Below are 115,023 nucleotides of genomic sequence, written 5' to 3'. Positions count from 1 at the left end.
GCGTGCACGACCATGTTGCGTTGGCCCGGTTCGGGACGTTCTAGCCAGAACCGGATGAATTCGGGAAATTCCTCGCCATCCGGGTCGCCGGTTTTCAACGCCAGACCCCGCGCGGACAGTCCGTAAACCTCATGCAGGCCAATGGCGCGGAAATAGCTGGCCCCCTGCCAGACGCAGAATTCATCTGTCTTGCCGGGGCGGTGCATTTCAGTGCGCAGGCGCAGGCCCGAGAAGCCCAGCGTGTCATCGATCGGCAGTTGCGGCACGTCTTCGGACTTGTCGAACATATCCAGATCGAAGGCGACCGGCTTGGTCATGCCGTTCTCGACCGTTTCCACCTTGACGGTGCGTGGGAAATACAGGCCGGGGGTGAAGAAATCCACGTTGAAGGGCGTCTCGGTTTCATACCACAGCGCCCGGTCAAGCCGGAACCGGATGGAACGGTATTGCTGATAGGTCAGGTCCTGCCATTCCTGCGGTACCATCTCGCGTTCCACATAGGGGCGGCTGGCCAGATCGCGGGCCATCTCGATCACATAGTCGCGGTCAAAAGGCGTCTCACCGCCCGTCGCATAGGCGGATGGGGCGAAGGCCAAAGCAGTCGTCGAGACGAGGAATGCGCGACGGGTAAATTTCATTTCTTCGACTTCCAGGGTTGTGACTTGAACCAAGCTGCCAGATAGGCAACGCCGATGATCATCGCAAACCCAATCATGTTGGCGATGAAGACAGTGGCGACATCCCGCCCAGCCTGATCCAGCGCGACGCCGATCAGCCGGGCCGCGGCCATCGAAAACACAAAAACGGCAAGGGATTGCTGGCCGACCTTGGTGATAACGGCCAGCAGGAATTGCCAGATACGTGCGCCCACACCATGACCCGTCGCGATCAGGCGGTGGCCGTGTTCGCCCGCTGCAACCCATCCCAGATAGGCCAGCGACAGAAAGTGGACATATCGAAGAAGGCCGAACTCGGTTTTGCCACGCAGCTCTTCGGTCAGGGGCCAGCCCTTGCGGATCACTGCGCCAAGCTCGGGTGCAGCCGTGTTGATCCAGGTGAAGACTTTCCATGACCCGAACGGGGCTGACAAAACGACAAAGGCAATCGCCACCCAGATCAAGGATTTCGACACGGGCGGGGCCGGAATCCAACCGCGCATGAAGGCGAAGCCGGTGAAAAACAGCAATTGCCATCCGAAGGGGTTGAAGAACCACTGGCGCTCGGACCAGGGTTCGGCGGGAAGGGCAAGCGCGCCGGTTTGGGCGATGAACCAGATGGCCACGCAAACTGCCGCCATCAGCCAGAAACTGACGCGGTAGAGCGCCATATAAAGCGGCATCAGCGCCAGTACGACCAGATACATCGGCAGGATATCGAAGTAGTTCGGCACATAGGTCAGTGTGAAAATCCCGACCAATTGCGGGGCCGGGTCATTGAAGAAATGCTGAAGGTTCAACGACGAGACATAGGTCTTCTCGAACGCGCCGGTCTGATCCAACGCGGCCATTGTCATTGCAACAAAGAAGAACAGGGCAATATGCGCCCAATAGACCTGCCAGATGCGGTAGGCCACTCGGGCGGTGCCCATCCACCATCCCTTGCGCAGAAATGCCCCGCCAAACGCAATGGCCGAGGCCATGCCCGAGCAGAACACAAAAATCTCGGTTGCGTCCGAGTACCCAAAGCGGGCAGGAATCCACTTTGCCCAGGGATCGTTGGGAATATGGGCGATCAGAATGATGAACATCGCGATGCCGCGATAGAAATCCAGACGCGGATCACGCGCACTGGCAGGGGCTGCGGCCGGGGCCGCAGCGGGTACAAAATCAGAAGCGGGCGATATGGTCGCCATACGTTTTCTGTCCTTCTTGGTCTTCTTGTTATTCGGCGGGGACGCTTTGGACGTCACCGCTGTCGCGGGCCGCGTCGATCAGGGCGCGACGCGCGATGGCATAATTGTCTTCGCCCCCGGCGCGCTTGGCGCGACGGTCATCCAGAATGCGTTCCACCGCGTCCAGGCGACCAGCGCGCAGGCCGGAATCAATGGTAATGCGTTCAAATACATCACGTTGCGCGTGGCTGCCACCGGCCAGTTGCATGGAATCGCGCGCCGCCAGCAGATGATCAAACGCCGTTCCATAATGGCCGTCACCAAAGGCCTCCAGGCCCATGGCCGCAGCGATACCTGGGTCTGCCATGCGGCGGGTGGCGTCGTCGTCGGCGCGGGCCGCATCCTTGTTCATGCGGTTCAGCATCTTGGCCGTGGCATCGGCGCGATTGTCACCGGTAAGCGCCAGCAGATAATGCAGATCCGCAAAGATCAGACAGCCATCTTCCGTTCGTGCGGCACTCAGATCAGCCAGCTCTTCCCAGCGATTTCCGACATTCACGCCCTCAAGTTCAAGCCGCATCAGCAGCGAAGTACCGTTCGAGATGTCGCGATAATCGTCGGTTTTGTCCTTGCGGATGTGATTGTCATACAGCTCGATCACCTGATCGACCTGACCCAGATCCAGATGCATCAGCGCCTTGTGCCACCACACGTGGTACCGGAAGTTGTTGCAGTGGGCCCAGGCCGCCTCGCGCCCGGCCAGCCAGTCTAGGCCCAGCTGCGCATTGCCCGTCATCTCATGGACATGGGCCACCGCGTGCAGGCCCCAGGCATCATCGGACACCATCCACAGCGCCTGACGGCCCGCGATTTCGGCTTTTTCATAAGCGCCTGTTTCTTCCAGCGCGAAGGAATGACAGCCCAGCAGATAGCCGCGCCCGGGGTGGTCCGGCTCATAAGCGGGCATCACCCGCTCGATCGAGCGGCGCATTCCGTTTGCATCACCCAGAACGAAGCGGGTCGCATGGCTTAGTTTCATCGCCAGAGTGTCCTGCGGATGGTCACGCAGAATCGCTTCGAATTTCTGAACCGCCTGTGCCTGTTGTCCGGCCAGATACAGGGCCAGCGCATCCACGTAGAGACGTTCGCGTTCAGTTGCAGGTTGACGTTCCATCGCCGCGTTGGCAGCAGCCAGCGCTTCGACAGCAACCGCCATCATCTCGCGCCGCCCAAGCAGCGCCATGAACAGACCTTTGACCGCTTGACCCAGCGCGAAGTCGGGCTCGAGTTCCAGCACTTTGCCCAAGTGCTGCGGCGTGACAGCGGCATGAGCCATGAACCCAAGCAGAACACCATTCCACGCTTCGACTGCCGCCGGCTGGGTCAGGGTGTTCATCTGTCCGAAAACGTCTTGTTTCATACTTGGGTCCAATCTGATTGCGATATTTGACACTGTTCGATGTACCAGAGTGTGCGAGAGGGACGTAACAGTATCGACGCTGCTCTCGAATTGGTGAAATGACGTGTGCGAAAAAGATGAAAAAAACCGCCGATTCAAGGGCATGTTTCAGCGACTTGCCGCCTAAATGTGCAAGTATTTCAATCCTCGAACGGGTTTTCGGCGTTCAGAACAGCCTCAGTATCGGCCCCACAGACCGGCGGGGCGTTACGATATGTTACAGGTGTCCGAGACAGGTTCAGAGGATTCCCGATCAGGTTGACCTGACCCGGCTGGGCCTGCATGGCAATCTGCATCTGTCTTGCGGCCACTTGTTCCGTGTTGAACACCTGATCCAGCGTCTGCACCGGGCCGACGGGCACTTTGACAGCCTCCAGACCGGAAATGACGGTCTGGGTGTCCAGCGCTTTCACAGCGGGGCGAAGAATCAAATTCAGCGCGTCACGATGCTCCAATCGGGCCGGGTTGGTCGCGAATCTCGGATCGTCTGCCAGTTCAGGAGCATTGATGAAGTTGCAGAGTTTTCTGAACTGGCCGTCATTTCCAACCGCGAGAATCACGTGCCCATCGGCGGTTTCGTAGACGTCATAAGGGACGATGTTGGGGTGCCCGTTTCCGCGCCGTTGCGGAACATTGCCTGACGTCAGATAGTTGACGCCTTCATTGATCAGCCAGGCGATCTGAGAATCCACCAGCGCCAGATCGATCTGCTGGCCCTCGCCGGTCAAGTCGCGGTGGCGCAGCGCGGCCAGGATACCCACGGTTGCATACATTCCGCACATCACGTCGGCGATGCCAACACCCACCTTCATGGGCGCGCCCTCGGGGTCGCCGGTCAGCGACATGATCCCGCCATAGCCCTGCGCCATCAGGTCATAGCCGGGCTTGCTGGCATTCGGGCCGGTTTGGCCGTAGCCCGAGATTGAACAGTATACGAGGCTTGGAAACGCTTGCGACAGGGTGGCATAGTCCAGCCCGTATTTGGCCAGCCCGCCCGGTTTGAAGTTCTCTATCAGGATGTCCGCATGTGACGCCAAGCGTCTGATTTCCGCCTGACCCTCGGCCGAGGAGATATCCAGCGCGACGGATTTCTTGTTGCGGTTGGCAGACATGAAATAGGCGCTCAGATCCGAGCGGTTGCCCTCGGCATCGCTTACGTAGGGCGGGCCCCATTGCCGCGTGTCATCGCCCCCGGTTGCCGGGTTTTCGATCTTGATGACGCTTGCGCCCAGATCGCCCAGAAGCTGTGTGCATGTTGGGCCCGCCAGGATCCGGCTAAGGTCCAGAACCTTGACACCCTTCAATGGGCCTTCAGATGCGGCCATCATAGCCTCCACGCTCAACTTCAGCAGCAATCACCGTAAATATCTCAGCCTTTACAGCAGCTTCCAGTGCGGCGCGCAACTCTGTCCTGTTACGAACCGTATGGCCATTGCCGCCAAAGGCGCGGCCCATTGCGGCGAAATTATGATGGCCGAAATCCACGCCCGTGTTGCGCATCTGTCGCTGGCGTTGTTTCAGCTCGATCAGGGCAAGGCTGGCATCCACGAAGACCAGAAAAATCGGGTTGCCGCCCATTTCAGCCGCTGTCGACAACTCGCCCGCAACCATCAGGAACCCCGCATCCCCCGAGAAGCTGATCACCGGGCGGTCTGGTTCGGCCAGTTTCAGGCCAATGGCCATGGGTAGGGCACATCCCATCGTGCACAAAGCCGAGGACTGGATCAGCCCGCGTTCTTCGCTGCACGCCCACATCTGGCTCAGCAGAATGCGGTGTGCGCCGCTGTCGGCCGTGGCCAGTGTTTCAGGCGGCAGGACAGCGCGGGTTTCGGCAATGACGGCAGCGGGCCCCCAGCTTTCATCGGTGGGGAAGTCCTTTGCCAGCGCGGCTTTGATCTGCTCGGGTTCGTTGCCCGGCCATGTTTCACGGGCCGGGTTGCCTTTGGCTATTGCCTCCAATGTCTCGCCCGTGTGGGCAACAAGGTTCAATCCAGCCTGATGCATGTAGTGGTCGTTGACCACGGCAGAGATATCGATGACGCGCTTTTCTTCCGGATCCCAGATCTCACGCCAGCCGGGGCGCATTTCGATCGGGTCATATCCCAGACACAATACCAGATCCGATTGTTCGATCAGAGGCACAAGATGCTTGTCAGCCAGCGGCGACAGCCCCGCGCCGCCCAGACACAGCGCGTGATCCTCGGGCACGACGCCTTTGGCCTTGTAGGTCGTTACGAAAGGAATGCCAAAATGCTCCAGGAACGCCTGCACGACACTGCGCGAGTCGTCATAGAGGACATCCAGGCCGATGATGGCGATGGGGCGTTCGGCCTCGGCCACCCAGCGGCGGGCCTTCTCAAGGCATTCACCACCGGGGCTGACCGGCGCGACCTTGGCCAGCCGGCGGCGTTTCACGCCGTTAACAGGCGTGTCGGCAACCGAGATCGGGACGTCGATATGAACCGGGCCGGGTCGTGGCTGCATAGCCAGTGACACCGCCTTGTCGGCAATGATATCCGCGCCTTTGGCTGTCAGCGTATAAGTGCCTTTGGTGATCGCGCGATAAACCCGGCTGTGATCCATGACCTGATGGGTATAGGTCAACGCTTCGTCCGCATCGACGCATCCGGTCAGAACGACCATCGGCACACGATCCTGCAAAGCGTTCGCCACGACATTGATCCCGTTCATTGCGCCCGGACCCAGAGTGGCCACCAGAATCGCAGGTGCACCGTCGCGATGATGAACGGCCTCGGCCATGAACCCGGCAGAGTTTTCGTGCTTGGTCAGATGAAAGGTAATCCCAGCCTTTTCCAGCGCATCGACCAGCGTCAGGACCTCGCCCCCCGGCATCCCGAATGCGTGTCGGCACCCCGCTTCATAGAGGCGTTGGGCCAGAATATCCGCGGCGCGGGGCGAGGGGTCTTGCATCAGTCATGCTCCGAAAAAACCGTTTCAAGCAGATTGCGGAGGACGTTCCCGGACGCAAGGCGGTTCACGCCAGTGTGACTATTTGACTGCGCGTTCAGCGATCGATTGAAACGTCGAGTCAAGCTCGGCCGCAATATCCATCAGGTTCTGACCACCTTCCCAGGCGTAGGGCGCAAAGACGAAACTGGGGGTTTTATACGACAGGTTCGCCGTCCCGTCTTTGTTCTCGGTAACATAAAACCGGATCGGGGCCTCGATCATCGCGTGGACCGAGGTTCCCAGAACCCGCACGGCGTAATCATTGTTGAAAGCGCCGATCACGCGATTTCCGGGAATCGAAATCCCACGTGCTGCCGCCGCTTTGGTCGGGCCCGCCTGAGTCACGACGATCAGCCCGTTTTCCTTGATCGCGGCTTTGGTTGCGTCAACCAGTTCTGCATACGGTTTCTGGGTTGGGTACACGGCCCAGCCCTCGGGCGCATTCTGAGCCCACAGAGGCAACGCGATCAGGCAGAGCAGGGGAATGAAGGCTTTCATCAACGCGTCTCCGGTATCTTGCTCTGACCTGTGTGCCAGACTTGAGCGTTCTGCGCAGTCACGAATCCGTGTTCGCCGCGCGCTGCTGCACGTCGCGTTTCTTCAGCAAGTAGATATCCATGATCCAGCCATGGTCGGCTCGGGCGCGGGCGCGCGTGTCAAGGATCCGCTGCGCGACCTGATCCAAAGGGCCGCTGATCAGCAGTTCTTCTTTCATGCCCACATAGGCCCCCCACCAGATGTCATACTCTGCCATTCTGAGGAACTGGAAAGAACATTCCCCGTCCAGCATGACGGCGACTTTCGAAGCGGTTTCAGGCCAGCCTTCATCCCGGATACGACGCCCGGTGGTCACGACATAGGGTGCGCCCAGATCATTGATCGGGATCGCATGAGCCGCTGTCAAAGCCTGCAAGGCCGTGATGCCCGGGATCACCCTGGTGTTGGGCTTGGGGTCCAGCCGCGCCGCAATGCGCAGCGAACTGTCATACAAGGACGGGTCGCCCCAAATCAGCAGCGCAATATGCTGCGCCTCCGGGTGGGCATCCATTGCCTCTTGCCAGCGCAGCGCAATGGCGTCGTGCCATTCGTCCACACCGCGCAGATAGCCGTCATCCGCCCGGCGCCTGGGGATGTCAAAATAGGCTATCCTTGGTGGTGTCTCGGTTACCCGATCAATGATGTCCTCACGCAGCCCGGCCAGATCGGCCTTGTTTTCGCCTTTGCAGGGGATCAGAATCAGATCGGCCGACCGGATCGCCTGCGCGCCCTGAAAGGTCACGTGATCCGGGTTGCCGGTGCCGATGCCAATCAGGCTCAGGTCAATCATCTTCGAACTCCGCCAGCGGCCCGTAAAGGATCAGGGCCGGAGCCGTGCCGATCTCGGATTTCAGCTGTTCGGCCAGGGCACCAATGGTGGCGCGCGTCAGCTTCTGATCCGGGGTCGAAACAGATTCAGCCATCAAAGCAGGCGTATCCAAAGGCAGGCCGTGTGAATGCAGCGCTTCTGCCAAAAGCGGGAAAGTACGTTTACCCATGAATACGACAGTGGTGGCCTGAGAATCGGCCAAGGCTGTCAGGTTCAGGTCGTCCGGCAACGCGCCACTGACGTCATGCCCCGTCACGAACTGCACCCGCCGTGCGGTCAGACGACGCGTCAGCGGGATGCCTGCGGCAGCCGCGGCAGCCACCGCAGACGGTACGCCGGGGATGATCTCGAATTCAATGCCCGCATCACGAAGGGCAACAAGTTCTTCTTCAAGCCGCCCGAACATGCCGCCATCGCCGGATTTCAACCGCACGACATGTTGGCCGGTCTGGGCGTAGTCCACAAGCAACCGGCTGACATGGTCCTGTTTGGGCGAGGGGCGACCGGCCCGTTTGCCCACGCCCACAAGATCGGCGTCTTCGCGCGCGTGGCTCAGAATCGGCCCGCTGCTGAGGTCATCGAACAAAATCGCATCGGCCTTTTGCATCCTGTCGACGGCCTTCAAGGTCAGCAACTCCGGATCGCCGGGGCCCGAGCCGATGAAAGAGACAAATCCGCTCATGCAGTTGCCTCCGCAATCAGGTGAAAGAACGTACCTGTGACATTGCCGCGAACGGAGCCGGTCTGAGGTCCCTCTGCGCCTTCGGCATCAAACACACGGGCCAGCGGCGGGTCAGGCTGATCCACGATCGAGGAATAGTGGAACTCATGCCCGCGTAGCGCTGCATTCCGCGCAAAACCCGGCATCGGGGCCAAAAGTTCGGCCTTGCGATAGCCCAGGTTGAATTTGCGTTTTTGGTACGACGTCACCAGCCCCAGCAGGCCAGCCATTTCGTGCCGCACGCCATCCTTGTCGATCAGCGCATGACCCAGCGCCATGTATCCACCGCACTCGCCATGTACAGGCCTTGTTTCCGCGTGCTTGCGCAGACCCGCGAGGAAGGTTTGGGCAGCAGCCAACGTCCCGGCATGCAGTTCAGGATACCCGCCAGGAAGCCAGACCAGATCGGCATCCGCCGCCGGGGCTTCATCAGCCAGCGGCGAGAAGGGCAGGATCTCGGCCCCGGCGGCGCGCCAGCCTTCCAGCAAATGTGGATATGTAAAAGAAAAAGCCGCATCCCGTGCCAATGCAATCCGCTGGGCCGGAGGGCGCGGCAGCGCGTCTGACGATGGCCCAATGGGGCCTGAGGAAGCCGCCCGCTTGATCGCCTCGAGATCCACATGTTCGCGCAGAAATGCGGCATAGCCTACAATGGCGCTTTCCAGATCCGGATGTTCGACTGCCTGAATCAACCCCAGATGCCGCTCGGGTAGGGTCAGATCGCCTCGGCGCGGAAGCACACCCAGAACCGGCAGGCCGGCGCGTTCCATCCCCAGCCGGGTCAGGCGCTCGTGCCGGGGGCTGGCACAGCGGTTTAGAATGACGCCAGCAAAGGGCAGATCGGGGTTGTACATCCTGAACCCTAGCGCGGTGGCCGCCGCAGATTGCGCCTGGCCGCCGACATCCAGCACCAACACAACCGGCCAACCCATCCGTGCAGCGGTCTCGGCGCTGGACCCATGACCCAACTCACCCGGCTTGGCCACGCCATCGAACAGGCCCATCGAACCCTCTGCCACCACGATGTCAGCGCCTTCGGCCTGCGCGGAGATCGCGTTCAACAAAGGATCGCCCATCGCCCAGCTGTCAAGATTGAACGAAGCCCGCCCGGACGCCGCTCGGTGGAAGGCGGGGTCGATATAGTCCGGTCCGCTCTTGAACGGTTGAACGGTCAGGCCATCCTCGGCCAACGCGCGCAACAGGCCCAGCATGACCGTTGTTTTGCCCGTACCCGAAGACGGGGCGGAAATCAGAAGGCCCGGAGGGTTAATCATCACCATGGCTCCAGCTTGACCAGGGGCTCTCGGCGCTTTGCGGGCGATAGCGGCGGTCGTAATCTTTCGAATACAGGCAGCTTTCGTCGAAACCTTCGCCCGCCAATGCCGGACCGACCATGATCAACGCAGTCCGCGAGATGCTGTCATCCAGCACGTCTTTGAGCGTTCCCAGCGTGGCGCGGATGATCCGTTCATCCGGCCAGCTTGCGCGATAGACCACGGCGACCGGACAGTCGGCCCCATAGGCCGGGGTCAGATCGGCAATGACATTGTCCAGATTGCCGATAGACAGATGAATGGCAAGTGTCGCCCCTGTGCGTGCGAAATTCTCCAACGTCTCGCCTTCGGGCATGGAAGATGCACGGCCCGGCGTCCGGGTCAGAACCACGGATTGCGCCAGCCCGGGCAGAGTCAGTTCGGTTCCCAAAGCCGCCGCAGCCGCCGCAAAGGACGGAACGCCTGGGGTCACGCTGACCGGGATGCCCATTTCCTTGAGGCGGCGGATCTGTTCCCCCATCGCCGACCAGACCGACAGGTCGCCCGAATGCAGACGGGCCACATCCTGGCCGGCCTGATGTGCGGCCTCGATCTCGGCCATGATCTGATCCAGATCCATCGGCGCGGTGTTCACGATCCTTGCGCCTTCGGGGCAGTGGCCAAGAATTTCTTCCGGAACCAGGGAACCCGCATAAAGGCAAACGGGGCAGGATGCGATGATGTCGCGCCCGCGCAGCGTCAACAGGTCGGCGGCGCCCGGTCCGGCGCCGATGAAATGAACGGTCATGTCTGTCCTCCGATGGCTATGGCGCAGGTCGCCAGCCGGTCGTCTGAAATCTGTCTGGGTGAAAGCAGCCGCGCGCCCGGGCCAAAGAGCTTTCCGGCGGCGGCCAATGCGGATGCTTCGGCCACGCTTCCGGTGCCATAGGTTGCGCGGCTGCGGTTCGAGCAGGTGAGTGTACGTTGACCGGCCAGATCGGCGGCGGCAACGAAATGCAGGGGAAGCGACAGTTCTTCGGCAAAGGTCGTCAGGACCGAATGACCTTCCTTGTCGGCAACGGTTGCCAGGGCGGCGACATCGTGGTTTGCGGCCGCCGTGTCAAATGCGGCGCGCAAGCTGGCAACCGTGGCAGCGGACGAGAATCCCAAACCGGCAACGATCATAGCGTCACGCTCCACTGCACGACCGGATAGGCGGATTTCCAGCCGCGGCGCGGTCCAAGCGGCGCCGACTGAGCGAGTTCGATCCGCAGAAGCTCTCCGCCCAGTTTCTCATGCCACTGGGCCAATGTGGCCTCGCTTTCCAAAGTCACGGCATTGGCAACCAGGCGGGTTCCGGACGGCAGGTTCTGGTGCAGCCAGTGCAGCAGGTCTGGATCAAGCCCCCCTCCGATGAACACCACGTCGGGCAGTTCCAACCCATCCAGTGCAGCGGGCGCGGTGCCATGGATGACATTCAGCCGATCCTGACCCAATGCATCGGCATTCCGACGAATGCGCTCAGCCCTGTCAGCACGGGGTTCAATGCTGGTCGCGGTCAGGGTCGCATCGCACATCAGCCATTCGATGCTGATCGAACCGGTGCCCCCTCCGATATCCCACAAGTGTTCGCCCCGTTGCGGAGCAAGCGCCGAGAGTGTCAGCGCGCGGATCGGGCGTTTGGTGATCTGTCCGTCCGTCTCGAAGATGTGGTCCGGTTTGCCAGACGCCTTGGAAAGGGCAGGTCCTGCACCGGAAACCTCCAGACCGACGCAGACCGGATGGTCGAACGTACCCAGCAGCGCCTCGGTCAAGGTGACTGTTCGGGTGTTTTCGCGCGGACCGCCGAGCGCCTGCATCACATGCAGGGCCGAGTCGGCAAAGCCCGTCTCGGTCAGATACCGGGCCAGTTCCGCCACCGCCTTTCCGTCACGCAGCAACAGGATCGCGTGCGCTCCCGGCGCCAGATGAGGACGCAAACGGGTCAGCGGCGCGGCGTGCAGGCCGAAGGTCAGTGTGCTTTCCAAAGGCCAGCCGAGCCGGGCAGCGGCCAGCGAGAAGGTGGATTGGCCGGGCAGGGCAGCCCATTCACCGGCATCGAAATTGCGCGCAATGACAGAGCCTGCGCCAAACCAGAACGGATCGCCCGAGGCCAGAACAACGGTCTGCCGGCCACGCAATCCTTTCAGGATCGGCAGCCCATCCGAGAACGGCGCAGGCCATTCGACACGTTCCGCCCCTGTTTCAGGCAGCAACGACAGGTGACGGGGCGGCCCCATGATCACTTCGGCCCGGTCCAGCACTTGACGGCCGGATGGCGACAGGCCATCAAACCCACCTTCGCCCAATCCAAGAACGGTCAGCCACGGAGATTCAGACATGACAACCCTCCTGATCCTTGGCGGCACGACCGAGGCCAATGCGCTGGCCAAAGCTGTTTCGGAACAAGGGATTGCGGCTGTGTATTCCTACGCTGGACGGGTCGAAAACCCGCGTCCGCAGCCCTTGCCGGTAAGGGTTGGCGGTTTCGGCGGTCCGGAAGGTCTGGCCGCCTATATCCATGAGAACGCCATCACCCATGTCGTGGACGCGACCCATCCATTTGCGGCCCGGATGAGCCGGAACGCGATTGAAGCATGCACCGCGACGCGGACGCCATTGGCCGCGTTGACACGCGCGGCGTGGACACCGCAGCCCGGCGACAACTGGTATCGCGTCCCGGACATTGCAGCGGCTGTCGACGCGTTGTCCGGCGAAGCCCGGCGCGTTTTCCTCGCCGTTGGCCGTATGCACCTTGAAGACTTTGCCGCCCAGCCCCAGCACCGCTACCTGCTGCGTCTGGTGGATGAGCCCGACACTTTGCCCTTGCCGAATGCAGAGGTGGTCGTCGCCCGAGGGCCGTTTACCGAAGCCGACGACCGGGCGTTGATGCAGCGCCATGGGACGCAGCTGGTCGTGTCCAAGAACGCCGGCGGCACGGGCGCGCGCGCCAAGCTGGACGCGGCGCGGGCGCTGGGCCTTCCCGTGCTGATGATCGACCGCCCGGTTCTGCCGAAGCGGACCGAGTTTTCGCAGGTCGCACAGGTTCTGGACTGGCTGTCTCATCCCTGAACCTCATCAGGGGTGAAGCGAGGGGTGTAAACGATGGGTGCGCCATCGCGCTCGATGACGCGCGTTCGGGATGACCCCACGATCACCACGGTCTGCATATCCGCCATGTCGGGCGTGGCTTCGGCCAGTGTCGAAATGCGCATCTCTTCATCGGCCCGCGATACGGCGCGGGCGAACAGGATCAGACGTTCGGGCTCACATTCTTCGCGCAGGATTTCCAGCGTCTTTACAAAGCCTTCCGGGCGGGACTTCGAGCGCGGATTGTAAAAGGCCATCGAGAAATCCGCCTGTGCAGCAAGGCGCAGGCGTTTTTCGATCAATGACCATGGTTTGAGGTTGTCGCTGAGGTTGATGGCGCAGAAATCATGCCCCATCGGGGCGCCCGCGCGCGCGGATGCAGCCAACATCGCCGTGATCCCCGGCAGCACATCGATCTGAAGGTCGCGCCATTCCGCAGGGCCGTTTTCCAGTGCTTCGAAGACGGCCGCCGCCATGGCAAACACGCCGGGATCGCCCGAGGATACAACGACCACCCGTTTGCCATCGGCAGCCATTTGCAGTGCATGTTGCGAGCGGTCGATTTCGACTCGGTTGTCACTGGCATGCAGTGTAAGGCCGGGGCGCTCGGCAATACGCGCCACATATGGGATATAGCCCACAACATCGGTGGCTTCGGCCAGCGCGGCTGTTACTTCTGGTGTAACAAGCGCCTCGTCACCCGGCCCCAGACCGGCAATCTTGACCCAGCCGCTCATGGTCGTCGCCCCTGACCGTGCACGACGATGATCGAGAAATACGGGGTGATCTTCTCGCAGGCTTCAGACAGCTTGGTCACCGTCTGGTTCGGCATCTGCGCATATTCCACGATCCACGCCCGGTCATACAGGCCAGCGGTCTTCAGAGCGCGCTTCACCTTGTCGATGTTGCGTCCGATTTTCATCACGACCAACGCATCGGTCAGAGCCATGCGTTCCGCCAGCGTGTCCTCGGGCAGGGTGCCAACCAGCACGGTCAGCACGTCATCACCCCAGGTGATCGGGTCTCCGGTCGCGGTCCATGCTCCGGACATGCCGGTAATGGCGGGTACAACTTCAACCGGCGCGTCTTGGCGCAAACGGCTGTAAAGATGCATGAACGAGCCATAGAAGAAAGGATCGCCCTCGCACAGAACAACCACGTCCTCACCCCGTTCTGACAGGGCTTTGAGATGGGCGGTGCAGTCTTCGTAGAATGCTGCCAGCAATTCGTTGTAGCGCGGGTCCGTCACCGGGATTTCGGTGGTTACGGGATATTCCATCGGAAACTCGATCGCGCCTTCGGGGATCATCCCGTTGACGATCTTGCGCGCCTGACCACTGCGACCGGGTTTGCGGAAATACGCCACATGCTTTGCATTGCGCAGCAGGCGATCAGCCCGGACGCTCATCAAATCCGGATCGCCGGGGCCAAGGCCCACACCGTATATGGTGCCCATCTTCATTCTGCCCGGCTTGCGATGGCGTTGATGGCCGCCACCGTGATGGCGCTGCCGCCCAGACGACCTTTGACGATGCAGGACGGCACCGGTTGCGCCTGCCACAGCGCATCCTTGGATTCCACCGCGCCGACGAAGCCAACCGGGCAGCCGATGATCGCGGCAGGGCGCGGGCAATCCGGGTCTTCCAGCATGTTCAGCAAATGGAACAGTGCGGTGGGCGCATTGCCTATGGCGACCAGCGCGCCCTCCAGATGCGGCCGCCACAGTTCCAGCGCAGCGGCGGAACGGGTGTTGCTCATCTCGGCGGCCAGCGGGCGTACGCGTTCGTCATGCAGGGTACAGATCACCTGGTTGTCGGCGGGCAGGCGGAAACGGGTGACACCTTCGCTGACCATGCGCGCATCACACAGGATCGGTGCGCCATTTTCCAATGCGGTGCGGGCCGTCTGCACGAAGCCGGGCGAGAAATGCACGAACTCTTCCAGTCCGACCATACCCGCGGCGTGGATCATGCGAACGGCAACCTGCTCTTCATCGGCATCAAACCGCGCCAGATCAGCCTCTGACCGGATGGTGGCAAAGCTTTCCTTGTAGATCGCCGCGCCATCGGTTTCGTATGTATAGGGCATCAGGTGAAGTCCATAGTCATGAGTGTTTCCGGGTCGAGCCCGCGTTGGCAGGGCTCATCCCCCGCGCGGCCCTGTTTGACAAGATCAAATCGTCCGTTTGCGCCCACCAATGTGATGTCGGCAGGACCCATGCGTGCGCAGCCCTTACTACAGCCCGAAACATGGAGGCGTCTGGGCACCCGCACAGCCAACGCCCGGGCGATGTCGCGCGTCTCGGCCTGCGCCTGCGGACAGAACGGTGCGCCGGGGCAGGCGTCGGTGGTCATCAACGGATCGGTTCCATCTTCGACAAAGGCCGGGGCAGGTATCGCCGCCCCGCCTTCCAGCAGGATCAGCCGCCACGGGGTGACGCGCAGGGCGCAAGCGCCGCTGTCCTCGATCAGGTCATACAGCTTGCGCGCAGGCAGCGACCCAAAAGCCGCGCCGTACAGGGCACCCAGTTCACAGCGGCCCGGTTGAAGCTTTGCGCCAACAGAACCGGGCGCACATCCCTGCCATTCCTGCGGCAGGGCGTCGATGACACGCGCCATGCGGCGTGTCTCGGGTGTGTAGGTTTCGGCAAACCACATTGCCAGCGCGATCACGTGATCAATGGCGTCGGTCTCGGTCACGCTCCGCCCGGTTTCGCAGCCATCGGCGCGCAGGATCAGGCCGTCTGCACCGGTTTCCAGACGAATATCAGCCGAATCCGACGCCATCAGACGTTCGCGGCCGGTGTCGATTGCAAAGCCGAACTTTGCCGGCAGGTCCGGCAGCTCCGCAAGCCGGTCAATCAGTTCATGGGTCAGTCGAGCGGTCAAATCGCCCGCCTGATAGAGCGGTGTAACCAGAATATTGCGGCGTATTTCGATACCGGGTTCCGCATCCAGCAGGTTCAGCGCGGAAAGCTCTTTGAGCAGAGGCTGATGGTCTTCCTCTTCCACGCCCCGCAATTGCAGATTGGCGCGATTGGTCAAATCGATCGAGCCGTTGCCAAAGCGGTCCGCCAGATCGCACAGTCCCAGTGCCTGATCGGCGTCCAGACGCGCCTGCCGGGGCCTGACCCTGACGACCAGACCGTCACCGGACATCATCGGACGATGGGCACCCGGGCACCAGCCCTGAACAATTGGTGCACTCATCTCAATCCCTCCAGATCAGCCCGGATAGAGTTCCGGCGCGTGTTCCAAAGCCCGGCCTCAAGCAGCGCGCGGAACCGGTCCTGCATGGCCTGGCGTGCCTTGGGGTTGGCCTCTTGCAGGAACGCGTCCACCTCTTCGTTGCCCAGAGTGGCATCGTGGTAGAGGTCAAAAAGATGTGGTGCGACCGTGCCAGACAGATGCGCGAAAGAAGCCATATGATCCAGCGTTGCCGCGATTTCAGCCGCCCCCCGGAAACCATGGCGTTGCATTCCGGCGATCCAGCCGGGGTTGGCGGCACGGGCGTGGACGACTCGGCTGATTTCTTCACGCAAAGTGCGGGCACGCGGGTTTTCGGGGTTGGTGTTGTCCAGATGGTACAGCTGCGCGGTTCCGCCGGCGATCTTCTTGGCGGCGGCAAAACCCGCCTCGTGTGTGGCATAATCGTTGGCCAGAAGAAGATCGGTTTCGGTCAGGTCCTGCAAATGGACAAAGCTGTCCGCATTTGCGACACGTTGGGTGATACCGTCCTTGTCCTGCGAGATGTGTTCGCCTTCCAATGCAAAAGAGCTGGCCTCAAGCCACGCTTCACCGGCCTGCGCACGGGCCTCGTCGGTATACACTTCGGAAAGTTCGGTCATATTGACGCCATAGCTTCCGGGCGCAGGTCCATAGACCCGCGCTTCCGGCGCCTGCCCGGCATAGGGGTTCCAGTCCGTTGCCTCATCGCGCGCGGCCAATGCGCGAACCGCTTGGCCAAACAAGGCGGACAGCGTCGGGAAAACATCCCGGAACAGGCCCGAGACCCGCAGGGTCACGTCCAGGCGCGGGCGGCTCAGGTCGGTGATCGGCAGAACCTCGATGCCGGAAACCCTCTCGGACCCTTTGTCCCACACGGGTTTGACGCCCAGCAGGTGCAGGGCCATGGCGAATTCCTCGCCCGCCGTGCGCATGGTGGCTGACCCCCACAGATCGACAATCAGCCCCTTCGGATAATCGCCTTCTTCCTGAAGATGGCGCCGCACCAGTTCTTCGGCCAGTTTCACACCCTGAGCATAGGCCGCACGGGTCGGAACCGACCGCGGATCGGTGGTGTAAAGGTTCCGCCCGGTGGGCAGAACATCTGATCGGCCACGATAGGGGGACCCCGAAGGCCCGGCATCAATCCGCTTGCCTTCGAGCGCTTTGATCAGCGCGTCGCGTTCGGCGTGGGCCGAAGGGGCCGGATCGAAACCGCCCGTCACTTCGGGCACGCGCCCGAAGATGTGCAGCCCGTCGCCAAACTGGCTTTCCTTGATGTCACAGACAAAGCGGTCGATGCGGGTGATGGCTTCGGCGGTGCAGGTTGCCTGATCGAGGCCAAGATCGCTTTCCAGCCCTATCGCCTGCGCCTCATCACGGATATCTTCCTGCAAGCGGTCGCGGCGTTTGGGGTCAAGCCCGTCGGCGTTGGAAAACTCATCCAGCAGCGATTCAAGCCGCACCATCCGATCGGGCGTACCGCTGTCCTTCATCGGGGGCGGGATGTGACCCAGCGTGACCGCTCCGATCCGGCGCTTGGCCTGCGCGGCTTCGCCCGGGTCGTTCACGATGAACGGGTAGATCACCGGCAGATCGCCGATCAGCGCCTCGGGCCAGCAATCGGCTGACAAGGCGACCGATTTTCCGGGCAACCATTCCAGCGTTCCATGCGCGCCGATATGGATCAGCGCATCCGCACCCAACCCTTTGCGCAGCCACAAATAGAAGGCGACATACCCGTGGCGCGGGGTGCGCGAGAGGTCATGATAGTCGTCATCCCGCAGCTCGGGCGTGCCGCGTTCGGGTTGCAGCGCGACCAGCGCCTTGCCGCGTCGCATTGCGGTGAAATGGAAGGCCCCATCGGCACAGGCCGGATCATCTTGGGGCGCGCCCCATACGGTGTGCAGATCGGTGCGCAGGGTTTCGGGCAAATCCGCAAGCGCATCCAGATAATCCCCGAGCGACCACGAAATCCGGGCGTCCAGAAGAGTGTCGGCAATCGGCGCGCCAATCGCGATGTCATAGCCTTCTTCGTCAAGATCGGACAGCATCGCCTCGGCCGAGGCCAGCGCGTCAAGGCCAACCGCATGGGCCATCTGCCAGTCTTTGCCGGGATAGGTGGACAGGACCAGCGCGGGAATCCGATCTGCCTTGGGTTTGTCGTTCAGTGCAAGCCAGCCCGATACACGGTCGATGATCGCTTCGATCCGGTCCGGTTCGGGCCGATGTGCAAAGCGCGCGTATTCCAGATGCGGATCACGTTTGCCTGGTTCCTTGAAAGACGCGATTCCCGCCGAAATCCGCCCATCCACCTCGGGCAGTACCACATGCATGGCAAGATCGGCGGGGGACAGCCCGCGTTCCGCCTCGGCCCAGGCTTTGCGGCGCGAGGTGGCGAGAGCGACCTGAAACACCGGCACTCCTGCCGCGTCCAGAGGCGATGTTCCCGACGCGCCTTTGCCCGAAAATGAAGTGGCATTGACAATGGCGGATGGGTTCAGCGCAACAACCTGGTCCCGCAACCAGTCGGCGGCTACAGGCGCCTTGAGCGACGGGGCAAACAGGCCCACCGCCTCGAACCCACGGGCGCGCAGGCTGCGGATCAGGGCCGCGATCGGGGCGGTGTCCGCCGAGGTCAGGTAAGCGCGGTAAAAGGTGACGAGGATTCGTTTGGCCTTGCCTTCGAACGCGGTTTCCACCGGAATTACGCCGCGATCCGGACACCACACGCCACATTCGGGCAAGGTCTTGGCGCCCATCACCGGACCGGCATAAAGCCCCGCCGCCAAAGCCATCTGCGCCAGCGCCGCCTGCGCCGCGACCTCGCCGCCGGTATCGCACAGATGCACCAGACGCCGCAGGGTCGAGACCGGCAGGGTGGAATAGTCATCCAGCCGCGTGTCCTCGCGCCCGTCAGCGGGCAGCACCGCCAGCGCGATGCCCTTGGCCTGCGCCAGCGCCAGAACCTGCTGCAACCCATAAGCCCAGTAGGGGACGCCGCCGATCAGACGGATCAAAATGCCCTTGGCGCCCTCCATCGTCTGCTCGACATAGGTATCGACCGACAACGGGTGTTTCAACGCCGTCAAATTCGCCAGCCGCAGGGTCGGCATTCGCCCTTCCGGTCCGCCACCACGATGCCAGCCCGCCGCAAAAGCGCCCAGGTCGCTGTCCGAAAAGGACAGCACCACCAGATCCGCCGGGCTCTGGCCCAGATCGGTTGGGGTCTCGGTTTCCTCGAGCCCGTGGCTTTCGCGGAAGACGACGTGCATGTGTCTTACTCGGCGGCCTCACGCACACCCACGAGGATTTCGCGGATTTCCGCCTCTTTGATATCGTCATGCTCGGCGATGACGACCAGACGCGAACGACGGTCTTCACCGGGTTCCCACGGGCGGTCATACTGGTGCCGTACCCGCGCGCCGACCGCCTGAACCAGCAGGCGCATCGGCTTGCCCTGAACGGCGGCATACCCTTTGACGCGCAGGATGTTCAGCTCATTGGCCAAGCGTTCGATATTGGCGACCAGCTGGGCCGGATCGGTCTGCTCGGGCAGCTCGACGATGATGCTTTCGAAATCGTCATGCTCGTGATCGTGATGGCCGTCGTGATGCGAGGGTCGGGCGTCCATGTCATCCTCGGCGGCGGCTTCCAGACCCAGCACAACGCGCACGTCCACGGCACCTTCGGCCACTTCGACGACGGGCAGGGGGCGCGGCGCCTCGGCGGCGATGATCTCGCGCGCTTTGGCCACGCCTTCGGGGCCGGCGAGGTCGGGCTTGGTCAGCAGGATGATGTCGGCGCACGAGATCTGATCCTCGAACACCTCGGACAGGGGCGTTTCGTGGTCGATCGAGTCATCGGCCATGCGCTGGGCGTCCACCGCTTCGACATTGGGCGCGAAACGGCCTGCGGCCACAGCCTCGGCATCGGCCAAGGCGATCACGCCGTCGACGGTGATCTTCGAGCGGATGTCAGGCCAGTCGAATGCCTTGAGCAGCGGTTTCGGCAGGGCCAGACCGCTGGTTTCGATCAGGATATGATCCGGGCGCGGCTCCAACGCCATCAGGGCCTCGATGGTGGGAATGAAATCATCTGCCACGGTGCAGCAGATGCAGCCATTTGCCAGTTCCATGATGTTTTCCGCCGGGCAATCAGGAATGGCGCAGGATTTCAGGATGTCGCCATCGACGCCTACATCGCCGAACTCGTTGACCACGACAGCAAGGCGCTTGCCCTGTGGGTTCTGCATCAGGTGACGCACCAAAGTGGTCTTGCCCGAGCCCAGAAAGCCGGTGATCACTGTGACGGGGAGTTTTTCGAGGTTCGACATGTCAGGCTCCAATCGGGGGAATGCGCGAGGCACAGTTCTTGCGAAAATGTTCGGGGCGTTCGCGCCATTTCACCAAACCATCTTCAGTGGCCAGATACTTGGTCGCGCCGTCGACGATGACGTCGACATGATCTGTTTCGTTCAGGTTTTCATACACGAAGGTCCAGCGGCCCGGCCCGCGCAACACGATCGAACAGCCTTGATCGCAGTTTGACAAGCATTCAACGGCTTTCAGGGTGACACCGTCGGGCAGGTCTGCCTGTTCCAGGGCCTTGTGCAACAAAGCGCCCGGGCGTTGCGCGTCATCTTCGACAGGCAGGCCGCGACGGCAGGTGGTACAGACCAGCAACTCGACTGGTGCGGTCTCGGTCATGTCTCTCATCCCCCCAAATCCTCTTCGCGGGGGACGGGGTTTCATGCGGGCCACGATTGGTCATGGACCCGACACCGGAACACCCCGCCCGGTTTCAACTTCGGTTGTTGGCAGGTCTCCCGGCTTGCGGATGCCAGAGGCGGGCCTCTGTCGGATGTCCCGCCTTCCCGGCTTTCGGGCCAGTGGCATTGGGCATCCTCTCCGTTCACGGTCGCGGGGGCGGCTGCGTTTGGCGGCAAGACCGTTGACGCATTCCCTTTTCATCGGCTCTCACCGACACCAACGAAAGGGACATGCGGCACCGCTGGCCTGCTTGTCAAGCGAGTCGCGCGCAACAATGATGCAGAGGCATGGAAAGCGACCTGTGGGCGTCGATGGGCGGCATGGTGTGCCGGGACCCAGCCTGAGGTGGGCCCGGCGACGAACGGTATTTCAGCAAGGGGCGTAGACTATAGTGAACGGGTGCCTTGACTGAACCTGTCCAGATGATGGGACAAGACCACCGAACACCCTGGATCCTCTTGCGCTAATAGATGACGTTTATCATGAGCAGCGAGACGACCAGAAACAGCGCCGTCATTATTCCGCCGGAGCGGACGAAATCCATCACCTTGTATCCGGCCGGACCCATGATCAACGCGTTTACCTGATGGGTTGGGATGATGAAGCTGTTCGAGGTCGATATGGCGACCGTCAGGGCAAAGACGGCCGGGTTTCCACCCGCCGCCACCGCAATCGATACCGCCAGAGGCACCAGCAGGACCGTGGCCCCCACGTTGGACATGACCAAAGAAAAGGCCGTCGCCAGAATGGCGATGCCGGTTTGCAGCGACCAGAGCGGCCAGCCGTCCAGAATTATCATGATCTGCTGCGCGATCCACGCGGCCGTGCCTGTGTTCTGCACGGCTTGTCCCAAAGGTATGAGGCAGGCGAGCAGGAATACGGTGTTCCATCCGACCGCGCGGTACGCCTCGTCCACGCTGAGCACACGGGTCAGCATCATGCCCACCGCGCCGGTAAGAAGACAGAGTGAAAGCCGGACGTCCGTGAACAGGATCAACGACAGCGAAATGGCGAAGAATACCAGGGCCCAGCCGACTTTTTGCGGCCTCAGCTCGTCCTGAGGAAAGTCTGTCGTCACAACGACGAAATCCGGATCTCGTTTGATCCGCATCAGGTTGTCCCATCTGGTATGCGCCACAAGCATGTCGCCCGCCTGAAACTTTTCGAGTCCGATCTGAGTGGATTCGTGATCCTCGGTCTCGACATGGCTCAGCGTCTCTTCGCCGCGGTGAATGGCCAGCAGCGACATCCCGTAGGTCTTGCGAAACAAAAGCTCGCGGGGGCATTTGCCGATCAGCTTGCTGTCGGGCGTGATGACCACCTCGGCCACGCCTGCATTGGTTGGGGCGAACTCTTCGACGAAAATGTCCAAATCCGGAAGAACGGTCAGCCCGTATTTCTCGGCGAACTTCTCGACCTCCCAACGGCGGCCGACGATGGCCAGCCGACACGGCGCTGCAATTTCCGCTGTCAAAACCTGAACCATCGAGGTTTTGCCGCGATAGAAGGTGGAAATGATGTACAGGTGGTTTTCGTGGTTGATGTCGGCCAGAATCTCGCCGACCAAAGGGCTGTCCTCGGGCACCACGACTTCGAACACATCGGCTTTGAGGCCATAGACCCTTTGCAGGTACTCCTGTGTCCCTTGTCCGGTACCCGTATTGTCAGGCCCTTCAGCCTCGGGCAAAACCCAACGTCCCAACAGCAGAAAGTAACCAATTCCCGTCAGGATCAGAACCGCACCCATCGGCGTGACCGAGAACAGGCCGAAGGGCTCCATTTTCTGAGAGGCCGGCAGACTGTCATTTGCCGTCAGGATCAGATCGTTCAGCAGGATAAGAGGAGACGACCCCACCATCGTCATCGTGCCGCCCAAAATGGCGCAGAATCCCATCGGCATGAGCAGGCGCGACAGCGGTATGCCTGACCGTGTGGAAATTCGGCTGACAACCGGCAGAAACAGAGCAGCGGCGCCGACATTCTGCATGAACGAGGATATGACACCAACGGTGCCGGAAATGATTGGTACAACCCTGCCTTCGGATTTGCCACCGTATTTGAGGATGACGGCAGCCACCTTGTTCATGATCCCCGTCTTGTCCAGACCGGCCCCGACGATCATGACCGCAATGATCGAGATGACGGCATTGGATGCGAAGCCGTCGAACAGAAGGGTGACATCCGCCAGATTTCCCAGCCCGGGCGCGTAGCTGAGCAAGCCTATGAGAACCAGAACCAATATGGCGGAAAGGTCGATCCTTATGATCTCGGAAACGAACAGAAAAACGGTGAAAGCCAGCAGGGAGCAAACGACCCCCATCTCGAAGGTAAAGGCAATGTGTTCCACAATACGTCCAGAACTTTTTCTTTGTTAGAGTCCTAGTTCATCCTTCCCGAGTTGTCATGAAGTTTCGTTTTTTGGCGATGTTGAGACATAAAATTGCTCAAAGGCTGCTGTGTGAGCAATGCTTTCGGGAACCCCATTTGACGAACGCGTCAGAAAGAAGGATTGGACAAATTGCATGAGGAAGTCAGCACGTTTCGTACCGGCGCGATGCCGTTCCAACCAGGTCGAAGCAGCATAGGTAATGGCAGGTCAATTCCAGCCATGGACGACAGACAATCCGACAGCTTTGTTTGCGGCACCATTCTGCCGCTGCCTGAACCGCGCAATGGGCCTGCTTGGCCGTCCCTGATCGCAATCTGACTACAATAGAGGTCTGTACCCAAATGGCTGGGACCAATGGTTCAGGTCACCAATTCTGATCATTTCGAGATGAAGATGCCAAGGAAGTACGGCGAGGTGTTGCCTGAACGCAAGCTGGCGGCATATGCCCAGAATGCTCGCAGTCGGATGGAACAGAACCAGATCGAAACACGAAAAATCCAAATTTTGGTTGGATACTGGACCTCGAAGAAAGACAAAGTACCGTAAGTCATTGGAGGTATTGGAGGCGAGTACCGGAATCGAACCGGTGTACACGGATTTGCAATCCGCTGCGTCACCACTCCGCCAACTCGCCTTTTCAAGTAAAATCAAATACTTGCCGTGGTGTGCATGGGTTTCTAGCAGCTTTCCCAAGGGGCGTCCAGAGGATTGCGCGCAATTTTGTCGACGAGATTGAAATTTGCCGAAGCCCGCAACCGCAAACGCGCAGGCGCGGGGGGGTTGCGTCAACAGGGCCGTTGCTGGGCGTTTCAGGATGTGGCAAAAGCCGGGTAACTTTGGGAATGACTCGAGAGATCCTATGACAGATTTCGCTGCCCGGCGCCGCACTATGGTTGATACGCAAATCCGACCTTCGGATGTTACAAAGTTCCCGATCATTGAGGCGATGCTGAACGTCCCGCGCGAAAACTTCGTGCCTGACGCACAGCGTGAGGCCGCCTATGCCGACAGTGTGATCGATCTGGGCAACGGGCGCTGTATGCTCGAGCCGAGAACGCTTGCTAAAATGCTGGATGCGCTCAACATTTCGAACGACGAGATGATTCTCGATATCGCTCCGGCGACGGGGTATTCCACTGCGGTTGCCGCGCGTATGGCCCAGTTGGTTGTTGGTGTGGAAAGCGACGACTCGCTGGCGTCCGAGGCGCAAAGCCTGTTGGCTGAGGCCGATGTGGACAATGCCATTATCCACGTCGGTCCTTTGGATCAGGGTGCGGCTGAGCACGGTCCTTACGATGCGATCATGGTGCAGGGCGGTGTTGAACGGATTCCCGACGCTCTGTTGGATCAGCTCAAGGAACATGGCCGGATTGCATGCCTGTTTGTTGAAGGCAATCTTGGAACTGTGCGGATCGGTCGAAAGGCCGGAGGCCGGGTCAGCTGGCGGGATGCGTTCAACGCCAGTGCGCCGATACTAGAGAGCTTTTCGGCGGAGTGTGCATTTTCGCTATAGTTCGCCGATAGATTCTGCTGGCGCCTTGATTAGTTGAAAAGAAGACCGCAAACTGCCTTCAGGGCAGTGTAATTTCGTTTGAGAGGATTTCGGTATGCGTGGTTCAGCGACAGGCAAGCTGGTCAGGGCATTCGCAGTGACCGCAGGACTTGCCATCAGCGTTATGCCAGGGCGTCCGGCGTGGGCTGACAACATAACAGACGCCTTCATCGGCGCGTATAATACAAGCGGCTTGCTGGAGCAGAACCGGGCGCTGCTGCGCGCGGCAGATGAAGACGTGGCAATCGCGCTTTCTGCATTGCGGCCAATCATCAACTGGACTGTACAGGTCAGCCAGGATTATACCCGGTCTCGGACCAACAATGTGGTCACAACGACCGAGCCGTCCCGGTTTTTCACCGGGCTGGGGCTAACGCAGCTTCTGTATGATGGTGGCGCTTCGGTTCTGGGCAAGCAATCGGCGCAGGAGACGGTTCTGTCGACCCGGCAAACCTTAATCGACATTGAGCAACAGGTGCTTATCCGCGCTGCAAATGCTTACCTGGGCGTGCTGCTACAGGAAGAAACAGTCGCAATTCGCCAGAACAACGTGGATGTTTCGGCGGAAGAGCTTCGCGCATCAAATGATCGCTTCGAGGTTGGCGAAGTGACGCGCACGGACGTGGCGCTTTCCGAGGCGCAGTTGGCAAGTTCTCAAGCTGATCTGGCGGTCGCTCGTGGTGAACTGAGCATTGCGCAGGCTGAATATGTCAATGCGGTCGGCAAGGCGCCGGGGCGGACGGCCGGTCAACCCAGCCTGCCCAATCTGCCACGGAGTGAGGCAGAAGCGATCAGCCTCGCGCAACGCAACCACCCGGCGATTCTGTCGGCGCAGCATCAGGTCCGCGCTTTTGATCTGATTGTCCAGCAGCAGCGGGCCAACCTTGGGCCGAATGTCAGTTTGAATGCTGATGCGGGTGTGCGTGAAAGCTATGACAACAACGACTATGTGAATGACGCGACCGTGTCGCTGGACTTTACACAGCCGATCTACGCCGGTGGCCGGTTGGCCGCGAATGTGCGGCGCGCTATGGCAAACCGGGATGCGTCTCGTGCGAATCTTCTGAACGTACAAAAGAATATCACACAGGGCGTTACGGACCGGTATGCAGCGTTCCAGGCAGCCAGTGCCAGCCTCAGGGCGTCGACGGAACGGGTTCGTGCATCACAGGTTGCATTTGACGGCATCAGGGAAGAAGCGACCTTGGGTGCCCGGACCACTTTGGACGTTCTGAATGCTCAGCAGGATTTGCTGGACGCGCAGCTGGCCGAAGTGGCGTCGCGAACGGAACGATCGCGCGCAGCGTATCAGCTGTTGCAGGCGCAGGGCCTTTTGACGGCAGAACGTCTTGGCCTGGCGGTTCAGATCTATGACCCGACTTTGTACTATAATCTGGTCAAGAAAGCCCCCGCGCGTGTCAGCAAACAGAGCAAGGATCTGGATCGAGTCCTCAAAGCGTTGCGTCGGGACTAACCGGCAATACTATTTGTTGTAGGGCTCGGATTGTTTGGCTACACTCGATCCAACGATAGAGCGGTAGAGAACAATGTCTGATAATGTCGTGAAAGCAGGGATCGAAGACGTTCTGTCTTCGGTCAAACGTCTGGTCAGTGAAGACAGTCGCGGTAAATCCTCCTCGGATCAACAGGGTGCAACGCGCAAGCCGGGGCGTTTGGTGCTGACGGACGCGCTGCGCATCAGCAAACCTGCTCAGCCCGAGGTCACGCCCGCCAAGCCGTCTGCTGATGTTGCCGACTCGGCCAAGCCGATGCTGCTGCGTGCCTGCGACATCGTCAGGGCAGGTGATCCGGCCAACGCTGCGGATGACGCGACCGAGGCAAAATTCGCGGAATCCGGCTCAACCGATGATCCCGCGATCAGTCTGAGCGCCAAGATCGAAGCGCTGGAAGCGGCGATTGCGCAGACCGAGGATCAATGGGAGCCGGATGGCGACAGCGCAGACGCCTATTCCGGCACACCGACGCAATCCCTGCCGTGGAATGTCGAAGAGGAATTCGCGGCCGCAAGGACCGTCGTTCTGACTGATCAGGAAGATACGGACGATCCGCAGCCCGAGTCCGATTCGGTACAAAACGCAGAGTTCATCCGGGCAGCACAACCGGCTGAATCCGATCGTGCCACTGAAGTCGTTGAAGACGTTTCGACAATGGATTTGGATGAAGAAACATTGCGTGAGCTGATCGCGGAAGTTGTCCGCCAGGAGTTGCAAGGCGCGATGGGCGAGCGGATCACGCGAAACGTGCGCAAAATGGTGCGGCGGGAAATCGCGCGTGCGCTCGCCGCGAAAGATCTGGGGTAAGATTCAGCCGCGCTGTGGTGGCTGGGCCAGGCTCAGCATCAGATCAAGATTCATGTGGCGCTCCAGATGATCGGCCAGATCATCGAGCGCCTGCTCGACTCCGTCTTCGTAGGCTATGTCCGACGTCACGCCCAGCGTTGACAAATAGCGGGCACGAAATGCGTCTGACGAGAAAATTCCGTGCAGATAGCTGCCCTTGACCCGGCCGTTGCTGCTGGCTGCACCTTCTGGTCTGCCTTCGACCTCAAGCCATGCGCGGGCGCGGTCAGGGCCGTCGGTATGGCCCATGTGGATTTCGTATCCGCTGACCGGCTCTTGGTCTGGCAGGGCATGGGCGGAACGCAGGATGACCTGTTTCTGCCCGCCCATTACGGTATCGACGTTCAGCAACCCCAATCCATCAACTTTGCCCGGCCGGCCGTCCACGCCATCAGGATCGGAAATGGTCTTGCCCAGCATCTGATAGCCGCCGCACAAGCCCAGGACATGTCCACCCCGTCGAACATGGGCATACAGGTCGATATCCCAGCCCTGTGCCCGGAAATAGCTCAGGTCTCCGATCGTGGACTTGCTGCCGGGAAGCAGAACCAGATCCGCATCGCCGGGCAGGGGACGCCCGCCGGGGATGACCTCGACGCTCACGCCGGGCTCGGCGGACAACGGATCGAGATCGTCGAAATTGGCCATACGCTCCAGTTGGGGCACAACGACCTTGCACGCGCCGCCGGTATGGGATCGGATGTCCATCATGTCTTCGGCCGGCAGTTTCCAGGCGTCGTGAAACCAGGGCACGACCCCAAGGCAGGGCCAGCCTGTTCGGGCCGAGATATCATCACGGCCTTCGTCAAACAGGGACACGTCGCCCTTGAAACGGTTGATGGCAAAGCCCCTGATCTGTGCCACGTCGCCTTCGTCCAGAACGGCCTGCGTACCAACGATCTGCGCAATCACCCCGCCACGATGGATGTCCCCGACCAGAACGACAGGGATGTCCGCTGCACGGGCAAATCCCATATTGGCGATGTCACCTTTGCGCAGGTTGGTCTCAGCCGGGCTGCCAGCGCCCTCGATCAGAACCAGATCAGCGTCGGCGCAGAGCCTGTCAAAGCTTTCCAGCGCTGCGCCCAATAGCTTGGATTTGTCCTTGCGATAGTCACCGGCCTTCATCGTGCCGGCGCGCTGCCCCTGAACGATAATCTGCGCGCCGGTATCCGTCTCGGGTTTGAGCAGAATAGGGTTCATGTCCGTGTGCGTTTCCCGCTTTGCCGCACGGGCCTGAAGGGCTTGTGCGCGGCCAATTTCGCCACCGTTTTCGGTGACGGCTGCATTGTTCGACATGTTTTGTGGTTTGAACGGCGCGACACGAAGGCCCCGGCGCGTGTAGGCGCGCGCCAGCCCCGCCACCAGAACCGATTTTCCGACATTGCTGCCGGTCCCTTGAATCATGATGGCGCGAACCATGTTTTGTCTCCTATAAGTCTGGGCGCAGATGATCTGATTTGAGCCGAAAGGGAAAGCCCCGGATGAATACGCCTGCGCATCTTTTGATCGGGGCTGCCGTGTTCGCCCGGCCGCCGCAAGGACGTATCCTCTGGGCTGCGCTGCTGGGAGCGTTATTGCCGGATCTGTCCCTGTACGTGATGGCGGGGGTGTCCCTGTTTGTTCTGGGCATCCCCGAGCAGGTGGTCTTCGGGCAGCTTTACTTTTCCCCGGCGTGGCAGACCGTATTCGCCATAGACAATTCCTTTATCCTCTGGGGGCTGGCATTCTTGCTGGCAGTCTGGAGAGGTTGGCATGTTCTGGCTGTCGGTGCAGCGGCGGGTCTGTTGCATCTTGCGACAGATTTCCTGCTTCATGCGGGCGACGGACGGCCACAGTTCTGGCCCATCAGCGACTGTGTGTTCCACAGCCCTGTCAGCTATTGGGACAGCGACCATCATGCTTTGTGGGTGGCTCCGGTGTCAGCCTTTGTCTGTCTGGCCGCATATGTTCTGCTTTGGCAGCGTGGATTGCCGGTTTGGGGCAAAGCCCTGTTCGCAACCATGCTGGCGGCTGAATTCTGGGTGGTTCGGCAATGGCTGTTGTTCTTTTGAGCCATTGGCTTCATGCCTGTCGATCAGGCATAGAAAAGAAAAACGCGCTCTGATAGGCAGAGCGCGTTTGTTCAATCCAAATCTACCTTGGTTCAGGCAGCTTCGGCCTGCTGTGCAGCGTTGCGGCGTTCGCTTTCTTCCCGCGACAGGGCGACCGAGGTACGGACGCCGCGTCCAACGAATTCCATCAATCCGCTGACAACCCGTTCGTTCGGGTCAATGCCTGCGCAGGACAGAACTTCGCGCCCATCGCGCGAACGCGCCCAGCGGGCGATTTGTTCGGGGCCATTGCCGTATTTCTTGTCATCGGCGATAGCATCATCAAGCGCAGCCAGGACAACGGCCGCGAAAAGTTTGCGCGCACGATTGCCTTGCTCATTGTTAAAGGCAGTGCCGTCAACGAAATCTCTCATCTCGTCTTCCTTGTTGTTCTTGCTCTTGCATTTTCGGCGTGAGGGTCCTTATGACCGATTAGGTGCGATTCGGATACAGCTAAAATGCATAGTTGCGTTGCGTCACTTGCATGGCTCGCTGCACCTGCAGCACTAGGTGTCGTTGTCTTGTCAGGTGTGATCCCGCCAGATATAGGGACCGCAACTGATGCATCAACCGTTTGTGAAGGATTTATGTAATGCCCAAGATAAATGGGAACGAAATTCGCCCCGGCAATGTGCTTGAGCATAACGGTGGCCTGTGGGCAGCGGTCAAGGTCGACCATGTTAAGCCGGGCAAAGGCGGAGCTTTTGCACAGGTGGAGCTGCGCAACCTGCGCAATGGCTCGAAATTGAACGAACGCTTCCGCTCGGCGGACAAGGTCGAACGCGTACGTCTGGAGCAAAAGGATCAGCAATTCCTGTATGAATCCGACGGGATGCTGGTGTTCATGGATTCAGAAACCTACGAACAGATTGAATTACCAGCAGAATTGCTAGGTGATCGTCGTCCGTTTCTGCAAGATGGCATGACCATTGTTGTCGAATTCTACGAAAGCGAGGCGCTGAACGCGACGCTGCCGCAGAAAGTGACCTGCAAGATCGTCGAGACCGAACCGGTGGTAAAAGGTCAAACGGCGGCGAACTCTTTCAAGCCCGCGCTGCTGGACAACGGCGTGAAAGTCATGGTTCCCCCCTTCATCGGCCAGGACGAAATGATCGTCGTGAACACGGAAACGATGGAATATTCCGAACGCGCGTGACGTTTCGTCACGTTACGTATCAGGCCGCGCAGGCACCCGCCGCGCGGTCTTTTCTTACGCGTTGGGTCGATAGCGATAGCGGGTTGGATCCGGGCCGAACAATTCCAGCATCAATTCGTATTTGATACGATTGGCGCTGACCTGACGATAGAATGCGATCAGAAAGGCAGTGGGTCCCTGAATGCGGCTGAGCCCACTGGTGGCGGCCACCACGGTGCCCACATCCGTTTTGCCCTGCAAGACCAGATATCCCCCCAACATCAGAATGCCGACGGTGCCGGCCCCGTTGATCACGCTCAGCAGGAACTTTGCCGACAGTTTCCACAGGAACATCCGCCGCCGCGTGTCGTAAATGTCATCGAACATGATGTTGATATCCCGCTCGACGGCTTCGATATCCTCGGTCGTCAGTCGGTCGGTGGCACCGCGCAGAATGCGAACCCGTTCCGCCACGAAAGTGTTCACTTTGCGCTGCGAAACCAGAACGATGATGATTTGCGGCACGATCATCGACAACGCAATCAGCCCCAGACCTGGTTGCGTGGACGAGATATAGCCGATGACGCTGATCAGCGTTCCAATCTGAACGACCGGATCCGAAAAGGCTCCACCGGCAAACTTGCCCAACTCTTCGGCTTCGGCCGAAATGGCGGTGGTCATGGTGCCTTTGCGCAGGCCTTCGTCTGAATCCTTCAGGTCGGTCGAACGCCAAAGCAGGCGTTGGCGGATCAGCCGGATCATGTCTTCGCCCAAGGTTCCGGCGCGATAGCCCAGTACCCATTTCAGGGCGAGGCTCAGCAGGATGACGGCCATCATGCCGATGCCCAGTTGGATCAGTTTTTCAGTCCCGACATCGTCGGATGTCAGGTGGTTGACGATGTCGCGCTGAAACTCAAGCGGCACGGCGGCAAGGCCCGCAATTGCGACGGACAGCATGATGAGGATGATCTGCCGCCCCGCACTGGCGCGCCAGATCGCGGAATAAAGTCGAAACATGCGGGTATCCGGTTCGTCCTGTTTGCCTGCACTTTGGCAGTGCAGGACAACGGGTTCAAACTTTTCGATACAAGCTGATGCGCGGGTCGTGCCGATTTGGCAACAAGGTGGGCTCAGTCCTCCAGGCGCACTGTGGCGTCTCCGGCCTGCATCTCAGGGCCTGCACGATCAAATCGCAGAAACGCGATCCCGTTTCCGCCGGCCTGTGTGTACAATGTTCCGACAGGTTTGCCATTTGCACTGACCTCGGTCCCCACCGGGGCCGAGCCCTGGACAACGACGCGTCGCAGACCTTTGCGCAATTCGGTTTTGTGCTTCATGCGCGCGGTCACTTCCTGCCCGACATAACATCCTTTTTTGAAATCCACGCCATTCAGCGCTTCGAAGCCAGATTCCAGGATGTAACTGTCCGGGGTCAGTTCAATGCCTGACTCGGGAATGCAGTGCCGGACGCGCAGTGCATCCCAGTCGGTTCCATCATCGCCCTCGGGTTCGGGGGAGTAGTTGCGCCAGCCCATGTCCGGGTGGCGGGGATCGGGCAGGGCGGTTTCCGGCGCAGCCTTGGTGCCGCGTTGCAGGTTCAGATCGGTTCCCTCGATCGTCACATCCGCTCGCAGCTTGTACATCGTCAGACGTTTGACCAGATCATCCGCAAGGTGTTCGGCCACATCCAGAAGAACTCTGTCGTCATTTCGTTTCAGGAAGAAATCCGCCAGGTACTTTCCCTGCGGAGTAAGCAGAGCAGCGTAGACCAGCCCGTTGTCCAACCCCTTAATGTCGTTGGTAATCAGATCCTGCAAAAAGCTTTCGGTATCCGAGCCGGACAGGCGCAGTATGCGGCGGGTGGGCATGGCTTGGTCCTCGTCATTTCCTCAGGCCTCGTGATATAGGAAGTTCCGATGCCAAGACCAGAGGTTATCAGACGTGCCCGCGCCTATTACCGTCGTGATCCCGACCCTCAACGCCGCCGACGCTTTGCCCGAATGTCTTGGGGCTTTGATGGAAGGCGTGCATGCCGGGTTGATCCGGGAATTGATCATCAGCGATGCACGCTCAACCGATCACACGCCGGATATTGCGGAAGAGGCTGGTGCGACGGTCGTGACCGGCCCGCCATCCCGAGGCGGCCAGTTGCGCCGAGGGTGCGCGCAGGCCAAAGGGGATTGGCTGCTGGTTCTTCATGCGGATACAGTGCTGCAACAGGGGTGGAGCGAGACCGTGAGCGCCCACCTGCCTTCAGCCAAACCTGCTGCGTTTCAGCTGGCGTTCCGAGCGCGCGGGATCGCGCCGGCCTGGGTGGCTGGCTGGGCCAATCTGCGCAGCAGAATGCTGGGATTGCCCTACGGAGATCAGGGATTGCTGGTTCCGCGTCACACCTATCAAGCGGCAGGCGGGTTTCCCGACCAGCCGTTGATGGAAGATGTGGCTTTGGTGCGCGCGTTGCCAAAGGTCACTGTTCTGAACACACGCGCCTTTACGAGTGCGGAGCGGTATGAGCGGGCGGGGTGGATTCGGCGGGGTGCTCGGAACCTGTGGACTCTTCTGCGTTACTTTTCGGGGGCTGATCCGCAAGCTTTGGCGCAGACGTATCGTCGCTGAGCGTGGTGCGCAGCTCGACCACGGATTTCCCCAGCCGAAACGGTGCCGCAAAACTGACAAGGCATAGGGCCACGATTTGCAGGACAAGAATATGAGCATTGTCCTGTAGGTATTCCCATTCTTCCTTCAACTTCCCGACCTGCGCGATCAGGTCATCGTAGCTCTGCGCAAGTATCAGATAGTCGCCCGCAATCGCGGGAACCTTGCGACGCATGTTGTCAATGGCGGTCTGTGTGCTTTCGTCCAGTGAAGTGAAGACAAGGAACTGGTCGATGTCAAAGGCATCGGCCTTGGCGGCCATGTCACGTATTTCGTCCATTTCATCCCTGGACTGCCCCCCAACCAGGAAGTGAAGCCCCTGTAGGGGGGCCACTTCGTTCGTGACCGCGATGAACAGGGGCAGTTCCGAGTTGCTGGCGGTCGAAGCTGAAAGGAATTCAACCTTTTCGCATAATACGGCGGTATCCGGATCATAGGCCGGATCACAGAACCGCAGGCGGAACCGGGCCGCATCCCTGTCAAATGCCAGCGTCGCGGCATAGGCCACGTCGATCTGTCGGTCCAGTCGCGAGCTGTCCGAGGTGTAAAGCCCGGCCAAAACAGCCACCAATGCCCCGATGCCACCCAGCACAACCCATACCAGATCAGCCAGTTTCCACGCCCGGTGCCCTGCCGGTTTGCGAAACAGAAAGGCAGTGCCGATAGAGCCGATGACAAAGAAAAGGATCAGCAGGGGCAATTGATTGTCGGTCACAAAACTCATGCGTCCAATCTTAGGACCTGTGCTTCGACCTGCAACAGGGATCACGGGCAGTTGTAACGTCTTACCATATCCCCATACTGTAGGCAGCGCAGGGGGGACTTCGATGACCAAAGAATTCGTTCTTATCCACGGAGCATTTGCCGGACCTTGGTGCATGCAGGATTACGCGACCTTCTTTCGGGACCGAGGTTGGACGGTTCACGTTCCTGCCTTGCGTTACCATGACGGTGACCCGAAAGCGGACCCCGACCCGGGTCTGACCGATACCAGTGTCATGGACTACACCAATGACATCGCCGATTTTGTACAGGGACTGGACCGCAAACCTGTCATTTTGGGGCATGCCATTGCTGGGGTGGTGGCGCAACAAGTGGCGTCTCGTGGTTTGGCCAGTGCCATCGTTCTGATCAATCCCAATGCGCCTTGGGGCACCTTACCCGAAACCGATGATGAACGGGCTGTACCGCGCACCTTGATGGAAGGCGGCCCATTCTGGAAGCAGCCGATGCGGGTCGGGTTTGATTTGATGGCCCCGTTTGCTTTGAACAAGATGGATGAGGCGCAGCAACACGCTGTATTCGATCAATTGGGCGCGGAAAGCGGGCGCGTGATGTTTGAAATGTTCTTTTGGATGTTCGATGACCATCACGCAATCAAGGTTGATTTCAACAAGGTTGACTGCCCGGTTCTGGTGGTCTCGGGTGCCGAAGACAGGGCTGTTAACCCCGATACCTGCCGCGCACTGGCAGCGCGCTATGGGGATCGCGGAACCTTTTTGCTGGTCAAAGACCATGCGCATTTCCTGTTCATGGAGCCGGGTTGGGAAGGGCCGGCCTCGAAGATCGAGACATGGCTGACAACCCAGGTGACCTGAAACGGGCTTGACAACGATCCACCCTTTGCAGACATGGCGCCAATTGAATGGGGCAGTTGACCCTTTTGGCGCGAAATCTCTGCGGGAAAGGTCCGGACATGACCCTGTTCGTTGTCCTTATTATTCTTTTGGCTGCTTTGCTGCACGCGGTGTGGAATGCAATCGTGAAGACAGCGGCGGATCGAACCACCATGCTGGGTTTGGTCGCTTTGGGTCAAGTGCTGCCTGCGGCGGTCATGGTGATGGCTCTGCCGCTGCCAAACCCAGAGAGCTTTGTTTACATCCTTCTCTCGACCGTTGTGCATTTCGGTTATTACTTCATGCTGGGAAAAGCCTATCAGCATGGTGATCTGAGTGTGGTCTACCCCATCGCCCGTGGAATTGTCCCGGCGCTGGTTTCGCTTTGGGCAATGGTCCTGGTCGGAGAAGTGCTGCCTTTTCAGGCCTGGACCGGTATCGCCCTGATTGCCGTGGGTATCCAGCTGAGCAGTTGGAAAGCTCTGCGCTCGGGCGTTGGGCGCAGCGCACTGATGTTTGCGCTGGGCACCGGGTTCTGCATTTCGATCTATTCGGTCGTTGACGGGATCGGCGTTCGGCTGTCGGGCAACACGCTCAGCTATTGGGCGTGGGGGGCGTTTCTGCACCTGTTCATTGCCGGGTTTGTCGGGGTGCGGAAAAGTGCGACCCTGAAAGACCTGCCAGCCAAAGTGTGGATGATCGGCATTCTTGGCGGGCTGGTTTCGATGACAGCTTATGGTCTGGTACTGTACGCCAAGAACCTCGCACCGCTGGGCGCGGTTTCTGCGCTGCGGGAAACTTCGGTCATCTTTGCCGCACTGATCGGGTTCGTATTCCTCAAGGAAGGCAACTGGGCGCGACGGTTGGGGGCCGCGGTGCTCATGGCCGTGGGTGTCGCCCTGATCGGAATGGCAGTCTGATCCGGCTATGAAGCCCCGGGCGACAGTGATATTTCTGGCTTAGCGGCCGACCTGAAACGTGCTTTGTGGCTTCCAGTGCATGGTGCCCTTGTCGCTGCTCACACATCGCAGCAAGCGTTCCTCGCGCGTGTTGATCGTGTCAGTCACGGTGTTGTCGCCAAAGATCACGATGAAGGAATCCGGTGAATAAGCCAGCCCCTTGTAATAGCAAAACCGTGTTTCCGCCCCGTCCGGGATCGGAGATGCCAGGCTGAGCGTCTGTTGCGCCGGGGCCTGGGTCGCCAGCATGGCAAAGGCCAGCCCATAGGTCAGTGTTTTCATGTCGTCCTCTCGTCCTGCAAATCTGTTGTCGATCAAAAAGGGTTTGGACGCCCGGACCTCAATCATGGTTTCTTGTTTCAGCAAGTTTGAACGAGATCAACGGGTTAGGCAACGAAAATCCTACACGCGCAGCGACAAGCCAAGGGGGCGATTTTTACGGTCGGTCACTTCTGTGGTAACATGGCTGCATTGTTTAAGGAGAATTAAGAGATGTTCAGACCCTCTGTGGAAGCGATTATTGATGTCATGTCCCAAAAGGATTACGTGGTTTTCGACACCCCAACTGTCGATTGGAACCTGAACATAGTGGGCATTCGCGCCCACCCGGTTTCACCCAAGAAATTCGATGATGTCATGACGGTGTTCCACCGGTTTCTTGGCGTTTGGGATATAGCGTATTACCCGATGACGGCCGATCCCAGCGATCACTACCTGAAGAACCCGGTAAACCCGGATGGGACGGCCATTCTGGCGCCGGGGCAATATCGGTCCTGCTACAAGATCGATATTCATAAACGAGGCCGGCCCGGAGGCCACAAGGCGCTGTGTCAAAGGCTGGGAAACGTTACCGTGTTTCGGGACAACAACAGGGATGGAAACCTGGACCTTGGGAATCCTCAAAGCGGGATGTTCGGCATAAATCTGCACAAGGGGCCAAACAACGGTGACGATGACACTGCGAATACGATCTATTCCGCGGGGTGTCAGGTATTCGCCGATCAGCGTCACTTTGCCGAGTTTCTGCTGAAATGCGAAGCCGGGCGCGACGCGTTTGGCAACAAGTTCACCTATACGCTGCTGGATCAGGCAGATTTCGAATAAGGCGATGCCTTGCGAAGGTTCTGCAAGCGCCGGGGCAGGTCAGGGGCTGGGGGCGTGCCCGGATCTCAAACCGGGCCTTGGCCCTAGGTCTCGACTTCGGCCTGAAGATCGCGGAAATACCGGATGGTTGCGTGCAATCCTTCTTTCAGTTGCACTTTGGGTTCCCAGCCCAGCAGGGTCCGCGCCAGTGTGATATCGGGCTGGCGCTGCTTCGGGTCATCCTCTGGCAATTCCTTGAAACTGACAGGGGTCTCGGCCCCCACAAGGGCCTGCACTTCGCGGGCCAACTCGTTCATCGAGAATTCGTTGGGATTGCCCAGATTGACCGGGCCGGTGACGTCTGGGCCGGTCTCCATCAGGCGGATGAACCCTTCGATCAGATCATCCACGTAACAGAAAGACCGGGTCTGCGTACCGTCACCAAAAATCGTGATCGGCTCGCCGGTCAGGGCCTGCATGATAAAGTTCGACACGACGCGCCCATCGGCGGGGTGCATTCTGGGCCCGTAAGTGTTGAAGATGCGAGCGACCTTGATCTCCAACCCCATCTGCCGGTGATAGTCGAAGAACAAGGTCTCGGCGCAGCGCTTGCCTTCGTCATAGCAGGATCGCGGGCCAACCGGGTTGACGTTGCCCCAATAATCTTCGGTCTGCGGATGGATGGTCGGGTCGCCATAAACCTCGGAGGTCGAGGCCTGAAAGATCTTGCATTTCAGCCGCTTCGCCAGACCCAGCATGTTGATCGCGCCGTGAACGCTGGTCTTGGTCGTCTGCACCGGATCGTGCTGATAATGCACGGGTGAGGCCGGGCAGGCGAGGTTATAGATCTCGTCCACTTCCACAAACAGAGGGAAGGTCACATCATGGCGCATGAACTCGAACCGCGGGTTGCTGTGCAGATGGTCGATATTGCGCTTGGTGCCGGTGAACAGGTTGTCGACGCACAACACCTCATGCCCCTGATCCAGAAGCCTGTCGCACAGATGCGAGCCCAGAAACCCGGCCCCACCGGTTACGAGAACACGTTTTCGACTGTCATAAAGGCGGGCCATTGCAAATCCTTAATCGTTAAATCCAAGCCAGCTTGCCACGGGGACGCCGGTTCTTGATTTGATTAGTAAACCGAAGGGATTTGAATTGCAGCAGATTTTGGTTTTTTGAGGGCGCGTGCGGTGTGGGTGTGTCTTCCGCCCAGTCAATGCTTGATGCAAAGCATCAAGCACGCGCCCGACCCGCCCACGTCTTGCTATAGGTTAGACTTGGTTTGCCGGCGGGTGGGTTCCTCTCGGTATTTGGTTTAGTGTTGAGAAACACCTTGCTGTAGTATTTATTAGTTTTCCGACTGTTTAAGTCGCTCACTTATTTGGTTGGCAGAGGCATCTTCACTTGGTCTGTTGGTCAACACTTCGAACGCTTTTGTGATGGCGAGTGTCGCTAAAAAAACTATCATGGCGACTAATATTTTGTCCCTATTGCGAAACCAGAAGCTTGGCCGTCTCGAATGGACAACTGTTGGCTTGAGAAAATTGATCTTATAGTAGACGGAACAAAACACTAATACGAAACCTGCCGAGGCCAACAAGTAAAGCGTCGTAACAGTTCCCCAGTCCAAGTAAATGGCGGCTGGAAGTACAACTAGCACCGCTCCGATCGCTGCGAACCAATCCGACCCCACAAAGCGGTGCCAAGGCTTGTACTGAGAAAGACGGTTCAGCAGGCTCTCTGCCAAAGCTCGATCTGCTTCGTCAAACCTAAGAGACCAAACATGTTTTCCAAGTTTCAATACAACTGTGTTTATTCTTAGCTCGCATGGGCTAACAATTTTATCCGCGTGTTTCTTTAGCTCTTCGATTGTCTCCAGAACAAATCGAGTGTCATCGAAATAGTCCCCGGTGGTGAACTCAAGCTCACTGTTTGGATCGGATAGCTCTTCAACTATCTGTATAAATTCATCAGTTTTTAAATGGAATGGAGCGAGCTCAAAAGCTGGTTCTTTCGTCTTTGTAATTGTTTTCATCGGCTTACATCAAACATCCAACTCCTCCACAAACCGCGCGTTCTCCTGAATATACTGGAACCGCAGTTCGGGCTTTTTGCCCATCAGACGCTCGACCAGATCGCCGGTCTCGCCGGGTTCGTCCTCATCAATAGTGACCCGGATCAATTTCCGGGATTTGGGGTCCATCGTGGTCTCTTTCAGGTCCTTGGCGTCCATCTCGCCCAGACCCTTGAAGCGCGAGACGTCGATTTTACCCTTACCGCCCAGACCTTTCTCAAGCCACTCATCCCGCTCGGCCTCGTCCAGACAGTAAACCCGTTTGGCCCCTTGGGTCAGACGATACAGAGGCGGGCAGGCCAAATAAAGGTGGCCTGCGTCAATCATGGGCCGCATCTGGGTGAAGAAGAACGTCATCAGCAAGGACGCGATATGCGCCCCGTCCACATCCGCGTCGGTCATGATGATGACCTTGTCATAGCGCAGGTCGTCGAGGTTGAACTTGCTGCCCAGCCCCACGCCCAGCGCCTGCGTCAGGTCGTTGATCTCGGCATTGGTGCCCAGTTTCGAACTGGCCGCGCCGAGCACGTTGAGGATCTTGCCGCGCAAGGGCAACAGGGCCTGCGTTTTGCGGTCGCGCCCCATTTTGGCCGAGCCGCCGGCCGAGTCGCCCTCGACGATGAATAGTTCGGTGCCTTCGCGTGTTGAACTGGAACAGTCCACCAGCTTGCCGGGAAGACGAAGTTTTTTAGTGGCGGACTTGCGTTGTGTTTCCTTCTCGGCCCGTCGGCGCAGGCGTTCTTCGGCCCGCAGGATCAGGAAGTCGAGGATCGCGCCGGCGGATTTCGTATCGGCGGCCAGCCAGTTGTCGAAATGGTCGCGCACCGCGTTTTCGACCAGCCGCTGCGCCTCGACCGTGGCAAGGCGGTCTTTGGTCTGGCCGACAAATTCCGGCTCGCGGATGAAGCAGGACACCAGTGCGCAGCCCCCGGCAATCAGGTCTTCCCGCGTGATCTGGGCGGCTTTCTTGTTGTTGATCAACTCGCCATAAGCTTTGATCCCCTTGAGGATCGCGGCCCAGAACCCGGCCACATGGGTGCCGCCCTCGGGCGTCGGCACGGTGTTGCAGTAGGATTGGATGAACCCATCGCGTGAGGGCGTCCAGTTGATCGCCCATTCGACCTTGCCGGGGGTTCCGAATTTCTCCTGAAAATCCACGGTTCCGGCAAAGGGTTGGTCGGCATAGGTCGACGAGCCATTCATCGTCTCTTTCAGGTAGTCCGACAGCCCGCCCGGGAAGTGGAAGGTGGCCTCGGTGGGCGTCTCGCCGTCATCGATGGCGGATTTCCAGCGAATCTCGACGCCCGAAAACAGGTAGGCCTTGGACCGGATGGATTTGAACAGGCGGGCGGGTTTGAACCGGTGGTGGCCAAAGATCTGGTCGTCAGCGTGGAAGGTGACTGTGGTGCCGCGCCGGTTGGGGGCGGCGCCGACCTTTTCCACTGGGCCCAAGGGGACACCGCGCGAGAAACGTTGTTCATAAAGTTGCTTGTCGCGGGCCACCTGAACGACCATCGAATCCGAAAGCGCGTTCACCACCGAGGCGCCCACGCCGTGCAGACCACCCGAGGTCTGATACGCTTTGCCCGAGAATTTGCCGCCCGCGTGCAGGGTGCACAGGATCACCTCGAGCGCGGATTTGTCCGGGAACTTGGGGTGCGGATCGATCGGAATGCCGCGCCCGTTGTCGCGCACGGTCAGGGCGTAATCGGCGTGAAGTTCCACCTCGATCCGGTTGGCATGGCCTGCCACTGCCTCGTCCATCGAGTTGTCGAGGATCTCGGCCACCATATGGTGCAGAGCGCGTTCATCCGTGCCGCCGATATACATGCCGGGTCGCTTGCGTACCGGTTCCAAACCTTCGAGCACCTCGATCGAGGAGGCGTCATAAGTTGTGGTCGCTTCTGGCGTCAACAGATCGTCGGGCATGGGTGCTGCTCTTGTTTTTGAGTTTCCCCCATTATGGCAGGTGATGTGGTCCGGGGGAAGAGGGGCGCGAGGTGTTGTGGACGGATTGAAGGCGTGGGGCCGCGGGATGCTCGCACAATGTGGCGGCGTCACGATTAGCGGTTTTGCTTGAAACCACCACCCCTGGCCGTGGCGCGAGAAGGTCCAGCACTGCCATTGTCGATAGATGGTCAGGGCCTTTATTCCGGGTTGCATTTCTCGCGACAAACCCGTCCGATAAAACCAGCGACGCGACAAATAAAGCTACGCGATCGGGTTGAAGTCAGCCTTGCGGCCTCTCCGGCTCATTGACGGAATCGCTTTAAAAATATATCGTGAAGGAAGACTCCCAAAGTATCTATCTATCAGTTCCAAGCGTTCAAGAGTTACGTTTATTTCGTAATTGGAAGGCTGCTATGGCTACGTTTCAGGACGTTCAAGCAGCAGTGCATGATATTGCTGCCCGTTTGAATGTCACCCCAGAGCTTGCTCGTGCTGCGCTGATTAACCCCGTGTTGGCGCTTGAGGAGCTTGGGTTCGAATTGGACCTTTCTGGCCGACTTGAGCTGGAGGACAGAGCGCGGTTCTCCAAGAAACAGATCGTTGAACGCAAAAGCTTGCGGAAGAAGATTTTCGCCGCGTCCGGGCATGAATTTGATCCCGGGCAGGAACACGACCTTGCTGTGGTACTTTTCGACGAGTTGAAGCTGGTCGATGAGGCTTCGAAACGCCCTGACCTGTCTCCCTTGTCCTTGCCGATGCGAAAAGTGCGCTATTCCACCTCCAAAGTGAAGGTGGCCAGGGGCAAGGCATCGGAAATCGCGCGTCGATTTCCCGGGAAAGCCAAAGGCAAATCCGTCGCCGGGATCGATCCAAGTTTGATCGAGCCCGTGAAGATTCCCGACCCGCTGGAAGCACTGGGCAAGGCGCACAAAATCATCGCTCCGTTACTTGCCTACCGGCAACTTGATGCATCGACACCGCGTTTTGCGACCGAGGCGCTGTATCGTGCCGTGCGAACCGGGAAACGTAGGCTAGTCAATATCACGCCCCGCGCCGTTGTCACCGGCACTGCTTGAAGACACCCGGGCGCGATTCCCTCGCGCCGTCACACCGAGGACGTCAGGATGGCAAATACAAGAGGATATCAAGTTGTCGTCGAAGCCTCGGAAGAGGTCCTGCGAAAGGTCATTCGGGGGGCGTGGAAGTCCGCGGAATGCGACGATGATCCCGGCGATGAAGGCCGCATTCCCGAATTCATGGATGTTCCCGCAGGAGAAACCTTTGGCGGTTTTGTCGTAGCTGACGGGTCGGTTCAGATTCCCGAAGACCAGTTAGACGCCAGCTTGCGCCCGGACATCACCGGTGCCGAAATTCAACTTGGTGTCCTGATCCAGATCGAAATCGAAAACCCCCCGGTTCCATCGGCGCAAATGCTGACGATGACGGCCGATCTTGCTGCGGCTGCGCCGATCGGTCTAATTCCCGGGCGTCAGGATGTGGGATGGCTGTTGGATGGCCTGCCTCGCAACCAGGTGTCCGCCACGCTGACCAGCGGCGATCCGATTGCGTCCAATATCGAGTTGTTCGCAAGTGAATTCGTGGACAAAGCCTATGAGAACGGCGGCCCCGGCGGCCCGATCGATCCGGCCTTTCCCTCCATCCCCCATGTCATCGATGAGACCGAGCTGCAATTCGCCTTGGGAGCTTTGACGACGGATGTCCATGCGGAAATCTTCAACGACGCCTTGGATGCGGCGCACGATATTGAAACCACCGTGTCAGGCGGTGACATAACAATTTCGCTGCCGGTTTATCTGCGGATGTTCAACATTGTCGTTGGGCCGACGGTACAGCTTTTTTTCAATCCTCAGGATCCCATGGGGATCGAAACGCGGATCAACATCACGGCACCTTTCAATCGGGTCGGTTCGGAATTCCGCACGGATTTGAACGCGGCCACCGTTACCGTGGACGCGATCAACCCTGCCGGTCCGGAATATGGGCCAGAGGGTGACAATTACATCGACAACCGTGATCAACTGGCGGCGATCCCGTTGGTCGCGATTGACCTTGACGCCCAGATATCCAGCGAACTGGTGTCGCGGGGGCAGGAATTGGCCAGTGGGCTGGGCGAGATTTCAATTGCGGCCCCGACAGTAGCCGAGATCGAAGAATTCATCGGCGACTTTTTTCATCAGGATCTTGAGGCCCGCGATTTCGTTTACATCTGGGGACCAGAGGCAACGGACGAAGAGTTTGAAGTCGACAGCATCACCGTTGGTGTGACAAACGAGTTTCTGGCGATCGCCTTGAACGATGATGGCGGCGGTGACGTAGGCGGGCTTGCCAATTTCATTCCTGCTGACAGGGATTTTGCAATTGCCATCAGCGCGGCCCAGGTCGAAGCATCGATTGAAACGGCGCGCATCGAAGCCGAATTGTCGGATGATGACCTTCCGAAGACCTTTACACCTGACGGGCGCGAAGTCCGGCTGACCGATCTGGACGTGAGCCTCAGGACTGGGGCGATCAGAATATCGGGCAAGGTGACGGTCGTAGACGCGATCCTGGGCAGCATTGATGTGGATGCCGACTTTTTCAATGATGTCGGATTGCGCTGGCAGCCGAATGGTTCGCTGGGCCCAACAGGTGGACAGCAAATGGATCACTTTGAAATCGACAGCGATGTCGATCCCGAAGAATCCGTGCTGCTTTGGGTGCTGACGGCAATCGCCGCGATATTGTCATTCGGCGCTTTCGGAATTCTGGGCGCATTGGTCGTTGTGATCGTGGCCCTTGTCGTCCGGGGAATTGCCGAAAGCATGGGCAGTGAAATCCTGTCAGATGAAGTTACGAATACAGTCACGGGTATCACCGGCTGGCCGGAGAACCTTGCCAGGATCGGGCGGGTCGAAGCGGTATTCTCGGACCCGATCGTGATTGATACCGACGGTCTTGAAATTGCCGGAGATTTCACGGTCATAAGCAGTTGCGAAGCCACGGATGTCGTCCCGGCGGATTCGGGTGGTGCACGGTCGGGTGCGGCCGCATCGGCCATGTCGCTTTCGGCTGCGAATGAACATCCTGACGCGGGGTACGAGTGGTTGCCGGGTGACGGAACACCGGCCGCGGTCTTGCCCTCGATTCAGCATGTCTATGCTGCAAGTGGTGTCTACACCGCAAAACATGCGCTGACGATCAACCAGCCGGGTGGCGCGCGCAGTCGCAGTTTCTCGCTTGTTACCGTCGAAAATGTGCCGCCGACAGTGGATGCCGGCCCTGATCTGACGGTGCAGGAGGGTGAAGAGGTCACTCTGGTCGCACGGTTCCGAGATGTCGAATACCCCGACACCCACGAGTCCATGTGGTATTTCGGTGATCACCACGCGCCCAAACCCGGCGTGATTTCTGAAACCAATGCTCCTCCTGCGGTGACAGGCACGTCGACCGTGACCCATGCCTGGTGCGACAATGGCGAATACACCGTCACGGTGCGTATTCGCGACGTCAACGGCGGCGAGGCCATCGACACCTTGCGTGTCACCGTCACCAATGTTCCGCCCGAGGTCGAAGCTGGCCCGGACCTTTATGCCTATGTCTGCACACCGATCACGCTTGTCGCCGATTTCCGGGATCCCGGATGGTGCGACACGCATACGGCCAAGTGGGATTTCGGCGATTGCAGCGAACCCCGCACCGCCCTGATCGAGGAAACGAACGAACCACCGGCAGCCGAAGGCACGGCGACCGCCTCGCATATCTATGAAAACTGTGGTGACTTCCGGGCCGTCTGTACCGTCATGGATGACGATGGCGCCTTTGGCCAGGACGACCTGACCGTCCGGGTCGTGCATTTGCTGAACCCCGGTTTCGAAGATGGTTTCCGTTCGCTTCCAGCGGGCAATGTCGGCCGATTCTGGACACCCTATGCATGGCTGACCGACTTGGCAGCCTTTCACGCCGGAAAGGGAAATCCCGTTCCGCAATTGGCCCCGATCCCCGCCGATGCCTTTGACTGCGAAGGGTGCATCGTCCGGACCGGTGACAGGTCCCAGCGGGTCATTGCGCAGCGCGGCCTTCGTGTCGGGCTGTGGCAATCGCTGGGTTCTAACCCGGGATGGGATTATGAGTTCTCATGTTGGTTCGCGAAGGAGACCGGTGACGCAGGCGGCTATGCTTTGGGGTTGGATCCGCGCGGTGGTGATGATCCGCGGGCGCCCTGGGTGGAATGGTGGACCGGCAACCTGGACGGTGCCTGGCGGCAATTGCGGGGCCGCGTGACGGCGGAAGCCGAAGCCGTGACGGTATTTCTGGAGTTCAGCGGAGATGATCCGCGCAACGATGCGCTTGGCTACATCGATGATTGCGCCTTCATCGCGATTCAGCCGCATTGTCCGGAACAGCCGAAGCCCGATCCGGAAATCCCCCCGCGTGAACGTTGCATAGATTTTCGCGGCCAGAAACTGCCTTCCCGCCATCCGGTATTGAACGTCGGCGGTGTGCGGTTCCTGCCGACCAAGGGCAGCGTTCTTCAGATCATTGGCGGGTTCCAACCGCAAGGCACACCCAAACTGTTGCTTTCCATTGCCGGTGTTTTTGCCCATCTGCCGGTCGTTGCTGACTGGGCCCGCCTCAAGCTGAGCTTTGCTGGCGGAAAGCCCGTAACGATCATCGCACTTGATGCGGCGGGCACTGTCCTGACGACCCAGACAGGAACGCAGCAGCAGGGGGTACAGATCATCGAGGTTCAGGCAAGCGGCATGGTTACAATCGCCATTCGCGCGCAGGAAGCGGCGTTGATCGAACTGTGTTTCCGCCCGGAACACCCACGCAGTACGCCCTCGGCTGAGCCTGAACCGGGGCCCGGCATTGTCGTGAACCCGCGCTTCGATCGCGCCGTCGCACCAGCCATGTTCAGTGCAGGGACGACCACGGAGGACAGAACCTTGACCGAAACCAACAGCCCCCATCCGTTCGGCCTGTCCGAGGCGGCTTGGGGCAAGCTGGATACTCAGCTGCAATCGGATTTGGCGAAGGCCGCAACAGACGGCGATGATGGGAACTCGGTGCAGGTCATATTGCGCTTGGCGCCAGGCACCGAAGGCAATGCGCCCTCTTTCCGGCGCGCCGAAACGAAGGCACGCGAAGATTATTTCCGCCGACGCACACGGCCCCTGGTCGGTACCCTGGAAAACCTGGGCGGTGACGGGATTGCCGAACTGTGGCTGATAGACAGTGTTGCCGTTGAACTTTCGCCCGGGGCCATCGCGACAATGGCCAACGATCCTTCCGTGGTGATGATCACCCATTCCACTAAACGTCAGGCCATTCCTGAAAACCCCACAAGACCATGATCTAAAGGAGCACGAAATGTCCGAGTTAAGCCGGGAACACGTTGATCGCTTCGAAAGAGCGGAACGTCGTGAAATCGAGAAGCTTCGTGCCGAGTTTGGCAGCGAGTCCATCTCGAAGATGGACAGCATTATCTTACGCGACCTCTTGGCCAACCGAAAAGAGGCGCGCCTGAACGCTCTGCTTGGCCAAACCGAAACCGCCCAGCTTCCCCGGCATCGCGTGCTGGTCTCGCTGCGCAGCGGCAGGGCATCGCCGGATCGCCCGCCCCGTGCGTTCGACCGGCGCCAGCGCCGCCGTTCGATCATGCAACACCGGCGCCATGGTGAAGACGTGGTGGGTAAAATCGCCAAAAGCTTTGAAGAGCGGGGGATTGAGGTCGAACGGTCGTTTTGGCTGACTCACAGTTTGGTTGTCCTTGCCGATGACCAGCGCCTTACGGATATCGCGGGGCGCGCCGATGTCCTGAAGATGGCTCATTGCAAAAACCAGATCCTGATCGACCTGGACAACAGTCGTCCGCTGATCAATGCCGATGTCGTGGAAGCCAGCGGGATCAACGGTGCCGAAGTGGATGTTGCCGTTCTGGATACGGGCGTGGACCAGACACATCCCGAACTTGCCGGAAATTTCGGCACCCAACAGGATTTTACCGGCGAGGGCTTAGGCGACCTGAACGGGCACGGTACGCATTGTGCGGGTGTTGTCGCCAGCAATGGCGCGACGTTCCGTGGTGTCGCCACGGGGGCGGTGATCCACGACTACAAGCTGCTGGATCAGTTTGGCAGCGGGAACGCTCCCAACTGCGTTGCGGCAATCCAACAGGCCGTCGCGGACGGGATGGATGTTCTTTCCAATTCCTGGGGCTTTTCCCACAGAAACGGCAATTGGGTCGATCCGGACGGAACATGCGTTTTATGTGTCGCCGCTGATGCGGCTTCGACCGCCGGGGTGACCTTTGTGGTGGCCGCGGGCAACGAGGGAAATGACAGTTGCGGCACCTATGACACACGCATTCGCTGTCCGGGTATTGCGCAGAGCGTGATTACCGTCGGCGCAAGCGATGACAGCGACAACATGGCCGGTTTCTCCAGTCCCGGACCAACGCCGGATGGACGCGACAAACCGGATGTCACCGCCCCCGGCGTGGATATCGTCGCATCGCGATCGGCGACCGGCAATGACATGAATGGCGGCGCGACGGTGATAGATCCGCTTCATCTCGAGGCCAGCGGCACCTCGATGGCCTGCCCCCATGTCGCAGGGGTCGCGGCGCTGATGTTGCAGCGAAACCCGACACTGCTGCCGGCAGACATCAAGGCAGTTCTCATGGCCACCGCCGTCGATATCGGCGCACCGACCACGCAGCAGGGCGCCGGGCGTGTGGATGCTCGGGCGGCGGTCGGCTCGGTTTGATTTGGATATTTTGGAACGGAGGATACGAACGTGGCAGACTATGAACAGCGGATGCAGCCGGAAGAGGGTGCAAAGGCAGTCGAAAAACTGGCCGAAGATGCTTTGGCGGGTTTCAAGGCGGACGCCAAGAAGGAATATGCTGAACTGGTCAAGCAGTACGAGGGCGCCAGTGCAACGGTTGGTGTTTTTGGTATGGGGTCGGTCGAAGTTTCGGTGATGAGCGGTGAAGTTCTCATCAACCCGAGCCAAAAGCGCAAAGGGAAAGGCCGGGGCGTCGGCGCGATTTCACCGGAAGCACTTGTGGCCATATCCGAAGGCAGGATGACCGTAATGGACGCTTTCCACCGTGGTGAGATTGTCGTTCGCGCCGAGTCCGCAGCATTGCACGAGGGCTACGACAGTTTCATCAGGAACTCCGAAGCGGCGCTCAGGTCGAAGCGTTTGCAGAAGACGCTGGCGCAGTTCCGCAAGATTGCGGATGTCTGACTGGTTGCAAGACGAACAGGTCCGGGCCACGATACCCCAGGTTGAAGCATCCATGTTGGATGCCGTCGCCTCGGACCAGCCGGGATTCGAAGAGATAGCCCACTGGCTTATCGGGGCTGGCGGGAAACGGTTGCGGCCAATTCTTCTGCTGCTTACCGCGCGAAGCCTCACCGACACAGAAGGCCGCAACCGCGCAATTCAGGCGGCGGCGGCTGTCGAAATGATCCATGTGGCGTCGCTCTATCATGACGACGTCATGGATCGGGCCGAACTTCGGCGTGGAGCGGAAAGCGTGAACCGTCGCTGGTCTTCGCCCATCGCCAGCTTCGCCGGAACATTCATTCTGGCCCGTGCAATAAACCTGTTGGAGTCCATCAGCCCAAAGGCCCCTGAGCTGGCTGGCAAACACTGCGCTGCGCTGTGTCTGGGGCAGTTGCGCGAAGCCGAAAACGCCTACAACGCCGATTGGACCATTGAAGAGCATCTTGAAATGCTCGAGGGCAAGACGGCCGAGCTGTTTGTTCTCGCCGCATCGTTGGGGGCGATGTTGGCGGACGTAAGTGATCAGGATCGAGACGCACTGATCACCTATTCAAAGTGCCTGGGCCTTGCGTTTCAACTGCGCGACGATGTTCTGGACTACATTGCAAGCAGCGCGGAACTTGGAAAGGGGTCCGCCTCTGATCTGCGCGAAGGGGCCTATACGATGCCGGTGCTCCTGTGCCTGGGTCAGAACGGTCAGGCCGCCGATGAATTGCGAGCCAGGTTGAGGCTGGCTGAAATGCAGGATGCAGACGTTTCGCGTGCTGTGGAAATCATTCGCAATTCGGGTGCAGTTGAAGCCACGGAACAGCTGGCGCGGGACAAATCCGAGGCAGCCGTTACGGTCATCTCGGGGCTTGACGATCATGTGCTGCGCGCCTCGCTGGCAAACCTCGCCCGGCTTTCGGTCGAAAGGAGGGCCTGACATGGGCGGTTACGGCCCTTTTGCCGAGGATCTGCCGCTTGCGACACCTGCGGAGGCCGCGGCCGAGATATGGGACGCCGTCATTGTCGGTGCGGGGCCCGGCGGCAGCGCTGCCGCCATCGAGCTGACGCGCAGAGGTCGAAAGGTCATTCTGATCGACCGTGAGGACTTCCCTCGGGACAAAAGCTGTGGAGACGGGATCACCCGGTCCGGTATCTCTCAGCTGAAACGTCTCGGTATTCTACCTGCGCTTACAGATCAGCAGGAGGTCGAAGGTGTGCGTGTCCATATGCGCAACAGGGGCCACCGGGATTTTCGATACGAGGGAGAAGACGACTATGGGCTGGTTGTACCCCGTTTGATACTGGATGACTGTCTTTTGCGTCAAGCCCGCGCGGAAGGAGCGGCTTTCTTGCCGAAATGCCGCGCCGACGATCTGGTAACGGATGAAAGCGGGACTGTCACAGGTGTCACCGCTCGGATGCAGGATGGCACGACAGCGGTTCTGACCGGGTACATTGTCATCGCTGCAGACGGGGCCGCGTCTCGATTGGCGAAAGCAGCGGGATTGCGGGAAACACCGGAACAAGGCTATGGCACCGCGCTTCGCGGTTATGTCGATGGCTGCGGAGACACTCCGCCACTGCTCGAAATAATGCTGCCTTTGACTGATGTTACGGACCGGTATTTGTTGCCGTCCTATGGCTGGGCGTTCCCAACGGGGAAGGGAACTGCAAATGTCGGTGTCGGGCTGTTCTGCAGGGCGTTTGACACCAATGTCAGGACATTGTTCGATCAATTTCTGGACGTGCTCCGCAAGGATTATCCGGAATATTCGGGCATTCAGTTGTCCGGCACGACCTTGGGGGCACCGCTGAGATTCGATTTCGCACCGGAACGCGCCGCCCATTCGGGTCTGTTGCTGGTTGGGGACGCCGCCGGTCTTATCAGCCCGTTTACAGGCGAAGGAATTAGCTTTGCGCTGGAATCCGGTGCGCTTGCGGCGCAAACCACTGATCGATGTCTCCGCACCGGGGCAGGCCCTTGGGTGGCGGCAGACGACTACGCGCTTTTGTTGGGGGATCGCTTTTCCGGGTACTTCACGCTCGGGAACCGCGCAAGCCGCCGATACGAGTTCATCTGGCGCGTGTTGGACGATACGTTCGAAAGCGAAAAGCCGGTCCACAACATGCTGCGCCGCGCCGTTTTGGTGCCTGAAGGCACTGGCGGTGATGTGGAAAGCGCCATGTTGGACGATGTGTCGCCCCTTGTGCGAGTGCCCGAGATGCCGCTTGGGGACGACCTGCGCGATGTGGGTGCGCGCCTCAATCACATCGTACGCACCGATTGGCCGTTTCTGACGCGCATGTCCTTCGCGGGCAAGCGGGCTGACATGGTTGCGTTTCGACCTTCGCTGTTGCTTTTGCTGACGTCCTATCTGGGTGATGTTGAGGCAAAACGACGTCGTGCCGCGGCCACGGCGCTGGAGCTTGCGTATCTGGGGTTTCTTGCCCAAAGCGGCATTCGAGGGATCGAGGCTGCGGCCGCAACAGCCGACGCCACGGCCAACTGGGGCGACAAGCTTGGGATACTCACAGGTGATTACCTTTTGGCGAAGGCGCATGAAGTCGGCGCACGGGACTGCCCGGATCTGGTGCCATCAATCCTGAGCGCCATGGCCTCGGCCTGTGAAGGCCGAGTGTCCGAGCTTCGGACTGCATGGCAACCGGATATGGCTGTCGAAAAGCGCATCGCGCAGATGCGGCAATGCATGGCTGCATTCTTCCGACTGCCTTGCGAACTCGGCGCGATGCTTGCCGAACAAAACGATCTGTCAGGTGCCCTTCGCGACTATGGCGAGAATCTTGGCCTCGCTTACCTGCTGACCGAGGATGAACTTGCCCTGGACCGCCCCCCGGGCAGCACCCCATTTGCGTCAGACCTCTCGAGCGGCCTGTTCAGCGTGCCTGTTCTCGAGGCAGCCCAGCGGCAAACGGGGGGCGCAGCGGCCCGTGCTTTCCTCAGTCACCGCGACCCAGCGCGGTTTTTGGCAGAGCTTTCTCCGGCCACGCGCCATATCAAGAGGCAGCAATTGCCCGAAGAATACCGCGATCAGGCAATAGCGGCGCTAAGCCCCGTGCCACGGGGCGGCGTGGCAAAATCGCTTTCGGCGCTTGCAGGTTACGCGGTAAGTCGACAGGTCCCAAAACGCCGCGTGCTGTAAAAGTGTGATCCAGGTTCCGAGGTGTCCCGCTGTCGGTCAAAAGCGCAGTGATCCACGTTTCCTTACCTCATGCGCCGGATGCTTCACTCAGGGGCAGGGGGTATGTGTGGACAGCCCATGTTTCGGACGGAGGGTTCAGGTTCCAACCGGCTGCCATGAGCATGCCGCCTAGGACGACTTCCACCCGTGGTTCAATTTGGTTCGATAATGTCGACACAGCGCCTCGTGGATGACCGCCTCTTCCGCGGCGGTTCCCCAGTGGAGGATCCGGTTGATGGACATATGAGCGAGGCTTCCCAGAACGTCGGCCAAGCTGTTTCCCAACCGGCCATCCTGTTCTTCTCGCTGAAGGCGTCCAATATCCGGATAAAGCCTGGCCGCACGAGCGTTCCAGCGCGATGGCCGCGAATGAATGCCTTTGCCTACACCGAGTTCACTCAGAACAACGCATGCACTTTTCCATTCCTTTCCAGTAGCACGACGCGCAATCCGGCGCGACGCCGGGCCGCCCCCGTAGTTTTGTGAACAGCGCTCGGAGATCGCCAGCCGAACACCTGTGGGCAGTTCCAAATCTTCGAACAGGGCATCGATACTGGCGGCTGACGCCATCCACCGTCTGGACCGGCTGATCTTCGGATCGTTGAGTACGTCAAGCGCAGTGATCGAGTCGGCGCCGAATATCCTCTCGCATGCGCCGAGCCCCAGTTCTCCGCCGTAGCGCGCCGTTTCAGGCAGGTATTCGTCAACAAGAAACCTGTCCACCAATCCACCGGCCGTTTTCTGCAAGTGAACAAGCACCCGGTTCCTCAGAACTCTGTCATGATCGTTTGAAAATTTGATGCGGAGGCGCAGTTCAAGTTCCGGGTCTGCATATCTTACGAAGAACCAGTTCTCGATCAGGTTGCGTTTCTGCCAAAGCGTCAACCTGTTCGATTGCAGTTTCAGGAACTGTTCCAGCTTTATGGCATCCCCGAAAAGCCGCAGATACAACCATGATCCGGCCTCATCAGTGCCGTGCCCCAGCGGTTGCCATGCGGTCGGGTTGGCATCGTATTCGACAAAGGACGTATCAACGGGCTTTGCTGGGGCATAAACCAGTTCAGAGGCCAATCGACCATGCGGCGAGTCGATCCACCAATCCTTGGGCGCCGGAAGGTACTCGCAGATCGAAAGCGGCCCTTTTTTCAACGTCTTGGTCAGGTTGGCAGTGGAAAAGGGGTTGTCAAGATCCCATGGCGTGGCCATGTCGCTGGCCTCATCCGTAGGGGCCACATATCGCGGCAATTCCAGTTTTTGTCGGTTTGCTTCCAGCCAGAATTCCGCTTTGCCTGACCTGACCACCTCTGTCGGGATACAAAGCCGCCACCGTTGCGGTGCAAGGACCACATTTCCAGCACAGACCCTGGGCAGCCGGTTCCGATTGCTTTGCGATTGCCACGACCAGATCACCGACGGTTGCCGCATGTGCATGGCGATGTCGATGAGCAGAAGATAGACAGCCGGCGCCCCGGGAGGGCTTTGGTGCGCAGCATGCAGCTGTGGAATGACCTCGACGCCTTGGCTGCCCCAGAACAGCCGGAACCGACTGCCATCGTGACGAATCCACAGATCGTGCAGCGGAATCCTCCTTTCCGGCGGCAACCCGCTGTCGCCGAGGATCTCGATAACATACCGGGAAAGGCTGGCGCGCCTCAGGATGTTTGATGACCGGGGGTCCGTGGCGCACAGGATGTCTGCTTCGACAATTGTCGAATCCTCTTCACGCGTGGGGCTGTGTTGCATCAACGCGTCTGCGATCAACTGATTTCGCCTTGAGAAACGGCCGAAAATCGCCTTGGGCCCGCCCGGAAAAATTCCTTCGGGATAGGCCGTCCAGACGGGGTTGTGCCCGGAGCTGCGTCCTACTTTGCTCAGAAGAACGCCATCTTGGATGGCGAAAGGGGCCTGATCCGTGTTGCGGGCATGCAGGATCTCGATATCCTGAGCGCAAAGCACCCACTTGCGCGCGTCCCAATCGGGTTCCAGCGGAAATTCCTGAAGGTTTTGCCTGGGGGCATCACTTGACGACTCCGTACCTGTAACGAAATCCATTCGCAGCGGCATGCCGAGATATGCAAGCCCGCTTTCGGCATCCACGGCCTGACCTAGCAATACGGCGCGGTCACCGTAACGGTCAAGGAAACGCCGTTCAAATTCCAGAAAACGGTTTGGCTTTGGGACGCGAAAGCCGATCTTTTCCAAAATGTTCCATGCGTCGGTCAGTGCCTGCACCGCGCGCAGTGGAGTTTCCAACGTGCCGACGCAATGCGCATCGACATGCAGAAAATCACCTCTCCAACCCGGGGCGAAAGAGTCAGCTGTTCGCCCCAGTTGCTTTAACGCGATCATCGAAGGAATTTCACGCGCGGCATCAAGAGCACGCCCGAGCGCCGCCAAGCCTCTCTTTTGACGGGCGGTCATATCTCTTTCCAGCCGCTTCAGGGATCTGGCGGTTGCGTCATGCCCCAGAAGTATTGGGTCTTTCTGTGGAATCAGAGCCTCGGACCGACAGAGATCCGAGATTGTCACGGCAGATTTGAAAAGGCGGTCTTTGAGGGCCGTTTCCAGATCGGAAATCGGGACGGAATCGACATCAAAGATGAACTCTGCCAGATCGGAATCCGCCGCTGCAATGATCTGTTCGTGGTTCCAGGGCCCGTCGAGATCACCGTTGGTTATCCAGTGCAGAACGTCCTGTTCCCACCAGGCCGATGGATTGCACCGCACCCTCGTGCTTTGCGTTTCGGCGAGTCCGGCGGCAATATGAGACAAAAACCCACAGTCCAGATCCATATCCAGATGGTGGTCTGCCACGGTTACGATGTCCTTGCCTGCAACAGGTACTGCCGTGCCCACTGCCGCGAATGCGCCGAACGGCGTCGGGCGAAAACACATTCGGTAAACAAACCGATACAATGTGCCGAGGACTGCGGGGGAGAGGCCTTCGCCTTTCTCGATTTCCCGCATGACCTTCGAGAAAAAACCGGGTCGTGCTATGAACAACGACAAGGCAAAGGACGGATCGCGAATTAAATCTGAAGCACGCTTTTCCAGATCCTTTTTTCGGGTGCTTTTTGTGACTCCGCCAAGATCGTGCTGCGGTGAACGCGTACAAACACGAATTCCGAGGAACGGACGAGAGTTGTGCGGTTCCGGATGGGACGGGCAGTGAACATTCTGTTCAACATCCAGCCCCATGAACTTCAGATATCCGAGGTAACCCGGGTCCCTTAGGGCAAGCAGTGCCAACAAAACGCCGCTCGACCCGGTCAAAAGATCCGTCGATTGAAACGTCTTCCAGCCTGCGCCGATCGCGGGAAGCCCGTCCGGGCTCAATTCCCGTTCAACGAGGGACAAAAGCCGTTTGGCGTGCTTTTCAATCAGAGGATCGACGTCTGCTTTGGAATAAAGCGATCGAATGGCAAGGGCCATCACCACAATTCCGGCATCGCCATGGCACAGCCCGCCGTCATTGATACCCGTCTCATGAAAAGGTCTGTCGACGCAGGATATCAGAACCCGCGATGCGACATCGCGTATTTCGTCCTCCATACCCACCAGCCTCGCCGCCGCGAGCGCGGTGTATATGATGCCAAGGTCGCCATAACACCACGCAAGACGTGACGGTACCTCCCAGGCATGACTGAGCGCTGACATGCAGGGAAAGCAGGATGACAGGCCGCTGTCTGAAAACGCGCCCTGGTGCGAAAGCAGAAACAGGACCGCGTCTCTGAGGTCTTCGATGTGTCGTGGCGTGAACGCGTGCCGCCGACCCAGGCGGGCCTGAGCCAGAACGGCGCCGGGAGAACCATGCGCCAGCCCCATGTTGACGAGGTACCGCGTTGTTTTCAGGGGGCCGGTCTCGTCTTCCGGTGAGGAAAAAGGTTCTGTCCACGCAAGCCCCCGTTTTGTTCGTGCCGAGTGCCTCCAAAGCTCCTCTGACAAACGCAGGCACAGCGACTTTCCCCCAAGACGGGCCGTCCGGGATTTCGGTTCGCACAGAAATACGGATATACCCGCAAGACCGGACACGTGATCGAAGTGCCCCATCCAGGGGGCTTCGAGAAGGCGTTGCGCAACCGAACGCAGGGCACGGTCAAGCGCCAGTTGCGCTTCGGGATCGTGTGGATTGGCGTCCAGAGCATGACAGGCCAGCAACCCAAGGCCGGCGCGGCCATCGAACAGAGAAACAGGGGCTCCGCGCAGGTCTCGGTCGCAAGCCCAAATGGTCGCAAGGCGACGTGACGCGGCGGATCGCACGCGATCATCTTTCAGAAACTTGTCTGCCGCCAACAATGCCAGCGCCTCTCCGGCGACGGCGCTTCCCAGTCCGATTGCATCAGTTCTGATCGGGGCCGCAACAATCGACCCTGCAATGGACTGTATTGCCGCTTCAATCCGCGTTGTCGAAATAGACATGGGCAAAACAATTTTCCCCGCCAAACGGGATTTGTCATTCAGCAGGCGTTTGGATGGCACCCTTTGCTGCTGGCACGGATGCTGCACCAATTCTTGCAGCAATTCTTGGCCCAGCTGAACGTGCGGCGCGTCGGAGCGCCAACGCTGCCGGCGTCAACGAAGCCGAAGGCAGGACCGGTGGACGTGGGATTGAAATCAGAAGAATGATAACCCTGCTCGCCCAGGGATTCGATGGATGTCAAAAGCGCGTCCACGCGATGTTCGACGGTTTCCAGCCTGTCTTCCGGGCCTGGTTCCATGACGCGCATCAACTGGTCGAGGCGCTGCTCGATCGCGGTCAGCCTGTCATCGACAGACCGACATTCCGGATCTGTCTTTTCGCTTTCGGTGTAATCGTGTTCTTTGCGATTGTCGTTTTCGTCAGCACTCATTTCTCTCTCCGGAATCTGAGGTGGTCGAATAGTCGACTTGGGACCGCCTGTGGAAAAACGTGTCGTTCAAATATCAACTCCGATGGAATCGGAGGGTCTTTGCAATGAGAGATTTCAATAATAGACGAAAATGACCGTTTTGTCATGAAGCCGTCAGAACAGCGCGCGGATATCTTGATGGCATTGCACACGATGCATGAGCCGGTTTCAGTCAGGCGAACCGGCGCGGTCCGCTTTGCCTATGGTTCTGTGCGTCAGCCGTTGTCCGCTTCTTTCAGCCCCTCGATCTGCAAATCGAACCCGGCCTGAATATGGGCGGTAAAGGTTTCCAGTGCTTCTGTTACGTCTCCGGTTTCAATCGCGTCGACAAGCGCCTGATGATCACCCAGAGACTGTGAAATGTCGACATTTTCGATGGCGGAAAACAGGTGAAAGGCCATGGCCTTGCCCCAGATCATGTCGAACATGTCCAGTAGGAATTTGTTTCCCGCTTCAACCATGAAGGCGCGATGAATGCGCCGATTGGCAATGAAGTAGTCGCGCGTCGTAGGGTTGGTCAGGTTTTCCTCACGACGAATCAGCTCGCGCAAACCGTCCAGAACCGCAGGGTCTGCGTGGGCCGCGAGAATCCGGGCGGCCTGACCTTCGATTGCGGCGCGGGCCTGATACAGTTGCCGGACTTCGGCTTGATCCATGCGTGCCAGCCGGAAACCACCGCTTGCGGCGACTTCCAGAACCCCTTCGGTTTCCAGCCGCATAAGGGCTTCGCGAACCGGGGTTCGGCTGATGTTCAGTTCCGCTGCCAGCTTTTCCTGAACCAATCGGTCTTCGGCAGAGATTTCGCGGCTCATTATGGCTTCGACCAACTGATCATAAACCTCGTCCGCCAGCCGTCTGCGCTGTGTTTTTATCTGTTTCAGAGCCACTCGGAGCCTCTCTTTCCGTGTTTTGTGAATTCTGTATTCAAAAAAGCATCTGGTGCCAAGGCGAATGGGCTTGCTATTGTTCGTGTACTGTATACAGTATACAGATGCAGTTGAACAGGGAGCTCTTCATGTGTGGAATCGCTGGAAGGATTCTTACCGCACCCGGGCAGGTCGGGGCGGACCTGGTAGACCTGATGGATGCGCAGGAACACCGTGGCGCAGACAGCACCGGGTTTGCAGTTTATGGGCCGCCACGAGACACCGGATATGTTTTACGAGGGATGGGATTTGACAAATCCCGGCAGGATGCTGACCTGAATGCGTTTGAGGCGGTGTTGAAGGATCACAGCTCTGGCTTTCTGTCCGATCCGAAGATCGTAACCGATGAGAACCGGCATTATTGCTTTCGTGCGGAAATCTCGGACCCGACTGATTTGCAGGCCTGGGTGCGGGATGCAGATGAGCTGACGGACCGGTTCGAAGTGCAGTCCTGCGGCCGTAGTCTTGAGATCATCAAGGATATCGGCGGGGCCGAAGCGGTTGCCGAAAAGCATGGCGTGCGCGACATCATCGGCACCCATGGTCTTGGCCACGCGCGGCTTGCGACGGAAAGCTCGGTTCTGCCCAACGCTTCACACCCGTTCTGGGCGCGGCCGTTTTCGGATGTGGCGATCGTGCATAACGGCCAGATCACCGATTATTTCACATGGCGCGACAAGTTGAGCCGAAAGGGCTATCGCTTTCTGACCGAGAATGACAGCGAGTTGATTGCGGTCTGGGTCAGTGACCAGATGAAAGCGGGCCTGACGATGGAACAGGCGCTGATAAAGTCGATTACCTCTATCGACGGGGTATTCACCTACATGATCGCAACGCCGGACGGGATTGGATTTGCCAAGGATCGGTTCGCGATGAAGCCGCTGGTGGTGGTCAATCGCAATGGGGATCTGGCCGCCGCGACCGAAGAACAGGCTGTTCGTCGCGTGATGGCCGAGGAATGCGACGTTATCAACTATGATGGCCCGTCGCTGACCGGCATCTGGGGTGTCGGCAACCGGAGCCTGGCAGCATGAGCGAGGTAGCAAGACAGATGGATGAAATCGTCATCGAAGTCGGCAAGCGGCACATTCGTGAGGTGAACCGGGATATCATGGCGGCCTGCGCATCAAGACGGCCGATCCGGGTTGTCGATACGCTGTCGCGACACAATCTGGGCGTGGGCCTGCCGGATAATGTGGACATCACTTTCGAAGGTTCGGTGGGGTACTATTGCGGCGGTCTGAACACTGGCGCCAACATTTCTATTGAACGCAATTGCGGGTGGGCCGTGGGCGAAGGGATGGCCAAGGGTCACATCACTGTCGGTGGCTATGCGGGCATGTCCTGCGGGGCGGCGATGATTGGCGGCACCATTCATGTCAAAGGTGATGCCGGGCCGCGTGTCGGTGTTGCCATGAAGGGCGGCAACATCGTGGTCGAGGGCAAGATCGGATACCAATCCGGTTTCATGGCGCATGCGGGACGCATCATTGCGCTGGGCGGTGCAGGTGAATCCTGTGCGGACGCGTTGTGGCAAGGCGAGGTTTGGGTCGCAGGCGAAGTCGAAAGTCTGGGTGTGGACGTCTCGGTGATCGAACCCACTGCCGAAGAGGTGGCCGAGGTCGATGCGATCCTTGATCCTCTGGGGCTTGTCGACAGCTCTCGTAACTGGCGCAAAATGGTCTCTGGCCAGCGCCTTTGGTATTTTGAAAGCAGGGACGCAAGCGCATGGCTCATGATCTGAGTAAACCTTATGAATACCCGTTCGAAGTCGCGTCAGAGGAAGAAATACGGTTCCGCGACGCAGGCGCGGTCGATGGGCGACCGGCCGGTGTGCCTTCGTCTTATGATGAAGGGGGATCAACCCGCTGGACGCCCGAAGCGATATCGGAAGTTCACGCTTTGGCGCAGCTTGGGCGGTATCAGGTGCGTGGCTACAACACGTTCAACAAGCAGTTGCCGACATTCGACGATCTGACATTTGTCCCGGCGACGATGACCCGCCTGCCGCTGGAAGGATACCGCGAAAGCTGCGATACGACGACAATTCTGGGCGGCGGGCGCGGATTGGTGGAACGGCCACTGGAACTGAAAATCCCGATCTATATCGCATCGATGTCTTTCGGCGCGCTCTCGGCTTCGGCCAAGGCGTCGCTTGGTTATGGTGCCTCGAAGGTGGGCACCATGACCTGCACCGGCGAAGGCGGCATGCTGGAAGAGGAGCGCGAAGCCTCCCAGCGCCTGCTCTACCAGATGTCGCCTGCCCGCTATGGGGTCGATCTGGATCACCTGCGCCGCGCCGATGCGCTCGAACTGGTGGTCGGGCAGGGGGCCAAACCGGGCACCGGCGGTCTGCTGCTGGGAATGAAGGTCAGCCCGCGGGTCAGCGAAATGCGCACTTTACCCGAAGGGGTCGATCAGCGATCCACTATCCGGCATCCCGATTTCCTTGGGGCCGACGATCTGGCCGTCAAAATCGAGGAATTGCGGATCGCCACGAACTATCAGGTGCCGATCTTCATCAAGATGGGGGCCACGCGACCACGGTTCGACGTGGCCGTGGCTGCAAAGGCGGGCGCGGATGTGGTCGTGGTGGACGGGGCCGAGGGCGGCACCGGTGCGTCACCCGAGTTGCTGCTGAATCACACGGGCATACCGACCATGAGTGCCATACGCGCGGCACGCGAAGCGTTGGATGAGTGCGGGATGAGCGGCAAGGTCTCGCTTGTCGCCGCGGGGGGTATTCGATCAGGTGTGGACGCGGCCAAATGTCTGGCGCTTGGGGCGGATGCGGTCATGATCGGGAATGCCGCGATGGTCGCGCTAGGATGCAATACTCCCAGATATCTGGACGATTACCAGGCGCTGGGAACATCGCCGGGGGCGTGTCATCACTGCCATACGGGCCGTTGCCCGGTTGGGATCGCAACGCAGGATCCTGACCTTGAGGCGCGAATGAACCCGCATGCAGGTGCAGAGCGCGTCGCGCGGTATCTGACCGCGATGACAATGGAGATCACGGCGCTTGCCAAGGCCTGCGGCAAATCTTCGGTGCACAATCTGGAAACCGAAGATCTGCGCGCGCTCAGCTTTCAGGCCTCGGCCTTTACCGGCGTCAAGATGGCGGGCATCGACCGGGCCTTCGACTGGTGAGGGTCGCACTTCTTGAGTTGACCCTTCATCCATTGCCGCTGCTTGAGGGGCTGCCGCGTACGGCCCAGCAGATCCGCGCATGGCTTGAACCGCATCTGCCCGAAGCCCGATTTTCCACGGTGGATGTGGTCGACGGCGAGGCATTGCCTCAGCTCGGGGATTTTGATGGGGTTGTCGTCGGAGGGTCCGAATTCGGCGTCTACGATGACACGGAGTGGATGCGGCCCCTTCGCGATTTCCTGGAGTTGTGCCGGGACCATGCCAAGCCGGTCTTCGGCATCTGCTTTGGCCATCAGATCATGGCGGATGTATATGGCGGCAAAGCCGAGAAGGCCGAGATCGGCAATGTCGTCGGCGCACGAGGCTTTGACTATGGCGGGGCCAGCGTTGATGCCTTTGTCTGGCATCAGGATCAGGTCACGCAGGTTCCTCCTTCGGCGCGGGTGACAGGGGCGGCGGATCACTGCCCGGTAGGGGCCTTGGATTATGATTTCCCGGCCCGTTCCGTGCAATTCCATCCCGAATACCGGGCAAGCCATCTGCGAGAACTGTTCGTGCGCGGGCGCGACGTGTTTCTTGCACCGCAAGAGGCGGATGAGGGGCTGGCCTCGATTGAAATGGCACATGTGCCGAAGGATCTGGCCGCCGCACAGGCGGTTGACTTGTTTCGCAATGCCTGCGGTCGGCCGTAAGACCTGAAAACCCGCTTGATCCTGATCAATTCCGGCTTTGAAATGCGGTGTATACTGTATCCATAACGTGGTGGAGGAGGCCGCGAGATGTCGGGATACACAGATTTCTTTCAGAAAATAGCACGGATTGTCAGTACACCTCGGGATGAAAACCTGAGTGACAGAGAGCTTTCGGACCTTGGCTTGTCCCGCGCGGATCTGGCCATGTTGCGATCGGGCGCACCGCAGGCCCGAGAGCGTATACTCGCCATGGCCGGACAATTCGGACTGACCGAGGCAGACCTGCACGCGCACCCCGAGCTGGGGTTGGAGCTGGCGGAAAAATGCGGGCACTGCCTTCAGGCCGAAACCTGCCGTGACGCGATCCGGGCGGGCGCGCGTCTTCCGCAGGGCAAATGCCCGAATGCAGGAATCTATCGCGCCCTCCTGGATGGTTAGCGTCCGCTGGGGCTTTCCTTCGGGCTCAGCTTTCTGCGGCCGCTGATCTTGAACCGGTCCGCGGTTCCAAAATCCTTCAGCCCAACGCCTGCTGCAAATTCTGCAAACACCGGGGCGTGTTTGAACAAATGGCCAGAGCATCCGCCCGCGAACAGCACGTTTTCATGCTCGGGGTGCCAGTCGACAATGAAATGTGTATCCGGGGTCAGAATGATCTGGTTGAACTTGGAATCCACAACACGTTGCCCCTCCAAACCCGGAAGCCGGTGGCGGATATAGCTGCGTGTGCGGCCCAGCGTTTCCTGGCGGATCAGCCGTTCATCATTGTCCAGATCGATCTTGTCCGGGATGACGACCGCCGCCTTCACGCCGGAGCCTTCAGACGAGGGCAGACCAAATGACCCTTGCCCGTGATCGATCCAACAGGGCATCCGGCTCATGTCGAAATCCTCCGACCCGTCGGGTGTCGAAGTGTAGAGGACATTGACGCCAACCACGGTCGAGATCGGCTTTATCGTTCTGGGAAACATGTCGGCCATCCATGGGCCGGTCGCCATGATGATCAGATCAGCCTCGAGCGGTTTGCTGTCAAGCATCGGACGTTCCGATCCATCCGTGGTGACGCGACCACGTTGTACTTTGCCTCCTGCCTTTCGGAACAGATCCAAACCGGTCAGAACGCATCGATGCGCCATCAGCATTCCGGCTTCGGGTTCGAACAGCGCATATTCGATGTCGGTGACCTTGAACTGAGGGAACCGCGATTCGATATCCGACAGACCGAATTTGTAATAGGGCACCCCGACCCGGTCGAAAGTTTGTGCGGTTGCGTCTTCCCAGTCGCAATGTCCCGCCGTCGCCAGAATCAAGGCGCCGCATTCATACATCAGGTTCTGGCCGCTTTCGGCTTGCAGCTCCATCCAGCGCAGGCGGCTTTCGCGCGCCCAGCGTGTATAGAACTCGTCCCGCCCGGATATGGCGCGAATCACTCGGTTGTAATCTGTTGAAGATGCACGGGAATGTCCCGGCTCCCACCTGTCGATCAATGTCACGGCCTCGCCGCGCCGTTGCAGTGTAAGCGCCGTCATGACGCCGACTATGCCGCCTCCGGCAACGATGACCGAGCTTTTGGACATGGCGCAGATTTTCCTTGTTTCCTGACTGGCTTTGTGAATACTGTATACAGAATACAGCAATTATAAAGCTAAAAACAGGGAGCACGCGCAAATGAGTTCGGGGTTTGATCTGCCCGAGGGCACACATACCGTCATTCTTGGTGTCGGGGATCTCAACGGCATCATGCGTGGCAAGCGCATTCCGGCCAGCCATTGGGATCATGTCTGCAAAAGCGGCAATGCTCTGTCGATTGCGCTGCTGGCGATCGATATGACCTGCGACGTCTGGGATACGCCATACGTCAATTTCGACAACGGCTATCCCGACATGCATGTCTTTCCGATGACAAAGCCTGTCGCTGTCCCCTGGGAACCGGGCGTGGCCGTCTGTTTTGGTCGCGCTGAGGGCATGGATCACAAACCGGTGCCGATTGATCCGCGTCAGGCTTTGGTGCGGCAGGTGGACCGGGCCCGCGACATGGGGTTCGAGGTGAATGTCGGCACGGAACTGGAATTCTATCTGCTGGACCCGGAAACCGGCCAGCCGCGCGACACGGGCATCCAGGTCTATGGCCTGGGCCGCGCCGCCCGGATGGAACACATCGTTGGCCCGATCCGTCAGCAGATCAACGAATGTGGCATTCCCATCGAACAGTCGAACCCGGAATATGCGGCCGGCCAGATCGAGGTCAACATTCGTTATGGTGAAGCCCTGGCAGCTGCGGATCGTGTCGTTCTGTTCAAATCCCTGATCCGGCAATTGGGGATCGCGCACGACTATCTGGCGACATTCATGCCCAAGCCGTTTTTTGATCAATCGGGCAACGGGTTTCATACGCATTACTCGTTGTGGAAAGACGGCAAAAACGCCTTTGCCGACAACGGCAAGATCAACGACACCGGAAAATCCTTCATCGCAGGCCTGCAAAAGCGCATGTGCGAAACGGCGATTTGCGGCAGTGGTACGGTCAACGGATATCGCCGTCGCCAGCCCTATACCTTCTGCCCGATCAACACGAGCTGGGGCTATGACAACCGGACGGTTGGGATCCGGGTCATCGAAGGCTCGGACAGTGCCGTGCGGGTGGAAAAGCGCGATGCCGGTGCAGACGCCAACCCGTATCTGTTGCTTGCGGCCGAGATTGCCGCCGGGCTTGACGGGATCGAACAGGGGCTGTCCCCTTCGGAACCGACGACAGGCAACGGGTATGAAGAAGGGATCGGAGACCCAATTCCCACCGATTTGCCAACCGCCATCGATCTGGCGCGCGGATCGGAATGGCTGCGCGATGTCATGGGCGAAATGCAGTGGGAACTGGTCCTGCAACAGGCCGAGCGAGAGCTGGAATTCTTCAATCAACAGGTCACACAGGTCGAGCTGGACCGCTACCTGAGGGCGTTCTGATGCACTTGGGCAAGGTCGCTGGAACTGTCACGGCAACTGCCAAGGATGCCAGGCTGGTCGGAGCAAAGCTGCTGGTGACGGATCTGGTCGACAGCAAGGGCAGCCTGATCGACCCGGCGCGGGTTGCGGTCGATACCTGCGGCGCTGGGGTCGGGGATACGGTGCTGGTTGTCAGCGGGTCTGCGGCCCGCATGGCGGCCGGGTTGTCCACGGCCCCCGTGGACATGGCCATCATCGCGGTGATCGACCGCGTCTCGACGACCTGAATCACACGACACGAAACATCTAATTTTGGAGGAACAGAAAATGGCGAAACCAGTGGCGGGGCAGATGGCCCTGGGCATGATCGAAACACGCGGCCTGGTCGGCGCGATTGAAGCCGCGGATGCGATGGTCAAGGCCGCCAGCGTTGCCATCGTGGGTCAGACCAAAGCTGGCGGCGGGCTGGTGACGACCCTCGTGCGCGGAGAGGTCGGCGCGGTCAAAGCCGCCACCGATGCGGGTGCGACAGCGGCCAACAAGGTGGGCGAGGTGGTCTCTGTTCACGTGATCGCACGGCCGCATGACGAGCTTGAGGCAATCATCGACGGGCTGGGTGCCGGGTCGTCGGCCTGATCAACCCCTTTGAGGAGGTACCATGTCAGCCGGTTTCGAGGATTTCACGCGCGCGGTGACACGTGGCGCGACACGGGATGCACCCGTGGCCCATAGGTTTGAACGCATTGCTGTATTGGGTGGCGGCCCGGATGCCCGTCTTCTGGCAGCGCTGTGTCTGGCGGAAGGGGCTGAGGTTACGCTGTTTTCGGCCTATGGGGCGGAACTGTCATTGCTTGCGCAATCCTCGGGCATCGGCATTCGCGGCGAAGGGCCTGTGGGCACGTATCAGGTGGATCGCGACGGGCCTTCGATCCGCACCACGGCAGAGTTGGATGCAGCAGTGCGTGACGCACAGGCGATCTTTCTGACCGGGCCGATCCACAAACAGCGCACCTATGCGATGGTGCTGGCCGATCATCTGCACGATGGGCAGGTGCTTGTTCTGGCGCCCGGTCGCTCTTTGGGCGCGGTCGAAGCGGTCTGGATGCTGCGAATAGGCGGCTGTACTGCCGACGTTACTCTGGTCGAGGCGCAGGGCCTGCCATACTGGTATCAGGCCGAAGGTGCGGGCCTGACCCTGACGCAGGCGGCACCGATGGCTGCTGCGACATTGCCCCGAGGCCGCGCGGACGTTCTTGAAGCGCTGCAACCCTATCTTCCGAACATCCAGCCCCTGGATTCGGTTCTGGCCTCAGGCTTTGCCGATCTATCCGCAGCGGTCGAGATTCCGGCGTTGATCCTTGGGGGCGCGGGGCTGGGGGCCGGTGGACCGGAGGTGCCGATGGGCGGGGTGCCGCTGGAAGGCAACCGGACATTCTCTGCGCTCATAGGGCCGGATCAGCAAGAGGTGATCCACGGGTTGACTGACGAAAGGCGGCAGGTCGCAAAGGCCTTTGGCGTTCGAAACCTGCCCGAGACCGATGACTGGATCGCGACCTATGCCGGCGCCGAGCGGGGGGCGGGCGCGCGTCCGGTCCCGGATCGGCAGGCCGCGCGCCAATTGATGCGCGACGGCGTTTTGGGATCATTGGTGCCCCTTGTTTCCGCCGCAAAGCTCGCAGGTTTAACTGCGCCTCTGACGGAAAGCCTGATCTGCATGACAGATCGCATCCTGGGCGCTGACGTGGCCGCGTCCGGGCGCAGGCTGGAAACCATCGGAATTTCCGCAGGCGATGTCGATCAGGCCCGCCGTATCTTTGACACCATTGCCACCGGAGCCTCGTGATGGACGCTGATCTGAAATCCATCGCCGCCGCACGGCGCGCTGCTGAAACGGCTTTCGAAGCCTATCGCGCCTTTCTCGGCACCGACCCGGCACAGGTGGATGCCATCGTCGATGCCATGGCTCGGACGATCGAACCTGAAGCCGAACGGTTGGGGCAATTGGCGGTCGAGGAAACCGGGTACGGCAACGTAGCAGACAAGCGAGTCAAGAATCTGTTCAACGCCTTGTCGGTCGCCGATTACCTGCGGGATGTCACGACGCTGGGCCTGTTGTGGCGGGACGATGCGACAAAGATCGCGGCCTTCGGAGAGCCGATGGGTGTGGTCGCGGCGCTTATCCCGGTGACAAATCCGACATCCACGATCATCTACAAGGTTCTGTCTGCGGTGAAGGCGGGAAATGCCGTTGTCTGTGCCCCGCATCCGCGCGGCGTGGAATGCGGGAAGGAGACCGTCCGCATCATGGCGCGCGTTGCCGAACAGATGGGCGCGCCCAAAGGGTTGATACAATGCCTGGACGCCGTGACCATTCAGGGCACCGCCGAATTGATGAAGCATCGCCGCACGTCGGTTGTCATGGCGACAGGTGGCCCTGCCATGGTCAAGGCTGCCTATTCCAGCGGCAAACCGACGCTTGCAGTCGGGGCGGGGAACGTGCCGTGTTACGTGCACAAGTCCAAGGCGTGCGATCTGTCCGAAGTTGCCGAGATGATCGTGACGTCAAAAAGCTTCGACTATGGCACGGCCTGTGTCAGTGAGCAGGCCGTGGTCGCCGATCCTGAAATTGCACGCGATCTGCGCCATGAACTGAAACTCAAAGGCGCATATTTCTGCACCCCGGCCGAGGCTGATCGGCTGGCTCGGGTCATCTTCAAGGGTGTTCGGGCAATGGATCCCGAACGCGTCGGCCAAAGCCCTCAGGCGCTGGCCGATGCTGCGGGGTTCTCGATTCCGCCGCGCACGCGCTGCCTGGTGTCGGAAGAGACCGAAGTGGGGTGGCAGCGCCCGCTTTCGGCTGAAAAGCTGAACCCGGTGCTGGCCTTTTACGAGGCGAAGTCCACCGATCACGGCATCGAACTGGCGCAATCCATTGCCAAATTCGAAGGTTGGGGACATTCCTCGGTCATCCATTCCGATGATCCCGAGGTGGTCGCTCGGTTTTCCACCGTGCCCACGGGGCGGGTCCTGGTGAATACGCCGGGGATCATGGGCGGCATGGGGTATTCCACCGACCTTGAACCATCCTTCATGCTGGGTACCGGTACGTGGTCGGGGTCGATCACCTCGGACAATGTCACCGCCCTGCATCTCATCAACATCAAGCGGGTCGCGTATGAAAGCAGACCCTGGCGCGACATTTACGAGGAGTATGGCGCATGAGCGAGATCACGATCCGGGCGCTGATGCAGATCGACAACCTTCAACCGAAATTCGCCGCCTACAACGGCGCGACGGTGCAAGGGTCAGTGCCTTTGTCCGGTGACACCGTGCTGATCGGAGAGTTCGCGCCGGGCAATGGTGTGTTCTCGCTGATCGACCGGGCGCTCAAGGCGTCCTCGGTCGAAGCGACGACGCAGATGGTCGAGCGCGAATTCGGCTTCTTCATCCTCCGCTCGCCTTCAAACGCCGAAGTATCCGCTGCACGGGACGCGATGCTGGCCGAACTTGGGGCTTCCATGACAGACCGGTTGAAGCCTGCCATCAGTTCCACGCAAATCATCACAAGTGTCGAACCCTATCAGGCGCAGCTTTTGAACAAATGGCGCAAGGGCGCGTTGATCGTGCCGGGGCAGACGTTGGGGATCGTGGAATGCGCGCCGGCCGCCTATATCTCGATTGCCGCGAACGAGGCCGAGAAGGCCGCCGAGATTGACATCGTCGAAGTGCGCGCGGTGGGGCGGTTTGGCCGCTTGTTCATCTCGGGGTCTGAAAATTCGGTCAAAACCGCCGTCGAGGCCGCGACGCGTGCAATCGAGGCGGTGGACGGACAGGACGGCTGATGGCAACCCCTCGCGTCATAGGCTCGGATGCGGTCGAGGATGCGCGCCGCCGGGGCAGGATCGTGTTCGAGGTTTTGCCGGGTGACATCGTGACGGCCCTTGCGCGTGAAACCGCAGAGCGTGTTGGTATCGCCTTGGTGGATGGCCCGCTGGAGAGACCGAAACCGCCGCGTACGGATGGTGCTGTTTCCATGCGCCGGGTGCTGTACCGCCGTTCACCCAAATGGGTTGCCCCTTCGCGTTCGCCGCGCAAAGCCCGCAGGCTGGGCAAACTTGCCTTGATCGGGGCAGGGGGTGTTGGCGGCAATGTCGCGCATCTGGCGGCGATGGCGGACATGGCGGATGAAATCGCGCTGATCGACATCACTCCGGGATTGGCGGCTTCTACCGCGCTGGACCTCAATCATACGTCCGGGATCACCGGTGCGCGGGCCCGATGTGTCGGTGGCGAAGCGATGGATCTGGTGGCCGGGGCGGATGTGGTTGTCGTTACTGCCGGACGAGCCCGCCGTCCGGGCATGACACGTGCAGATCTGATCGATGTGAATGCCCGCGTGATCCGTCAGTCAGCCGAAGCGATCCGGTCAGCCGCGCCAAATGCCATCGTGATCGTGGTGACCAACCCGCTGGACGAAATGACGGTCGAGATGCTGCGTGCAACAGGTTTCCCCCGCGAACAGGTTTTGGGTATGGCAGGAACTTTGGACAGCAGCCGGTTTCGCAACGCGCTGGCGATGGCCGCGGGTGTCACGCCTGCGGACGTCGAAGCCTTCACGCTTGGCAGCCATGGGGACGAAATGGCCCCGATCCCCAGCCGAGCCAGGATCAAAGGCCGTCCGCTGGATGTATTTCTGACCCGCGAACAGATCGAAGCCTGTGTTCAGGATGCGATCACCGGGGGCGGTCAGGTGGTTGCGCTTCGGAAGTCAGGTTCTGCAACGATAGCTCCGGCTCATGCCTCGATCGAATTGATTGATCATATCCGCGGTGCGCGTACAGGCCCGGTTCCGGTCTCGGTCATGCTGCACGGGGAATACGGCATCGACGGTGTCGTGCTGGGCGTGCCAGCCCATCTGGGTGCAGGCGGATTGGTTGAGGTCGAGGAGCTGCGGCTGACCGCCGAAGAAAACGCGGCATTGCAAAACGCGGCCGAAGCGATCCGGCTGAGGCTGGGCCTGTGACCCTGCGTTTTTGGAAATCCGGCGGACGGTTTGAAGAGGTGGCCTCGTACTCTCGGGCCAAGCGCATCGGCCCCTTTGTCTGGGTTGCCGGAACAACGGCCATCGAGCCGACGGGCCGCATCCACGCGCCCGGGGACGTTGGTGCGCAGACCTTTTACATCCTGTCTCGCATCGAGGACGCACTGAAAGAGGTTGGCGCCGAACTGCGACATGTGGGGCGGGTGCGCGCCTATCTGACCGATCTGTCCCAAGCGGGCGCGTTCGCGCGGGCGCATGGCGACGTTTTCAAGGGGATCGATCCGGTTCTGACCGCCGTTCAGGCTGGGCTGACACAGCCGGGGCTGATGGTGGAAATCGACGTGGATGCCGTGATCCACGATGAAAACGGCGAAATCAGCGGATTCTGAACATGAGTCTTCAAGAAAGGAATTGATCGAACCATGTTCTTGTGTACTGTATACAGAATACAGGAAGGCATAATGAGACACAGGGAGCTAATGTGATGATCAAGACAGCGCTGCTCAGCGGAACATGCATCGCGCTCATGGCCTCGGCGGCCGGAGCGGAAATCAAGGTAGGATTCATTGGGTCGCTTTCCTCGGACACCGGATTGTCGACGCTGCGCGGGGCCGAGATTGCGATTGAAGAGCTCAACGCAAATGGCGGCGTGATGGGCGAACAGATCACCCTGGTCTCGGCGGATACCGGACAGGACCCGACCGAAGGCATCCGGGCCTATGAATACCTTGCGGAAACGGAAGAGGTCGATTTCATCATCTCGGGCTCGATTGACGATGTGTCGCTGGGGTGGCTGCCCCGCATGCAGGAGTACCGGATTCCGACGCTTGACACCTGGACATCCTACATCGGCATCATCGACATGGTGGTCGAAGACCCTGAAAGCATGGCGCCCTATTTCATGAACATCGCCTCGGATGAGGCTCTGGCCACGTTGTACATCAACTTTGGCGCGGATGTTCTGAAGGAAAAGATGGGGTGGGATTCCGTCGTCATTCTGGCGGAAGATACGGCCTTTGGCGAGGCGATCACCGGCCTTGTCACCGAAGCGCTTGCACCGGTTGCGGGTATCGAGGTCAAAGACATCATCACTTATGACGTCGCCACCGTCGATTTCGCTCCGATCTTCAGCCGTGCGCAGGACACCGGGGCGGACTTCATCTATCAGGTCTCGTCGGTCAATTCGCAGGTTGTGTCATCGCAATACGTGAAACTCCAGGTGCCGATGGCGATGACGGGCGTGAACGTCGCTGCGCTGGGTATGGAGTATTGGGAAGATACGGGCGGTGCCGGTGGCGGTATCTCGACTCTGTCTCCGATCCCTTCGGTCGGGTTTCGGCTCGATCCGGCCAGCCAGGAGTTTGTCGATACCTATCAGGCGAAGTATGACAGCCGCCCGCTGCTGCCGCATTTCAACGGGTTCAATGCCTATCATGGGCTGAAACAGGCGATGGCCGCAGCCGAAGAGGCCGGCGGTTTCGACAATGTCGAAGGCTGGGCCGATGCGATGAAGAAACAGGATCTGGTTCTGGAACTGGATGGCCAGTTGTGGCTGCGTTACGCCTTCTGGGGCGATGACGAGGTAGAGCCCGTGACAGGCCGGACTTACCCGCACAATATCCGTTTTGACCTGTCCGAGCCGTTCGACGATGCCGCTCCGTCAATGGTCGTGGTCCAATGGTACGAGGACGGCACCGCCGCCGTTGTCTATCCCGAGAAATACGCGACGGGTGAATTCACTTTGCCAAGCTGGGTCAAACAGTAACCTGTCCGTTCGCTTAGCTTGAAATGGGTGCGCGGGCGCGCGCACCCGCAGCCAGGGATCCTTACATGTTGCAAATACTGATCCAGGGGCTTTTGCTCAGCGGTCTCTATGCGCTTATCGCAATGGGTTTCACGCTGATCTTCAGCATCGGTCGAGTCCTGAACCTGGCATACGGTGCCTATCTGATGGTCGGCGGGTATATGTATTTCTGGGTGTCCCAGACGCTGGGAATGCCAAAACTGATGGGCGTTGCGGTGGCCGTGGTTCTGGGCGTTCTGATGGGGGTTCTGAAATACCGCCTGATCGTCAAGACCCTGAAAGGGGATCACGTAGCCGTCGAAATATCGACTTTGATCCTGGCGGTCGTGATTCAGGCCGGGATCGTTCTTGTCTTTGGCGACAGCAGTAAGATCCTGCTGCCGATCGTGCCGGGCGTGATCAACGTGGCCGGAGCGTCCGTCACCTATAATATCCTGATCGCAACGCTGATCAGTTGGGCCGTTTTGCTGGGCCTGTATGCTTTTGTCCGCCTGACACATACGGGGCGGGCGATGCAGGCGGTGTCGATGGACGCCAAGGGGGCCGCGATTTCAGGGATCGACCCCGATCGGATCAACCTGATCACATGGGGTATCTCAGGGGCACTGGGTGCGCTGGGCGGCGTGTTTTTCGCCAGCTATACGCAGCTTTCGCCGTCAATGTGGGTTGCGCCTTTGATCATCTCGGTGGCCGTCGTCATTGTGGGCGGCATCGGGTCGATCATCGGCACGCTGGTCGTTGCTCATATCGTCGGCTTTCTCGAAGTCATCGTTGTCGCCACCCTGGCGCCGGAACTGCGTGGCGTCTTCACCATGCTGCTGATCATCGGCGTGCTGGTGACGCGACCGCAGGGCCTGTTCGGCCGCGAGGAGTTGTAACATGGGTCTGCGCTGGTTTCACTTTGTCCTTTGGGGCGGCTTGATTGCGGGGATGCTGCTGCTGCCCCAGGTCGTCTCGAACGGGACGCTGCGCACGATGATCTTTGCCAACTATCTGGCCATCTTCGCCATCAGCTGGGATGTGCTGTCGGGCAGGACCGGGTATGTGAGTTTCGGGCATCCCTTCCTGATCGGTATCGGGGCCTATACGACTGCCATCCTGACCAAACGGTTTGACGTGCCGGTCGAAATCTCAATCCCTGTGGCCGTGTTGGTTACGATGATCGCGGGCCTGATTGTGTTGTTGCCAGCACTGCGCATTCGCGGCAGCTACTTCGCGCTGGTCACGCTGGCTTTCATGGAACTGCTCTATCAGCTGGTTCAGGTGATCCGCCCGGATCTGACCGGCGGTACACGCGGGATGTCGGGAATTCAAACTCTGACACGCGGCGCGACAAACGGGTACTACCTGTCCACGGCCTTGATGCTCGGCGTGGCGGTCAGCATGTGGCTGCTGATGAAAACCCGGCTGGGCACTGCACTGGCCGCCATCGGGATGAATGAAGAAAGCGTGCGCGGTTCGGGGCTCAGCACCACGAGGTTGAAGGCCTTTGCGTTTCTGACCAGCGCGTTCATCGCCGGTCTGGGCGGAGCGTTCTATGTCCATTACCTGGGCTCACTTGCGCCCCGCGCGCTGTTTGACATCAACTTTCTTTTCACCATCATCGTGGCGGCATTGCTGGGCGGAACATCGACCATCATCGGCCCCATGATCGGTGCGTTCTTCATGACGTTCCTTCTGGAATACCTGCGCCCCGTGCTTCCCGGGGCTGAACGGTATTTCGTCTACGGTGCCATCGCACTGCTTCTCTACATGTATCAGCCGAAGGGATTGGTTGAACTTGTACAACGCGGCTTTCAAAGACTGCGGAAAGGGGGGGTGGCATGACCGTTGCGCTGAAAGTTTCCGGTCTCGTCAAACGGTTCGGCGGGCTGGTGGCCACGAATGATCTGTCCTTTTCCCTGCAAGAAGGAGAGTCGCTGGGCCTGATCGGTCCGAATGGCGCGGGAAAGACGACGGTATTCAGCCAGATCATGGGCGAATTGCGGCAGAACAGCGGTACGATTGAGCTGTTCGGCAATGAGATTTCGGCACTGTCGACGCCTCAGCGTATCCGGGCCGGGGTCAGTAGAACCTATCAGATACCTCGGCCGTTCGGCGACATGAGTGTTGCAGAAAACATCAGGGTGGGCCTGATGCCGGACGACATCTGGCGCATGATCGTTTCGCCGCCGGATACGGACAGGGAAAAAGAGCTCGCGCTGAGTGTCGGGTTCACGGAAACGGATCTGAGCCGCTCACCCGCCGAACTGGCCATGGGTGATCTGCGCAAGCTCGAAATGGCCCGAACCATGGCCACCGCACCGCGTGTCATGTTGCTGGACGAGGTGTTTGCGGGTCTGACGGTTGGTGAAATCGCGCAGATTTCCGATCTCATACAATCCATGCGCAAGGACGGGATGACCTTTTTGATCGTCAGCCATGATTTGCCGGCGCTGGAACCGTTGATCGACCGTGCCATCGCCATCGAGCGGGGCACCATGATTGCCGAAGGCGCGTTCAGCGACGTGATGAACGACACGGCCGTTCAGGCCTCGTATCTGGGGAGCGTCTGATGTCCTATCTGGAAATCGAGAACCTGTCCGCGTTTTACGGCAAGGCCCAGGCGTTGACCGATATTTCGATCACGGTGCAGCCCGGTGAGATTGTCGCCGTGGTCGGCCCGAACGGTGCAGGTAAATCCACCTTGTTGGACAGCATCATGGGCCTTGTGAAAATCGAAGGCGACATCCGCTTGCGCGGGCACAGCCTTGCCGGTCGAAGCCCTTCGGAAATCGTGCGTCACGGGGTGGGCTATGCGCCCGAGCGGTTCAACCTGTTTCCCTATATGTCCGTGCGCGACAACCTGATGGTGGGGGCCTTCACCGCACGAGACGATATCGAAAACAACCTTGAGATGGTGCACAGTCTTTTCCCGCGTCTGCAAGAACGGGAAGGGCAGGAGACGTCGACCCAATCCGGCGGGGAAAGGCAGATGGTGTCCTTTGGCAGGGCTTTGATGACCAGCCCGGAACTGCTGCTTGTCGATGAGCCGACGATCGGTCTTGCCCCGAAGATCTGTCACGAGATTGCCGAAGTCGTCCGTCAGCTGAACAAGGAATACGGGCTGACCGTCGTCATCACGGAACAGAATGCCAATTTTGCCCTGTCGCTTGCCAGCCGCATCTATGTGCTGGAGTCCGGGCGGATGCAGACGTCGGGTACAGCTGACGAACTGAGAAATGACAAACGCTTGCTCGAGGCCTATTTCGGCGGCCATTGAGTGGCTTGGTTGGCAAGCCGGGCAGGTGCTGTCCGGCCATTCGATGGCGGGTGATTTCAGTTTCAGCCAAGTGCGGCCAGAACCTCGGTGCTCACGTCGATGCCATGGGCTTCGGCGGCTGCCCGTTTTGCAAGGCGACCGTCCCCCGGAACCCGGGCGGATCCGTTGCCGGAAATCTCGGCGCAGATGCGGGCGACATATTCGTTGAAGGCCACGTTGCCGAACCGGGTGGGATCGATGGCAATCAGGGTCGCACCACCTTTGATGTTCAGGGCGGCGAAGGATTCGCGCTCTTTGTTGTCCATGGACAGGGTCCCACCGGCCAGTGCTGCGCCCAACACCTCAACCATGAAGGCGATCGCGGCCCCCTTATGCTCTCCGAACGGCAATAGGCTGCGGGTTTCAAGGATGGCATTCGGGTCTGTTGAGGGCTCGCCTTGGGGATCAAGACCGGCAGGGCGGGGCAGGTCGTGCCCCTCGGCAGCGGCCATGCGGATATCCATGAGGGCCACCATGGACGAGGCCTGATCCCAGACCACGGGCGCGTCGCCGTCACGCGGGCAGGCAAAAGACATGGGGTTGGTGCCAAAAACCGGGCGAACCCCACCTTGCGGAACCACCATGGACAACGAGTTGATCACGGCAAAGGCCACCAAGCCGGCTTCGGCCAAAGGTTCGGTGTCAAACCGTAACGCACCCAGATGGTGGCAGTTCGCACAGGTGAACGCGGCAATCCCGTTTTCCCGGGCCATCGCGATCAGGTCCTCGCGGGCTGCTGCCGCTGCAACCTGATAATACCCGTTGTCGGCATCACAGCGCAAAACGCCCGGGGCAACCTTTTCGGTCTTGGGCTTCGCGTGCCCGTTGGCATAGCCGGACGTGAAGCTTTGGACATAGACCGGCAACATGCGCAACCCGTGGCTGCGCGGGCCGTCCCGTTCAGACCGGGTGACGATATCGGCAAGTACATCACTGCTGCGCGTGTCCGCTCCGGCAGAAACAAGAACCGATTTGGCCAAGTCCCGAACTTCGGCAAGTGAAAGCGTTTTTGTCGGTTGTTCGGTCATCGGTTCGAGTCCCGTCTTTCTGTTTTCGCACTCAAGCGCGCGGGCGTGTGTTTGCGGGATCGACAGCACATGTGTCGATGACCACGGCGTCGCGCATCTCATTGTGGACCAGCACCTGCAATTTTGTTCCGGGCGCCGTCATATTCTGTGGCACTAGTGCCATCGCAATGTCGTGGTTGCAATAATAAGAGAACCCGCCCGAGGTGACACGGCCGATCAGCTTGCCCTGAGCATAGACACCCTCGTCAAACATCACCGATGTTTCGCCAAAGGGCAGTTTCAGCGTGACCAACCGCCGGTACGCGCCATCCTTTTTCTGTTTCAAAAGAGCAGCCTTGCCTATGAAGTCGCGACCATCAGTTACCACGAACCGATCAAGGCCGGCCTCGTATGGCGTCATGTCCTTGCAAATTTCGCGATTGATGGAGCGATAGGATTTTTCAAGACGCATGGATTCCAGTGCCTCAAGCCCGAAAGGTTTCACACCGGCCTTCAGCAGCAGGTCGACAAGATGGCGGTTGTAACCGACCGGGTGATGCAGTTCCCACCCAAGCTCGCCGGTATAGGACACGCGAAGCAGATGAACGCCCTTGGCGTACCCCACTTCACCCATTTGCGCAGAAAGCCACGGGAAGGTTTCGTTCGACAGATCATTGTCGGTCAATGGTTGCAGGATCTCTCGTGCCTTGGGGCCAGCCAGAGCAATCACGCCCAATTGTTCTGAAACATCTTCAAGAAGGACAGAGCTGTCATTGGGCAGCAAACGTCGCAGTTGATCCCAGTTGTAGGCGCGCCAGTTCGGGGTGGAAACCAGGTAAAAATCATTCTCGGCATGGCGGACGACCGTATATTCCGCATCCATGCTGCCCTTTGGGTTCAACAAAAGCGACAGGGTCATTCGCCCCACTTTGGGCAGCTTGTTCGCCATGAGGCCATCCAGCCATTCGGCGGCCTCGGGTCCGCGCACGGTGAACTTGGTCATCGGCGACATCTCGATGAAACCGGCCACGTCACGGGTGGTGCGCACCTCTTCCTGAACGCGTTCGATGTGGTTGGTGCGACGGAAGGAATGTTCCGGAACAGCTTCCTCGCGCGATTTGGCGAACCAGCGCGGAAACTCATATCCGTTGAAGCTGGTCCAGACGGCACCGTGGGCGCTCAGCAGGTCGTAGGACCCCATCGTTTTCATCGGGCGCGCGTCGGGAAAGTCTTCTCCGGGAATGTGCGCGTTCATGTGGGTCCCCCACGTTTCACGCACCTTGTCCATGGTCCACCGCTTGGACGCGTAATCCGAAAAACGGCGTGGGTCGAGTTCAGACATGTCCATGCCCGGATCCCCATCGACAATCCAGCGGGCCAGGCGTTCACCGACAGTGCCACCCCACAATATGCCGCCGGGCATGCCTTCGGCCAGCCACAGGTTTTCATACCCCGGCGCAGGCCCCGCAAGCGGCAACTCGTCCGGCGTCATCTGGAACGGACCTCGGGTGTTGGCCTTGATACCCACCTCTGCAAGTGTTGGAACCCGCTCGATGGCGCGTTCCCACTGCGTTTGGACCGCGTCGAAATCTTCGGGCAAGAGGTCGGCACCAAAGTCAGGCGGCACGCGATCTTCGGCAAATAGCTTGAGGTCTTTGGTGAACTCATAAGGACCGAACTGAATGCCGCCCACATCTTCGCGCAGATAGGCACCGTAATCTTCATCCCTCAGGATCGGGAACTCGGGCAACCCCTGCGCGCGGCGTTCTTTCAGCAGCGGAACGGTTTCGGTTGTCCAATATTGGTGAACGATTGGAATGCAAGGCAGATCCAGACCAACACGGCGCGCGTTTTCGCGGGCATAGTTTCCGGTCGCGAAGACAAGATGTTCGCAAGTGATCTCACCCTGATTGGTTGTAACCTTCCAACGACCGTTTTCCAGTTTTTCATAAGCCTGCGCTTCGGTGTTCTGAAACACTTTGGCGCCTTTCTCGCGCGCCAGCCTGGCCATCGCCATGGTGATGTCGGCAGGGTTCACATAGCCGTCCTCGGTATGCAGGATGCCGCCGCGAATATGTTCCGATTGGTTGAGCAGAGGGTGCAGTTCGGCGATTTCCTCTGGCGTCAGCAGCTTGCAGGGCACACCGGCGGCTTCGGCAATCGAGACATAGGACAGGAACTCGTCCCAGCGTTCCTGCGTATTGGCAACGCGCAACTGTCCCACCTGGCGCAGCCCGACCGAGGCGCCGATCTTCTTTTCGACTTCGGAATAGATGCGGATGGTCTCCATCGTCATCTTCGAAACGTTGTGGGACCGCACGAAGGTGACCAGAAGACCCGCCGCATGCCAGGTAGAGCCGGAGGTCAGCGTCGTTCTCTCCAGCATGACTGCATCTGTGCATCCATGCTGCGTCAGACCATAAAGAACCGAAGCCCCAACGCATCCGCCTCCAACGACGACAACCTTGGCATTTGACTGCATTCCACGCATTCCTTCCTGAGGCTGATTTCGTTTCTAGAGGGTCAGTCAAAACGAAATCAGCGGGCCGAGAACTGATTGAACTGTTTACGTGAAATCCGCGTCAGGCAATTCGAAAAATTTTCCGGTCCAGCTGAGTTCAGTTAAACCATGATCGGGTTTGTCGATGATCTCGCGCATTCTGTGAGGCGGCCCGCAAAAATACCGGCCATCTCTTGTTTAGAATTGTTGTGTTAGCGCAAACTGTGCTGGTAAGGTCCGACATCGGCTTGGGGTGCGCTTTGCTGCGCCCGCGATCCGTGCGGCATACGAAGGGGGAAATCGCGTGTATCTCGGTCTGGATTTGGGGACGTCAGGTCTTCGGGGAATTGTGGTCAGCGAAGAGGGCAAAGTCGTCGCCGAAGCCGAAGCAGGTGTCGAGACATCGATTTTGCATCCCGGCTGGTCGGAACAAGATCCGTCCGATTGGGTAGAGGCCTGCCAAAACGTCGTTGCTCAATTACGCGCGTTGAACGGTTCCGCATTTTCTGCGGTGCGCGGCGTTGGTCTGAGCGGCCACATGCACGGTGCCACGTTGCTGGATCGGGATGGCAGTGTGCTGCGGCCCTGTATCCTTTGGAACGACACGAGATCAGCGCAGGAAGCTGCGGAGTTGGATGGTCTGCCGTCGATGCGCGCGATCACCGGGAACATCGTTTTTCCGGGCTTCACCGCACCCAAGCTGGAATGGGTGCGCGAGCATGAGCCTGACATGTATGCGAAGACATCCAAGGTGTTGCTTCCGAAAGATTATCTGCGTTTCTGGCTCACCGGTTCCTATGTCAGCGACATGTCCGACAGCGCCGGTACGGCATGGCTGGACGTTGGAAAACGTGAATGGTCGGAAACCGCGCTGGATCTAAGCCACATGCGCCGGGACCAAATGCCAGAGCTGGTTGAAGGCAGTTCGGCAGGCGGAGAACTGCGGTCAGAGATCCTCGGGCAATGGGGCCTGACCGGGCCCGTCGTGGTTGCCGGCGGGGCCGGTGACAATGCGGCGGCGGCCTGCGGTATCGGAAGTATTGGCGAGGGCAGCGGATTTCTTTCCTTGGGCACGTCGGGTGTGTTGCTTGTCGCAAAAGAAAGCTATGCGCCCGCGCCGGAAACAGCCGTTCATTGTTTTTGCCATGCGGTGCCGGATCGCTGGATTCAAATGGGTGTGATCCTGTCGGCCACCAACAGTCTCAACTGGCTGTCCCGTCACCTCGGTCAACCCGTCGGCACGCTGGCATCGACCCTGCCGGATTCGGTGAAGGGGCCGTCAAAGATCACCTTCCTTCCGTACCTGTCCGGTGAACGGACGCCTCATAACGACAGCGCCATACGCGGAGCATTCCTGAGCCTGGATATTGCATCGGAACCCGCTGATCTGACCCAGTCCGTGATGGAGGGAGTTTCCTTTGCCATGCGCGATTGTTTGGAGGCGCTCAAAAGCACGGGCACCAAGCCCGAAAGTCTGCTGGTCGTCGGTGGCGGGGCGCGGTCGCGATTTTGGCTGGAGACATTGGCCACAGTTCTGAACACACCGCTTGCTCTGCCCAAGGGAAGTGAGTTCGGTGCCGCCATCGGCGCGGCCCGTCTTGCTGCCTGTGCTGTGCGGGGCGCCGACCCCGGGGATGTCATGCTTTCCCCGGAAGTCGCTGAGCGTGTCGAACCTCGGGTCGAGCTGTCCAGCGCATATGAGGCGGAATATCAGCGGTATCGCGAATACTATGCTGCTTTGTCCCCTTTGGCCGCGCGCTGATGGCTGATCCCAAATCCATGCCTATCGAGCAGGTCCTTCTGGAAGACGGCAACATGTCCGTTTCCCTGTTGAACTATGGCGCAATCACGCAAGGCTGGTGGCTTGACGAAACATCTTTGGTATTGGGCTACGAAAACCCGCAGGATTACCTGTCGGACCCGTTCTACCTTGGCGCGATGGTCGGGCGAGTGGCCAACCGCATCGGCGGGGCACAGTTTGCATTGCAGGGGCGCGTTCATCACCTGACAGCAAACGAAGGGCCGACCACGCTGCATGGTGGTCCGAGCGGGCTGTCGCGCAAATACTGGGATATCGTGAAAACCTCTCCAAATCAGGCGGTTCTGTCCTTGACTTCACCTGAAGGTGAAGGCGGTTTTCCCGGTGAAGTCAAATTCGAGGTGCATGTCGAACTGACCTGTCCGCGTCTGATCTACACAATCAGGGCGCGCCCGGATCGCCCGACGCCGATCAGCATCGCGCAGCACAATTATTACACTCTGGGCTGTCCTGAGGATATCCTGGACTGCCGGCTCAGGCTGAGGTCGAACCGGGTGCTGGAGCTGGACGCGCGTTCCGTTCCTTCCGGAGATATCTCAGCCGTCGGCGACAGTGTGCCAGATTTCGCGTTGACACGCACCGTCGGGGCAAAGGGGCGCGAGCTGGACCATTATTTTGTGTTTGATGACGGTGGAACCCATGATCATCCGGTCGCAGAGGTCACAGCACCTTCGGGATTGAAGATGAACCTGTATTCAGATCAACCCGGTGCACAGGTCTATGCCGGAGCACATCTGTCAGGCCGATTTAGCCCGTGTGCGGGGCTGTGCATTGAACCGTCAGGATATCCGAACGCCGTGAATGTCCCCGCGTTCCCGACCGTCATCCATACGCCGGACAACCCGTATCAACAAACTCTGACACTTGAGATTTCCGAGGAACGATCATGAGACTTCAGATTGCAGCACATGCCGTAGGCATCTGGATGTCGCTTTCAGTTGCTCAGGCGCAAGACCTTGGTCCGAAACCTGAATTCATCGAACCTGACTTTTCAAACGCAGAGTTGGGGCAACTGCTGTTCTACGATCCGATCCTGTCGGGCAACAAGAACATCAGCTGCGCAACCTGTCATCATCCGAAGCTGGGAACGTCCGACGGGCTTTCACTGGGTATCGGCGAAGGTGGGGCTGGGCTGGGTGGTCAGCGCAAGGTCACACAAGACAACAGACCCGAACAGCGCATTCCCAGGAACTCGCCCGCGATGTGGAACCTCGGAGCGCTGGGATTCACGACGTTTTTCCATGACGGTCGCCTCGAGGCGGATCCGTCACAGCCCAATGGCATCAGAACCCCGTTGGGGACGCATATGAGGCCGGGGTTCAAATCGGCTTTGGCGGCGCAGGCGATGTTTCCGGTGCTGTCACCTGACGAAATGGCGGGGCATTATTCTGAAAACGAGGTGAGCAAGGCCGTACGACTCGGCTTGCTGACCCAAGAGGGTGGCGCCTGGGATCTGATCGCCGCGCGCGTGGCGGCGATACCAGAGTATCAAAGGCGATTTAATGACATTGCGCCCGGAGAAGACATCTCCTTTACCGCAATCGCCAATGTCATTGCCGATTTCATCGCGTTTGAGTGGCGGGCTGACAACAGCCTGTTTGATCGTGCGATGCGAGGCGAAGACAGGCTGCCCGAACAAGCGCAGCTGGGGATGGAGCTGTTCTACGGAAAGGCTGGATGCAGTGCCTGCCATTCCGGCTGGTTCCAGACCGATCACGGGTTCTATTCCATCGCCATGCCTCAGATCGGCCCCGGAAAATCAGCCCGTTTCGAAAATCATGTGCGGGATGACGGGCGACTGCGCGTCACGGGCGACGAGGATGATGCGTTCGCATTCCGCACGCCTTCGCTGCGCAACGTGACCCTGACGGCGCCATATGGCCACAGCGGTGCCTACGCACGGCTTGAGGATGTCGTGCGTCATCATCTGGATCCGGTTTCCGCTTTGCGGAACTACGCCATCGAAATGGCTGACCTGCCAGAGTTTTTCGGGGCAGAGGATCAAAAGGCTTTGCTTGATCCCCGGCATGTCGAAGCCATAGCTGCGTCAAACGATCTGGCGCCCATCGACCTGAGTGATGACGAGGTCGATGCCATCCTGAGTTTTCTGGGCACGCTGGAAGATCCGGCAGTTCGGTTGGGTGTTCCCCAATCGGTTCCCAGCGGATTGCCCGTCGATCAATGATCAACGGCTGAGGCGGATCACCTGATTGGCATCTACCTTCTGCCAATCTCCATGTTCACCATCAGGCCAGATCACCCGTACTTCTGCGGTTTCGAGGTCTCCCAGACCAAAGTGGTGGAACCCGGCAATTCCGCTGGCGTGCCCCCCGCCAATGGTCACTTCACGGGTTTGAATGCCCTCGGGCGTCTTGACTTCAATAAAACTGCCGACTGCCTGTCTGTTGGGGTGGCTCTGGCCGAGATCAATCATGAGCCAGTTGCCGGTCGTCGGTTCATTCTGGAAAACCTCAAGGTCCGAGCCGCGATTGACCACCACCAAATCCAGCCATCCATCCCCGTTGAAATCCGCCAGAGCCCCGCCGCGGGACTTTGCCATGGACGCGACACCAGCTTGTGATGCTGTTTCGACAAACTGACCGGTGAAAGTCTGCATCAACAGATTGTTGGGGTCGTTCTGCGCCGCGTCGGGCATCTGCTCAACATTGCCTTTGGCGACGAAAATGTCGTCCAGCCCGTCATTGTTGACGTCCCCGAACTGTGCATGCCAGCCGGTCGAGGGGCGGCCGTCTCCTCCTGCATGTGGCCTGTGTGCCGTTGTTCCACGGTCGTAGGTTGCATCCCGCCATGTCGGCCCATCTGGTGCAGGATCAAAAACCTGGAATTTCTGGTCCCCCATGGACGTCAGATAAACATCGGAAAACCCGTCACCGGTCAGATCCCGCGAGGCGATCCCCATGCCCCAGATCGAATAGGGTAGCCATCCATCGGCCTCGCTGTACAGGCGCGGGGTGTCTTCCATGGCCCACAATTGCTCTTGCCCGCCACGCACATAATAGTGGCGGTCATTGCTGACACGCAGATCCGCGCGACCCGTGCGCGCCCAGTCGGAAAACAGGATCGACAGGGAACAGTGACCGGGTTCCAAACGGACAGGATCGCCATACTTTTCGCCTTGGGGTCGGTACAAAAGCGTCGGCCCGCAAGCCTCAAAAGGTCCATTCGGATTGCTTCGGTCGACATAGGTTCCAAAGGCCAGCGTTGGCAGGGTTTGCCCACGTTCCCAAGTGGCGGAAAAGCCGGTTGTCCAATGGTCCTGAGATTGAAAACTCAGTGCCGTGAACGGCTCGAACGCGCAGTTCGGTTTGCCACGAAGCAACAGGTCTTTGCCTACGCGCAAAACCGCAAGGTCCAGGAACCCATCGCCGTCAATATCCACCGGGTATGCGCCGGTCACACGGGTCAAGGATAGATGGCCGGGCGTATCCTGAAGAAAACGGACCTCTGTGTCGGATGTGTTGATGAACAATTGCGCTGGGCTTGATCCGCCTGCCACGAACATTTCAGGGCGGTCGTCATCATTGCAGTCGAAGACCGCGACACCCCCGCCGACGAAATGTTCCCAGCCGCCATCGTAAACATGGCCGGGGGTTTCCACCTTTTGAAAGCGGGGTGGAACGGTGTCCGCAGCGGCAGCGGAACCTGCCGCAAGCAAGATTGCCATCTTAGTTCGCATGAGCCGCCAGTTCCCTGACCTTCAGGATAGAGACTTGTTCAATTCCATAAGCCGCTGCCCCTTTTGCCCACATTGAATCGCCCCAGTGGTTGACCTTGATTTCCGGCAACGGCGCGTCGACGCTGACGACGCCGTTTTGGACACGTGCCATCACCTCGTCTGAATGCAGATAATCAAATCGGCCTCTGGCGCCGGACAGGATAATGCACTCGGGGTCGAACAGATTGATCAGGTTCGAAACTCCCATCCCGAACATTTGGCCCGCGCGGGCCAGAACGGAAATGGATCGAGCGTCGCCGGCTTTTGCTGCTGCAAGTATATCGACAAGAGTGCGGGGATCCGTTGCTTCACTGGAGATCGTGGCTTCGCGGATCAAGGCGTATTCCCCCACATAGGCCTCGAGGCATCCGCGCTGGCCGCACTGGCACAAGGCGCCGTCCAACTGAACTTTGAGGTGCCCGAATTCTGCGCCGCATCCGCGCTCACCGCGATAAAGCTTGCCATCAAGAACGATGCCCAGGCCGATGCCGTGTTCGATCGTAACAACCAAAAAATTTTTCAGCCCTTTTCCCAATCCAAAAAGCTGTTCCGCCTTTGCGACCAGGTTGGCGTCGTTTTCGATGAAGGCGGGGCAGGGGAGCACCTCGGACAACAGCGGGCTCAAATCCACATTTCGTTCTGTCAGCGAAGATGACCAATGCACGAAGTTCCGATTTGCATCGATAAGGCCAGCGATGCCGATGCAGACACCTGACAAATCGGCAAGGGATCGGTTTGCCGAGGCGCAGGCCTGATCAAGCACGGCGCGGATCTTCTTGGCAAACGCATCCGGGGCCATGCGGGCTTGGTCCAGCGGATGCGTATACGAAGTGATTTCGGTTCCTTCGAAATCCACGAGTATGACTGAAACCTGCTGGCGGGCGACTTTCACGCCCGCGATCAGATGTGACGCGCCATTCAGTTTCAGCTGTACCCGCGGTCTGCCGCGGCGCGCTGATTTGGAAGGTGTTTCGCTTTCTATTTCCGCAATCAGACCGGCAGACAGCAGATCGGCAGTGGCGGTTGTGATGGTCGCTGGGCTCGTCTCCAACGCGGTGGCTATGTCGATTCGTGAAATGGTTCCTGTGGCCCGGATTTTCTCCAGAACGCGCAGGCGAGTGACGTTCCTTTGGTCCGTGGCATTTGAAGAAGCTTTGCTTTTCAGCATCTTGCCCTCGCGAATCTGATCCCTGTTTCAACCTAGGTGGTTTTTTCAGTTACCGATAGCATAAATATTTTACCGACTGAAATAAATATGCTACTCAGAATTATCGGGGCCACGAATCATGAAACGATGGCTCAATGAAACCGGGAGGAAATCATGAAACGAATTCTCAGCGCCTCTGTAGTGGCGGTCCTGATGGGGACAGCTGCATTCGCAGAGCCCACGGTCGGCGTAAGCTGGTCGAATTTCCAGGAAGAGCGTTGGAAGACCGACGAAGCGGCGATCAAGGCTGCACTGGAAGCGGGCGGTGCGGAATACATCTCGTCTGATGCCCAATCTTCTTCTGCCAAGCAATTGTCGGATATTGAAAGTCTGATTGCCCAGGGCGTTGATGCGCTGATCATTCTGGCGCAGGATTCCCAGGCTATCGGCCCGGCAGTGCAGGCGGCGGCAGACGAAGGCATTCCGGTCATCGCGTATGACCGTCTGATCGAAGATGACCGTGCCTTCTATCTGACATTCGATAACGTTGAAGTTGGCCGGATGCAGGCCCGCGCGGTGTTCGAGGCGATGCCGAAAGGCAACTATGTGATGATCAAGGGCTCGCCCACGGATCCGAACGCGGATTTCCTGCGTGGCGGTCAGCAAGAGATCATCCAGGCCGCCGTTGACAGCGGCGATATCGTCATCGTGGGAGAAGCTTATACCGACGGTTGGCTGCCTGCGAACGCACAGCGCAACATGGAACAGATCCTTACCGCGAACGAAAACAACGTTGATGCCGTCGTGGCCTCGAATGACGGTACTGCCGGCGGTGTTGTTGCAGCCCTGACCGCGCAGGGCATGGAAGGCATTCCGGTCTCGGGTCAGGATGGCGATCACGCGGCGCTGAACCGGGTTGCCAAGGGTACGCAAACCGTTTCTGTCTGGAAAGATGCGCGTGAGCTGGGCAAAGCTGCCGGTGAAATTGCAGTTGCGTTGAGCAACGGGACAAGCCCCGAGGACATTGAAGGTGCCATCAAATGGACTTCGCCCGGCGGAACTGAGATGAACTCGGTCTTCCTTGCGCCTGTACCGATCACCAAAGACAACCTGTCCGTCGTGGTCGATGCTGGCTGGATTCCGTTGGAAGACCTGTGTCAGGGCGTCGAAAACGGCCCTGCACCCTGTAACTAAACCAAGTTCCAAACCATAATATCTCTGGCCCGCAAGGGCGGGCCAGAGATCATAGCTGAACATGAAAGATCGGATATGACCGAAACTTCGTCTCAGCCGGTACCCCAAAAAGCAAAGGCCAACCTGTTTCAGCAACTGGAACTGGATATGCGGCTATTGGGCATGATCGGCGCCTTCATCATCCTGTGCATTGGCTTCAACATCGTGACGGATGGCCGCTTTCTGACGCCCAGAAACCTGTTCAACTTGTCGATCCAGACCGTCTCGGTTGCGATCATGGCCTGCGGCATGGTGTTCATCATCGTCATGCGCCACATTGACCTGTCGGTTGGGGCGCTGCTGGCGACCACATCTGCCGTGATGGCGATGACCCAGACCGAGCTGTTGCCCAACGTACTGGGAATGGGTTTGAACCACCCGGCGACCTGGGCGATCACGTTGGTGGTTGGCCTTGTGGTCGGCACATTGATCGGCGCGTTCCACGGTTGGATGGTGGGGTACCTGACCATCCCAGCCTTTATCGTGACGCTTGGTGGTTTTCTGGTCTGGCGCAACGTCGCCTGGTACATGACCGACGGACAGACGATCGGCCCGCTGGACAGCACGTTTCTGATGTTTGGGGGGACAAACGGAACCTTGGGAACAACCGTCAGCCTCCTGTTCGGCCTTGCCGCCACGGCTGTTGCGATCTGGGCGTTGTGGAGCGGCCGCCGGTCCAAAGCCGCTCATGGATTCCCTGTAAAGCCGGTCTGGGCTGAAACAACACTGGCCGGGATCATTGGCATCGCCATCATGGGCTATGTCTTGATCGTCAACAGCTATGCCATCCCGACACGCCGTCTGGAACGTATGTTCGAAGCGCGGGGTGAGACCATGCCCGAGGGGTTGGTTGTCGGCTACGGCATTCCGATCTCGGTCCTGATCCTGATCATTGTGGCGGTGACATTGACCGTCGTGGCCCGCAAAACCCGCTTTGGCCGTTACATCTTTGCCACTGGCGGCAACCCGGACGCGGCTGAATTGTCGGGCATCAACACCCGTTTGATGACCGTCAAGATCTTTGCCCTGATGGGGTTCCTGTGCGCGCTGTCGGCGGTTGTGGCCTCGGCCCGTCTGGCCAACCACTCGAATGATATCGGAACGCTGGATGAGCTTCGCGTGATTGCCGCTGCCGTCATCGGTGGAACGGCGCTGTCCGGCGGCATCGGAACGATCTACGGCGCAATCCTTGGCGCGTTGATCATGCAGGCGCTGCAATCCGGCATGGCCATGGTTGGCGTGGATGCGCCGTTCCAGAATATCGTCGTCGGCACCGTCCTGGTTCTGGCCGTCTATATCGACATCGTCTATCGCAAACGTCTGGGGGCGAAATGATGCAAGCACAAGAAACACAGAACCGGACTTCGGGTCGCGGATCGGGCCAGCCTCCGCTGGTGGAAATGCGCGATATCTCGATTTCTTTCGGGGGTATCAAGGCGGTAGACCATGTGTCGGTCGATCTCTACCCAGGCGAGGTCGTGGGCCTTCTGGGCCACAACGGGGCCGGCAAATCCACCCTGATCAAGGTTCTTTCGGGCGCCTATCAGATGGACCATGGCGAAATCCTGATCGACGGCAAGAAGGTCGAGATCAACAACCCCCGCGACGCGCGGGCGAACAATATCGAGACGATCTATCAGACGCTGGCGCTGGCGGACAACCTGGATGCAAGTTCGAACCTGTTTCTGGGCCGCGAAATGGTCACGCCCTTTGGTCTGGTCAACGACGCCGCGATGGAGGCGGAATGCCGCAAGATCATGGCGCAGCTGAACCCGAACTTTCAGAAGTTCAATGATCCGGTCTCGGCCCTGTCGGGCGGTCAGCGTCAATCGGTGGCCATTGCACGGGCGGTGTATTTCAACGCGCGTATCCTGATCATGGACGAGCCCACGGCCGCACTTGGCCCGCACGAAACACAGATGGTGGCAGACCTGATCCAACAGCTCAAGGCGCAGGGGATCGGGATTTTCCTGATCGACCATGATGTACACGCGGTGATGGAGCTGTGTGACCGGGCCTCGGTCATGAAGAACGGGCAATTGGTTGGAACAGTCGATATCGCAGACGTCACCGATGACGATCTGTTGTCGATGATCATTCTGGGCAAAAAGCCCGGCGAAAAGACGGAATGAGGTAAGCGAAATGACGAGCGGTTTTTTTCAGGGAATTGAAGAAGTCCAATTTGAAGGCGAGGACAGCAAGAACCCGCTCGCATTCCGTCACTACAACCCGGACGAGATCATCTTGGGCAAGCGCATGGAGGATCACCTGCGTTTCGCCGTGGCGTGGTGGCATTCCTTCGCGTGGGAGGGCGGGGATCCGTTTGGCGGCCCCACTTTCGAGCGCCCCTGGCATCCACAGGATGACATGGGCCGCGCCAAGATGAAGGCCGATATCGCGTTCGAGATGTTCCAGATTCTGGGACAGCCCTATTTCTGCTGGCATGATGCCGATATCCGACCTGAACAGGGGAACTTCGCCGACAATCTGCGCACGTTGAACGAGATCACCGACTATTTCGGTGAAAAGATGCAGGCATCCGGCACCAAGCTGTTGTGGGGTACGGCCAACATGTTCAGCCATCGCCGCTGGATGGGCGGTGCCAGCACCAATCCCGATCCCGACGTCTTTGCCTTTGCTGCCGCCACGGTGAAATCCTGCATGGATGCCACCCACAAGCTGGGCGGCGAAAACTATGTGCTTTGGGGTGGGCGCGAAGGATACGAGACGCTGCTCAACACCGACATGAAAACAGAGCTGGATCATATGGGCCGGTTCCTGAACATGGTGGTCGAGTACAAGCATAAGATCGGGTTCAAAGGTGCGATCCTTGTCGAACCCAAACCGCAGGAGCCATCAAAGCACCAATATGATTTCGATGCCGCGACCTGCATTGGTTTCCTGCGCAAATATGGGCTTGAGAATGAGGTCAAACTGAACCTCGAACAGGGTCACGCGATCCTGGCGGGGCACAGTTTTGAACATGAGATAGCCGTAGCCGCGGCCGAGGGGATGCTGGGCTCCATCGACATGAACCGGAACGACTATCAATCGGGTTGGGATACGGATCAGTTCCCCAACAACACCCCCGAGGTTGCGCTGGCCTATTACCACATCCTGAAGGCGGGTGGGTTTACCACCGGCGGCACCAATTTCGATGCCAAGCTGCGCAGGCAGTCGATTGATGCCGAAGATCTGATCGCCGCGCATGTGGGCGGGATGGATATCTGTGCCCGGGGCCTGAAAGCAGCGGCAGCGATGATCGAAGATGGCGGATTGGAACAGGCGCTGGCTGATCGGTACGCGGGCTGGAATACGCCCGAGGCGCAGGCAATGCTGACCTCTGGTCTTGACGAGATTGCAGCGCGGGTGCTGGCTGAGGATCTCAATCCAACGCCGCGCTCGGGGCGCCAGGAAACCCTCGAGAACTACGTGAACTGTTTTGTCTGATCCCCGTGGGTTCTAGCCGGTCCTGAAAATAACTTGTGTACAATGCCCCGGAAACGCGTGAGTTTGCTTCAGCGTTGGCCGGGGCATTCCCTTGCTGGGCGCAACGGCATCAAAGGCCCGTCGGGGTCGAACAAGTGGGGCGAGCAAGGTTTTGGCGGATCAATCGGCAAGCAAAGCGGTGTTTCTGAGCGGCAGTCTGATGCTGCATGTGACACGCATGTCATTGACCACCAGCATTGGCCTGATGGCCATTTTTGCCGTCGACTTTGTCGATATGATCTTCATCTCGATGTTGGGCAACGATGCGCTGGCGGCGGCGGTGGGCTATGCCGGGACGCTGCTGTTTTTCACCAACGCGATCAATATCGGATTGTCGATTTCCGCCGGGGCGCTGGTCGCGCGCGAACTGGGGGCCGGGCGGGCTGAACAAGCACGGCATTACGCGTCCAGTGTGGCCGTTATCGGGCTGATTGCCGGGCTGACAACCTCGGGCCTGGTCTTGTTGAATATCAGCTCTCTGCTGTCCTTGCTTGGCGCGGAAGGAGAGGTTCTGAGGCTGGCGACGCGTTATGTGTCGATCATCCTTCCGACCATGTTCGTGATGTCCATTGCGATGACGGCGATGGCGGTGCTGCGCGCCCATGGCGATGCGCGGAGGTCAATGATGGCCACGATCTACGGCGGGGTGGTGAATGCGGTTCTGGACCCGATACTGATCTTTGCGGTCGGGCTGGGGCTGGATGGGGCCGCTATCGCCTCGGTCCTGGCGCGGCTGTGCATGCTGGGGGCAGCGTTGTGGCCAGCGCATCGGGTGCATCGGGGATTTGCGCGCCCTTCACTGAAGCAGGTTGCAAAGGATTTGCGCCCCGTGCGGGCGATTGCAATTCCAGCGGTTCTGACAAATGTCGCCACGCCGATCGGCAATGCAATCGTTGTCAGGGAAATCGCGCAATATGGAACGGACGCGGTTGCGGGCATGGCGGTGATCGGGCGCCTTTTGCCAGTGGCGTTTTCGGTCATCTTCGCTCTGTCCGGCGCGATAGGGCCAATCATCGGGCAGAATTTCGGGGCCGAAAAGTTCGATCGCGTGCGCGCTGCCTTTCTGGCAGGGATCAAGTTCACGGCCATTTATGTCGTTTGCATGTCGGCCATTTTGTTTTTGCTGCGCGCACCGATTGCGGATCTGTTCGCAGCCGAGGGCGAAACCCGAAGTCTGATCTATCTGTTCTGCGGCCCGTTGGCTTTGGCTTCGTTCTTCAATGGCGTGATCTTCGTGACAAATGCCAGCTTCAACAATCTGGGGCATCCGGTCTATTCCACATGGATAAACTGGGGTCGTCACACTATCGGCACTTGGGTTTTCGCGACGATTGGTTCACAGATCGCCGGCGCATCCGGCGTTCTGCTGGGGCAGGCGTTTGGAGGCGTCATCTTTGCAGTCATAGGCTGGGTTATGGTCGCGCGGGTCGTGGCGCGGTTGGAGCGCTCGCAAGCGCTCGAGCCTTTTTCAGATCAGGGTCGGCTTCATTCGCTGTTCGGGCGTCGCGGCTGGTGATCAGGTCGGATCAGTTCCCCTGATTGCGTGCTTCCAGCCGTTCCAGATTGACCACGGTTGACAGCATCAGGCGGTCATGGCTCCAGTCCTGCGTTTGCTGGATCGACGCAGACCCCAATGCAAGAAGGGTGGCGAAGGTCAGTGCCATCCCAAGGAACAGAGCGGGCAGGGTGGGCACCGCCGGCTGTGCATCGGTCAATGCAAGCACGCGCTGACGCAGCACGCGCTTGGCCTTGCCGCCCGTCACAAACGCGACATTCAGAACACGAGGATTGTTTGCCGAGATCGTACGCGCGCAGTAATCCAGCAGGCAGGAAGTGTATTCGCGCGCATCGATCCGTTTGCGGGTCACCACGGACTGGTCACATGCCAGTTCACGCAAGCGGCCAAACTGATATTTGAGCATCAGATAGGCTGGGTTCCAGAACAACAGCGGGCGCAGCATTTCAAAGCCCAGTTCCCATTCCACGTCACCGGCCCGAACATGCTGAAGCTCGTGCGCCAACGCAAAGCGCAGTTCGTGCGGGGTATCCAGCAGGTGGCTTGGCAGTACGACGTGGCGACGGCGCAATCCGCGCACGGCGAAGGGTACGGTGATGCGGTCAGAAAGACGGATGTCAACCTTGGCCGACTGCCGCCAAAGAAAGCTGGATTTGACTGTCTGACGGATCATCGCCGCGTCCCGCAGAGCGCGGGCCGCAAACACGGCGGCGACCAAAACAAGCAGCGTTACAAGGGCAGTGATCACCGGCTGTTGCCCTGACAATGCAAGGTCCACCCACCGTTCACGGGTGTTCAGCAAGGCCTCGAACTGGGTGGCGGGCATCGCGATATCGCCGCGCAGATAGGCGGCAACGGCGATGTCGCCAAGCGCCATGGCGCTGCCCGGCCATGCGAAAGAGGCAAATGATGACACGCCGAACGCAAGAAACGGGCTGATCAGTACGCACACGCACAGCGCCTTGAGCGCACGCAACTGCGCGACATAGCTGTGGCGCAGGGCTGTTCGGGTCATGGCTGCGCGGGCTGCCAGCCAGATGACGGCTGACAAGGCCAGCACGATGTTGAGTTCGATAAATGTGTCGAGAACCGGTCTAACCGCTGTCATTTTGCAGTCTCCTTTCTACCAGTGCTCGAATTTCCTCCAGGTCGGCTTCGCTCAGCCCCGCATCATCGACAAGCCGGGCCACCAGTGTGGCGGGTGTGTCGTCAAACAGAGTGCGGGACAGGTTTTGCAGAGAACGGGCCTGATATCTGTCCTTTTCCAGAAGCGGCGTGTAGATCAGGGTCTTTCCTGTCTTGCGGCTTTCCACAAAACCTTTCTCGTCCAGGATACGCAGGATCGTGGCACCGGATGTATAGGCCAGGTTGCGTTCCGAAGGCAGGCGGTCCAGGACATCTCGCACCGAGCCTTGCCCGAGGGCCCAGAGCTCGTTCATGAACTCCAGTTCAACCTCGGTCAGCAGATTTGTTGTCTTTTTCTTTCGCATCGATCTCGGTGTTGTCATGTTTAGTATGCCTGCCAGACAAGCATCCTTTCGCGATTTCTCAAAGTCTAAACTTTCCAGAACACAAAAACGCCCCAGCCGATAGACAAGAAAAGAGGTGTCCATACCGGCTGCCCGACAATGCCCAGCCATGCGAGGAAGATATAGGCGGACCCCAGAAGGGTGATGAAAAGCCGATCGCCCAATGTGGTTGTCAGCCCCAGTACACCGCGCCGTTCTATGCCATCGCGATACTTGAAGCCCTCAAGAACGCCAATCAGCGCGATGGCAGAAAAGATGCCGACAAATACGGCAAGTGTCGCCGGGGTCCAGGCCATCCAGAAATCGGGCCAGAGTGGCGCAGTCCAGGAAAAACCTTTTTCCTCTTGCTGGCCGACACTGCCCCATCCGGCCTGCTGGGCAAAGGTCGTGGAAGGCAGGAAAAGAAGGGTGAGAAGTAGTTTACGCATATCGAACCTCACACACGTCCCATCGCGAAACCACGCGCGATGTAGTTGCGGACAAACCAGATGACGATGGCGCCGGGGATGATGGTCAGGGTGCCGGCGGCGGCCAGCAGGCCCAATTCATAGCCGGCACTGGACGCGGTGCGGGTCATCACGGCGGCGATGGGTTTGGCCTCGACCGCGGTCAGGGTCTTGGCCAGCAGCATTTCCACCCACGAGAACATGAAACAGAAGAAGGCCGCCACGCCCACGCCCGCTTTGATATTGGGCAGGAAGATCGTCACGAAGAAACGCGGGAAGGAATAGCCGTCGACATAGGCGGTTTCATCCAGCTCTTTTGGAATTCCCCGCATGAAGCCTTCCAAAATCCAAACTGCCAGCGGCACGTTGAACAATGTATGCGCCAGCGCCACAGCCAGATGCGTGTCGAACAGGCCGATCGAAGAATAGAGCTGGAAGAACGGCAAGGCGAAGACCGCTGCCGGGGCCATCCGGTTGGTCAGCAACCAGAAGAACAGCTGCTTGTCACCCAGAAACCGATAGCGAGAAAACGCATAGGCAGCGGGCAAGGCGACGCTGACCGAAAGCACCGTATTCAACGTCACATAGGTGATCGAGTTGATATAGCCCCAATACCACGTCGGGTCCGTGAAGATGGTGATGTAATTCTCCAGCGTAAAGGTCTGGGGGAACAGGGAAAAGCCCGACAGGATTTCGTTCGTGGTCTTGAAGGACATTGCCACCAGCCAATAGATCGGCAGCATCAGGAACGCGATATAGAGGATTGGGATGAGAGACCGCTTCTTCATTGCGCGTCATCCTTTGTCATCAGAGTGTAGAAGAGCCACGAAACCAGCAGCGTGATAGCGAAATAGATCAGACTCATCGCAGCCGCAGGGCCAAGGTCGAACTGCCCCAGCGCGATCTTCACCAGATCGATCGACAGCAGGGTGGTCGAGTTGCCGGGCCCACCCCCGGTCAGCACGAAGGGCTCTGTATAGATGTTGAAACTGTCCATGAACCGCAGCAGGACCGCGATCGTCAGAACCGTCTTCATCTTGGGCAGCTGGATGTAGCGGAACACCGACCAAGGGCTTGCCCCGTCGATCTTGGCCGCCTGATAATAGGCATCCGGGATCGACACGAGGCCTGCATAGCACAGCAACACGACCAGAGACGTCCAGTGCCAGACATCCATAACGATGACGGTGATCCAGGCCGAAAGCGGCTGTTGCGTCATGTCATAGTTGATGCCCAGAACGTCATTCAGGAAATATCCCAACAGACCGATTTTGGGCAGGGTGAAGATGTTCCACATGGACCCAACGACGTTCCACGGGATCAGCATCGGCAGGGCCATCAGCACCAGACAGACAGGCACCCAGAATCCTTTGCGCGGCATCGACAGGGCCACGATGATGCCAAGAGGCACTTCGATGATCAGGATCAGGAAAGTAAACAGGAACTGTCGTCCAAGTGCGGCCTGAAACCGGTCCGACCGCAGGATCTGTTCGAACCAACCCAGGCCTTCCCAGAAAAACTGGTTGTTACCAAAGGTTTCCTGCACCGAATAGTTGACCACTGTCATCATCGGCACCAACGCGTTGAACGCGACCAGTGCCAGCACGGGCAGGACAAAGAACCACGCTTTTTGATTTTCTGTTCTCATTGGGCCCGCTCCTCCGTTGCGATCCAGCCGTCGCGGTAGACGCGGGATTGTTCGGGTTTGAATTGCAGGAAAACCTGTGATCCGGGTTCGGGCACGCTGTGTTCGGTCACGGCCTTGAGGGCGGTATTGCCGACCATCGCGCTGACCACAAAGTGGCGACCGATGTCGGAAACCTTGGTCACATGCGCCGGGATGCCGGTCTCGCCGAAGCCGACATATTCCGGGCGAATACCCAGATCGGTACGGCCGCAATCACCGTGAATGGGACCTTCCAGCATGACTTCGTGCCCTTCGAACAGGGCGCGGTCGCCGCGCGCCTTGCAGGGCAGCACGTTCATACCGGGCGAGCCGATGAAATGGCCCACGAACGTGTGCTGGGGGCGCTCGAACAGCTCCACCGGGGTGCCGATCTGCACCACTTCGCCCTCTTGCATCACCACGACCTCGTCCGCGAAGGTCAGGGCCTCGGTCTGGTCGTGGGTGACATAGATCATCGTCGCCTTGACGCGCTGGTGCAGTTCTTTCAGCTTGGACCGCAGCTTCCATTTCAGATGCGGGTCAATCACGGTCAGAGGTTCATCGAACATCACCGCGTTTACGTCGTCGCGGACCAGGCCGCGACCCATCGAGATTTTCTGCTTGTTGTCCGGGCTGAGGCCGCTGGCACGGGTGTTCAGCATGTCGGTGACATCCAGCATCTCGGCGATCGCATCGACGCGGCGCTTGATCGTCGCCGGATCGACGCCTCGGTTCTTCAACGGAAAGGCCAGGTTCTCGCCCACGGTCATCGTGTCGTAAATCACCGGAAACTGGAACACCTGTGCGATGTTGCGCTGATCAGGGGGCAGAGCGGTCACGTCACGGTCGTCGAACAGGATCTGCCCTTCGGACGGGGTCAGCAGGCCCGAGATGATGTTCAGCAGCGTGGACTTGCCGCAGCCCGACGGGCCCAGCAGGGCATAGGCCCCGCCATCACGCCAGGTCACGTCGATTTCCTTCAGCGCATAATCCTCGGGGCCTTTTGGCGACGGCATGTAGCTGTGGCGGAGGTTCGAAAGTTTGATCTGTGCCATGTCAGGCCACCCTTTTGCCGTCTTGGCCGAAATACCGGCAATGGGCCGGGTTCATGAAGAATGTGTGGTCCTCGCCCACCTGATAGGGATGGACTCCGGCGGCCAGCGACACCCAGGCGTCCTCGCCATGCCGAAAATGCGCGCTGGAATCCGAACCCGAAAGCTCGGTCACGATCACGCGGCCGGTCAGTTCCACGTCCGCGTCAGACGTCCGGAACGGCGTCACGCGATGCGGCCGCACCGCGACCATGTAATCTCCGTCGGCCATGTCGGTAACGGCCCAGCCACCTCCACCGGCCAGTTGCGCCTGCGCAGCGGAAACGGTGATGCGTGCGACATTGATCGGCGGGTCCGAAAAGACCCGCGCGGCGGCGATGTTCTCGGGGTTGCGATAGATGTCAGCGGTTGGCCCGAACTGGGTCACGCGGCCATCTTCCATCAGGGCGGTGTAGCCGCCCAGCAGCAGCGCCTCTTCGGGCTCGGACGTGGCATAGACCACCACGGCCCCGCGACCTGCGAACAGGTCGGGCAGCTGCTCGCGCAGTTCTTCACGCAGTTTGTAGTCGAGGTTGGCCAGCGGTTCGTCAAGGAACACGGCGCGGCTTTCTTTGGCAATGGCACGCGCCAGCGCGGTACGTTGTTGTTGCCCCCCCGACAGTTCGTGCGGGCGGCGGTGCAGCATCGGGCGCAGTTGCAGCAGGTCGGCGGCCTCTTCCACGCGGCCTTCGATCTCGGATTGCGCCATGCCTGCCACACGCAGGGGCGAGGCGATGTTGTCGAATACGGTCATATGTGGGTAGTTCACGAAGAACTGGTGCACGAGGCTGATTTTTCGCTTCTGCGTATTCAGCCGTGTGACGTCCTGCCCATCCATCAGGACCTTGCCCGAGGCGATCGGGTCCAGACCAGCCATCATCTTGATCAGAGAGGTCTTGCCCGAGCCCGTCGCGCCCAGCAGCACGTTGAAGTGGCCTGTTTGAAGGGTCAGGTTTGTGGGCTTGATATGGATGACGTTGCCGACCCTTTTGGTCGCGTCTTGAAGTTCGATCATGTCCGTGGGTTCCGGTCCTTCAGTGCAATGCACTGGTCTTGAAGTGGGGGTGCCTGATGCGGCACCCCCGGGTTTCAACGGCTTACTTAGACTGCCAGCGCTGAACCAGTTCGTCATAGTTGACGGTCTGGCCCTGCGGCTTTTCGTTCTCAAGCTTGGCCTTGGGCGAACCCGGCTTTTCCAGCCAGAAAGATGGGTCCTGCGGCTCGTTCAGGCGCGGACCACAGCCGCCGTAGACACCGGCGCTTTCATCCGCGGCCTGCATTCGGGCCATGGTGATGTCCATCTCTTCTGCCAGACGATCCATCGCCTCTTGCGGGGTGAAGGCGCCCGAGTTCACGTCACCGATCTGCTGCCACCAGATCTGGGCCAGCTTCGGATAGTCCGGCACGTTGATGCCGGTCGGCGACCATGCCACGCGGTCAGGTGAGCGGTAGAACTCGACCAGACCACCCAGCTTGGGCGCGCGTTCGGTGAAAGACTCGTGATTGACCGAGCTGTCGCGGATGAAGGTCAGACCCACATGGGACTTCTTCACATCGACAGTTTTGGAGGTCACGAACTGGGCATAAAGCCAGGCTGCCTGGGCACGATCCGAGGGGGTCGATTTGAGGAACGTCCAGGACCCCACGTCTTGGTAGCCAACCTTCTGGCCTTCTTCCCAATAGGGGCCGTGCGGGCTGGGCGCCATCCGCCACAGCGGCGTGCCTTCGTCATCCACGGTGTTGTTGCCTTCGGACTTCGGCTTGACCATGTCGGCGGTGAAGGCCGTGTACCAGAAGATCTGCTGGGCCACGTTGCCCTGGCTAAGTGCCGGCAGTGATTGGTAGAAGTCATAAGACGCGGCACCCGGAGGCGCATAGGCCCGCAGCCATTCATCCCATTTCCGGATCGCATAGACCGCGGCCGGACCGTTTGCAGCACCACCGCGCGACACCGAAGCGCCAACAGGGTTACAGGTGCCCGCTTCCATGCGGATGCCCCATTCGTCGACAGGCACACCGTTCGGTTCGCCCTTGTCGCCGGCACCGGCCATCGACAGCCAGGCATCGGTCATGCGCCATCCGAGGTCGGGCGCGCGCTTGCCGTAATCCATGTGGCCGTAGATCGTGGTACCATCGACTTCTTTCACATCATTGGTGAAGAACTCGGCGATATCTTCATACGCGGACCAGTTGACCGGAACGCCCAGATCATAGCCGTACTTTTCTTTGAACGCGGCTTTGTTCGCCTCATCATCAAACCAGTCCTTGCGGAACCAGTAAAGGTTCGCAAACTGCTGATCGGGCAGCTGATACAGCTTGCCGTCCGGTCCGGTGGTGAACTGAATGCCCATGAAGTCATCCAGATCCAGCGTCGGCGAAGTCGTCGCGGCCCAGTCACCGCCCATCATGTCCGTCAGCGGATAGGCCAGCTGCAAACGCGAATGGGTGCCGATCAGGTCACTGTCGTTGACATAGCCGTCATACAGGTTCCGACCCGTTTGCATTTGGGTTTGAACGGCCTGAACCACCTCACCTTCACCCAGAATCTGGTGGTTGACCTTGATGCCGGTGATTTCCTCGAACGCCTTGGTCAGCACCTCGGATTCGTAGGAATGTGTCGGGATACCTTCGGACAGGACGTTGATTTCCATACCTGCGTAAGGCTGTGCAGCTTCGATGAACCACTGCATCTCGGCCATCTGTTCGTCTTTCGACAAGGTCGATGGCTGGAATTCGTCGTCGATCCAACGTTGTGCTGCGGCTTCGTCGGCCCAAGCAGGACCGTGCCCCGCAATGACGGCAGCCGCCGCCACTGCGGAAAGTAGATGTCTCCGCATCTGTCTCCTCCCAAAATTATGGTTCTCCGGCGGAAACCGGATGACGGACAGCATCAGCGATTTCTTGCGTATGTGTCAAACTAAAAATTTAGTAATTGACGTTCAGGCATCCCGGAAGAGGTGGCGCTGAACTCGTTTGCCAATTTGTGAATTCGTTGTAAGCTAGGATTGTCATTGCAAAAATTACCGCTGAGACGTGCGGCGCGAATTACGAAAAACGACTTGGAACAGTGAGGATAGGCAATGTCCCGAAGTCTGTTGAAGTACACGCGTGTTCTGGAAATCGTCGGGGACACAATCAAGGTTCGGGTTCCGATCCAGAACAAAGGAGAGCCGGCTGTCCGGTTCAACGACCTCGCTGTGATCGAGACGGTGGATGGCCGAAAAACACTGGCCCAGACGATCTTCATCGACCGGGATGTCGTCACGTTGCAGGTGTTTTCCGGCACCAAGGGCATATCGACCGAAGCAACGGCAACCTTTCTCGGTCACCCGATGCAGACACCTTATTCGGCCAACATTCTGGGCCGCGTGTTTGATGGCGCCGGTGTGGCCATTGATGGAGGCCCCGACCTGTCTGCGGAACCGCATATCGATATTGGCGGACCGACCGTCAATCCGGCGGAACGCGCGGTTCCAAACAGAATGATCCGCACGGATGTGCCGATGATCGACGTGTTCAACACATTGGTCGAGAGCCAGAAAATTCCGATCTTCTCGGTTTCAGGCGAGCCGTTCAACGCGTTCCTCAGCCGAATCGGTATTCAGGCCGACGCGGATATCGTGATCTTTGGCGGGCTGGGGTTGATTTTTGACGACTACCACACGTTTCGCACCTCGTTCGAAGATGCAGGTGTGTTTTCGCGTACCGTCATGTTCGTCAATCAGGCGATGGATCCTTTGGTGGAACGTCTTCTGGTGCCGGACATGGCATTGGCAGTGGCCGAGAAGTTCGCTGTGGAAGAGGGCAAACGCGTGCTGGTCCTGCTGACGGACATGACCGCCTATGCTGACGCGATGAAAGAGGTCGGCATCAGTCAGGAAAGGGTGCCATCTCAGCGCGGCTATATGGGGGACCTGTATTCGCAGCTTGCGCGCCGATACGAAAAAGCCTGTGACTATGCCAAAGGCGGGTCGGTCACGGTTCTGACCGTCACGACCATGCCCGGAAACGACGTGACCCACCCGGTGCCTGACAACACCGGCTATATCACTGAAGGGCAGTTCTATCTGCATTCTGGCGTGATCGATCCGTTCGGCAGCCTGTCGCGCCTCAAGCAGAACGTGATCGGCAAGACCACCCGCGAAGATCATGGGCAGATCATGAACACGATGATCCGTTTCTATTCTGAAAGCCGCGATGCCGCGCAAAAACAAGCGATGGCCTTCGACCTGTCAGACTATGATCACCAATTGCTGAAATTCGGCGGCCTGTTCCGGTCTCGGTTCATGGACATCAATGTTTCGATCCCGCTGGAAGAGGCGCTTGATCTGGGTTGGAAGACGCTGGCAGAGTGTTTTGCGCCGGAACAGTTGCTGATGAAGCAGGCATTGATCGATAAGTATTTCCTGAAGGATGCCAATGGCGCGGTTGCAGCTGAATAAATCGTCGCTTGCGCGCGAGCAGACACAGCTGAAAAGCTTTGAACGGTTCCTGCCATCGCTGGACCTGAAGCGACAACAGTTGATGGCTGAACGGGTCCGGGCCCGGGAAGAGGTCGACCGCCTCGAGCAAATGGTGCAGGCGCTGGTGCAGCAGGTTGGTGAAAAGCTGCCGATGCTGGCCCAGCAGGGTGTCGCTCTGGATGGGCTGGTCACGCTCAAGGACTACAAGGTCAAAGAGGTCAATGTGGTAGGGGTCAAACTGCCTGACCTTGATCGGATCGAAGTGGCGGTGCGCCCGTATTCCGTTTTGGCCAAGCCCCATTGGGTCGATGCCGCTGCGCTTTTGCTGCACGACGTCATCGAAGCGCGGGTGCGGGTGAAGATTGCCGAAGAACGCGTTCGCATCTTCGACAAGGCGGTGGCCACCATTACCCAGCGGGTCAACTTGTTCGAAAAGGTTCTGATCCCGCGCGCCAAGGCCAACATCAAGAAAATCCGCATCTACCTGAGCGACGAACAGATGCAGGCCGTCGTGCGGTCAAAGATCTCGAAACGCAAACACGCGCAGGAGGCTTTGACATGAGCGTTGCGCGTCTGAAAAAGATGTCTCTGATCGGGCCCGCTGCCCGAAAGGCGGAAACGCTTGAGGCGCTTCAGGCTCTTGGCTGCATGCATGTTTTGCCCCTTGTTCCCACACCGAAAGAGCCGGAAAAGATCAGTGAGCGCGGTGCAAGAGAGGCGTATAAGGCATTGCGTTTCCTTGCAGAAGTGCCTGACCCGCGCCGCCAGGTCCGGCGTGCGCCCGATTTCGACATGGACCGTTTCGTGCGCGAGGTGACCGACCTCATGCAGCGCGTTCGGGATACGATGGACCGGCGTGACTTTCTGGCGCATCGCATCGCCCAGGTGCGACCCTGGGGGGATTTGGATTTTCCGCCGACCGATGCGCTGGCTGGCAACAGGCTGTGGTTCTATCAGCTGCCGCTGAAGCACCGGGATGCCCTGTCCGAGGTCAAGCTTCCTTGGGCAATATTGGAGGAAGACCACCGGTACCTGTATGCCGTTCTGATTTCACCTGACGAACCCGATGATGGCGTTCTTCCTGTTCCGCGAACCCATGTCGGTTCGCTGCCGGTACACGAGCTTGAGGCCCAGTTGGAAGAGGCCGAGATCGCCCTCGAGGCGTTGGAAGCCGAACGCGTGGCGATGACGCGCTATCTGACATTGATGCGCCGGAATCTGTCCGTCGCCGAAAGTGCCGCCGAGCTTGCCCATGCAACGCAGAAAGTACGCGACGAAGAGGCAATGTTTGCTTTGCAGGGGTGGGTTCCCGTGGATCAGGTGGATGCTGTTCTTGCCATGGCGAACGCCAAGGGTTCGGCCGTCTTGATTGAAGATCCGGGGCCGGGCGACGCGCCTCCGACCTTGCTGGAGCAGCCCGAGAACCGCAGGGCCGCTGTCGATCTGGCGCTGTTCTATCAAGTGCCCGGATATCAGGACTGGGACCCCAGCGTCATCGTCTCGGCGTCCTTCGCGATTTTCTTTGCCATGATCGTGGCGGATGCCGGTTACGGTGCTGTCATCCTGCTGGCGGTGCTGGCCTTTTGGAGACGGATGGACCGCACCGCTGGTCAAAGATCCTGGCGTCTGTTCGGCCTGATCATCTCGGCTGTTACGATATTTTACGGCGTCATGGTGGGCAGCTATTTCGGGGTTTCACCGGCTGCGGGTTCAATTTGGGCAAGGCTCAAGGTGCTGGATTTGAACGATTTCGGCGCGATGATGATGGTCTCGATCGTCGTTGGCGTTATCCACCTTGTCCTGGCCAACGCCCTTGCGGCCCGCGCGGCGTGGGGGCAACGCAAGGCGGTTGCCAATCTGGGCTGGATTGCGGCCCTGATCGGCGGGTTTGTCCTTTGGCTCGGCCACATGAACGGCAAGTCGCCGGTGCCGGGCGCAGCTATCCTGACCGCCGGCATCGTGGCGATTGTCCTGTTTTCCAGCGAGCGGGTCATCCAGAGGCCGATGGACTGGATCTGGCGTTTGATCGAAGGGGGTCAAAGCCTTGCCGGGGCGATGGGCGCGTTTGGCGATGTTCTCAGCTATATGCGTCTTTTCGCGTTGGGCCTTGCCTCGGCCTCGCTGGCGATCACGTTCAATGATCTGGCGGTGTCGGTCATGCAGGCCCTTAGGGGGCCGGGCATTCTGTTTGGGCTGCTGATATTGATCATAGGTCATGTCTTGAACTTCGCGCTCGCGATGATGAGCGGCGTCGTGCACGGTTTGCGTCTCAATTACATCGAATTCTTTAAATGGGGTCTGCCGGATGAAGGCATCATCTTTCGTCCATTTGCCCGCAAGGAGGTTCAGGAATGAATGAGCTTGTTCTTACACTGGGTTGGCTGGGTATTTATGCGCCAATGGCGTTGGGGGCTGCGGCCAGCGCCATAGGGTGTTCGATCGCCGGAATGGCCAGTATCGGGGCCATGACGGAAACCGAGGGCGGCTATGGCCGTTTCGTGGGTGTATCCGCGTTTCCCTCAACGATGGTCATCTATGGGATCGTCATCATGTTTACCCTGAACCGCGACGTGACACCTGAAAACGCGGGCGGTCTGTTCGGGATCGGCATCCTGTCGGGTATCGCGCTGATGTATTGCGGCATCTGGCAAGGTCGGGCCTGTGCGGCTGCGATCAATGCGACCAAGGAAAAGCCCGAGATTTTTGGCCTTGCTCTGGCCCCTGCCGCAATCATCGAAGGGTTTGGGGTGTTTGCGTTCGTGTTTGCGTTGGTCATCAGTGCGGGGATCAGCTGATGGCACAAAACAGAACGATTGCGCATGGGGTTGACGCGCTGATCGACAAATTGCGCAACGATGGGGTTGCCGCTGGTCAGGCCGAAGCCGAGAAGTTGCGCGCAGAAGCAAAAACCGAAGCCGCGCGCATCGTGGCAGAGGCAAAGCGCGAAGCCGAGGAGTTGAAAAAGAAAGCCCGCACGGAGACCGACAATTACAGGGCTGCCGGGGAAGAAGCATTGAACACGGCGATGCGGGATGCCGTGCTGACCATGAAGGCAGGTCTGACGGATCGCTTCAAGGCAGATGTCGAACGCCTTGTAACCAAAGAGATGTCCGATCCCGAGCTTCTCAGGCAGATGATCCTCGAGGTGGTAGGCCGGGCCGGGACAGGTGCAAACCTGGACGGCAAGGTTTCCGTTATCCTGCCTGCCAGGGTCGCCACGCAGGAAGACATCAAGCAAAATGCCGATGACATTCAATCCGGCAAGCTGACGAAATATGTTCTTGGGCTGACCGCGAAGATGCTGCGCGAGAATGTCGAACTGCACGCAGCCGATGACGTGCAGGAAGGCATCCGCGTCCGCGCAGAAGAACAGGGTGTTGTTCTGGACCTGACGGACAAGGCGGTGGCGTCGCTGTTGATGGAGCATTTGCAGCCCAGGTTCCGCGCCGTTCTGGAAGGGGTCATCCGCTGAGATGTCAAAACAGGACGCCTATATCGCGTTGATGTGCAGCCTGCCGGGTTCGGAACGGTTGTTCGTTGCCAAGCAGCCGCCCCTGTCACGTATCAGGCTGGACCGTCGATTGACGGCTTTGACACCGAAGGACAGCAAAGTTCTGAAGATCCTCGAGCACGCGTTGAGCTGGAGTGCCTACGACATGGATGTCACCGACGCTCAGGCGATCCAGCGCTGCAAGCAAGCGATGGTGGACATCCCTCAGCCCACCTTGCGCAAACTCTTCATGGAACGCATGGAACTGCGCTCGGCTGTTGCGGCGCTGCGCCTGAGAAAACGCGGAGAACCGGCGCCTTCAGGCCCATTCGGGGTCGGACGATGGAGCCGCCACATTCCCGCCAATTGGAGTGATCCCAGCTTTCGGATGGAACGGCTCATGCCCTGGATCAAAGAGGCAACCCAATTGCTGGAAAACGAAGATCCGCTGGGTCTGGAACGTCTGCTTTTGTCGATAAGCCACAAGCAGCTCAAGCGGCACGCGGCTCGTCACATGTTCGATTTCGAGGCGGTCGCCATTTATGTTCTGATCTGGAACATCTTCGACCGCTGGGCGCAAAGCAGCGCTGCGGAAGCCGCCAAGAGATTTGAGAAACTGGCACAACAGGCCATGGCCGATTTCGCTGAAGTCGATTTTGAGGGAGCAAGCGCATGACAGCCCCAATCTCAGCCAAACACTCATCGACCGCACGTGTCGTCCTGGTTCAGGAAGGGCTTGTGCGGATACAAGCCAATTCGGACACGACCGGCCACCCCGGTCAACTGGTCAAAAACGAAGTGGTTTACATATTGCCTTCGCGTTCCGGTCCCGGTGGGCGTCAGGAAAGGCTCAAAGGCGAAGTGCTGCGCGTACGTGGGGATATGGCGGACGTTCAGGTCTATGAAAGCACTGATGGGGTGGCGGTTGACGACCCGGTGGAGCAATCAGGTCAGCTTTTGTCGGTAGAGCTTGGTCCGGGGCTGCTGGGGCAGGTGTTTGACGGGTTGCAATCGCCTTTGCCCAAGGTGGCCGCCGAATTTGGAACCTTCTTGCCGCGCGGCGCAGATGTCGCGCCCTTGGATGAACATGTAAAATGGTCCTTTACGCCGTCGGTGACGGTGGGCGATACGGTCACTGCCGGGGACAACATCGGAACAGTGCCCGAAGGCCATCTCAGCCACAAGATCATGCTGCCGTTCAACTGGACCGGCGCGTACAAGGTGGTCTGGGTGCAAAAAGGCGCGGCCACGATCCATGACATCGTGGCCCGTCTGGAAGACGAAGACGGTGGCGAGCATACGCTGACGCTTTCGCAGAAATGGCCGGTTCGGCGACCACTACCGGAAAATGTACTGAAGCGCGCGCTGTCCGAACGGTTGTATCCGACGGAACCGGTTCTGACGTCGCAACGACTGATCGACACGTTCTTTCCGATTGCGCGCGGCGGCACCGCATGTATTCCCGGTCCGTTCGGAGCGGGCAAGACCGTGCTGCAAAACCTGATCGCACGGAACGCGAAGGTTGATATCGTGATCGTTGTGGCCTGCGGCGAACGTGCAGGTGAGGTGGTCGAGACCATCGAGGAATTTCCGAAGATGACCGATCCATCCACCGGCGGCAGCCTGATGGATCGGACGATCATCATCTGCAACACGTCATCCATGCCGGTTGCCGCGCGCGAGGCGTCGATCTTCACCGGCATTACGTTGGGCGAGTATTATCGCCAGATGGGCCACGATGTCTTGTTGATTGCCGACAGCACCAGCCGGTGGGCGCAAGCCATGCGCGAGACCTCTGGCAAGCTCGAGGAAATTCCGGGCGAAGAGGGGTTCCCGGCCTATCTGGAAAGCTCGATCAAGGGTTTGTACGAACGCGCCGGGGCGCTGAAAACGAATGATGGGGATCTTGGCAGCCTGACGCTGATCGGAACGGTTTCGCCTGCTGGCGGCAATTTTGACGAGCCGGTAACCCAGTCAACCTTGTCGACGGTCAAGTGTTTCCTAGGGTTGTCATCCGAACGCGCCTACAAGCGGTTTTATCCAGCGGTCGATCCGATGCTCAGCTGGTCCCGGTATGCTGACCAATTGTCCGACTGGTATGACAGGAACGCCGAGCCGGGGTGGACAGCCAAAGTGCGCACCCTGTTGGCCCTGATCGAAAAAGGCGAACAGGTCGATCAGATGATGCAGGTCACTGGGGAAGAGGGCGTCACGATTGACGACTTTGTAACCCAACAGAAAGCCTTGTTCGTCGATATGGTATACTTGCAACAAGACGCATTTGACACAGTCGATGCGACAGTGCCGCTTGAACGGCAGATAAAGACGTTCAAGCTTGTGTACGATGTGACGCAATCCAAAGCGGTCTTTGTCGACAAGGCCGAGGTCAGGCAGGTGTTCACGCAACTGACCGGGCTGATGAAAAACTTTCACTACGCGGCAGAAAACACACCCGAATACAAATCCACCTGGCAAAAGATCGAAAACCTGTGCCGCGAGAAGTTCGGGGTTTGATCAGGAAAAATGGTAGCCCGTAGGGGAATCGAACCCCTCTTTCCAGGTTGAAAACCTGGCGTCCTAACCGATAGACGAACGGGCCACTTGGTAGTGACGCAAGCACAAGTGGTAGCCCGTAGGGGAATCGAACCCCTCTTTCCAGGTTGAAAACCTGGCGTCCTAACCGATAGACGAACGGGCCACGCTGGCTTGTGGAGGGCCTTTTACGGTTTCACCGTGACCCCCGCAAGCCGAAAAACGCAGGGATGAGAAAGTTTTTTGCGCCGCCCGAGCGAGACGTCAATTTGCCTCTGCCGCGTCCTCGAGCCTGAGCTGCACGGATTGCCGCCCGCCCCAGGTGTTCACCTCAAGCCGGCCTGCAAAATGAAAGCGTGCGCCACCATGATTTGACAGTCTCTCGCCCATCGGACCGTCAAAGGCACCAAAGGCAATCGCATCCAGCCCACCACCCATGCCATCGGACAATGACAACTTCAGGTGCGTTTCCCCGACACGTTTGGCAAAACGCACCTGAAGATCCGGAAGCGCGTATCGCGGGGCAAGGGCTCCGGCGCCAAACGGTCCGGCCTGTTCGATCTGTTCGACAAGATCCACTGTCGCGGCAGCCGGCATAAGGGCGCCTTCCAGCTTCATATCCGCAGGGCCGCCCTGACCTGCACCTTGTTTTGCCAGCAACTCGCTGAGGCGTTCCATCGCAGGTTCCAGTTTGTCGCGCATGACGGTAAGTCCAGCGGCCATCTTGTGACCGCCACCCTTGACCAGCAAACCTTCGGCCACGAGCCGCTGGATCGATGCCCCCAGATCCACGTCCGAGACCGAACGCCCCGAGCCTTTGCCCTCATCACCTTCAAAGCCGATCACGATGGCCGGACGGTTGGCGGTTTCCTTCAAACGAGACGCCACGATGCCCACCACACCCGGATGCCAGCCTTCACCGGCGGCCCAGACCAGCGGTGCGTCGAGTCCGCGACCCTCGGCCTGCTCCATCGCGGCGGCGCGCACGGCGTTTTCAATGTCCCGGCGTTCTGTGTTCAGCGCGTCCAGACGTTCGGACAGGGCCTGTGCCTCGTGCAGGGAATCCGTGCTCAGCAGGCGGGCGCCCAGATCGGCCTGCCCGATGCGACCGCCTGCGTTCACGCGGGGGCCAAGCAGAAAACCCAGGTGATAGCTGTTGGGCGCCGTATCCATGCGCGAGACATCGGACAGCGCGACAAGTCCGGGGCGCTGCCTTTGGGCCATCACTTTAAGGCCTTGTCGAACCAGGGCGCGATTGGCGCCGATCAAAGGCGCAACGTCAGCCACGGTTGCCAGGGCCACCAGATCCAGCATCGATATCAGGTCAGGCCCCTTTGCGCCTGCCGCGCGCAGCTGGCGCCCTGCTTCGACCAGCATCAGAAACACGACACCCGCCGCGCAGAAATAGCCCAGATCACCGCTTTCATCCTGCCGGTTGGGATTCACGACTGCAACGCAGTCCGGCAGGGTTTCGCCGCCGAGGTGGTGATCCAGAACAATCACGTCCGCCCCCGTGGCCGCGGCAATCGGTTCATGGCTGAGCGTGCCGCAATCGACGCAAATGATCAGGTCGTGGCTGGTTGCCAGTTCCCGCATTGCCGGAACATTCGGACCATATCCCTCATCAATCCGATCCGGCACATAAAGCGTCGCCTGCAACCCCATCTGTCGAAGCCAAACCAGCAGCAGCGCGGCAGAACAGCCGCCGTCAACATCGTAGTCCGCGAACACCGCGATTTTCTGGCGATGGCGTACGGCGTCCAGAAAACGCGCCGCCGCCGTTTCCATGTCCTTCATGTCGCGGGGATCTGGCAGCAGCTCCTTGAGCTTGGGGTCCAGAAAGCCGCGTGCCTCCATGACCGGCACGCCACGACGGGCCAGAATCTGACATACCGCACGCGGCAGGTCGGTCTGTTGAGTCATCATCTCGGCAGCTCGCTCCAGCTCGACTTCCGGGCCAACCCAGCGCCGCCCGGTCAATGATTGTTCTACGCCAAGAAAACCCATTGCCTGCCCCTTGTGAACCAAGGCCGGATCCTTTCGGACCCGGCCTCTTCATCTTTTTCCAAATACTCCCGCCGGAGGCAACGGCGCAAGCCGTCAGGCGTTATCGTGCGGCCAGGTGGGGGTGCGATACGACATGCGGCGTACGGACCCGGTCTTTGAACGCATCAGCAGCGTCGTGGTTTCCACCCAACCCGGCTCGCGCTTGATGCGCGGCAACAGAGAACCGCCGGTTACACCCGTTGCGGCAAAGATCACATCCGCGGTCACCATCTCATCGCGCGAATAGACCCGGTCCAGATCGGTGATGCCTGCCTTGGCAGCACGGCCCCGCTCGTCATCGTTGCGGAACAACAGGCGACCAAAGATCTGTCCGCCCATGCATTTCAGCGCGGCAGCGGCAAGTACGCCTTCGGGGGCGCCACCCTGGCCCATATACATGTCGATGCCGGTCACTTCGCTTTCTGCGCAATGCATGACACCCGCCACGTCACCATCGGTGATCAGGCGGATCGATGCTCCGGTTTCGCGCACTTCGGCGATCATCGCCTCGTGACGGGGACGTTCCAGAATGCAGACGGTGATGTCCGCAGGCTTGCAGTTCTTGGCCTTTGCCAAGGCTTCCACCCGTTCACGTGGAGACATGTCCAGATTGACGACACCCTCGGGCAGGCCCGGACCAACAGCCAGCTTGTCCATGTAGACGTCCGGCGCATGCAGCATCGAGCCGCGCGGGCCCATGGCAATCACGGTCAGCGCGTTGGGCATATCCTTTGCGGTCAGCGTTGTGCCTTCCAGCGGGTCCAGCGCGATGTCCACGCCGGGGCCGTTTCCGGTGCCGACCTCTTCGCCGATATAAAGCATCGGAGCTTCGTCGCGTTCACCTTCACCGATCACCACGACGCCAGCGATGTCCAGCATGTTCAGCTGTTCGCGCATGGCATTCACGGCAGCCTGGTCGGCGGCTTTCTCGTCACCGCGCCCCACCAGCGAAGCCGAGGCCAGCGCAGCCTGTTCCGCCACCCTTGCCAGCCCCAGAGACAGCAGGCGGTCGTTGAAATCGGTTTTGGCAGCACTCATTGTCATGTATCCTCTGGTCATTTAAGCCGTTTCTATCGGCATAGCTTGCGTTTCATGCAGGCCGCAAGTTCAAACCTCTTCAATCCGCAACGCGACGGGGGCACCGGCAACCACATCCGTTTCCCGGAACCCGTCCAGCGCGACGTCCAGCGCGGCACGGGTGGTTTTGTGGGTAACGATCAGCACAGGCGCCGTGCTTTCTGCATGGGCATACTGGCGCATCCTGTCTATCGAAACGCCGGCATCGCCCAGAATGGCCGCAACCTTGGCCAGTGCGCCTGGTTTATCCAGCAGACCCAGCCGCAGATAATAAGGCGCAGGCAGGCCCGTGACGGCGGGGGCCGCAGCCTCAAGCGATTTGGCCGGTCGGCCAAAGGTCGGGATTTGCAGCCCGCGTGCCAGATCGCACACGTCGCCCATCACGGCGCTGGCCGTCGGGCCTTCACCCGCACCGGGGCCGCGCAGCACAACCTGTTCAACCGCGTCGCCTTCGATCACCACCATGTTGGTGCCGCCTTCCAATTGCCCCAAGGGCGAGTCGCTGGGCACAAGGCAAGGCTGCATCCGCTGTTCCAGCCCGCGCGCGGTACGCTGCGCCACGCCCAGTAGTTTGATGCGAAAGCCCATATCCTCGGCCTGGTCGATATCGTCGAGGCTGATTTGCTGAATGCCTTCGATCTCAATCCCGTCGAAATTGGGCTTGGTGCCAAAAGCGATCGAGGCCAGCAAAGCCAGTTTGTGCGCGGCGTCGATGCCACCGACATCCAGGTTGGGGTCGGCCTCAAGATACCCAAGTTCGGCGCATTCGTCGAAAAGGGCGTTATAGCCCTGACGCTGCGATTGCATTCGGGTCAGAATGTAGTTGCAGGTGCCGTTCATCACGCCCATCACGCGCGTGATCTCGTTTCCGGCCAGCCCTTCGGTCAGGGATTTGATTACGGGGATACCGCCCGCGACTGCGGCCTCAAACCGGATGACGCGGCCAGCAGCTTCGGCCTGTTCGGCCAGTTCCTGCCCGTGAATGGCCAGCAATGCCTTGTTGGCGGTCACGACGTCTTTGCCGCTGGCCAGCGCGGCTTCGACCGAGGCCTTGGCCGGACCGTTTTCGCCGCCCATCAGTTCGACATAGACATCGATATCGTCACGTTTCGCCAGCGCAACCGGGTCGGTTTCCCAGGCATAATCCGACAGGTTCACACCGCGGTCCTTGTTCGGATCCCGCGCCGATACGGCCACGATTTCAATCGACCGGCCCGTGCGCGCCTTCAGCAAATCTGCATGGCGGCGAACAATCTTGACGACACCCACGCCGACAGTTCCCAAGCCCGCAATTCCCAGCCGCAGTGCCTGTGTCATGTCGTGGGTTCCTTTCCGCTCGAAACTTGTCTGAATTCGGACGCCTGCCCGATCAGCGCTGCCTTATCGGGTTCAGGCCAAGGGTGCAATCCGTCACCGGGGGATTGTCGAGGTCAAATGTCACGCTTCAGTTGGTTTGCGCGTTTTGCAGCGCCTGGGCCTTTTTCGCCAGCGCCTCGCTGCGCTGCGTCAGGTCTTCCTCCACCTCTGCGGCCTGGCTTACGGGATCAATCGAAGGCCCCAACGTTTCCTGCACCGGAACAAGGCGCGGGTAGGGGGCCGATTTGACCGAGGCCGGTTCACTGCCTTCAAGTTCGGGAAAGTCTGAACACCCGGCAAACACAAGAATAAGAGGCAGAACAGGCAGCAGTTTCATGTGGCACGCTTTTCGGTTTCGTTCGTCCTTTCGTGATGCACCTTTTACCGGCGCCGATCAAGCGGGGTTCTATATGAACATTTGTTCAGATACTGTGGGTGCATGGCACGTACTCAAGGCTCCCACTCTGACATCACAGGCCCGCGCATCCGAAAGGCGGCCCTGAACCTGTTTGCCCGCCACGGCTATGCCGCGGTTTCGATGCGGCAGATCGCGAAAGAGGTCGGCGTTCAGGCGGGGGCGCTATACAATTACACACCGGACAAGCAGAGTTTGCTGTATCGGTTGATGCGAGAGCATATGCAGGATCTGCTTTCGGCGCTCAACGCGCTGGAGCGCTGCGATGACTGCCGGCAAGCGTTGCGCCGATTTGTCGGTTTTCACATTCGTTTCCACCTGCAACGCCCAGACGAGGTGTTCATCGCCTATATGGAACTGCGCAACCTCTCGCCCGAAAACTTCGCTGAAATCGAAGACCTTCGGCGTCAGTACGAAAACGCGTTGGAAGACATCCTTCACTCTGGCCAGCAGGCTGGACAGTTTGCGATACCGGACACCAAGATCGCCACGCTGGCGGTGATTGCCATGCTGAACGGTGTGATGACCTGGTACAGGTCCGGAGGGCGGCTGTCACTGGACGAGGTCGAACAGATTTATTGGAACATGGTGCATAAAGCGGTGACGGCCTGACAGGGCCAGACCGTCACTGTGTCAGTGCGCAGGGCGAATGAAGGTCCCGTTGCGCAGTTCGCGAAACGCTTGTTCCAATTCGGCCCGCGTGTTCATCACAATGGGCCCGTGCCATGCGACCGGCTCATTGATCGGAGCCCCCGAGATCAACAGAAACCGCACGCCGTCGGGGCCAGCCTGAACGGTGATTTCGTCCCCCGTTCCGAAACGGACAAGCGTGCGGTCGCCCGACATATCCCGGATATTCACCTCTTGCCCGGCGACCTCTTTTTCCAACAGCACACCGGACGGGCGTGACGCATCTGCAAATGCGGCCTGACCTTGAAAGACATAGGCGAAGGCTCGGCGGTAAGTGTCGATGCGAAAGGTCTTCTTCACACCCGCTGGAACCGAGATGTCCAGATATTGCGGATCTGCCGCGATGCCGTCCACGGGGCCGGTTTTGCCCCAGAACTCTCCGACAATCACGCGAACGGTGGTGCCGTCGTCATCAGTGACTTCAGGGATATCCTTGCTTTGAACATCCTGATAGCGCGGGGCAGCCATCTTCTGATCCGAAGGCAGGTTGCCCCACAGCTGAAACCCGTGCATCTGCCCCGAGGTGTTTCCCTGCGGCATTTCCTGATGCAGGATGCCGGACCCCGCCGTCATCCACTGTACGTCGCCCGCGCCCAAAGTGCCGGTGTTGCCCAGCGAATCCGAATGCTCGACCGATCCGGCCAGAACATAGGTGATCGTCTCGATTCCGCGATGCGGATGCCAGGGGAAACCGGCCTGATAGTCCTGCGGGCGTTCGTTCCTGAAATCGTCGAACAGCAGGAAAGGATCAAGTTCGGAAGGGTCCTGAAACCCGAATGCGCGGTGAAGTTTCACGCCAGCCCCTTCCATCGTCGGGGTGGCCCTGCGTGTTTCCAGTGTGGGTCTAAGGGACATATTCGCCTCCGGTTCGTTTGATCAGCATGTAACCCCTGCGTGATTGCGGTCAATCAGCGTTAATTAACCGGAGCTGTGCAAATTTGCTAGGCAACCAAAGCCCTGTTGTTTCCCCTGGAAAGTCGCTAAGTCGAAGCGGAACGGACAGGAGACATCCATGCAGGACGAAGTGCTGGCAACGATTCAGGCATCATCCCCCAGACGGTGGATCGGAGTAGGGATGCTGTCGACGGTTGGGGTGCTGGTCACATACGTCGCTTTGGCATCTCCGCCCGAACCGGCGTGGCAAGTATTTCTTTTTGCTGTAGGGGGCGCGTCGCTTTGGCTGGCCTATCGTGTATGGCACGCGACCCAGGACCATATTGAACTGACACAGTCAGAATTGCGTACCGGGTCAGGTCAAATGATCGCAAAGGTGGCTGATATTGAGTCGGTGGATCGCGGCGTATTCGCGTTCAAGCCGTCAAACGGCTTTCTGGTTCGCACCAAGCACAAAGATACGTACCAATGGGCCCCCGGATTGTGGTGGCGGATTGGTCGCCGGGTCGGCGTGGGCGGCATGACGTCTGCCGCCGAGGCCAAGTTCATGTCAGAAGTCTTAAGCACTATTATCCACGCAGACGACCGGAGGGCGCACTAGGTTGCAGGCGACCTTGGTGGAAAAGCGGGGACGGGTGAAGATGAAGTTTTGAAAGTTAATGCCGGTCGCCAGATCCCAGCCAGGTTTGAACTGAGGAATATACTCGTTGGATGTTTCCACCAGAATGACCGTGTCCTGATCCGGCATCGGCGGCAGACGGTTTTCGATTTCCTGGATGTTGTTGTCGTTCCATTCCGTGTCATAGCCGCGCACGGTCGACCAATCCACGTAGTGGCGGTTGTCGTTCTCGTCAAAACGGATCAGAGAGACACGCATGCGCACTTCAGACCGGTTGTTGACCATTTCGCCCATAAGTTCGTGAAGCGAGTCGATGTAAACATCAGTCACAGCGGCCGATTCACGTGAGATCAGATCGCTGACCGTATAGGCAGCTTTCAGGTTCGACGCGCTTTGACGAAATCCCTCGAATGCGGTGAACGTAAACGTAATCGTCCACAGCAACAGCGGGAAGATCATGATGGCCTCGACGGTCAGAATACCACTTTCGTCCTGCTTGAAGGCCTTGATGCGGTTTTTCACGTTTCTGAATACAAACATAGCTTTACCGTGGCTCCTGCACGAATGCGGTCGTTGCGGTCACTGCATAGTGGCCGCTTTCGTCGACCACTGTGTTTGCGATGATCGAGCTTTCCAGAACAGGATCGATACGCAGGCAGGCCCGCAAAATCATCAACTCGTTTGAGGCCCCGCTTTTGAAGTCGAGCACTGGTTTGGGGTCTTCCGAACTGTCGGTGCAGGGTATTTCGTCCGAAAGTACGATGCCATTGAATGCATTCTGGCGGAGCATTTGCAGCCGCAGGTTGGTTTTACAATTCTTGATACCGGAAATGTCGCAAATCCGGTCCTTGATTACATCGTGACTCCAGTTGGTGCCTGTGCCCAGACGGATATCCCGAACGACCAGATCAACACCCCGTTCCAGCGCGGCGTGCTTGGTGGTGATTATCGACATCTCTCCACCAATACCTATGAATGCCAGGAAAAACGGAATGATCATGACAAATTCGATCGTCGCGTTCCCGGACTCGGATCGCTTGAAGGTACGGAGTTTTGACAGTGATTTGCGGATCATTGCGTCAGCCTCAATTTGCGGATGGACGAAGCAATCGCAGTAAACGCCTTGTCCAGATCCAATCCAGCTACATTGTGAACATGGCTATCCGAGCTTGCGCAGGACTTGATGGTATTCAAGCCGCTGGTGGGGGCCTCGAAAGCGATGCCATAGATGATGACACCCTTGTCTTTGGCCGCGCCGCAGATGCTGGTCGTGCGCGCGTTCTTTGTGGAAGATCCCACTGATTTTCTGAGGCCGTAGTACCAGTTATTCTCGTGGTTGCTTTGCCAATAGAAGTTATTCTTTGCGTTCCACCACAGCGAAGCTCGGGCAAAAAGCTCGGGATAGGTCAGGCGAGTGGCGGTGCCAATCTCTTCGTTAGAGGAGTTTTCATTGGGTGGATTCCCAAAAGGATGGCCTGCCGTGACATAGCCGCCGTTTTCTTCTGTATGTTGCATCCAGACCCAACGATCCGGGTTGGTCGAATAGCGGATACTATATTCACCCTTTTTCCCGTCGGGCCTTTGATAGTCAGGGTTGAACCAGACTTCAGTCAGGCCACTACGCGCGGACGAGTCCAACATGTACTGCGAAGTGTTTTGCCCGTCGGTCATTACGATTACGACCTTAAGCACGTCCGAGTCATAAGATTCCGGGCGCAGAGCGAATTTTGCAGGAACCTTGTTTTCGGTGGCCAAGGCATTGATCACAGGCTGGAATGACGGATCCAGCATGCCGACACCCCATTTCATGCCTACGTCGATGGATGTGTTGCCACTTGCGGTCAGGGCATCGATGCGGTTGTGCAGATATTGGACATTGTCGGTGACAGCTGTAATTTCACTGCCGCTGCGAACAGGGCATACGAAATAGGCCGGGGGCTGTTCTCCATCAGTTGAAACGCCGTTGACGTTTGCCGAATTGTATCGCCAAGGATCGAAATGCCCAGTACGCTGATAGAAGGTATTCGGGCTAAGCGTCGCAGATCCGAATTGTCCGGAAGTAAAGTTCACGCAATGGGAATAGTTGTGCTCTGAGGTCACGTTGGTGAATTTACCCAGTATGTCCTGCCCGGCATTGACTTGGGTGGCATAGGGGACAATCGACATCGAAATCTTGGTTTCACCTGATTCCTCAAGCATTTTGGTGACAAAGCCCTTCGCCGCAGTTCTCAAGACTTCGATCTTCGACTTTCCGGCGGTCGCGGAAGACCTTGTCATGGACCCGGACATGTCCAGAACCAGCGAGATTTCAACAGAACCGATGGACTCTATGGCAGTGCTTGCCGCTTTCATATTCAGTTCGGTAACTTTTCCGAACCTCATAAAACGCGTCGGAACAACTGCATTGGCGGTCGCGGCCACCTTTCTGGAGCCAAATCCTT

The 115,023-nt window shown here is 59.1% G+C and carries 104 protein-coding genes, 3 tRNA genes, 1 pseudogene and 1 riboswitch (2 of these 109 running past the window's edge); of the genes and pseudogenes, 52 read left to right on the top strand and 56 right to left on the bottom strand.

The features are described 5' to 3' along the window. The 12 genes from GS612_RS09835 to cbiE form a co-directional block, all read right to left on the bottom strand. Nucleotides 1–638, bottom strand: the 5' portion of a protein-coding gene (locus tag GS612_RS09835) for a glucan biosynthesis protein (RefSeq protein ID WP_171639819.1). It extends 862 nt beyond the left edge of the window; the window shows 638 of its 1,500 coding nt (coding positions 1–638); it begins with the start codon at nt 636–638; its stop codon lies beyond the left edge, outside the window. Next, the gene (locus GS612_RS09830; protein WP_152457447.1) at nt 635–1,852 is read right to left on the bottom strand and encodes an OpgC family protein; all 1,218 of its coding nucleotides are present in this window, start codon (nt 1,850–1,852) and stop codon (nt 635–637) included. The genes GS612_RS09835 and GS612_RS09830 overlap by 4 nt, the downstream gene beginning before the upstream one ends. A 28-nt stretch (nt 1,853–1,880) precedes the next feature. Beyond that, on the bottom strand, nt 1,881–3,251 hold the full coding sequence (locus tag GS612_RS09825; RefSeq protein WP_171639817.1) for a tetratricopeptide repeat protein: 1,371 nt from the start codon (nt 3,249–3,251) through the stop codon (nt 1,881–1,883). Nucleotides 3,252–3,430: 179 nt separating this feature from the next. Then, nucleotides 3,431–4,615, bottom strand: a complete 1,185-nt coding sequence (locus tag GS612_RS09820; protein WP_171639815.1) for a CaiB/BaiF CoA-transferase family protein — start codon at nt 4,613–4,615, stop codon at nt 3,431–3,433. Next, nucleotides 4,602–6,221 carry a thiamine pyrophosphate-binding protein gene (locus GS612_RS09815; protein WP_171639813.1) on the bottom strand — a complete coding sequence of 540 codons (1,620 nt, stop codon included), beginning with the start codon at nt 6,219–6,221 and terminating at the stop codon, nt 4,602–4,604. Before GS612_RS09815 ends, GS612_RS09820 begins: the two co-directional genes overlap by 14 nt. A gap of 78 nt (nt 6,222–6,299) precedes the next feature. Next, nucleotides 6,300–6,758: a DUF302 domain-containing protein gene (locus GS612_RS09810; protein ID WP_171639811.1), complete on the bottom strand. Its 459-nt coding sequence runs from the start codon at nt 6,756–6,758 to the stop codon at nt 6,300–6,302. Nucleotides 6,759–6,816: 58 nt separating this feature from the next. After that, nucleotides 6,817–7,587 carry a precorrin-6A synthase (deacetylating) gene (gene cobF / locus GS612_RS09805; RefSeq protein WP_171639810.1) on the bottom strand — a complete coding sequence of 257 codons (771 nt, stop codon included), beginning with the start codon at nt 7,585–7,587 and terminating at the stop codon, nt 6,817–6,819. Next, nucleotides 7,580–8,308 (bottom strand): uroporphyrinogen-III C-methyltransferase, encoded by a 729-nt coding sequence (cobA, locus tag GS612_RS09800; protein WP_171639809.1) that lies wholly within the window; start codon nt 8,306–8,308, stop codon nt 7,580–7,582. Before cobA ends, cobF begins: the two co-directional genes overlap by 8 nt. After that, nucleotides 8,305–9,627: a cobyrinate a,c-diamide synthase gene (locus GS612_RS09795; RefSeq protein WP_171639808.1), complete on the bottom strand. Its 1,323-nt coding sequence runs from the start codon at nt 9,625–9,627 to the stop codon at nt 8,305–8,307. The genes cobA and GS612_RS09795 overlap by 4 nt, the downstream gene beginning before the upstream one ends. Next, a complete protein-coding gene (gene cobM / locus GS612_RS09790; protein ID WP_171639807.1) occupies nt 9,614–10,408 on the bottom strand; it encodes a precorrin-4 C(11)-methyltransferase in 795 nt (264 codons plus the stop codon). The genes GS612_RS09795 and cobM overlap by 14 nt, the downstream gene beginning before the upstream one ends. Beyond that, nucleotides 10,405–10,785, bottom strand: coding sequence for a cobalamin biosynthesis protein (locus GS612_RS09785; protein WP_171228873.1), 381 nt, complete (start codon nt 10,783–10,785; stop codon nt 10,405–10,407). The genes cobM and GS612_RS09785 overlap by 4 nt, the downstream gene beginning before the upstream one ends. Next, nucleotides 10,782–11,981, bottom strand: coding sequence for a precorrin-6y C5,15-methyltransferase (decarboxylating) subunit CbiE (gene cbiE / locus GS612_RS09780; protein ID WP_171639806.1), 1,200 nt, complete (start codon nt 11,979–11,981; stop codon nt 10,782–10,784). The genes GS612_RS09785 and cbiE overlap by 4 nt, the downstream gene beginning before the upstream one ends. Here cbiE and GS612_RS09775 point away from each other — a divergent pair. After that, nucleotides 11,980–12,711, top strand: a complete 732-nt coding sequence (locus GS612_RS09775; RefSeq protein ID WP_171639805.1) for a cobalt-precorrin-6A reductase — start codon at nt 11,980–11,982, stop codon at nt 12,709–12,711. The genes cbiE and GS612_RS09775 overlap by 2 nt on opposite strands. Here the strand turns inward: GS612_RS09775 and cobJ are convergent. From cobJ to GS612_RS09735, 8 genes are all read right to left on the bottom strand, one after another. Then, nucleotides 12,702–13,466, bottom strand: coding sequence for a precorrin-3B C(17)-methyltransferase (gene cobJ, locus GS612_RS09770; RefSeq protein WP_171639804.1), 765 nt, complete (start codon nt 13,464–13,466; stop codon nt 12,702–12,704). The two genes, GS612_RS09775 and cobJ, sit on opposite strands and share 10 nt — an antisense overlap. Next, the gene (locus GS612_RS09765; protein WP_171639802.1) at nt 13,463–14,191 is read right to left on the bottom strand and encodes a precorrin-2 C(20)-methyltransferase; all 729 of its coding nucleotides are present in this window, start codon (nt 14,189–14,191) and stop codon (nt 13,463–13,465) included. The genes cobJ and GS612_RS09765 overlap by 4 nt, the downstream gene beginning before the upstream one ends. Next, the gene (locus GS612_RS09760) at nt 14,188–14,817 is read right to left on the bottom strand and encodes a precorrin-8X methylmutase (RefSeq protein WP_152457460.1); all 630 of its coding nucleotides are present in this window, start codon (nt 14,815–14,817) and stop codon (nt 14,188–14,190) included. The genes GS612_RS09765 and GS612_RS09760 overlap by 4 nt, the downstream gene beginning before the upstream one ends. Next, nucleotides 14,817–15,938, bottom strand: a complete 1,122-nt coding sequence (locus GS612_RS09755; protein ID WP_171639800.1) for a cobalamin biosynthesis protein CobG — start codon at nt 15,936–15,938, stop codon at nt 14,817–14,819. Before GS612_RS09755 ends, GS612_RS09760 begins: the two co-directional genes overlap by 1 nt. After that, nucleotides 15,935–19,228, bottom strand: coding sequence for a cobaltochelatase subunit CobN (gene cobN / locus GS612_RS09750; RefSeq protein ID WP_171639798.1), 3,294 nt, complete (start codon nt 19,226–19,228; stop codon nt 15,935–15,937). The genes GS612_RS09755 and cobN overlap by 4 nt, the downstream gene beginning before the upstream one ends. 5 nt (nt 19,229–19,233) lie before the next feature. Continuing rightward, nucleotides 19,234–20,289, bottom strand: coding sequence for a cobalamin biosynthesis protein CobW (gene cobW, locus GS612_RS09745; protein WP_171119456.1), 1,056 nt, complete (start codon nt 20,287–20,289; stop codon nt 19,234–19,236). Between the two features lies 1 nt (nt 20,290). After that, the gene (locus GS612_RS09740) at nt 20,291–20,662 is read right to left on the bottom strand and encodes a DUF1636 domain-containing protein (protein WP_152457464.1); all 372 of its coding nucleotides are present in this window, start codon (nt 20,660–20,662) and stop codon (nt 20,291–20,293) included. A gap of 91 nt (nt 20,663–20,753) precedes the next feature. Continuing rightward, nucleotides 20,754–20,961: riboswitch (cobalamin riboswitch) on the bottom strand. A 227-nt stretch (nt 20,962–21,188) separates the two neighbouring features. Further along, nucleotides 21,189–23,045, bottom strand: coding sequence for an SLC13 family permease (locus GS612_RS09735; protein ID WP_171640020.1), 1,857 nt, complete (start codon nt 23,043–23,045; stop codon nt 21,189–21,191). A 462-nt stretch (nt 23,046–23,507) separates the two neighbouring features. On the opposite strand from GS612_RS09735, the gene GS612_RS09730 reads away from it, so the two are divergent. Beyond that, nucleotides 23,508–23,660 carry a hypothetical protein gene (locus GS612_RS09730; RefSeq protein ID WP_171639796.1) on the top strand — a complete coding sequence of 51 codons (153 nt, stop codon included), beginning with the start codon at nt 23,508–23,510 and terminating at the stop codon, nt 23,658–23,660. Between the two features lie 14 nt (nt 23,661–23,674). Here the strand turns inward: GS612_RS09730 and GS612_RS09725 are convergent. Then, nucleotides 23,675–23,748, bottom strand: a tRNA-Cys gene (locus GS612_RS09725). Nucleotides 23,749–23,973: 225 nt separating this feature from the next. Here GS612_RS09725 and GS612_RS09720 point away from each other — a divergent pair. The 3 genes from GS612_RS09720 (at nt 23,974) to GS612_RS09710 (ending at nt 26,987) form a co-directional block, all read left to right on the top strand. Then, nucleotides 23,974–24,627 carry a protein-L-isoaspartate O-methyltransferase gene (locus GS612_RS09720; RefSeq protein ID WP_171639794.1) on the top strand — a complete coding sequence of 218 codons (654 nt, stop codon included), beginning with the start codon at nt 23,974–23,976 and terminating at the stop codon, nt 24,625–24,627. Between the two features lie 94 nt (nt 24,628–24,721). Then, nucleotides 24,722–26,140: a TolC family outer membrane protein gene (locus tag GS612_RS09715; protein ID WP_152457466.1), complete on the top strand. Its 1,419-nt coding sequence runs from the start codon at nt 24,722–24,724 to the stop codon at nt 26,138–26,140. A gap of 73 nt (nt 26,141–26,213) precedes the next feature. Next, nucleotides 26,214–26,987, top strand: coding sequence for a hypothetical protein (locus GS612_RS09710; protein WP_171639792.1), 774 nt, complete (start codon nt 26,214–26,216; stop codon nt 26,985–26,987). Nucleotides 26,988–26,990: 3 nt separating this feature from the next. On the opposite strand, the gene GS612_RS09705 is transcribed toward GS612_RS09710, so the two are convergent. After that, the gene (locus GS612_RS09705) at nt 26,991–28,448 is read right to left on the bottom strand and encodes a cobyric acid synthase (RefSeq protein ID WP_171639790.1); all 1,458 of its coding nucleotides are present in this window, start codon (nt 28,446–28,448) and stop codon (nt 26,991–26,993) included. Between the two features lie 62 nt (nt 28,449–28,510). On the opposite strand from GS612_RS09705, the gene GS612_RS09700 reads away from it, so the two are divergent. Then, nucleotides 28,511–29,080: a cobalamin biosynthesis protein CobQ gene (locus tag GS612_RS09700; protein WP_171639788.1), complete on the top strand. Its 570-nt coding sequence runs from the start codon at nt 28,511–28,513 to the stop codon at nt 29,078–29,080. A gap of 92 nt (nt 29,081–29,172) precedes the next feature. On the opposite strand, the gene GS612_RS09695 is transcribed toward GS612_RS09700, so the two are convergent. Beyond that, entirely contained in the window at nt 29,173–29,493 is a 321-nt protein-coding gene (locus tag GS612_RS09695) for a DUF6280 family protein (RefSeq protein ID WP_037310273.1), read from the bottom strand. Nucleotides 29,494–29,711: 218 nt separating this feature from the next. On the opposite strand from GS612_RS09695, the gene efp reads away from it, so the two are divergent. After that, nucleotides 29,712–30,275: an elongation factor P gene (gene efp / locus GS612_RS09690; protein WP_170346480.1), complete on the top strand. Its 564-nt coding sequence runs from the start codon at nt 29,712–29,714 to the stop codon at nt 30,273–30,275. A gap of 54 nt (nt 30,276–30,329) precedes the next feature. Here efp and GS612_RS09685 read toward each other — a convergent pair whose 3' ends face one another. Next, nucleotides 30,330–31,271, bottom strand: coding sequence for an ABC transporter transmembrane domain-containing protein (locus tag GS612_RS09685; protein ID WP_152457471.1), 942 nt, complete (start codon nt 31,269–31,271; stop codon nt 30,330–30,332). A 113-nt stretch (nt 31,272–31,384) separates the two neighbouring features. After that, complete coding sequence (locus tag GS612_RS09680) at nt 31,385–32,122, bottom strand: folate-binding protein YgfZ (protein ID WP_171639786.1); 738 nt, start codon at nt 32,120–32,122, stop codon at nt 31,385–31,387. A gap of 73 nt (nt 32,123–32,195) precedes the next feature. Between GS612_RS09680 and GS612_RS09675 the strand changes: the two genes are divergently transcribed. After that, the gene (locus tag GS612_RS09675) at nt 32,196–32,870 is read left to right on the top strand and encodes a TIGR04283 family arsenosugar biosynthesis glycosyltransferase (RefSeq protein WP_171639784.1); all 675 of its coding nucleotides are present in this window, start codon (nt 32,196–32,198) and stop codon (nt 32,868–32,870) included. Nucleotides 32,871–32,877: 7 nt separating this feature from the next. Here GS612_RS09675 and GS612_RS09670 read toward each other — a convergent pair. Then, nucleotides 32,878–33,633 (bottom strand): annotated as a pseudogene (locus tag GS612_RS09670) (hypothetical protein); the annotation flags it as partial. Nucleotides 33,634–33,736: 103 nt separating this feature from the next. Between GS612_RS09670 and GS612_RS09665 the strand changes: the two are divergent. Both GS612_RS09665 and GS612_RS09660 read left to right on the top strand, forming a co-directional pair. Further along, on the top strand, nt 33,737–34,507 hold the full coding sequence (locus tag GS612_RS09665) for an alpha/beta hydrolase (RefSeq protein WP_171639782.1): 771 nt from the start codon (nt 33,737–33,739) through the stop codon (nt 34,505–34,507). Nucleotides 34,508–34,605: 98 nt separating this feature from the next. Beyond that, complete coding sequence (locus GS612_RS09660) at nt 34,606–35,445, top strand: DMT family transporter (RefSeq protein ID WP_171639780.1); 840 nt, start codon at nt 34,606–34,608, stop codon at nt 35,443–35,445. 39 nt (nt 35,446–35,484) lie between these two features. Here the strand turns inward: GS612_RS09660 and GS612_RS09655 are convergent, their stop codons facing one another. Beyond that, a complete protein-coding gene (locus GS612_RS09655) occupies nt 35,485–35,766 on the bottom strand; it encodes a hypothetical protein (protein ID WP_152457476.1) in 282 nt (93 codons plus the stop codon). Between the two features lie 210 nt (nt 35,767–35,976). On the opposite strand from GS612_RS09655, the gene GS612_RS09650 reads away from it, so the two are divergent. After that, the gene (locus GS612_RS09650; protein WP_171639779.1) at nt 35,977–36,588 is read left to right on the top strand and encodes a hypothetical protein; all 612 of its coding nucleotides are present in this window, start codon (nt 35,977–35,979) and stop codon (nt 36,586–36,588) included. Between the two features lie 83 nt (nt 36,589–36,671). Here the strand turns inward: GS612_RS09650 and GS612_RS09645 are convergent, their stop codons facing one another. The 3 genes from GS612_RS09645 to parE form a co-directional block, all read right to left on the bottom strand. After that, nucleotides 36,672–37,640 (bottom strand): UDP-glucuronic acid decarboxylase family protein, encoded by a 969-nt coding sequence (locus tag GS612_RS09645; protein ID WP_171639778.1) that lies wholly within the window; start codon nt 37,638–37,640, stop codon nt 36,672–36,674. Nucleotides 37,641–37,918: 278 nt separating this feature from the next. Next, complete coding sequence (locus tag GS612_RS09640; protein WP_171639777.1) at nt 37,919–38,605, bottom strand: hypothetical protein; 687 nt, start codon at nt 38,603–38,605, stop codon at nt 37,919–37,921. Nucleotides 38,606–38,614: 9 nt separating this feature from the next. Then, complete coding sequence (gene parE, locus GS612_RS09635) at nt 38,615–40,573, bottom strand: DNA topoisomerase IV subunit B (RefSeq protein WP_171119470.1); 1,959 nt, start codon at nt 40,571–40,573, stop codon at nt 38,615–38,617. A gap of 353 nt (nt 40,574–40,926) precedes the next feature. On the opposite strand from parE, the gene GS612_RS09630 reads away from it, so the two are divergent. The 6 genes from GS612_RS09630 to GS612_RS09605 are packed head-to-tail and all read left to right on the top strand — an operon-like array spanning nt 40,927 to nt 51,039. After that, on the top strand, nt 40,927–41,670 hold the full coding sequence (locus tag GS612_RS09630; RefSeq protein ID WP_171639776.1) for a hypothetical protein: 744 nt from the start codon (nt 40,927–40,929) through the stop codon (nt 41,668–41,670). Nucleotides 41,671–41,718: 48 nt separating this feature from the next. Continuing rightward, nucleotides 41,719–45,948: a PKD domain-containing protein gene (locus GS612_RS09625; protein WP_171639775.1), complete on the top strand. Its 4,230-nt coding sequence runs from the start codon at nt 41,719–41,721 to the stop codon at nt 45,946–45,948. 16 nt (nt 45,949–45,964) lie between these two features. Next, nucleotides 45,965–47,362 carry a S8 family serine peptidase gene (locus GS612_RS09620; RefSeq protein ID WP_171639774.1) on the top strand — a complete coding sequence of 466 codons (1,398 nt, stop codon included), beginning with the start codon at nt 45,965–45,967 and terminating at the stop codon, nt 47,360–47,362. A 30-nt stretch (nt 47,363–47,392) separates the two neighbouring features. Continuing rightward, nucleotides 47,393–47,848 (top strand): hypothetical protein, encoded by a 456-nt coding sequence (locus tag GS612_RS09615; RefSeq protein ID WP_152457484.1) that lies wholly within the window; start codon nt 47,393–47,395, stop codon nt 47,846–47,848. Next, nucleotides 47,841–48,815, top strand: a complete 975-nt coding sequence (locus GS612_RS09610) for a polyprenyl synthetase family protein (RefSeq protein ID WP_171639773.1) — start codon at nt 47,841–47,843, stop codon at nt 48,813–48,815. Before GS612_RS09615 ends, GS612_RS09610 begins: the two co-directional genes overlap by 8 nt. Nucleotide 48,816: 1 nt before the next feature. Further along, nucleotides 48,817–51,039: a geranylgeranyl reductase family protein gene (locus GS612_RS09605; RefSeq protein ID WP_171639772.1), complete on the top strand. Its 2,223-nt coding sequence runs from the start codon at nt 48,817–48,819 to the stop codon at nt 51,037–51,039. A gap of 168 nt (nt 51,040–51,207) precedes the next feature. Here GS612_RS09605 and GS612_RS09600 read toward each other — a convergent pair whose 3' ends face one another. From GS612_RS09600 to GS612_RS09590, 3 genes are all read right to left on the bottom strand, one after another. Further along, complete coding sequence (locus tag GS612_RS09600) at nt 51,208–55,497, bottom strand: thiopeptide-type bacteriocin biosynthesis protein (protein WP_171639771.1); 4,290 nt, start codon at nt 55,495–55,497, stop codon at nt 51,208–51,210. Between the two features lie 38 nt (nt 55,498–55,535). Continuing rightward, complete coding sequence (locus GS612_RS09595; RefSeq protein ID WP_171639770.1) at nt 55,536–55,928, bottom strand: hypothetical protein; 393 nt, start codon at nt 55,926–55,928, stop codon at nt 55,536–55,538. 254 nt (nt 55,929–56,182) lie between these two features. Then, nucleotides 56,183–56,854, bottom strand: coding sequence for a GntR family transcriptional regulator (locus GS612_RS09590; RefSeq protein ID WP_171613558.1), 672 nt, complete (start codon nt 56,852–56,854; stop codon nt 56,183–56,185). A 128-nt stretch (nt 56,855–56,982) separates the two neighbouring features. Between GS612_RS09590 and GS612_RS09585 the strand changes: the two genes are divergently transcribed. From GS612_RS09585 to GS612_RS09565, 5 genes are all read left to right on the top strand, one after another. Next, the gene (locus tag GS612_RS09585) at nt 56,983–57,927 is read left to right on the top strand and encodes a glutamine amidotransferase (protein ID WP_171639769.1); all 945 of its coding nucleotides are present in this window, start codon (nt 56,983–56,985) and stop codon (nt 57,925–57,927) included. Further along, complete coding sequence (locus GS612_RS09580) at nt 57,924–58,637, top strand: hypothetical protein (protein ID WP_171639768.1); 714 nt, start codon at nt 57,924–57,926, stop codon at nt 58,635–58,637. Before GS612_RS09585 ends, GS612_RS09580 begins: the two co-directional genes overlap by 4 nt. After that, the gene (locus GS612_RS09575) at nt 58,622–60,046 is read left to right on the top strand and encodes an FMN-binding glutamate synthase family protein (protein WP_171639767.1); all 1,425 of its coding nucleotides are present in this window, start codon (nt 58,622–58,624) and stop codon (nt 60,044–60,046) included. Before GS612_RS09580 ends, GS612_RS09575 begins: the two co-directional genes overlap by 16 nt. Continuing rightward, nucleotides 60,043–60,738, top strand: a complete 696-nt coding sequence (locus GS612_RS09570; protein ID WP_171639766.1) for a type 1 glutamine amidotransferase — start codon at nt 60,043–60,045, stop codon at nt 60,736–60,738. The genes GS612_RS09575 and GS612_RS09570 overlap by 4 nt, the downstream gene beginning before the upstream one ends. An 87-nt stretch (nt 60,739–60,825) precedes the next feature. After that, nucleotides 60,826–61,176 (top strand): DUF1127 domain-containing protein, encoded by a 351-nt coding sequence (locus GS612_RS09565; RefSeq protein WP_171639765.1) that lies wholly within the window; start codon nt 60,826–60,828, stop codon nt 61,174–61,176. Here the strand turns inward: GS612_RS09565 and GS612_RS09560 are convergent. After that, a complete protein-coding gene (locus tag GS612_RS09560) occupies nt 61,173–62,312 on the bottom strand; it encodes an FAD-dependent oxidoreductase (protein ID WP_171639764.1) in 1,140 nt (379 codons plus the stop codon). The two genes, GS612_RS09565 and GS612_RS09560, sit on opposite strands and share 4 nt — an antisense overlap. Nucleotides 62,313–62,403: 91 nt before the next feature. Between GS612_RS09560 and GS612_RS09555 the strand changes: the two genes are divergently transcribed. From GS612_RS09555 to GS612_RS09495, 13 genes are all read left to right on the top strand, one after another. Next, a complete protein-coding gene (locus GS612_RS09555; RefSeq protein WP_171639763.1) occupies nt 62,404–63,696 on the top strand; it encodes a glutamine synthetase family protein in 1,293 nt (430 codons plus the stop codon). Next, the gene (locus GS612_RS09550) at nt 63,696–63,962 is read left to right on the top strand and encodes a EutN/CcmL family microcompartment protein (protein WP_152457497.1); all 267 of its coding nucleotides are present in this window, start codon (nt 63,696–63,698) and stop codon (nt 63,960–63,962) included. Before GS612_RS09555 ends, GS612_RS09550 begins: the two co-directional genes overlap by 1 nt. 40 nt (nt 63,963–64,002) lie before the next feature. After that, nucleotides 64,003–64,311, top strand: a complete 309-nt coding sequence (locus GS612_RS09545) for a BMC domain-containing protein (protein WP_117869464.1) — start codon at nt 64,003–64,005, stop codon at nt 64,309–64,311. A gap of 22 nt (nt 64,312–64,333) precedes the next feature. Continuing rightward, nucleotides 64,334–65,518: a hypothetical protein gene (locus GS612_RS09540; RefSeq protein WP_171639762.1), complete on the top strand. Its 1,185-nt coding sequence runs from the start codon at nt 64,334–64,336 to the stop codon at nt 65,516–65,518. After that, entirely contained in the window at nt 65,518–66,897 is a 1,380-nt protein-coding gene (locus GS612_RS09535; protein ID WP_171639761.1) for an aldehyde dehydrogenase family protein, read from the top strand. Before GS612_RS09540 ends, GS612_RS09535 begins: the two co-directional genes overlap by 1 nt. Then, complete coding sequence (locus GS612_RS09530; RefSeq protein WP_152457501.1) at nt 66,894–67,517, top strand: BMC domain-containing protein; 624 nt, start codon at nt 66,894–66,896, stop codon at nt 67,515–67,517. Before GS612_RS09535 ends, GS612_RS09530 begins: the two co-directional genes overlap by 4 nt. Beyond that, nucleotides 67,517–68,698, top strand: a complete 1,182-nt coding sequence (locus GS612_RS09525) for a malate dehydrogenase (protein WP_171639760.1) — start codon at nt 67,517–67,519, stop codon at nt 68,696–68,698. Before GS612_RS09530 ends, GS612_RS09525 begins: the two co-directional genes overlap by 1 nt. Continuing rightward, nucleotides 68,695–69,105, top strand: a complete 411-nt coding sequence (locus tag GS612_RS09520; RefSeq protein ID WP_171639759.1) for a Rid family hydrolase — start codon at nt 68,695–68,697, stop codon at nt 69,103–69,105. Before GS612_RS09525 ends, GS612_RS09520 begins: the two co-directional genes overlap by 4 nt. A gap of 95 nt (nt 69,106–69,200) precedes the next feature. Continuing rightward, a complete protein-coding gene (locus GS612_RS09515; protein ID WP_171170476.1) occupies nt 69,201–70,481 on the top strand; it encodes an ABC transporter substrate-binding protein in 1,281 nt (426 codons plus the stop codon). A gap of 65 nt (nt 70,482–70,546) precedes the next feature. After that, complete coding sequence (locus GS612_RS09510; protein ID WP_171613569.1) at nt 70,547–71,398, top strand: branched-chain amino acid ABC transporter permease; 852 nt, start codon at nt 70,547–70,549, stop codon at nt 71,396–71,398. Nucleotide 71,399: 1 nt separating this feature from the next. Next, entirely contained in the window at nt 71,400–72,347 is a 948-nt protein-coding gene (locus tag GS612_RS09505; protein ID WP_171231917.1) for a branched-chain amino acid ABC transporter permease, read from the top strand. Further along, complete coding sequence (locus GS612_RS09500; RefSeq protein WP_171119617.1) at nt 72,344–73,075, top strand: ABC transporter ATP-binding protein; 732 nt, start codon at nt 72,344–72,346, stop codon at nt 73,073–73,075. The genes GS612_RS09505 and GS612_RS09500 overlap by 4 nt, the downstream gene beginning before the upstream one ends. Further along, nucleotides 73,075–73,782 carry an ABC transporter ATP-binding protein gene (locus GS612_RS09495; RefSeq protein ID WP_152457508.1) on the top strand — a complete coding sequence of 236 codons (708 nt, stop codon included), beginning with the start codon at nt 73,075–73,077 and terminating at the stop codon, nt 73,780–73,782. The genes GS612_RS09500 and GS612_RS09495 overlap by 1 nt, the downstream gene beginning before the upstream one ends. Before the next feature lie 62 nt (nt 73,783–73,844). Here the strand turns inward: GS612_RS09495 and GS612_RS09490 are convergent, their stop codons facing one another. After that, nucleotides 73,845–74,849 (bottom strand): Ldh family oxidoreductase, encoded by a 1,005-nt coding sequence (locus tag GS612_RS09490; RefSeq protein ID WP_171639758.1) that lies wholly within the window; start codon nt 74,847–74,849, stop codon nt 73,845–73,847. A gap of 31 nt (nt 74,850–74,880) precedes the next feature. Continuing rightward, entirely contained in the window at nt 74,881–77,310 is a 2,430-nt protein-coding gene (locus GS612_RS09485) for an FAD-dependent oxidoreductase (RefSeq protein ID WP_171640018.1), read from the bottom strand. 322 nt (nt 77,311–77,632) lie between these two features. Between GS612_RS09485 and xylB the strand changes: the two genes are divergently transcribed. Genes xylB through GS612_RS09470 form a run of 3 tightly spaced genes read left to right on the top strand, consistent with a single transcriptional unit; the run spans nt 77,633 to nt 81,332 of the window. After that, nucleotides 77,633–79,090, top strand: coding sequence for a xylulokinase (gene xylB / locus GS612_RS09480; protein WP_171639757.1), 1,458 nt, complete (start codon nt 77,633–77,635; stop codon nt 79,088–79,090). Continuing rightward, complete coding sequence (locus GS612_RS09475; RefSeq protein ID WP_171639756.1) at nt 79,090–80,037, top strand: aldose epimerase family protein; 948 nt, start codon at nt 79,090–79,092, stop codon at nt 80,035–80,037. The genes xylB and GS612_RS09475 overlap by 1 nt, the downstream gene beginning before the upstream one ends. Continuing rightward, nucleotides 80,034–81,332, top strand: a complete 1,299-nt coding sequence (locus GS612_RS09470; protein WP_253286114.1) for a cytochrome-c peroxidase — start codon at nt 80,034–80,036, stop codon at nt 81,330–81,332. The genes GS612_RS09475 and GS612_RS09470 overlap by 4 nt, the downstream gene beginning before the upstream one ends. On the opposite strand, the gene GS612_RS09465 is transcribed toward GS612_RS09470, so the two are convergent. Next, nucleotides 81,333–82,832 (bottom strand): CRTAC1 family protein, encoded by a 1,500-nt coding sequence (locus GS612_RS09465; RefSeq protein ID WP_253286113.1) that lies wholly within the window; start codon nt 82,830–82,832, stop codon nt 81,333–81,335. Between the two features lies 1 nt (nt 82,833). Next, on the bottom strand, nt 82,834–84,051 hold the full coding sequence (locus tag GS612_RS09460; protein WP_171639754.1) for an ROK family transcriptional regulator: 1,218 nt from the start codon (nt 84,049–84,051) through the stop codon (nt 82,834–82,836). A 153-nt stretch (nt 84,052–84,204) separates the two neighbouring features. Between GS612_RS09460 and xylF the strand changes: the two genes are divergently transcribed. The 5 genes from xylF (at nt 84,205) to GS612_RS09435 (ending at nt 90,268) form a co-directional block, all read left to right on the top strand. Further along, nucleotides 84,205–85,224, top strand: coding sequence for a D-xylose ABC transporter substrate-binding protein (gene xylF / locus GS612_RS09455; RefSeq protein WP_152457515.1), 1,020 nt, complete (start codon nt 84,205–84,207; stop codon nt 85,222–85,224). A 75-nt stretch (nt 85,225–85,299) separates the two neighbouring features. Then, the gene (locus GS612_RS09450; RefSeq protein WP_152457516.1) at nt 85,300–86,598 is read left to right on the top strand and encodes a sugar ABC transporter permease; all 1,299 of its coding nucleotides are present in this window, start codon (nt 85,300–85,302) and stop codon (nt 86,596–86,598) included. Further along, on the top strand, nt 86,598–87,395 hold the full coding sequence (locus tag GS612_RS09445; protein WP_171228451.1) for an ATP-binding cassette domain-containing protein: 798 nt from the start codon (nt 86,598–86,600) through the stop codon (nt 87,393–87,395). The genes GS612_RS09450 and GS612_RS09445 overlap by 1 nt, the downstream gene beginning before the upstream one ends. Nucleotides 87,396–87,405: 10 nt before the next feature. Continuing rightward, a complete protein-coding gene (gene xylA, locus GS612_RS09440; protein WP_171639753.1) occupies nt 87,406–88,713 on the top strand; it encodes a xylose isomerase in 1,308 nt (435 codons plus the stop codon). A 217-nt stretch (nt 88,714–88,930) separates the two neighbouring features. Beyond that, entirely contained in the window at nt 88,931–90,268 is a 1,338-nt protein-coding gene (locus GS612_RS09435) for an MATE family efflux transporter (RefSeq protein ID WP_253286112.1), read from the top strand. Between the two features lie 10 nt (nt 90,269–90,278). Here the strand turns inward: GS612_RS09435 and GS612_RS09430 are convergent, their stop codons facing one another. The 8 genes from GS612_RS09430 to GS612_RS09395 all read right to left on the bottom strand — a co-directional run bounded on the left by GS612_RS09430 (nt 90,279) and on the right by GS612_RS09395 (nt 97,837). After that, on the bottom strand, nt 90,279–91,376 hold the full coding sequence (locus GS612_RS09430; protein WP_171639751.1) for a M56 family metallopeptidase: 1,098 nt from the start codon (nt 91,374–91,376) through the stop codon (nt 90,279–90,281). Further along, a complete protein-coding gene (locus GS612_RS09425; RefSeq protein WP_170346648.1) occupies nt 91,363–91,758 on the bottom strand; it encodes a BlaI/MecI/CopY family transcriptional regulator in 396 nt (131 codons plus the stop codon). The genes GS612_RS09430 and GS612_RS09425 overlap by 14 nt, the downstream gene beginning before the upstream one ends. A 65-nt stretch (nt 91,759–91,823) precedes the next feature. After that, nucleotides 91,824–92,225 carry a DUF2160 domain-containing protein gene (locus GS612_RS09420; RefSeq protein WP_171119507.1) on the bottom strand — a complete coding sequence of 134 codons (402 nt, stop codon included), beginning with the start codon at nt 92,223–92,225 and terminating at the stop codon, nt 91,824–91,826. 8 nt (nt 92,226–92,233) lie between these two features. After that, nucleotides 92,234–93,031 carry a carbohydrate ABC transporter permease gene (locus tag GS612_RS09415; RefSeq protein WP_152457520.1) on the bottom strand — a complete coding sequence of 266 codons (798 nt, stop codon included), beginning with the start codon at nt 93,029–93,031 and terminating at the stop codon, nt 92,234–92,236. Then, a complete protein-coding gene (locus GS612_RS09410; RefSeq protein WP_152457521.1) occupies nt 93,028–93,891 on the bottom strand; it encodes a carbohydrate ABC transporter permease in 864 nt (287 codons plus the stop codon). The genes GS612_RS09415 and GS612_RS09410 overlap by 4 nt, the downstream gene beginning before the upstream one ends. Next, nucleotides 93,888–94,964: an ABC transporter ATP-binding protein gene (locus tag GS612_RS09405; protein ID WP_171639750.1), complete on the bottom strand. Its 1,077-nt coding sequence runs from the start codon at nt 94,962–94,964 to the stop codon at nt 93,888–93,890. The genes GS612_RS09410 and GS612_RS09405 overlap by 4 nt, the downstream gene beginning before the upstream one ends. Before the next feature lies 1 nt (nt 94,965). After that, the gene (locus GS612_RS09400; protein ID WP_152457523.1) at nt 94,966–96,015 is read right to left on the bottom strand and encodes an ABC transporter ATP-binding protein; all 1,050 of its coding nucleotides are present in this window, start codon (nt 96,013–96,015) and stop codon (nt 94,966–94,968) included. Between the two features lie 82 nt (nt 96,016–96,097). Continuing rightward, nucleotides 96,098–97,837, bottom strand: a complete 1,740-nt coding sequence (locus tag GS612_RS09395) for an ABC transporter substrate-binding protein (protein WP_152457524.1) — start codon at nt 97,835–97,837, stop codon at nt 96,098–96,100. 243 nt (nt 97,838–98,080) lie between these two features. On the opposite strand from GS612_RS09395, the gene GS612_RS09390 reads away from it, so the two are divergent. The 7 genes from GS612_RS09390 to GS612_RS09360 are packed head-to-tail and all read left to right on the top strand — an operon-like array spanning nt 98,081 to nt 105,467. Continuing rightward, nucleotides 98,081–99,442: a V-type ATP synthase subunit B gene (locus GS612_RS09390; RefSeq protein ID WP_171639749.1), complete on the top strand. Its 1,362-nt coding sequence runs from the start codon at nt 98,081–98,083 to the stop codon at nt 99,440–99,442. Further along, the gene (locus GS612_RS09385) at nt 99,420–100,025 is read left to right on the top strand and encodes a V-type ATP synthase subunit D (protein WP_171639748.1); all 606 of its coding nucleotides are present in this window, start codon (nt 99,420–99,422) and stop codon (nt 100,023–100,025) included. Before GS612_RS09390 ends, GS612_RS09385 begins: the two co-directional genes overlap by 23 nt. Then, nucleotides 100,022–101,818 carry a V-type ATP synthase subunit I gene (locus tag GS612_RS09380; protein WP_171639747.1) on the top strand — a complete coding sequence of 599 codons (1,797 nt, stop codon included), beginning with the start codon at nt 100,022–100,024 and terminating at the stop codon, nt 101,816–101,818. The genes GS612_RS09385 and GS612_RS09380 overlap by 4 nt, the downstream gene beginning before the upstream one ends. Next, nucleotides 101,815–102,258, top strand: a complete 444-nt coding sequence (locus GS612_RS09375) for an ATP synthase subunit C (protein WP_152457528.1) — start codon at nt 101,815–101,817, stop codon at nt 102,256–102,258. The genes GS612_RS09380 and GS612_RS09375 overlap by 4 nt, the downstream gene beginning before the upstream one ends. Then, nucleotides 102,258–102,935: a hypothetical protein gene (locus GS612_RS09370; protein ID WP_171639746.1), complete on the top strand. Its 678-nt coding sequence runs from the start codon at nt 102,258–102,260 to the stop codon at nt 102,933–102,935. The genes GS612_RS09375 and GS612_RS09370 overlap by 1 nt, the downstream gene beginning before the upstream one ends. 1 nt (nt 102,936) lies before the next feature. Further along, nucleotides 102,937–103,629, top strand: a complete 693-nt coding sequence (locus tag GS612_RS09365; RefSeq protein ID WP_171639745.1) for a hypothetical protein — start codon at nt 102,937–102,939, stop codon at nt 103,627–103,629. Beyond that, nucleotides 103,626–105,467 carry a V-type ATP synthase subunit A gene (locus GS612_RS09360; RefSeq protein ID WP_171639744.1) on the top strand — a complete coding sequence of 614 codons (1,842 nt, stop codon included), beginning with the start codon at nt 103,626–103,628 and terminating at the stop codon, nt 105,465–105,467. Before GS612_RS09365 ends, GS612_RS09360 begins: the two co-directional genes overlap by 4 nt. A gap of 10 nt (nt 105,468–105,477) precedes the next feature. Here the strand turns inward: GS612_RS09360 and GS612_RS09355 are convergent. The 6 genes from GS612_RS09355 to GS612_RS09330 all read right to left on the bottom strand — a co-directional run bounded on the left by GS612_RS09355 (nt 105,478) and on the right by GS612_RS09330 (nt 110,301). Further along, a tRNA-Glu gene (locus GS612_RS09355) sits at nt 105,478–105,552 on the bottom strand. Between the two features lie 24 nt (nt 105,553–105,576). Then, nucleotides 105,577–105,651 (bottom strand) — tRNA-Glu (locus GS612_RS09350). Nucleotides 105,652–105,749: 98 nt separating this feature from the next. Then, nucleotides 105,750–107,492: a single-stranded-DNA-specific exonuclease RecJ gene (gene recJ / locus GS612_RS09345; RefSeq protein WP_171639743.1), complete on the bottom strand. Its 1,743-nt coding sequence runs from the start codon at nt 107,490–107,492 to the stop codon at nt 105,750–105,752. A 93-nt stretch (nt 107,493–107,585) separates the two neighbouring features. Then, complete coding sequence (gene glpX, locus GS612_RS09340) at nt 107,586–108,569, bottom strand: class II fructose-bisphosphatase (RefSeq protein ID WP_171228463.1); 984 nt, start codon at nt 108,567–108,569, stop codon at nt 107,586–107,588. Between the two features lie 69 nt (nt 108,570–108,638). Further along, nucleotides 108,639–109,925, bottom strand: coding sequence for a homoserine dehydrogenase (locus GS612_RS09335; protein ID WP_171639742.1), 1,287 nt, complete (start codon nt 109,923–109,925; stop codon nt 108,639–108,641). A gap of 127 nt (nt 109,926–110,052) precedes the next feature. Next, on the bottom strand, nt 110,053–110,301 hold the full coding sequence (locus GS612_RS09330; protein ID WP_171119520.1) for a hypothetical protein: 249 nt from the start codon (nt 110,299–110,301) through the stop codon (nt 110,053–110,055). Between the two features lie 102 nt (nt 110,302–110,403). Between GS612_RS09330 and GS612_RS09325 the strand changes: the two genes are divergently transcribed. Further along, the gene (locus GS612_RS09325; RefSeq protein ID WP_171170526.1) at nt 110,404–110,991 is read left to right on the top strand and encodes a TetR/AcrR family transcriptional regulator; all 588 of its coding nucleotides are present in this window, start codon (nt 110,404–110,406) and stop codon (nt 110,989–110,991) included. A gap of 21 nt (nt 110,992–111,012) precedes the next feature. On the opposite strand, the gene GS612_RS09320 is transcribed toward GS612_RS09325, so the two are convergent. Beyond that, a complete protein-coding gene (locus GS612_RS09320; protein WP_171639741.1) occupies nt 111,013–111,924 on the bottom strand; it encodes a pirin family protein in 912 nt (303 codons plus the stop codon). A 157-nt stretch (nt 111,925–112,081) separates the two neighbouring features. Here GS612_RS09320 and GS612_RS09315 point away from each other — a divergent pair, with 157 nt between their 5' ends. Further along, complete coding sequence (locus GS612_RS09315) at nt 112,082–112,564, top strand: hypothetical protein (protein ID WP_171639740.1); 483 nt, start codon at nt 112,082–112,084, stop codon at nt 112,562–112,564. On the opposite strand, the gene GS612_RS09310 is transcribed toward GS612_RS09315, so the two are convergent. The 3 genes in view from GS612_RS09310 to GS612_RS09300 are tightly spaced (at most 4 nt apart) and all read right to left on the bottom strand, a layout consistent with a single transcriptional unit that may run on beyond the window. Further along, nucleotides 112,523–113,122 (bottom strand): TadE/TadG family type IV pilus assembly protein, encoded by a 600-nt coding sequence (locus GS612_RS09310; RefSeq protein ID WP_152457540.1) that lies wholly within the window; start codon nt 113,120–113,122, stop codon nt 112,523–112,525. The two genes, GS612_RS09315 and GS612_RS09310, sit on opposite strands and share 42 nt — an antisense overlap. Before the next feature lie 4 nt (nt 113,123–113,126). Next, nucleotides 113,127–113,657, bottom strand: coding sequence for a TadE/TadG family type IV pilus assembly protein (locus GS612_RS09305; protein WP_171119523.1), 531 nt, complete (start codon nt 113,655–113,657; stop codon nt 113,127–113,129). After that, on the bottom strand, nt 113,654–115,023 hold the 3' portion of the coding sequence (locus GS612_RS09300) for a Tad domain-containing protein (protein ID WP_171639739.1). It continues 259 nt past the right edge of the window; 1,370 of the gene's 1,629 nt are visible here — the last part of the coding sequence; its start codon lies beyond the right edge, outside the window — the gene reads right to left on this strand; the stop codon is at nt 113,654–113,656. The genes GS612_RS09305 and GS612_RS09300 overlap by 4 nt, the downstream gene beginning before the upstream one ends.

Origin of the sequence: Ruegeria sp. HKCCD6157 (assembly GCF_013110685.1) — a bacterium.
Taxonomy (GTDB): domain Bacteria; phylum Pseudomonadota; class Alphaproteobacteria; order Rhodobacterales; family Rhodobacteraceae; genus Ruegeria.
Note: the sequence above shows the minus strand (reverse complement) of the source record. Positions and strands in the feature narration are given on the sequence as shown.

Bases quoted from the DNA above. Each gene is read 5' to 3' on its own strand.
- GS612_RS09695 (WP_037310273.1), bottom strand. From the start codon at position 29,493: ATGAGAGATTTCGTTGACGGCACTGCCTTTAACAATGAGCAAGGCAAT.
- GS612_RS09700 (WP_171639788.1), top strand. From the start codon at position 28,511: ATGAATACGCCTGCGCATCTTTTGATCGGGGCTGCCGTGTTCGCCCGG.
- parE (WP_171119470.1), bottom strand. From the start codon at position 40,573: ATGCCCGACGATCTGTTGACGCCAGAAGCGACCACAACTTATGACGCC.
- GS612_RS09550 (WP_152457497.1), top strand. From the start codon at position 63,696: ATGCACTTGGGCAAGGTCGCTGGAACTGTCACGGCAACTGCCAAGGAT.
- xylA (WP_171639753.1), top strand. From the start codon at position 87,406: ATGACGAGCGGTTTTTTTCAGGGAATTGAAGAAGTCCAATTTGAAGGC.
- cobF (WP_171639810.1), bottom strand. From the start codon at position 7,587: ATGATTGACCTGAGCCTGATTGGCATCGGCACCGGCAACCCGGATCAC.
- GS612_RS09320 (WP_171639741.1), bottom strand. From the start codon at position 111,924: ATGTCCCTTAGACCCACACTGGAAACACGCAGGGCCACCCCGACGATG.
- xylF (WP_152457515.1), top strand. From the start codon at position 84,205: ATGAAACGAATTCTCAGCGCCTCTGTAGTGGCGGTCCTGATGGGGACA.
- GS612_RS09685 (WP_152457471.1), bottom strand. From the start codon at position 31,271: ATGTTTCGACTTTATTCCGCGATCTGGCGCGCCAGTGCGGGGCGGCAG.
- GS612_RS09655 (WP_152457476.1), bottom strand. From the start codon at position 35,766: ATGAAAACACTGACCTATGGGCTGGCCTTTGCCATGCTGGCGACCCAG.
- GS612_RS09830 (WP_152457447.1), bottom strand. From the start codon at position 1,852: ATGGCGACCATATCGCCCGCTTCTGATTTTGTACCCGCTGCGGCCCCG.
- GS612_RS09445 (WP_171228451.1), top strand. From the start codon at position 86,598: ATGCAAGCACAAGAAACACAGAACCGGACTTCGGGTCGCGGATCGGGC.
- GS612_RS09610 (WP_171639773.1), top strand. From the start codon at position 47,841: ATGTCTGACTGGTTGCAAGACGAACAGGTCCGGGCCACGATACCCCAG.
- glpX (WP_171228463.1), bottom strand. From the start codon at position 108,569: ATGAGTGCTGCCAAAACCGATTTCAACGACCGCCTGCTGTCTCTGGGG.
- GS612_RS09660 (WP_171639780.1), top strand. From the start codon at position 34,606: ATGACCCTGTTCGTTGTCCTTATTATTCTTTTGGCTGCTTTGCTGCAC.
- GS612_RS09755 (WP_171639800.1), bottom strand. From the start codon at position 15,938: ATGAGTGCACCAATTGTTCAGGGCTGGTGCCCGGGTGCCCATCGTCCG.
- GS612_RS09555 (WP_171639763.1), top strand. From the start codon at position 62,404: ATGAGTTCGGGGTTTGATCTGCCCGAGGGCACACATACCGTCATTCTT.
- efp (WP_170346480.1), top strand. From the start codon at position 29,712: ATGCCCAAGATAAATGGGAACGAAATTCGCCCCGGCAATGTGCTTGAG.
- GS612_RS09420 (WP_171119507.1), bottom strand. From the start codon at position 92,225: ATGCGTAAACTACTTCTCACCCTTCTTTTCCTGCCTTCCACGACCTTT.
- GS612_RS09665 (WP_171639782.1), top strand. From the start codon at position 33,737: ATGACCAAAGAATTCGTTCTTATCCACGGAGCATTTGCCGGACCTTGG.
- GS612_RS09545 (WP_117869464.1), top strand. From the start codon at position 64,003: ATGGCGAAACCAGTGGCGGGGCAGATGGCCCTGGGCATGATCGAAACA.
- GS612_RS09775 (WP_171639805.1), top strand. From the start codon at position 11,980: ATGACAACCCTCCTGATCCTTGGCGGCACGACCGAGGCCAATGCGCTG.
- GS612_RS09625 (WP_171639775.1), top strand. From the start codon at position 41,719: ATGGCAAATACAAGAGGATATCAAGTTGTCGTCGAAGCCTCGGAAGAG.
- GS612_RS09370 (WP_171639746.1), top strand. From the start codon at position 102,258: ATGGCACAAAACAGAACGATTGCGCATGGGGTTGACGCGCTGATCGAC.
- GS612_RS09475 (WP_171639756.1), top strand. From the start codon at position 79,090: ATGGCTGATCCCAAATCCATGCCTATCGAGCAGGTCCTTCTGGAAGAC.
- GS612_RS09510 (WP_171613569.1), top strand. From the start codon at position 70,547: ATGTTGCAAATACTGATCCAGGGGCTTTTGCTCAGCGGTCTCTATGCG.
- GS612_RS09735 (WP_171640020.1), bottom strand. From the start codon at position 23,045: ATGGGGGTCGTTTGCTCCCTGCTGGCTTTCACCGTTTTTCTGTTCGTT.
- GS612_RS09605 (WP_171639772.1), top strand. From the start codon at position 48,817: ATGGGCGGTTACGGCCCTTTTGCCGAGGATCTGCCGCTTGCGACACCT.
- cobM (WP_171639807.1), bottom strand. From the start codon at position 10,408: ATGACCGTTCATTTCATCGGCGCCGGACCGGGCGCCGCCGACCTGTTG.
- cbiE (WP_171639806.1), bottom strand. From the start codon at position 11,981: ATGTCTGAATCTCCGTGGCTGACCGTTCTTGGATTGGGCGAAGGTGGG.
- GS612_RS09585 (WP_171639769.1), top strand. From the start codon at position 56,983: ATGTGTGGAATCGCTGGAAGGATTCTTACCGCACCCGGGCAGGTCGGG.
- cobJ (WP_171639804.1), bottom strand. From the start codon at position 13,466: ATGAGCGGCTGGGTCAAGATTGCCGGTCTGGGGCCGGGTGACGAGGCG.
- GS612_RS09715 (WP_152457466.1), top strand. From the start codon at position 24,722: ATGCGTGGTTCAGCGACAGGCAAGCTGGTCAGGGCATTCGCAGTGACC.
- GS612_RS09565 (WP_171639765.1), top strand. From the start codon at position 60,826: ATGTCGGGATACACAGATTTCTTTCAGAAAATAGCACGGATTGTCAGT.
- GS612_RS09315 (WP_171639740.1), top strand. From the start codon at position 112,082: ATGCAGGACGAAGTGCTGGCAACGATTCAGGCATCATCCCCCAGACGG.
- GS612_RS09760 (WP_152457460.1), bottom strand. From the start codon at position 14,817: ATGCCCTATACATACGAAACCGATGGCGCGGCGATCTACAAGGAAAGC.
- GS612_RS09385 (WP_171639748.1), top strand. From the start codon at position 99,420: ATGGCGCGGTTGCAGCTGAATAAATCGTCGCTTGCGCGCGAGCAGACA.
- cobN (WP_171639798.1), bottom strand. From the start codon at position 19,228: ATGCACGTCGTCTTCCGCGAAAGCCACGGGCTCGAGGAAACCGAGACC.
- GS612_RS09305 (WP_171119523.1), bottom strand. From the start codon at position 113,657: ATGATCCGCAAATCACTGTCAAAACTCCGTACCTTCAAGCGATCCGAG.
- recJ (WP_171639743.1), bottom strand. From the start codon at position 107,492: ATGGGTTTTCTTGGCGTAGAACAATCATTGACCGGGCGGCGCTGGGTT.
- GS612_RS09515 (WP_171170476.1), top strand. From the start codon at position 69,201: ATGATCAAGACAGCGCTGCTCAGCGGAACATGCATCGCGCTCATGGCC.
- GS612_RS09435 (WP_253286112.1), top strand. From the start codon at position 88,931: ATGTCATTGACCACCAGCATTGGCCTGATGGCCATTTTTGCCGTCGAC.
- GS612_RS09765 (WP_171639802.1), bottom strand. From the start codon at position 14,191: ATGAAGATGGGCACCATATACGGTGTGGGCCTTGGCCCCGGCGATCCG.
- GS612_RS09650 (WP_171639779.1), top strand. From the start codon at position 35,977: ATGTTCAGACCCTCTGTGGAAGCGATTATTGATGTCATGTCCCAAAAG.
- GS612_RS09595 (WP_171639770.1), bottom strand. From the start codon at position 55,928: ATGAGTGCTGACGAAAACGACAATCGCAAAGAACACGATTACACCGAA.
- GS612_RS09460 (WP_171639754.1), bottom strand. From the start codon at position 84,051: ATGCTGAAAAGCAAAGCTTCTTCAAATGCCACGGACCAAAGGAACGTC.
- GS612_RS09645 (WP_171639778.1), bottom strand. From the start codon at position 37,640: ATGGCCCGCCTTTATGACAGTCGAAAACGTGTTCTCGTAACCGGTGGG.
- cobA (WP_171639809.1), bottom strand. From the start codon at position 8,308: ATGAGCGGATTTGTCTCTTTCATCGGCTCGGGCCCCGGCGATCCGGAG.
- GS612_RS09535 (WP_171639761.1), top strand. From the start codon at position 65,518: ATGGACGCTGATCTGAAATCCATCGCCGCCGCACGGCGCGCTGCTGAA.
- GS612_RS09325 (WP_171170526.1), top strand. From the start codon at position 110,404: ATGGCACGTACTCAAGGCTCCCACTCTGACATCACAGGCCCGCGCATC.
- GS612_RS09395 (WP_152457524.1), bottom strand. From the start codon at position 97,837: ATGCGGAGACATCTACTTTCCGCAGTGGCGGCGGCTGCCGTCATTGCG.
- GS612_RS09405 (WP_171639750.1), bottom strand. From the start codon at position 94,964: ATGGCACAGATCAAACTTTCGAACCTCCGCCACAGCTACATGCCGTCG.
- GS612_RS09430 (WP_171639751.1), bottom strand. From the start codon at position 91,376: ATGACAGCGGTTAGACCGGTTCTCGACACATTTATCGAACTCAACATC.
- GS612_RS09600 (WP_171639771.1), bottom strand. From the start codon at position 55,497: ATGTCTATTTCGACAACGCGGATTGAAGCGGCAATACAGTCCATTGCA.
- GS612_RS09820 (WP_171639815.1), bottom strand. From the start codon at position 4,615: ATGGCCGCATCTGAAGGCCCATTGAAGGGTGTCAAGGTTCTGGACCTT.
- GS612_RS09485 (WP_171640018.1), bottom strand. From the start codon at position 77,310: ATGCAGTCAAATGCCAAGGTTGTCGTCGTTGGAGGCGGATGCGTTGGG.
- GS612_RS09375 (WP_152457528.1), top strand. From the start codon at position 101,815: ATGAATGAGCTTGTTCTTACACTGGGTTGGCTGGGTATTTATGCGCCA.
- GS612_RS09500 (WP_171119617.1), top strand. From the start codon at position 72,344: ATGACCGTTGCGCTGAAAGTTTCCGGTCTCGTCAAACGGTTCGGCGGG.
- GS612_RS09560 (WP_171639764.1), bottom strand. From the start codon at position 62,312: ATGTCCAAAAGCTCGGTCATCGTTGCCGGAGGCGGCATAGTCGGCGTC.
- GS612_RS09465 (WP_253286113.1), bottom strand. From the start codon at position 82,832: ATGGCAATCTTGCTTGCGGCAGGTTCCGCTGCCGCTGCGGACACCGTT.
- GS612_RS09810 (WP_171639811.1), bottom strand. From the start codon at position 6,758: ATGAAAGCCTTCATTCCCCTGCTCTGCCTGATCGCGTTGCCTCTGTGG.
- GS612_RS09415 (WP_152457520.1), bottom strand. From the start codon at position 93,031: ATGAAGAAGCGGTCTCTCATCCCAATCCTCTATATCGCGTTCCTGATG.
- GS612_RS09815 (WP_171639813.1), bottom strand. From the start codon at position 6,221: ATGCAAGACCCCTCGCCCCGCGCCGCGGATATTCTGGCCCAACGCCTC.
- GS612_RS09360 (WP_171639744.1), top strand. From the start codon at position 103,626: ATGACAGCCCCAATCTCAGCCAAACACTCATCGACCGCACGTGTCGTC.
- GS612_RS09335 (WP_171639742.1), bottom strand. From the start codon at position 109,925: ATGACACAGGCACTGCGGCTGGGAATTGCGGGCTTGGGAACTGTCGGC.
- GS612_RS09525 (WP_171639760.1), top strand. From the start codon at position 67,517: ATGGCAACCCCTCGCGTCATAGGCTCGGATGCGGTCGAGGATGCGCGC.
- GS612_RS09380 (WP_171639747.1), top strand. From the start codon at position 100,022: ATGAGCGTTGCGCGTCTGAAAAAGATGTCTCTGATCGGGCCCGCTGCC.
- GS612_RS09495 (WP_152457508.1), top strand. From the start codon at position 73,075: ATGTCCTATCTGGAAATCGAGAACCTGTCCGCGTTTTACGGCAAGGCC.
- GS612_RS09390 (WP_171639749.1), top strand. From the start codon at position 98,081: ATGTCCCGAAGTCTGTTGAAGTACACGCGTGTTCTGGAAATCGTCGGG.
- GS612_RS09580 (WP_171639768.1), top strand. From the start codon at position 57,924: ATGAGCGAGGTAGCAAGACAGATGGATGAAATCGTCATCGAAGTCGGC.
- GS612_RS09425 (WP_170346648.1), bottom strand. From the start codon at position 91,758: ATGCGAAAGAAAAAGACAACAAATCTGCTGACCGAGGTTGAACTGGAG.
- GS612_RS09825 (WP_171639817.1), bottom strand. From the start codon at position 3,251: ATGAAACAAGACGTTTTCGGACAGATGAACACCCTGACCCAGCCGGCG.
- GS612_RS09720 (WP_171639794.1), top strand. From the start codon at position 23,974: ATGACAGATTTCGCTGCCCGGCGCCGCACTATGGTTGATACGCAAATC.
- GS612_RS09710 (WP_171639792.1), top strand. From the start codon at position 26,214: ATGTCTGATAATGTCGTGAAAGCAGGGATCGAAGACGTTCTGTCTTCG.
- GS612_RS09540 (WP_171639762.1), top strand. From the start codon at position 64,334: ATGTCAGCCGGTTTCGAGGATTTCACGCGCGCGGTGACACGTGGCGCG.
- GS612_RS09400 (WP_152457523.1), bottom strand. From the start codon at position 96,015: ATGATCGAACTTCAAGACGCGACCAAAAGGGTCGGCAACGTCATCCAT.
- GS612_RS09575 (WP_171639767.1), top strand. From the start codon at position 58,622: ATGGCTCATGATCTGAGTAAACCTTATGAATACCCGTTCGAAGTCGCG.
- GS612_RS09365 (WP_171639745.1), top strand. From the start codon at position 102,937: ATGTCAAAACAGGACGCCTATATCGCGTTGATGTGCAGCCTGCCGGGT.
- cobW (WP_171119456.1), bottom strand. From the start codon at position 20,289: ATGTCGAACCTCGAAAAACTCCCCGTCACAGTGATCACCGGCTTTCTG.
- GS612_RS09740 (WP_152457464.1), bottom strand. From the start codon at position 20,662: ATGACCGAGACCGCACCAGTCGAGTTGCTGGTCTGTACCACCTGCCGT.
- GS612_RS09785 (WP_171228873.1), bottom strand. From the start codon at position 10,785: ATGATCGTTGCCGGTTTGGGATTCTCGTCCGCTGCCACGGTTGCCAGC.
- GS612_RS09310 (WP_152457540.1), bottom strand. From the start codon at position 113,122: ATGTTTGTATTCAGAAACGTGAAAAACCGCATCAAGGCCTTCAAGCAG.
- GS612_RS09795 (WP_171639808.1), bottom strand. From the start codon at position 9,627: ATGGTGATGATTAACCCTCCGGGCCTTCTGATTTCCGCCCCGTCTTCG.
- GS612_RS09620 (WP_171639774.1), top strand. From the start codon at position 45,965: ATGTCCGAGTTAAGCCGGGAACACGTTGATCGCTTCGAAAGAGCGGAA.
- GS612_RS09450 (WP_152457516.1), top strand. From the start codon at position 85,300: ATGACCGAAACTTCGTCTCAGCCGGTACCCCAAAAAGCAAAGGCCAAC.
- GS612_RS09410 (WP_152457521.1), bottom strand. From the start codon at position 93,891: ATGAGAACAGAAAATCAAAAAGCGTGGTTCTTTGTCCTGCCCGTGCTG.
- GS612_RS09730 (WP_171639796.1), top strand. From the start codon at position 23,508: ATGCCAAGGAAGTACGGCGAGGTGTTGCCTGAACGCAAGCTGGCGGCA.
- GS612_RS09490 (WP_171639758.1), bottom strand. From the start codon at position 74,849: ATGACCGAACAACCGACAAAAACGCTTTCACTTGCCGAAGTTCGGGAC.
- GS612_RS09470 (WP_253286114.1), top strand. From the start codon at position 80,034: ATGAGACTTCAGATTGCAGCACATGCCGTAGGCATCTGGATGTCGCTT.
- GS612_RS09530 (WP_152457501.1), top strand. From the start codon at position 66,894: ATGAGCGAGATCACGATCCGGGCGCTGATGCAGATCGACAACCTTCAA.
- GS612_RS09680 (WP_171639786.1), bottom strand. From the start codon at position 32,122: ATGCCCACCCGCCGCATACTGCGCCTGTCCGGCTCGGATACCGAAAGC.
- GS612_RS09330 (WP_171119520.1), bottom strand. From the start codon at position 110,301: ATGAAACTGCTGCCTGTTCTGCCTCTTATTCTTGTGTTTGCCGGGTGT.
- GS612_RS09640 (WP_171639777.1), bottom strand. From the start codon at position 38,605: ATGAAAACAATTACAAAGACGAAAGAACCAGCTTTTGAGCTCGCTCCA.
- GS612_RS09505 (WP_171231917.1), top strand. From the start codon at position 71,400: ATGGGTCTGCGCTGGTTTCACTTTGTCCTTTGGGGCGGCTTGATTGCG.
- GS612_RS09705 (WP_171639790.1), bottom strand. From the start codon at position 28,448: ATGGTTCGCGCCATCATGATTCAAGGGACCGGCAGCAATGTCGGAAAA.